Here is a 115,343-nt window from a genome sequence, read left to right as displayed (position 1 = left end):
TGGCTTCCTGGCGGCTACGCACGGTTTCCGGACGGGCTTGAACGATGTAGAGCTTGCCATCCTGACCATCCTTGGCCCACTCGATGTCCATCGGGCGACCGTAGTGCTGCTCGATGATGAGGGCCTGCTTTGCCAGGGCCATCACTTCCTCGTCCGTGATGCAGAAGCGGTTGCGCTCGGCATCGGTGGTGTCGACCACCTTCACCTGACGGCCATGACCGGCATCCCCGGAGTAGGTCATCTTGATGAGCTTGGAACCCAGCGTCTTGCGCACCACGGCAGGGCGCCCGGCCTTGAGGGTCGGCTTGTGCACATAGAACTCGTCCGGGTTGACGGCCCCCTGCACCACCATCTCGCCCAAACCCTGGGCGCCGGTGATGAAGACCACGTCGTTGAAGCCGGATTCGGTGTCCAGAGTAAACATGACGCCGGAGGCAGCGAGATCCGAGCGCACCATGCGCTGCACCCCGGCAGAGAGAGCGACCCCCTTGTGGTCATAGCCCTGATGGACCCGGTAGGAGATGGCGCGATCGTTGAACAGAGAGGCAAACACATGCTTGATGGCAGTCATGACGGCATCGATACCGCGCACGTTGAGGAAGGTCTCCTGCTGACCGGCAAACGACGCATCCGGCATGTCTTCCGCAGTGGCGGAGGAGCGCACGGCAAAGGATGCCTCGAGCCCCGCGCTCAGCTTGTCATAGGCCTCGCGCACCGCCTGCTCCAGAGCAGGCTGGAAGGGCGCTTCCACCACCCAGTCGCGGATCTGCTGACCGGCCCGGTTGAGGGCGGCGATGTCATCCACATCCAGACTGTCGAGCAAGTCATGGATCTTGCCGTTGAGGCCGCTTAACTCCAGAAACTCGTTAAACGCAAAGGCCGTGGTCGCAAACCCGCCCGGCACGGACACGCCGGCCCCCGAGAGGTTGCTGATCATCTCGCCAAGGGATGCATTCTTGCCGCCGACGCGTTCAACGTCCTGCATACCGAGCTGTTCGTACCAGAGTACGTACTGTTGCATTTGCATGTCTCCAGGTTGGGGGGCCAGGGTGACAATTCACCTGCTGTGCCAAGTCGTGTGTTTTTGTTAGTGTCTGTTGCCAACGACCATGAAAACGTTTTCTATTTATTGTCAAAAAAATCCCCGAGCAAGAGTTGGGGATGGTCGTTTGACACAGGCATTCTACAATAGCGACACAAAAAGGTAACGACTCAGGTTTGCAAGCGAGTTCACAACTTGGGCATGGCAGATCTGTTGACAAAAACGATATGGTTTCGAGAGATACTTATTTCTCGCCGCCCCCTGGAGCGCACCACAGGAGTCCGCAGTGCACACCGTATTCTATGTATCCGACGGCACCGCCATCACCGCCGAAGTCTTCGGCCACGCCGTGTTGAGCCAGTTTCCCCTGGCCTTCGAGCAGGTCACTATCCCCTTTGTCGAGACCCAGGAGAAAGCGCGCCAGGTACGGGCACGCATTGACGAGCAGTTTCGCCAGACCGGGGTGCGCCCCATTCTGTTTCACACCATCGTCGACCCCATGGTGCGTGAAGAGGTGCTCAAGGCCCAGGCCAGCAGCCACGATTTTCTCAACACCTTCGTGAGCCCTCTCGAACAGGAGCTCGGTATCAAGGCCGAACCCAGGTTGCATCGCACCCATGGCATGGAAAACCGCAAGCTTTACGACGATCGCATCGAAGCGGTCAACTTTGCGCTGGCCAACGACGATGGCATCACCACCAGGGAGTATGACGAGGCAGACATCATCCTCATCGGGGTCTCCCGTTGCGGCAAGACACCGACCAGCCTCTATCTGGCACTGCAATTTGGCATTCGCGCCGCCAACTATCCCTTTATCGAGCAGGACATGGGATCGCTTGAGCTGCCCGCCGCCCTCAAGGCCAATCGCCACAAATTGTTCGGCCTCACCATCATGCCGCAGCGGCTGCACGAGATCCGCAACCAGCGCCGCGCCAACAGCCGCTACTCCTCGCTTGATCAATGCAAACAGGAGCTGGCCAGCGTCGAGAGGCTGTTCCGCCAGGAGGCGATCCGCTTCCTCGATACCAGCTCCCACTCGGTCGAGGAGATCAGCGCCAAGATCCTGGAAGCAACCGGCCTTCGCCGCCAGCTCTGCTAACCTGCAAGGCTGTGACAGCACAACGCACCATGAAATAGATGAGTGGCAAGATAACGAAACAGAAGAACAGGATGAAAAAATGATGCCAGTATCATCGCTGGCATCCTATCACTCGCGGGGCAAGCAGGCTCAGGGCTTGTTGAGCTCCTTGTTGTTCATCAATATGCCGTGAAAATGGATGAGTCCCCTGCCCTTGCGGACTCGCTCGCTCAGCCAGCAGGCTGGCACCAGCCCCATCCCGGCAGCAAGGATGAGCACCATGGCGATGTGGTTTACCAGATAATCCGCTCCCAACCAGCCCCAGACAACAAGGCTGCTCATCGCCATCGTCAGCAACATGGGGGATAGCCAGATCCCGAGCCAGAGCACGGCCATCACCAGGCCACCGACTATACGCTCCATCATATGAGTCCCTTTTTATCAAAGGGCAACAAGGCCATGAAAACCGGACTGAGTCAATAGATTAAAATCCATTCGAACGCAAAACCAGCAATCACTCTCAAAACCCCTTTCCAGATCATGAAAAACCTGCATGGCGCACAAAATAGCAGCCAATGATGAGGAAAACAGGTGCATGAACGGTCGATTATCACTATTCTGCTCGGGTTGGTAGCCGCTACAAAAAACAGCCAGCGGCAAACCGTAACGATATAAATACGGATTTCGTCACGTTTTCGGCACAAGATGCCGCGCCAGGCAGAGGACGTGCTGTGGCTGACGGGACGCGAGCCGAGTGATTTCAGCGACGTAAGGAAGGAAGAATGGATCTTCAACAACACGGCGAGGAGCTCAAGCGCGGTCTGAAAAACCGCCATATCCAGCTCATCGCACTGGGCGGTGCCATCGGTACCGGCCTGTTCCTCGGCATTGCCGACACCATCAAGATGGCGGGCCCTGCGGTGCTGCTGGGTTATGCCATCGGCGGCTTCATCGCCTTCCTCATCATGCGCCAGCTGGGCGAGATGGTGGTGGAAGAGCCGGTTGCCGGCTCATTCAGCCATTTTGCCTACAAGTACTGGGGTGACTTCGCCGGCTTCGCCTCCGGCTGGAACTACTGGGTGCTCTATGTGCTGGTGAGCATGGCCGAGCTGACGGCAGTCGGCATCTATGTCCAGTACTGGTGGCCCGAGATCCCGACCTGGATGTCGGCGGCCTTCTTCTTCGTGCTGATCAACGCCATCAACCTCTCCAACGTCAAGGCGTTCGGCGAGATGGAGTTCTGGTTCGCCATCATCAAGGTGGTCGCCATTCTCGGCATGATCGGATTCGGCGGCTGGATGCTGTTCTCCGGCAGCGGCGGCCCCGAGGCCACGGTCAGCAACCTCTGGGCCCAGGGTGGCTTCTTCCCCAACGGCGTCGGCGGGCTGGTGATGGCAATGGCCTTCATCATGTTCTCCTTCGGCGGTCTGGAGCTGGTCGGCATCACGGCAGCGGAAGCGGACAATCCCGAGAAGAGCATCCCAAAGGCCACCAACCAGGTGATCTACCGCATCCTCATCTTCTACATCGGTGCCCTCACCGTACTGCTCTCCCTCTATCCCTGGGGCAAGGTAGTGGAAGGCGGCAGCCCGTTCGTGATGATCTTCCATGCGCTCGACAGCAACCTGGTAGCCAATGTACTTAACCTGGTGGTGCTGACCGCCGCGCTGTCGGTGTACAACAGCTGCGTCTACTGCAACAGCCGCATGCTGTTTGGCCTGGCCAAGCAGGGCAACGGCCCCAAGGCCCTGCTCAAGACCAACAAGAGCGGCGTGCCCCTGACCGCCATCACCATCTCGGCCGCGGCCACCCTGCTGTGCGTGCTCATCAACTATTTGATCCCGGGCAAGGCCTTTGGTCTGCTGATGTCTCTGGTGGTCTCCGCCCTGGTCATCAACTGGGCCATGATCAGCCTGGCACACCTCAAGTTCCGCAAGGTGAAGGCTGCAGAAGGGGTCACCACCAAGTTCAAGGCACTGTGGAGCCCGTTTGGCAACTACCTCTGCCTCGCCTTCATGGCCGCCATCCTGGTGATCATGTACATGAACGACGGCACCCGCATCTCGGTCGAGCTGATCCCGGCCTGGGTCCTGGTACTCGGTATCGGCTATCTGCTCAAACAGAAGAGCCAACGCAAGCTGGCGACCAACCTGGGCTAGGCATCGAGCCTCCTCCAACAAAAATGCCGGTCACTGACCGGCATTTTTTTATTCCATTCCCGTTTCACCTGACCCAGTTCGCGGCTCGCTTGTCCTGCCAGCCCCTGCAATGACAAACCCGAGGGGTTGCCTCGGGTTTGAGTGATGGACAAAGGGGCTGTGTTATTCCAGCAGGAAGACGGCTTCTACATTGTCAGTGATGCTGATCTGCTGCTGTTGATAGCTGTTTTCCATCATGTCGGCGGCAGGGGCTGCCGCAGCCTTCATGGCACGGGTATAGACCGGCATGGGAGAACTGTTGCGGTATTCAACGCTATACACTTTGCCAAGCTTCATGCCGAAAGCCTTGGCCAGGGATTCCGCCTTGCTCGTGGCATCAGCGACAGCACCAAGCCGGGCCTGCTCCTTGATGACCTGTGGTGACTTCAGGCCGTACTCTATCTGGGTCACGGACTCCAGACCCGCCTTGAGGGCGGTATCCATCAACTGGCTGAGTTTGTCGAGTTGATAGAGTTTGACGGCCAGTTGGCGCTGGGCACGGTAACCCACCATTTCAGGCTGCTTGTTCTGGGGATACTGATACTCGGGGGAGATCACCAGGTTGCCCGCCTCGACGTCGCTGCGCTTGATGCCCAGGCTCTCCAGCTGGCCAAAGAAGGCAGCTACCTTGGTATCTACCTGCTGTTTGGCCTTGATGCCCTGCTTCTCCAGTGCCGTGACGGCGACATTGAGCGTCAGCATGTCTGGTTCAGCCTTCTGCTCCGCATAGCCACTGACGACCAGATGGGGGGCTTGAGGAACCTCGATGGCAAGCAACGGAGCACTGACAACCAGCGCGGACAGGGTAAGAAGGGGACGCCACATAAAAAAACCTCCATCATTTAGATGGAGGTCATTATGCATGTCGTCGATTGGGATTCATATATCGTGTGTCGGCGGGATCTGGTCCAGCACCTGATTGGTCATGTCGATATTGATGCTGATCTCCCCTCCTCCTGAGTTGCCATGGCTTGTCATCACGGGAGCAGGCGCCTGGCTGCCAAACAGCGACTCATCCTCAAAGTGGAACGAATCCCACGACAGAACATGACCTTGTGATGGCAGATTCGGCTCGGACGTCGTCACGATGGCCAACGCACCCCAGTCAAGCTCCTCACCGTGGCTTAGCAGCCCCTGCAAGGAGGTATCGCTCAGACTTTGCAACGAATACTCCTGCTGCCCCCACTCATGGCCGACCAGCACCATCATGTGGGGCAGGGGCGCATCCTCTGCTGGCGTGAAGCTGATACGAGAAGCGGCAAAGTCCACATTGAGCAACCCCGCCACCTCACCATCTTCGCTCTCCAGCTCCAGACCGTTGAGCGTGTCACCCGTCATCGTGGCCTGATAGCCAAAGCGGCCGGTGCAGACGATATTGTCCTGCCCGTTCCAGCTGTAGCGAATGCCGTCGATGTCGACCCAGTTGAATGACTGCATGGTGACCCTCTCCTGATACTGCAGCTATCTTATCTGCCCACTCCGTCAAATAACAGGGGCCGGGCACACCGGCCCCCATACCCGGCTTACGGATCGACCTTGAGGTTGCCCTGATCCAGCAGATCCTGAATGATCTGCAGATTGGATTTACCGGCCGTCAGATCCACGTTGTCAAAGAGGATGGTATGAGTCGTGGTGCCACTTCCCGCTCCATCGAGATCAATGGTCAGGGTCGACTTGCCACTGCCCGGACCAGAAGCAAAGGTAAGGTAGTGATCCAGTGTGCTCGCATCGGCATGCTCACCACTGAGCAGTTCACTCAGGTCCAGGACATCTCCATTGGCCCCCGTGGTGAAGTCTTTGATGGTATCCGTGCCTCCTGCATCACCTGCCATCCATTTGAAGGTATCCTTGCCAGCCCCACCAGTCAGGGTATCACTGCCGGTACCCCCAATCAGCAGGTCGTCGCCCCCACCACCACTCAAGATGTCGTTACCTGCCAGTCCGCTCAGGACGTTGGCATTGCCATCGCCGGTCAGGCTGTCGTTGAACATGGACCCTACCAGGTTTTCCATGTTGCTCAGGCTGTCTGTCCCTGCCCCTCCGGTATTCTGATTGGCGCCATTGACTGTGACCGTGACCCCAGAAGCGCTGTCGAAGTAACTGGCCGTATCATTGCCGTTGCCGCCGTTCAGGGTATCGTTGCCAGCACCACCAATCAGGAGATCATTGCCTTCACCGCCATTCAAGGTGTCGTTGCCGAGCCCCCCAAGCAGGATGTCGTTCCCGGCATTGCCGTTGAGCGTATCGTTTCCAGACCCCCCGATCAGGATCTCGTCGAGATAGCTCCCGGTGAGTGTCGAACCGCTCTGCACATCCACATACACCTTGGCCGTATCTGTGGTCGTGCTATTGGTGTAGTTGAACGAACCCTCGTAAGAGCTGGGGGTAGCATTGCCGGAAGTATCGTCAAATGTTACCGAGCCTGCATTGTCTGTGACGGTCCCTCCAACAGCTCCCGAGACGCCCGTGATCATCTGGGTCGCAGCCAGAGGCCCGGTGTCATTGGCAAGCAGGGCCCAATCCGGAATGGTCGCCGGGTCCTGGTTGGTGATGATAAAGTCATCACGAACCACGGTAGGACCGACCGCCGGGTTGATAACGATGGACAAGGTGCTGGACGCAGTATCCCCATCGTTGTCTATCACACTGTAACCCACGACCTGGTTTATCCCCCCGACCGGAATGGATGACGGCGGGGTATAGGTGTAGGCGCCGTTGTCCATATCCACCTTGAGGATGCCGCCTGCAAGTGTAATGGTCCATTCATTGGTCGCTGTATTGAAGGTCCCGACTGATGTTCCTCCCGAAACGCCGGCGGAGTCCGTCTTCTGGTTGTAGGTATAAGTCACTCCCCCCACGGTAATGGCATTGAGCCAGCCACCATCGGCCCCGGCACTCGCCGCTACACCGTTGATAAGTTGTCCTGCCAGGGGCGGAGCTACCACGGTGCTCAAAAGGGTCGCGGTCAGTTGGCTGAAGTCAGTCACCACCACTGCGGTGGTATTTGCCGGGCTGGCACCACTGACCCCGTTGTAGGCAATAGGATCCAGTGCAGACTGGGTCGCTCCCGAGCCCATCCCGAGCGCGTACGAATTGATGTTGTTCGCCGTCAGGAAATCGGCCCAGTCCTTGGTTTCACCGCTCAGTGTCGTGCCGTCACCATCGATCCCGTTCCCACCGCCAAGCGAGTTGTTGCCATCAGGAACTGTGGCGGGGGTACCGCTCAACGAGCTGGCATTTGGCAGACCATCCGACATGAAGTAAGAGACATTTTGCGCATTAGCGAGTTTACCTGTATCGCCAAAGGCTTTGATTGCCTCGTTCAGTGCATCATCGTAGTTGGTCGAGTCCGTGGGGGTAAGGCCAAGGATGATGGCCTTGGCTACATCGATCGAAACCCACACCCCGGTCGGATTGGCGGCTGAAGTGGAGAAGGTCACGATATTGACCATGACGCTGCCGTAGGCGCTGTATTTGTCCAGCAGCTCCAACGCGGACTTCTGCATCACCTGCATCCGAGTCATGCCTTGATAGCCCGATGGGTCACCCATACTGCCGGAGATATCGAGGATCAACATCAGATTCGTGTTCTGCACCTGAGTCGCCTGGCCTGCATTGGTAACAGCATTGGCAATGGGGGCATCATCGCTGATCACAACCTGCAGGTTACCCGTGCCACTGTCGCCACTGGCATCCGTAGCCGACACGACGAAACTCGGACCATTCGCTGTATCACTGTTGCCCTGAACGTTGTGAGTCAGCACATTGTCTTTGAGCGTGTAGGTATAGTTCACCGTGTAGACACCGGCTGTGGGGCCGCTGACACCGGTTACCGTCAGCATTCCTTCCGTATTGTTGATCAAGGTCTGACTGCCGCCACTGGTCAAATTGTAAGCCTGCCCACCGATGGTCAAGGTAGTCAGATTTTCACCTTGGGTGTTGATGGTGAAGCTGCCATTGAATATCTCCGAATTACCACTGGCAGCGGTCCCCTCAGGCAGTCCCTCCTCATCAACCGTCGCATTGCCGATGGTCAATACAGGAACACGGGTATCCTGAGCAATATTGATGGTCAGTGTTGCCGGATCCGTATCACCATCGCCATCTTTGAGCGTGTAGGTAAATACCTCCGAGGCCCCCACGGGAACCGATGCCGCCGTGAGCATATAACTGTATTCGCCATCCAGCCCCATGGTCAGCGTCCCATACAGCCCGGTCACGGTGAATCCACCGGCAGGATTACTGTCTGAATTGCCGTTCGAGCTCACGACCTGGCTGATTGCCGCACCATCAGCCCCCATGACGTCCACCCCGGCACCGGCTGTGCCGCCGATGGTACCCGCCCCGGTAATGACATTACCCGTCACCGGAGTGAACACACCTTCAGTAGCACTGTCAGCATCATCGTTGGCCGTCGGCACGTCATCGACAATCTGCACGCTCAGGGTGTTCGAGGCCGAGTCCCCGTCGCTGTCCACCAGGCTCACCGCGAAGTCTTCGAACAGGCTGTTGTTGCCGTTCGCCGTCGGGTGCGCCTCGTTGTCGTTCAGGGTGTAGCTGTAGCTCACCAGCCCGGTCGCCGGGTTGTACCCGGTGATGGTCAGGGTGTTGCCCAGCGGCGTGGTCACCCCGCTCAGCGGGAAGCCCGCCACCACCCCGTTCACCACGATGTTGATGCCACCCACGCTCAGGGTCTTCACCCCGTCCGGCGCGCTGATGGTGAAGTCCCCCGTCACCGTGGTCGACTCCTTGCTGCTGTCCGACCCCGCCGATTCGTTCTCGCCGCGGGTCGCCAGCAGGTCGTCTTCGTACACCTTCACATCCCCGCCCTCGCCCTTGGGCGTCAGGTTGGTGATGGTCACCCCGTCATCGTCGTTCTTGATGGTCAGGGTCAGGGTCGCCGTGCTCACATCTCCGTCCGCATCCGTCAGGGTGTAGGTGAACACTTCGCTGCCCACCCCGCCCCCGGTCAGCGCCTTGAAGTCACCGTCGTTCGGGTTGAGGGTGTAGGTGTAGGTGCCGTTGGCATTGAGCACCAGGCTGCCGTAGGTCCCGCTCAGGGTGCCCGCGGTCACCGCCGCGCCATCCGCCCCCTGCACGTCGTTGGTGATGACGTTGCCATTGAGGACCAGGTTGTTCTCGCTCGCTACCGTCAGGTTGACGTCGCTCACCGCCGTCGGCACGTCATCGACAATCTGCACGCTCAGGGTGTTCGAGGCCGAGTCCCCGTCGCTGTCCACCAGGCTCACCGCGAAGTCTTCGAACAGGCTGTTGTTGCCGTTCGCCGTCGGGTGCGCCTCGTTGTCGTTCAGGGTGTAGCTGTAGCTCACCAGCCCGGTCGCCGGGTTGTACCCGGTGATGGTCAGGGTGTTGCCCAGCGGCGTGGTCACCCCGCTCAGCGGGAAGCCCGCCACCACCCCGTTCACCACGATGTTGATGCCACCCACGCTCAGGGTCTTCACCCCGTCCGGCGCGCTGATGGTGAAGTCCCCCGTCACCGTGGTCGACTCCTTGCTGCTGTCCGACCCCGCCGATTCGTTCTCGCCGCGGGTCGCCAGCAGGTCGTCTTCGTACACCTTCGCATCCCCGCCCTCGCCCTTGGGCGTCAGGTTGGTGATGGTCACCCCGTCATCGTCGTTCTTGATGGTCAGGGTCAGGGTCGCCGTGCTCACATCTCCGTCCGCATCCGTCAGGGTGTAGGTGAACACTTCGCTGCCCACCCCGCCCCCGGTCAGCGCCTTGAAGTCACCGTCGTTCGGGTTGAGGGTGTAGGTGTAGGTGCCGTTGGCATTGAGCACCAGGCTGCCGTAGGTCCCGCTCAGGGTACCCGCGGTCACCGCCGCGCCATCCGCCCCCTGCACGTCGTTGGTGATGACGTTGCCATTGAGGACCAGGTTGTTCTCGCTCGCCGCCGTCAGGTTGACGTCGCTCACCGCCGTCGGCACGTCATCGACAATCTGCACGCTCAGGGTGTTCGAGGCCGAGTCCCCGTCGCTGTCCACCAGGCTCACCGCGAAGTCTTCGAACAGGCTGTTGTTGCCGTTCGCCGTCGGGTGCGCCTCGTTGTCGTTCAGGGTGTAGCTGTAGCTCACCAGCCCGGTCGCCGGGTTGTACCCGGTGATGGTCAGGGTGTTGCCCAGCGGCGTGGTCACCCCGCTCAGCGGGAAGCCCGCCACCACCCCGTTCACCACGATGTTGATGCCACCCACGCTCAGGGTCTTCACCCCGTCCGGCGCGCTGATGGTGAAGTCCCCCGTCACCGTGGTCGACTCCTTGCTGCTGTCCGACCCCGCCGATTCGTTCTCGCCGCGGGTCGCCAGCAGGTCGTCTTCGTACACCTTCACATCCCCGCCCTCGCCCTTGGGCGTCAGGTTGGTGATGGTCACCCCGTCATCGTCGTTCTTGATGGTCAGGGTCAGGGTCGCCGTGCTCACGTCTCCGTCCGCATCCGTCAGGGTGTAGGTGAACACTTCGCTGCCCACCCCGCCCCCGGTCAGCGCCTTGAAGTCACCGTCGTTCGGGTTGAGGGTGTAGGTGTAGGTGCCGTTGGCATTGAGCACCAGGCTGCCGTAGGTCCCGCTCAGGGTGCCCGCGGTCACCGCCGCGCCATCCGCCCCCTGCACGTCGTTGGTGATGACGTTGCCATTGAGGACCAGGTTGTTCTCGCTCGCTACCGTCAGGTTGACGTCGCTCACCGCCGTCGGCACGTCATCGACAATCTGCACGCTCAGGGTGTTCGAGGCCGAGTCCCCGTCGCTGTCCACCAGGCTCACCGCGAAGTCTTCGAACAGGCTGTTGTTGCCGTTCGCCGTCGGGTGCGCCTCGTTGTCGTTCAGGGTGTAGCTGTAGCTCACCAGCCCGGTCGCCGGGTTGTACCCGGTGATGGTCAGGGTATTGCCCAGCGGCGTGGTCACCCCGCTCAGCGGGAAGCCCGCCACCACCCCGTTCACCACGATGTTGATGCCACCCACGCTCAGGGTCTTCACCCCGTCCGGCGCGCTGATGGTGAAGTCCCCCGTCACCGTGGTCGACTCCTTGCTGCTGTCCGACCCCGCCGATTCGTTCTCGCCGCGGGTCGCCAGCAGGTCGTCTTCGTACACCTTCGCATCCCCGCCCTCGCCCTTGGGCGTCAGGTTGGTGATGGTCACCCCGTCATCGTCGTTCTTGATGGTCAGGGTCAGGGTCGCCGTGCTCACGTCTCCGTCCGCATCCGTCAGGGTGTAGGTGAACACTTCGCTGCCCACCCCGCCCCCGGTCAGCGCCTTGAAGTCACCGTCGTTCGGGTTGAGGGTGTAGGTGTAGGTGCCGTTGGCATTGAGCACCAGGCTGCCGTAGGTCCCGCTCAGGGTGCCCGCGGTCACCGCCGCGCCATCCGCCCCCTGCACGTCGTTGGTGATGACGTTGCCATTGAGGACCAGGTTGTTCTCGCTCGCCGCCGTCAGGTTGACGTCGCTCACCGCCGTCGGCACGTCATCGACAATCTGCACGCTCAGGGTGTTCGAGGCCGAGTCCCCGTCGCTGTCCACCAGGCTCACCGCGAAGTCTTCGAACAGGCTGTTGTTGCCGTTCGCCGTCGGGTGCGCCTCGTTGTCGTTCAGGGTGTAGCTGTAGCTCACCAGCCCGGTCGCCGGGTTGTACCCGGTGATGGTCAGGGTATTGCCCAGCGGCGTGGTCACCCCGCTCAGCGGGAAGCCCGCCACCACCCCGTTCACCACGATGTTGATGCCACCCACGCTCAGGGTCTTCACCCCGTCCGGCGCGCTGATGGTGAAGTCCCCCGTCACCGTGGTCGACTCCTTGCTGCTGTCCGACCCCGCCGATTCGTTCTCGCCGCGGGTCGCCAGCAGGTCGTCCTCGTACACCTTCGCATCCCCGCCCTCGCCCTTGGGCGTCAGGTTGGTGATGGTCACCCCGTCATCGTCGTTCTTGATGGTCAGGGTCAGGGTCGCCGTGCTCACATCTCCGTCCGCATCCGTCAGGGTGTAGGTGAACACTTCGCTGCCCACCCCGCCCCCGGTCAGCGCCTTGAAGTCACCGTCGTTCGGGTTGAGGGTGTAGGTGTAGGTGCCGTTGGCATTGAGCACCAGGCTGCCGTAGGTCCCGCTCAGGGTGCCCGCGGTCACCGCCGCGCCATCCGCCCCCTGCACGTCGTTGGTGATGACGTTGCCATTGAGGACCAGGTTGTTCTCGCTCGCCGCCGTCAGGTTGACGTCGCTCACCGCCGTCGGCACGTCATCCAGCACCACGACATCCAGCCCTGCACTGGTCGTGTCGCCATCGAGGTCCGTCAACACAACGTTGAAGCTCTCCGTCAGAGCCCCATCATTTGCAGGTTTGTTATGTGTTTCGTTATCGTTCAGGGTGTAGCTGTAGGTCACGCTGCCAACCCCTGTCACCGGGTTGTAGCTGACGCCGGTCACCAGCAGTTGATTTCCCAAAGGACTGGGGATCCCCTGGGGGAAGGTGGTCAAGACCTGGCCATTGCTGATCAGCGTCACACCTCCCAGCGTCAGGCTTTGTACTCCATCTGCCGCATTGAATGTAAAAGTACTGCTCTTGGTCAAGGCTGCGCCATCGGGGGCTGAGCCATCCGGCAATGCGGCTTCATCAAGGACAAGCTCACCACCCTCGACCTGCAATCCATTCAGCGAGACAGGCTCATCTACAGGGGTGATGGTGATGGTCAGAGTGGAGTCGTTGGTATCATCCCCATCCGTTACGGTGTAATTGACCGCAGGTACAGGCCCTGTGTAGTTCAGCGCGGGGGTAAAGGTATAGGAGCCGTCGGCATTGATGATCAGCGTACCAATCCCATCCAGCGTGCTCTCAACGCCAGCAGCAATTCCCTGATTGCTGCCCCAGCTATAGGAAATGACAGACGAATCAAGGGGACCATCCGGATTGTTGCTGTTGTCGAGCACATTGCCACTGATGGCCTGATCTTCCTGGGTGACAACAGACTCATCCTGATCATCGAGCTGATTCTCGGGCAGAAGATCGTCTTCCTGCAGCACATTCTGATCGATCAACGTGTCATAGCCGGTATCGAATCCGGCCTCGGCTATGGTCGCATCTCCGATGCGATCTATGACAACAAAACCACCATTGCCACTGGCCCCAGCGACCCCGCCGATACCGCCACCACCACCGGCGGCAGGTGCCCCACCGGCAGCAGAGGCTTCGAAGTTCTTGGTCGGGTCAACCCCTTGCAGGATGGATTGTTGCAACGCCGCAATTTCTGGCGACACTTCAGGCGAGCCTTGCTGATGATTGGCAACCGATGAGGAAGATTGCCCCTCTGGAGGCATCTCTGTCCCTGCCGGAACACCATTGTCCGCTGCAGGTTTGTCATCGTAGGGAGCCAGCATCAATTTGGCATCATCAGCGATATTGAGTCTGGCGCCAGGCTGCAGTATCTCGCCAGGCTGGAGAGGGCGACTGCTGCCATCGGCAAGCAGGATCTGAACATTGCCTTCTACGGAAGAGACGACCACGGTTTTGTCGATGATTTGGGTGCGCATATCCATTGCTCCAGGGTGACAGATCTTGATGCCTACACTCTAGATACGCCCCCGTCCTGCTTCCATTGCAAAAATGTACAGGGTTGAGTCTCTTTGACTTCATCCGATGCAGCGAATCGAACGAATATTTTTTACATATAAAAATCAATTAAGTAACAGCGCGAGTTTTAGTGATATTACCTATATGTCGCGTAAAAATGATGTACATATTCTAAACAGATATAAAAAAGAGCCCTTAATGGGCCCCTTTCTATCGAGTTGTACCGCTTATGCCAGTGGAAATGCAGGGTGAACGAACCCCTGATAACCATCGATATGCAAACTGGACAACAATTCAACCTGCCGTTTATCTTCCACCCGGGTGGCGATGGTCGTGACACCCGCGTTGTGGGCAGCCCGACAGACAGCCGCCAGGAAGGAGGTATCGGCGCCTGGTTCCATGACCTGGCTGGTATACCCGTGGTCCACCTTGACATAAGCGGGGGTCAGCTCTTCCAGATAGCCGAGGGACTGGAAGTGCCGGCCATAGTGATCGACCCCCCACAAGAAGCCGTGCTCTCGCAACAGCTCAACCAGATGAGTCACATACTCTTTGTGTTTCATGATGGCCGCTTCCGGGATCTCGAACAGCAGTCGCTCCTTCAGCTCCACGTTCAGCGACAGATAGCCTCTGAGCCATGTCAGGAACTCATCCGAACAGAGAGAACCCGCCGTGATATTGACTGCCAACACCAATTCCGGTTGCTGCTTGAACAAGGGGATGCAGGCTTCCAGCACCGCCTTGTCAAACTCGGCCCCCATCTTGAACTGCTCGATCGCAGGCAAGAACTGCCCTGCGAAGTAATCCGTTCCATCTCGCGAGATGGCCGCGAACAACTCGGCATGCAGGCGGGTACCATCATCGAAGCGACATGCAGGCTGTGCCTTGAAGCGCCAGAGATGTCTGGCAATGGCATCCTGCACCAGGTCTCGCCAGGCAAGGCGTCCCATCAGTCCCTGCTCATTGCCGCCTTCCATCACGACGGCACCGCGCCGCTCATTGCGCGCTTTGCCAAGGGCGTTATCCGCCTTCGTCAGCAGGGCCGAGAGATCGTCATTGCCATCACGGCCGGCGATGCCGACGACGGACAGCGCACCGCTTTCTCCCATGGGATTGACAACCAGATCGGCGATACGGCTGTTGATGAGCTCCGCCAGCTCCTTGAGCTGAGACAGATCATCGGTGGGGCAGAGCAAGGCATACTCGGTCGCCGAGATCCGGGCCAGCGCCGCGCCATCCCAGCCATCCAGCAGTTCCCTGAGCACCTGTGCAATGGACTTGACCATGTTGTCCCTTGCAGCAAAGCCCTCTTCCCGATAGAGATCGTCCAGCATGTCGACGGCCACCAGCATGACCCCGCCCTGCCCGGCCTCCGCAATCCAGGCATTGACCTGCCCGACGAAGTAAGAGCGGTTGCCAAGCCCGGAGACGGCATCCACATAGACGCGGGCTCGCAGATTCTCGGCCTCGTCGGCCTGCTCTTTGAACTGCACGGCAAGCTTGCTGGAAAGGGTATTGATGGCCTGTACCACTTGCCGCAGCTCGCGGGTCTTGGGCTCGGGAATGGCGTGGCCGAAATGGTGCAGCTCGATTTCAACCGCCTGATCGCAAATCAGCTTGAGCGGTTTGAGCAGATAATTGAGCGCCCGCATCAGCAAGAGAGTGGTGACGAGAAAACCGACCAGGAACCAGGTGGCCAGTTCGCTCATTCCTTTCCAAAGCTCGTAGTAGGCTTGTCCAGGGTGGCCGACGACCTTCAGCTTGCCCAGTTGCAGCCAACCCGACGTCAAAATCGATTCATTGGCCACTTCAGGGAACAGATCCAGCCCAATGAACCACTGTGGGACCCCTTCGATATGGCTGCTGTTCTCCAGCTCGATGACATCCTTGGAGGCCAGCAGATCGAGACGGACCAGCTTGTAGTAACCCCCGTCGAACACCGCCTTGATCACGGATTCGGCACTGACCTTGTCGCCGTTCTCCAGATAGGGGGTCAGCGCCAGACCCAGTGCGGTGGACGTATTGATGACGGTGGTCTCCTGCTGCTGCGCCAGGTAGTTGCGGGTCGAATTGAATTGCACCCAATAGGTGGCGGCAAACAGCAATCCGAACAGCAGCAGCATGGTTGCCAATAGTTGTCTGTAGAGCGTCATAGGTTAATCATCCAAATTGACCGCAGGCCGAGCCAATCGCCCCGATGTCATGCGATTGCGTAAGTCTGTCCATAATCCCAAGCGGGATGATTGCCCGGCCAGTTCCCCTTGACCACGCGCCTTCATCAGCCACAAGTGACTACCGTTAAAACTGTAAATTGGCAACAAATCCGCCCGTTGGGTCGCCGGGCGAATTGATCCGACAAGATTGTCCAGAATCAGGGGTACTGCCGCAGGCGTCTCATAGTAGGCAACGACCATATGAAACTGGTTATAATCCAATGCCTTGACATATACCATTCGCATTTTTTCATCAGGGATGCCAAGTTCCAGCAAGGTAAAATACTTGGAAATGCTGAAGTCTTCACAATCTCCCCCCGCTGCGCCCAGAAATTCCAGCGGTGTCGCCCAATAATCCTTCTTGTGCCACAACTTGATGTCATCGATGAAACGCATCTGGTTGAAGAACTGGTTCACCTTCTCCAGCTTCTGCCGATCCGTCAGCCCCGCCGCCTTGTTCTGCATTGCCAAAGTGCGCCAGTTGGTGACCCGTTTGCCGGCCCTGGGGCCATAGGTCTCCTCCGCGCGCTTGACCAGTTTCATATCCTCCGGTGATAGAGGCTGGCTGGCGCTGAGCAGCAGGGGGATCGCCAGCAGGGCCAGCCACAGCAGGCGAACCCGCCAGGGCGCACGTGCACCTGCGACAGCTCGATACCCATCACGTCGGCTCCAGCCTGTCGATGCCACTTCTTTCTGTGTCATGACGCCGCCATCATTCCCTGAGCGCCGGACGCATAAAAGAATGACTGCAGCACGCTGCAGCCATTCCCCTTGCCTGATATGACATCAGTGGCAGGGCCATCAGTTGTTGTTGGCCTGCCATTCAGCCGGTTGCTGCACATTCAGGGCATTGAGCAGACCACCGGTGGCATTGAGGATACGATAATCCGCCAACAGGGAGTCGTACTCGGCCGTGATGTAGCTGCGGCGAGCCTCGAACAGTTCGTTCTCCGTGTTCAGCACGTCCAGCAAGGTCCGTTGGCCCAGGCCGAATTGCTTCTTGTAGGCCTGTACGGTGTCATAGCTGGCGTCCACGTGCTCTTTGAGGAAGACTTTTTGCTTGGCCAGCGACTCTTTGGCGTTCCAGGCGAGGCGGGTCCCCTCTTCCACCTGACGGAAGGCATTCATGTGAATGTCTTTGGCCTGGGAATAGAGCGCTGAGGTTGCCTTGCTTTCTGCCAGATCGGACCCACCGCGGAACAGGTTGTAACGCATCCGGACCATGGCGGTGAGATCGTCGTTACGGCCTTTGACCGCATCGATGTCCTCGTTCCAGTTCTGATCCACTTCAAAGGCTACGTTCGGGTAGAACCCGGACTTGGAGCCTTCATGCTGATACTTCGCCTCTTCGATGTCCTGCAGGGATGACAGCAGGGTCGGGTGAACCTCTGTTGCCGTCTTCAGCGCATCTTCCAGCGTTGCGGGCAGGAGTTGGGTGTTCGGTACTGGCTGAACGAGATCCTTGGGCACTTCATTGACGACACGGATGAACTCGCTCTCGGCATCCCGATAGTTGTTCTCCGCCGCCGCCTGGTTGGAGTACGCCCGAGCCACACGACCGTCGATCTGGGTCTGGTCAGCGGTCGACCCTAGACCGGAGTCGGTCCGTTTCTGGATGTCACTGCGGATCTGCTCGTGGGTTTCAAGGTTCTGCTTGGACAGCTCCAGGATCTCCTGCTGACGCAGCATGTTGAGATAGACCTCGGCCACGCGCAGGGCCGTGTTCTCCGCCTCGGAGATCATCGCCAGGCGCTGGGCCTGGGCGGCGGCATCGGTCCGTGCCACGTTGCTGCTGACATCAAAGCCGTCAAACAGCATCTGGCGAAGGCTGATCCCGGCCTCCTTGCGCGTCATGGAGTCATCGATCGTCTGTGAATTCGGACCTGCGGCACGGGTCGAGGGACTGTCAGTCTTCTCGTAACCGACGCCACCACGCAGATCAATGGTGGGGTAATAGCCGCCCTTGGCTCCATCATGCTGATACAGTCGTGCCTGATAGAGATCAAAAGCTTCCTTGATTTTCGGATGGGTAGCCAGTGACTGCGCCACTGACTGTTCCAGCGTCTGTGCCTGGCTCAGGCCCGGGAACAGTATGGTGCCACTAACCAGCATGGCAACAATCGTCTTCTTCATGGTATCTCCAGTCATGTTGTTTTTAGATTGTTGGCTTATCGTTCTCTCAGTGCCGACTGCTTAGCCCTCAAGATGGGTTTCAGCAAGTAGTCTAGGACACTTTTTTTACCAGTAATAATATCTGCACTGGCTAACATACCGGGGATGATGGGAAGTGCGTTAAGCTCATCGCCCAGATAACTCTTCTCGGTTCGTACTCGCACCAGATAGAAGGAATTGCCCTCCTCATCCTGGATTGAGTCGGCACTTATCTGTTCAACCTTGCCATGTAAACCTCCATAAATAGTGAAATCATAGGCAGTTATCTTGACCACGGCCTCCAGTCCGGGTCTGAGGAACGCGATGTCCTTGGGCGACACCTTGGCTTCAACCAGCAGGGTATCTTCCAGCGGCACTATCTCCATCAGGTCCATGCCCGGCTGAACGACCCCACCCAGCGTATTAATCTTGAGCTTCTTGATGGTCCCTTTGAGAGGCGCGATCACACTGGTACGATCGACTCTGTCCCTGAGGCCGACCTGCCCCTCTGACAACTGGCTCAACTTGCCTTGACGTTCGTTCAGCTCGGTCTGGGAGTCCGCCCGGAATTTCAGGGCGATATCATTCCGCTTCGAGATGGTCTCCCGCAGTACCGAGTTGAGTTTGGGCACCAGCAGGCGGTTCGCCTCCAGCTCCCCTTGCATTTCGTTGACCTGCCGCTCTAGTTTAATTAGCTCCACTTGAGGAACTATACCCTCTTTTGCGAGAGGACGGCTGATGTTCAGCTCCTGACGAGCCAGATCAACGCTGCGGCCCACGGTCCGGATCTTGGCATTGAGCTCTATGGTCTCCTGCTCTTTCTGCTCGATCTGCTGTCCCAGAATGTAAAGCTGGTTCTTGAGGTTGTTTAACCGCGCCTCCTGCACCGATCTTTCACGGGCGGCATATTCGGCAAAGACATTCTCGTACCCTTCGGGGAACTCGATGGCCTGTTTGTCGATGGCTACCTGTTCACGCCACCCCAGATTGGGCTCGTTCTTGACCACCACGCTGCGAATTTCGGCGCGCAGGCGGGCGATATCCCCCTTGAGGGTGACCAGCTCCTGCTCCCGTTCGCGAAAATCCGACTTGAAGCGGGTATCGTCGATGCGCAGCAGTGGCTGTCCCTTCTCGACGATGTCCCCCTCCTTGACGAAGATCTCCTTGACGATCCCCCCTTCCAGGTTCTGGATCACCTGCAACTGGCGCGACGGTATCACCTTGCCCTGGCCGACTGTCACTTCATCCAGCTCTGCCCAGGCGGCCCAGACAATGGCGCTGACAAAAAACAGGAAGCAGGCCCACAGCAGGACTCTGGCACGGGTGGGCGTCGTCAGCAGCACGGCGGCGGCGCCGTCATCCACGTACTCGAGATGTTCGGGTGCCGGCAAGACCGTATCTGAGGGCGTTTTCTTGAACCAGTGGTTAGCCATTCGCCGTCTCCTGCACCCGCACCTTGCCTTCCTTCAATTGCTGCAACACCACCTCTTTGGGACCATCCGCCACTATCTTTCCCTGCTCCACGACGATGACCCGGGAAGCGACATCCAGCATGGAGGTCTTGTGGGTGATGAGGATAAGGGTGGTTTCGGGGCCGAGCCGCGCCAGCTCCTGCTTCACGTGCATCTCTGACTGGTTGTCCATGTTGGAGGTCGGCTCGTCCATCACCAGAATGGGAGGATCGTTGAGCAGGGCGCGCGCCAGCAGGATGGACTGACGCTGGCCACCGGAGAGCTGACGTCCCCCTTCGCCTATCTGTCTGTCGAGGCCGTTGGGATCCCGGTTGGTAAAGTTGGTGACCCCGGCCCGCTTGGCGGCGCGTAAGACACGGGCATCATCCACCAGGGGATTGCCCAGCATGATATTGTCCCGCACTGAACCAAAGAAGAGGGTCACATCTTGCGGCACGCAGCCGATGTTGCGGCGAATGATGGTCGGCGGCAGTTGGTCCAGCTCAAAGCCGTCCAGACGCACCAGACCGTCAGTCGGACGGTAGAGACCCATCAGCAATTTCTCCAGCGTGGTTTTACCCGCACCGATGCGTCCGATGATGGCCACCTTCTCACCCGGCTCGATGCGCAGGTTGATGTTGTGCAGGGTGCTGCTCTCCATGCCCGGATACTTGAAGGAGACATTTTCAAACTCGATGCGCCCCTGGATGACCGGATGGTGGATGTACTGCCTGCCCTCCTCCTGCTCACCCGGCGTCATCATGATCTTCTCCAGGATCTCGAGCGCCGACTTGGCCTGGTTGTAGCGGGTGGAGAGTACCGAGAGCTGCACCATGGGGGCGATGGCCCGGCTCGACAGCATCACGGCCGCTATCATGCCCCCCATGGTCACCAACCCTTCCGAGATCTGGTAAACACCGACGATCACCAGTCCCACTGTCACCACCTGCTGGATGTAGCTCGCCAGAGAAGACATGGAGTTGGTGATGCGCCGGGTCTGTACGCCCCAGGTCGAGATGTGGGACACCGCCTGCTCCCAGCGGTGCTGGAACATGCTCTCGGCCCCGAAAATCTTCACGGTCTCAAGGCCCGAGATGCTTTCGATCAGATTGGCGTTCTTCTGGGAGGCGAGCCGGGAGCCCTCCTCGATGGATTGCTTCAGCGGTGCCTGAATGTAGAAGCTGTAGGCCACCAGGATCAGGATGGCGATGATGGGCACCACCACCATGACACCGGCGAAAATCCAGATGATGAAGAGGAAGAAGATGGCAAACGGCAGATCGATCAGGGTGGAGACGGTGGCCGACGTGAAAAACTCGCGCACCGATTCAAACTCCTGCAAGTGCTTGGCAAAGGCACCGGTCGACGCAGGCCTGGACTCCATCTTCATGCCCATCACCTTGGCAAAGATTTTGGCCGACAACAGCACGTCGGATTTCTTGCCTGCAATATCGATGAAGTAGCTGCGCAGCTGGCGCATCACGAAGTCGAAGGTGAACACCACCATGGCTCCAACCGCCAGCACCCAGAGGGAGTCGAATGCCAGGTTGGGCACAATCTTGTCATAGACGTTCATGGTGAACAGGGGGCTGGCGATGGCAAACAGGTTGATGAGGATCGAGGCCACCAGCACATCCCGATAGATACCACGGGACTCGAACAAGGTGCTCCAGAACCAGTGACCATCACGGGTCTCCAGCACTTTGGGCGAGCGCTCATCAAACTTGAACTGCCGCTTGACGTAGAACAGACGACCATTGTACTCGTCACCAAGCTGGGCAAGACTGACCCATTGGGCCGCGTCTCCGGCCTGGGGAAAGATGACCCTCGCCTGGGTCCGTTCTTCATTCCATTCAAGCAAGATGCAGGCGCCGCCATTGCGCGTCTGCAAGACGCAGGGCAGCAGCAGGGAGGAGATCTGTTCAAGGGGCTGGATCACTTCGCGGGCAGAGAGACCGCCCCGCTCGGCGGCACGACTGAAGAGCGCCGTGCTGAGACGCCCGGAGACCAGTGGCAAGCCGGTGGTGAGAGCATCCTGACTGTTGGGCACCCCGTAAAAGCGGGTCAAAAAGACCAGGCACTCCAACAGTTCATCTATATGGCTGGTTTCTGCTTGCATAGCATCCCATCAAACATGATTCAGAAGGTTGTCTCGGGGCCGAATATCCAAAGCCCGGCGGCGATCCGGAAAAACAGAACAGACCTCGCCACCCAGACCCACAACCCGATTAGCGCACAGAGCCGGGACACTGCATGTCTCGCCTCCCTTACAGATTTTCATGCCGGAAACGGAGGGGACATACCAAGCACCTGATGTTGCCAAGAAATATGCCACCCGGTTCGAAGAGACACCGCCCGGTATACAAACTGCAAAGAGTTATTGATAACTATATCTTTTTTCAACCCGACCATCTTATCAAGGTGACTTGAACGAAACTATACTCCAAAGACTGAATTTCATCTAATAACCCACTGTTTTTTTGACGAAATTAGAGTTGGCACTCGCCCGTGGGAGGGAGAGAAAAAGGGCGTCCCAGGCAGTGCCCCTGAGGGCCTGAGCGTGCCAGCTCCGCGGCAATGGCGGTCATGGCGCTCCAGCGATTCTCGCACCAGGCGGGGGCCAGCAGGGTCGGGCGGCGCGCCGACGCCGAGACCCTGTGATAGACCACCTCGGGAGGCGTGTACTGGATCATGGCGACCGCCGCCGCCACATACTGCTCCATCGTCAACACATCCAGCCGTCCCGCCTGCCACGCCTTGCCAAGAGTGCTCCCCTCCACCACATGCAGTGGGTGAAGCTTGATCCCCTCGACGCCGGTCTCCACGATACGGTGCAGGGTTTCTAGGCTGTCCATCGGCACCTCGCCGGGCAGGCCGACGATGAGGTGGGCACACACCTTGATACCCCGCAGATGGGCTCTGGTTACAGCGTCAACATAGGCGGCATAGCCGTGGCCCCGATTGATGCGTTGCAACGTCTTGTCGTTGGCGCTCTGCAGCCCGAGCTCCAGCCAAACCTCGTAGCCGCGGGCCTGATAACCTGCCAGCAGATCCAGCACCGCATCGGGTACACAATCAGGGCGAGTTCCGACGCAGAGCCCCACCATGTCGCTCACCGACAAGGCTTCTTCATACATGCGCTGAAGGTACTCCACTTCGGCATAGGTGCTGGTATAGGCCTGAAAGTAGGCCAGATAGCGCCTGGCCCGGGTCACCTCGTCCCGGCGTGCCAGCAGTTGCTGCACCACGGAGAGTTGCTGGGCCGACTCGTCGGCAAAGGAGGAGACATTGCAGAAAGTGCAGCCACCCCGGCCCAGGGTGCCGTCCCGGTTGGGGCAGGTAAAGGCCCCGTGAATGGAGAGTTTGTGGATCTTCTGGCCGTGGCGCTGCTTGAGATCCTGGCCAAATGTATTGATGAGTTCGTGTAACTGCATGACACCTCCGAAATGAGGTGTCATTCTAGCGACGCAGCCCGGCGGGCAGGCTGCGCTGGATCAATCCCGCTCCCTACCCAAAAATCATATAAATATTCACGTTAGATGTGATAAATACCCAACAGTCGGCATTCACGGTCACTTTTGACAACCTGTCACTCCTGCAACCTGGAGAAAAGTGTCATAACCTCTCGCCCATAACCGGCTGTAACTACTGAAAAAATCCTGTTTAGTCTGCTTATGGACAAATGCAAGACGCAGGATCCTGAAATGTGATCCCCGCCAAGCACACCAGAGATGACTTTGTAAAATTACTACAGTTCCCCGCCACCATGCAGTCAACCACTAAACCGTCCATAACCAGAACATAAAGCCAGCAAATAAAAAAAAAGCAGTCATAAATACACAAAAATGCTGATTGAGTCTCAAAAACCCACATTTTGTTATGGCGATGTAACATTGCAAACAAGCGGGATGTCCAATTGACCTTGCCCGAAAATCCCATTAGTTTGGAGATTCGCCACCTCAGGCGGACGGAACCACAAGAGCCAATCGCAATTTATGCAGTCTGTTGATGACAGTGCGATGGAAGGCCGAGCAAGGGAGAAATGCAATGTCACTATATGATCCAAAGCTGGAGAGGGATAACTGTGGCTTCGGCCTGTTGGCCCACATGGAAGGGGAAGCCAGCCACAAGCTTGTCCGTCTCGCGATGTCAGCCTTGGCTCGCATGCAGCACCGCGGCGGTATCTCCGCCGATGGCAAGACCGGCGACGGCTGCGGCCTGTTGCTGCAAAAACCCGACAGCTTCTTTAGAGCGGTCGCCGAAGAGAAGGGATGGCACCTGGGCCGCAACTACGCGGTCGGTATGCTGTTTCTCAACCCCGATCCCATCCTGGCCCAGGCCACTCGCGACATCATCGACGAGGAGCTGGAAAGAGAGACCCTGAGTCTGGTCGGCTGGCGCAAGGTGCCTATCGATACCAACGTACTCGGTTCCATCGCCAAGGCGTCCCTGCCCAGTATTGAACAGGTCTTTGTCAACGCACCCCCGGGCTGGGTCGACAAGGATCTCGAGCGCCGCCTCTATATCGTGCGCCGCCGCATCGAGAAGCGCATCAGCGACGACTACTTCTATGTGGTCAGCCTCTCCAACCTGGTCACCGTCTACAAGGGGCTGTGCATGCCGGTGGATTTGCCGCGCTTCTATCTGGATCTGGCCGACATCCGCATGCAGGCCGCCATCTGCGTGTTCCACCAGCGTTTCTCCACCAACACGAGCCCACGCTGGCCGCTGGCGCAGCCGTTCCGCTACCTCGCCCACAACGGCGAAATCAACACCATTGCCGGCAACCGCCAGTGGGCCAAGGCGCGCAGCTACAAGTTCGCCACCCCGCTGATCCCCGATCTGCAAGAGGCCGCCCCCTTCGTCAACACCACGGGATCGGATTCCTCCAGCCTCGACAACATGCTGGATCTCTTCCTGGCCGGCGGCATGGACCTGTTCCGTGCCATGCGCCTGCTGATCCCGCCTGCGTGGCAGAAGCACCCGAATATGGATGACGACCTGCGCGCCTTCTACGACTTCAACTCCATGCACATGGAGCCCTGGGACGGCCCGGCCGGCATCGTCATGACCGACGGTCGTTACGCCACCTGCGCACTCGACAGAAACGGTCTGCGTCCGGCACGTTACGTCATCACCAAGGACAAGTTCATCACGCTGGCCTCCGAAGTGGGCACCTGGGACTACACCCCGGACGAAGTGCTGGAGAAGGGCCGTGTCGGCCCGGGGGAGCTGTTCGTGGTCGATACCAGCAACGGCAAGATCTGGACCAGCTTCGAAATTGATGACGATCTCAAGAGCCGTCACACCTACAAGCAGTGGATGGACAAGCACTGCAAGCGCCTGGTGCCCTTCGAGCAGATGGACGATGCCAGCACGGGATCGCGGGAATTCCCGGATGACCGGCTCAAGACTTACCAGAAGCTGTTCGGCTACTCCTTTGAAGAGCTGGATCAGGTGATCCGCGTGCTCGGCGAGAATGGCCAGGAGGCGGTGGGCTCCATGGGGGATGACACCCCGATGGCGGTGCTCTCCTCCAGCCAGCGTACCCTGTACGACTACTTCCGCCAGATGTTCGCCCAGGTGACCAACCCGCCCATCGATCCCCTGCGGGAAAATCACGTCATGTCCCTGGCCACCTGTATCGGCCGCGAACAGAACGTGTTCAACGAGACCTTCGGTCACGCCCACCGGGTGCTGTTCCAGTCGCCGATCCTGCTCTACTCCGACTTCCATCAATTGCTGGCCCTGGAAGGGGAGCACTACCGCCATGCGGTGCTGAGCCTCAACTACCTGCCCGAAGAGGGGCTGCAGGCTGCCCTTGAGCGTCTCTGCCACGAGGCAGCTGAAGCGGCCCGCAGCGGCGCGGTGCTGCTGGTACTGTCAGACCGGGACATCAGCCCGGATACCCTGCCCATCCCGGCCGCCATGGCGGTGGGTGCGGTGCAGCGTACCCTGGTGGACAACAACCTGCGCTGCGACGCCAATATCCTGGTGGAGACCGCGAGCGTGCGCGACCCGCACCACTTCGCCGTGCTGCTGGGCTTTGGCGCCACCGCCATCTACCCCTACCTCGCCTACGAGACCCTCGCCAAGCAGGTAGAAGAAGGCGTGCTCAAGATGAGCCTGCGCCAGGCCATGCTCAACTACCGCAACGGCATCAACAAGGGCCTCTACAAGGTGATGTCCAAGATGGGCATCAGCACGGTGGCAAGCTACCGCTGCTCCCAGCTGTTTGAGGCGGTGGGCCTCTCTAGGGCTGTTGTCGAACTCTGCTTCCGCGGCGTATCGAGCCGCATCCAGGGTGCCGACTTTGCCGACATCCAGCAGGATCAGATCAATCTGTCCCGTCTGGCCTGGCTCGGCCGCAAGCCGCTGACCCAGGGCGGCCTCTTGAAATTCGTCCACGGTGGCGAGTACCACACCTACAACCCGGACGTGGTGCAGACCCTGCAAGTGGCGGTGCGCTCCGGCAACTACGCCGATTACAAGGAGTATGCCCGTCTGGTGAACGAGCGCCCGGTCGCCACCCTGCGGGATCTGCTGTCGCTCAAACAGGGCACCACCCCGGTTGCGCTGGATCAGGTGGAGCCAGCCGCCAGGCTGTTCCCCCGCTTCGACTCCGCGGCCATGTCCATCGGCGCCCTCGGCCCGGAAGCCCACGAGGCCCTGGCCATCGCCATGAACCGCCTCGGCGGTCAGAGCAACTCCGGCGAAGGCGGTGAAGATCCCAAGCGTTTTGGTACCGAGAAGAACTCTCGCATCAAGCAGGTGGCGTCCGGTCGCTTTGGCGTCACCCCTCACTACCTGATGAACGCGGACGTGGTGCAGATAAAAGTCGCCCAGGGTGCCAAGCCCGGTGAAGGGGGCCAGCTGCCCGGTGACAAGGTCACCGCGCAAATCGCCCAGCTGCGCTACTCCGTGCCCGGCGTGACCCTGATCTCCCCGCCGCCGCACCACGACATCTACTCCATCGAGGATCTGGCCCAGCTCATCTTCGACATCAAGCAGATCAACCCGAACTGCCTGGTGTCGGTGAAACTGGTGTCCGAACCTGGCGTCGGCACCATCGCCTGTGGCGTGGCCAAGGCCTATGCGGACTTCATTACCGTCTCCGGCTACGACGGCGGCACCGGCGCCAGCCCGCTCACCTCGGTCAAATACGCCGGCTCCCCCTGGGAGCTGGGCCTGGCCGAAACCCAGCAGGCGCTGGTGGCCAACGGCCTGCGCCACAAGGTGCGTCTGCAAGTGGATGGCGGCCTCAAGACCGGTCTGGACATCATCAAGGCGGCCATCCTCGGCGCTGAGAGCTTTGGCTTCGGTACCGGCCCCATGGTGGCGCTCGGTTGCAAATACCTGCGTATCTGCCACCTGAACAACTGCGCCACCGGCGTCGCCACCCAGGATGAGAAGCTGCGCCGCGAACATTTCACTGGCCTGCCGGAGATGGTGATGAACTACTTCAAGTTCATCGCCGAGGAGACGCGCGAGCTGATGGCCGAGCTTGGCGTCACCCAGCTCACCGACCTCATCGGTCGTACCGACCTGCTGGAAGCCCTGCCCGGCCTCACCGCCCGTCAGGCCAAGCTGGACTTGTCCGGCATCCTGGCGGCCCCGGTTGCACCGGCAGGCTCCAGTCTGTTCAGCCAGCAGCACAACCCCACCTTCGACAAGGGGCCCTTGAACCTCAAGATGGTGGAAGACCTGCTGGACGCGGTGGAAAACATGAGTGGCGGCGAGTTCCGCTACGACATCCGCAACACCGACCGCTCCGTGGGTGCACGTCTGTCCGGCGAAATCGTCAAGCGCCACGGCAACCAGGGCATGGCGGCCGATCCGGTCAAGGTGCACTTCAACGGCACCGCCGGCCAGAGCTTCGGCGTCTGGAACGCCGGCGGCCTTGAGATGATCCTCACCGGGGATGCCAACGACTACGTGGGCAAGGGGATGACCGGCGGCAAGCTGGTAATCAAACCCCACGTCGGCGTGGCGTTCAAATCCCACGAGGCGGCCATCATCGGCAACACCTGCCTCTATGGCGCCACCGGCGGCAAGCTCTATGCCGCAGGGACCGCAGGCGAGCGGTTCGCGGTGCGCAACTCAGGGGCCTTGGCGGTGGTCGAGGGGATTGGCGACAACGGCTGTGAATACATGACAGGCGGCATCGTCACCGTGCTCGGCAAGACCGGTGTCAACTTCGCGGCGGGCATGACAGGCGGTTTCGCCTACGTGCTCGACGAGTGCGGCAACTTTGCCAAGCGCACCAACCCCGAGCTGGTCGAACTGCTGGAGGTGGCGGATCTGGCCATCCACCAGGAGCACCTGCGCGGTATCATCACGGCGCACCTCAACGAGACAGGCAGCTCGCGTGCCGAGGAGATCCTGGCCAACTTCGACTCCTATGTGCCCAAATTCAGGCTGATCAAACCCAAGTCCAGCGACGTCAAATCGCTGCTTGGCCACACCAGCCGTTCCAGTGCAGAACTCAGAATCCAGGCGCAATAAGGAGGGAACCCTATGAGCCAGAACGTATTCCAGTTTATCGATGTCCAGCGGGTCGACCCGCCCAAGAAGCCGCTCAAGATCCGCAAGATCCAGTTCGTGGAGATCTACGAGCCCTTCAACCAGGCCCAGGTCGGCATGCAGGCTGATCGCTGCCTCGACTGCGGCAACCCCTATTGCGAGTGGAAGTGCCCGGTACACAACTACATCCCCAACTGGCTGAAGCTGGCCAACGAGGGACGCATTCTGGAGGCGGTGGAGCTCTCCCACCAGACCAACAGCCTGCCGGAGGTATGTGGCCGCGTTTGCCCGCAAGACAGACTGTGTGAGGGTGCCTGCACCCTCAACGACAGATTCGGCGCCGTGACCATCGGCAACATCGAAAAATACATCACCGACAAGGCGTTCGAGATGGGCTGGCGCCCGGATCTCTCCAAGGTGGTCAAGACCGGCAAGCGGGTCGCCGTCATTGGCGCGGGCCCCGCGGGCCTTGCCTGTGCCGACGTGCTGGCACGCAATGGCGTCACCCCTGTGGTGTTCGACAAGTACCCGGAGATCGGCGGCCTGCTCACCTTCGGTATCCCCTCCTTCAAGCTGGAGAAAGAGGTGATGCAGCGCCGCCGCGAGATCTTCGAGGGGATGGGAGTGGAGTTTCGTCTCGAGACCGAAGTGGGCCGTGACGTCACCTTCGCCGATCTGCTCGGCGAGTTCGATGCGGTCTTCCTCGGGGTCGGCACCTACAAGTACATGAAGGGCGGCTTTGCCAACGAAGAGGCGCCGGGGGTCTACGACGCCCTGCCCTACCTCATCTCCAACGCCAATCGCTTGCTGGGCTTTGAGAAGGCGCAAGCCGATTACATCGACTTCGCCGGCAAGCAGGTTGTGGTGCTGGGGGGCGGCGACACCGCCATGGACTGCGTGCGCACCGCCATCCGCCAGGGGGCCGATCGGGTGATCTGCGCCTACCGCCGGGATGCCGAGAACATGCCAGGCTCCAAGCGGGAGGTGAAAAACGCCCAGGAGGAAGGGGTGGAATTTATGTTCAACCTGCAACCTGTCGGGGTCGAACTGGACGCTCACGGCCGCACCTGCGGCATCAAGGTGGTGAGCACCGAGCTTGGCGCCCCCGATGCCAATGGCCGCCGCAATCCGGTAGTCATTGAAGGCTCCGAGCAGGTGCTGCCCGCCGATGCGGTGGTGATGGCGTTCGGCTTCCAGCCCAACCCCCAGCCCTGGATGGCAGAGCACGGCGTCGAGCTCGACGGCCGGGATCGCATCAAGGCGTCCGAGAAGGCGGACTACGCCTTCCAGACCAGCAACCCCAAGGTGTTCGCCGGTGGTGACGCGGTGCGCGGCTCGGATCTGGTGGTGACCGCCATTTATGAGGGTCGCAAGGCGGCCGAAGGGATCATGGACTACCTGGCCGTGTGATCTGCCGTTATAACCAAGCAGCCATGCAAACAGCCCCGCTCGTGCGGGGCTGTTTTTTTATGCCTGGCTTTGGTGCTGCGCTCTAGCACCGCACCACCAGAAACTCCCCCTTGCCCACCGGCACCAGGGAAGTCAGGAAATCGGGGTCACGCCGCACCTGTGCCATCCACTCCATCATCTCGTCTTCATGGGAGATGGCATTGTCCACCACCAGCAGGCCACGAGGGGCAAGCAGGCGCTGGATCTCGGGCCACCAGGCCTGGTAGTGGCGGCGCTCGGAGTCGAGGAAGATGAGCTGATAGCCCGCCGTCGGCAGGCAGGGCAACAGGCTGCCGGCCTCCCCCGCCAACTGCTCAATCCAGGGAGTGAGCCCGGCCCGCTCAAAGTTGGTCGCCGCCATGGTCCGTTTGCCCTCGTCCAGCTCGATGGTGGTGACCCGGCCCCCCAGCCGTTTCACTGCCTCGGCCAGCCAGAGGGTGGAGTAACCGTTGGAGGTGCCGATCTCCAGCACAGCCTGCGCCCCCCTCGTCTGCACCAGCACCGCCAGCAGTTCGCCGGTGTCGCGGGTAATGTTGAGCATCTTGCTGCCACGGGAGTGTTGCGCGCCGTCATTCTGCTCGCCAAAGCGCTCCAGCTCCCGTTTCAGTTGTTCCAGTGCCATGACTCCTCCTTGACGGTGTAAACGAGTCGGCCCGGTGCATGGCATGGCTGGACCGCCCCTCATGTTCATCATTTTGCTATCGACCCACTCGGTGGCCCATCCCCTGTGTCATCCGGATAAAGACGATACCCTGGATGACCATGTGATCACGCTGGTGCACTGCTGCTGGCGGGAAAGCCAATCGTCACGCGGTCTGGCGGTGGCCCCCCGCGCCGTCGGGCTGCTGGATACCAAGGGCAAGCCGCAGATCGCCTAGGGGGCCACCCGGGTAAAGTCGATGGCGGGGCAGCTGGGCGCCACGCCCTTGGTCAGCGTCAGGGGCTGGGCACGATAGCTGAGCCGGTAGCGGCCCGGTTGGGACAGATCGTAGGCCTGCGCCAGGTCCGCATCGGCCTGGCTCTGCTCCCCCGCCCCCAGGTGCAGGAAGTCGCCGTCCCCGGGGGTACCTCGCTTGGCAAGCGGCCCTCGATAGTCCAGCGGCTGCCCATCGCGGGTCAGGTCGATGGCATCGGCAAACCACCCCTCGAAGGGGGTGAACCAGGTCAATACCTCGAGGGGCGTCTCCCCCCGGTTGGTCAGGGTCATCACCAGGGGCAGGGGTTCGTTCACCCCGCTCTCTGCGCTGACCGACAGCTCGCACTGCAACGGCGCCAGTGCCAGGGTGGTGAGCAAGAGTGTCATCATGGTGCCTCCGTCAAAAAAGGGGCCATCCGGCCCCTGTTTGCAACTCAATTTTCGCTCGGGGTATTCTCGGCGAAATATTCATGGTTGTCGGCATTGTTCAGGGCCTTCTGGGGATCCGTGCTCGCCAGATTGCGCGCATTGGCCTGACCGTATCCCAGATCGTCGGTGCCCGCCACCACGTTGAAGTGGCTCAGCTCGTGGACAATGGTGCCGGCGCGGGAATCGGTCCCGGTGACCGGCGCTGTCCAGAAGCTCTTGCACAGATAGACCTTGTAGGGCTGGTCCGGATAGACATAGGCAAAGTAGCTCTGCTTGCAACCGCAGTCGAAGGTGAGCGGCTTGTTGTCGATGGCATCCTTGATCTTGCTGAAGTTGGTCTCGGCCTGGTTCCAGCGGGTGGCGTCATAGGCGCCAAACCAGCTGCGGTAGCGCTGTCCATTCGGCTTGTCCACCGCGAGGTAGCTGCTGGAGTTGTTGGCGATGCCACTCGCGGCATCGAGCGCAGCCAGGATGTCGCTCTTCTGGGTGTTGGTGCAACGGCCGCTGAAGCTGACCGAGGCGCTCACCGCCTGGGGCTCGGTCACCGCCGCCTTGGCCAGCACCCGATCGTCGCTCACCCCGTCCACCCAGAGGGTCACGGCATTGGACTCGCTCGCCTGGGCCTGCTTGGCCTTGGCCGCTTTCCCCTCCTGCGCCACGGTCGGCAGCAGGTAACGGATGCTGTACTGGCCCTGGGCGCTCATGTCGTAGAGACCGGAGACCTCCGCCTGCACAGTCAGGCTCTGGCCTGCCTTGAGCAGTTGGTAGTCCTTGTCACTCGGGGCGGCCCGCTTGATCAGGGCCCCTTCGTAATCCACCGGCTGGCCGTCACGCTCCACCTGGAACAGGGGGGCATCCTCGCTGCCTGGCAGTTGCCATTTGAGCAGACGAACCGGCTTCTCCCCGGTGTTGGTCAGGGTCAGGTTGACGCGCACATCGTCTGTGCTGCCCTCCACCAGAGTGAGCCGGGCATCGAGTCCGGCGGCGCAGAGCGGGGACGCCAGCACGCCGGCCAGCAACAGGGCAATTGGAGTCGCTTTCATCATGTTTCCTCATTCATTGAGTGTCGCCTTGTCAGGCGGTCCGCTTCCTTTAAGGCCCTCTTTGGGGCCCATCCACCCTAGAGCAGAAGCACCACCCCACCATCCCTCCATATGGGGGACGCCCCCCATCAGAGGGGGAGCCCCTTGGCTGCGACAAAGATTGCCCGCCCGGCCCGAGCGTGCAGGCAACCCCGTGGGGGGCATTTGCCATAAAAAAACCCGGCGCAGGGCCGGGTGACAGGATGAGAAGGCGGGATCAGGAGGCCAGCAGCGCCAGGGCCGGCTGCGCGTTGCCCGGCATCAGCCGATAGGCCTTGTGGTGCTTGACCAGGGTGGTTTTCTTGTTGCCCTGGCTCAGCAGCAGGCCCCGGGCAAATGCCGCCTCGGCCAGTACCTGCTCGTCCCCGCGCACATAGAGGGTGAGGGGCTTGACCAGCTCACCCCCCTCGATATGGCCCTGATACTCGCTGGCCGAGATGATCAGGCTGGATTGCCCCTGGCTCAGCAGCCGCTGCCGGGTGTTCAGTTCGCTGTCGGTGAACACCAGCCAGCCCGCCCCCTCCAGCGCCAAAAGCAGATCGGCCAGGCGCGCCCCCAGCTGTACCGGCTCATACATGGCACGCTCATACTGGCGCTGCACCCGCTCAAGCAGCCCCTTGAGATCGGCCCCCGCCCCCAGCGTCCGCCCCAGTTGCACCCAGGCCTTGAGATCCTCCATCACCAGCCGGGAGAAGCGTTTCTCCTTGAGAGAATCCGCCATCCAGGTACAGAGAAAGTGGCTCTCCTGGGCGGGGGTGCGTTTGCCCGTCTTCTGGGCAGCGGTGCGCTCCAGCTCCGCCAGGCTCTGGCGGGCCATCTCGAGCAGGGCCTGATTGTAAGCAGGAAGGGTCATCTCGGATCCTCTGAAACGGGGCGGCCAGGGGCCGCGTCATCGACAGCACAAAGGCGCCAGTGGCGCCTTTGGAGAGTAAACGCCCCTCCCCGACCGGGAGGGGGCGACGTTGCCTTATTTCGGCTGACGGGGCTTCTTGGCCGCCGCCAGACGCTTGAGGCGCTGACCTTGCAGTTTCGCCTCGGCCATGGCCTGGGCGGCGGCATTGTCTTCACGCTGCGGGCGCTTGCCGAAGCGGCGGCGCTCCTGCAACTGCTTGATGAGGTCGTCACGGCTGCTCACCTCGTAACCCGGCACCATGATGCGACGGATTTTCTGGCCGATGAGGGCCTCGATCTCCAGCAGGGTGCGCTCCTCCTCGCGACTGACGAAGGAGATGGCCATGCCGCTCTTGCCAGCGCGACCGGTTCGGCCGATACGGTGCACGTAATCTTCCGCGAGGAACGGCAGATCATAGTTGACCACGTATTCCAGGCTCGGAATGTCCAGGCCGCGGGCGGCCACCTCGGTGGCCACCAGCACCCGCAGCTTGCCTTCGGTGAATTCACGCAAGGCACGGCGACGGCTCCCCTGGGCCTTGTCACCGTGCACCACGGCAGACTTGATGCCGTCGAGGTTGAGCTCCTCCACCAGTTCATCGCAGCTCTCGCGGGTGCTGGCAAACACCAGCACCTGCTGCCAGTTCTGCTTGCCGATAAGCTCGGAGAGCAGCTCGCGTTTGCGCTTCTGTTCCACCGGATAGACGGTGTGGCTCACGGTGTCGGCAGTGGAGTTCTGCTTGTCGACGGCCACCACCTGGGGTTTGTCCAGCATGAGGTTGGCCAGCTTTTTCACCGCCTCGGAGAAGGTGGCGGAGAAGAGCAGGTTCTGGCGGGTCTTGTTGACCGCCTGCAGGATCTGCTGCACATCGGCGCTAAAGCCCATGTCGAGGATGCGATCCGCCTCGTCCAGCACCAGAGTCTCGACCCCGGAGAGGCTCAGGTTGCAGGCGGTGAGGTGCTCGAGCAGACGGCCAGGGGTGGCCACTATGATGTGTGCGCCCGCTTTGAGCTTCTTGGCCTGCACATCCTGTTTGCCACCACCCACGATGGTGAGGGTGGAGATCCCCAGATACTTGGCGAAATCGTTGATATTGCTCGCCACCTGGGCCGCCAGCTCGCGGGTCGGGGTCAGGATCAGCACGCGGGCATTGGAAGGTTGCACCGGCGCCGGGTTGTCTACCAGGCGTTGCAGGATGGGCAACGCAAAGGCGGCGGTCTTGCCGGTACCGGTCTGGGCACTGGCCAGCACATCGCGGCCACGGCGAATGGCCGGGATGGCCTGGCTCTGCACAGGGGTCATCTCCTGATAACCGCAATCTGAGATGGCGCGCAAAATCTCGGGGGCAAAATCGAACGATTCAAATCTCATGTTGGGTTCCTGTGTTCCAGCGGAGCTGTAGTTGGCGTGGATGGCCTGGGCCGGCGTGTGGCCTGGCATCGGCGAGGCATGAAGCCAAGGACGGCTGGGTCTGACATCAGATCAGAAGATGAGCCGGAAAATGGCGGGCGCGAAGTGTAACAGATAGGCGACAGGAATGCCGCCTCAAATGGCCTGTATTTTTCCGGGGGCTGCGCCCGCCACACGCGGCAGCAGGCGCAGCCCGGGCAGTGAGATCAGCGCACCCGCTTGCTCGGACGCTTGAGCAGCCGCATGCCGATGGCCGCCACCGCAATGACGAACAGCCCGAAAGAGGTGACGAGCAGGCACTTGGTCAGCAGCTCCTGATGATGGGCAAAGACCGGGGTCGCCATCACCATCTTGCCCACCATGCTCAATACCAGGGACCAGAGGAAGGCGCTGGCAAAACTCGCCACGGCCACCCGCAGCAGGTGCAGGCGGGAGACTCCCATCAACATGGGGGTCAACACTCTCACAAAGGGGATGAAACGGGACACGAACATGGCCCAGAAGCCGTAACGATCCAGCAGTCGGGAGGCTCTGGGCAGGCTCCCTTCCGGGATCATTCGCTCCACATGGCCCATGAAACGGGTGCCATGCAGTGCCTGCCCCTGCCAGTAGGCGAGCACGCTCCCTATCCCGGCCGCGAGCGGCAGATAGAGCAAGGTCACCTCGGGCCCCAGCACCCCCATGCCCACCAGACCGCCCGCCAGCAGCACCAGGCTGTCACCGGGCAGGGGCAGAAAGACAAAGCTCGATTCAAGGAAGAGGATCACCACCAGACAGGTGACGAGCAGACCGATTGCCTGCATTTGTATAAGCTGATCAAAATCCTGATGCCATATGGCAAGCAGCATGTCCTGCATCTGGTGTGACTCCCATCAACGTAATGCGCATTCGTCATGATGACCCGAAGGCCCCGTCTGGTAATCCATCCCTGCTACCACCCCAATGTTCGTATGGGAGGCCTCTTATACACCCGGGGAACTGAACAATAAATTAATGTCTGTGATTTCTGCCCAGCGGTTCACCCTTCTCGCGGCCCCCTGCCCCCGCCAAAGCGAGGGCAGCTTGGCCCATCAGGCCAATGCGCACACTCCAAAACAGGACGGGCCTGCCCTTGCCTGGCTGCCAAGCCAGATGAAACCCGTTACAGTGTGAACATGCCCCAATGGACGGGCTACTCATGGAGCCAGGTATGGCAAGACAGCTCTCTTCTCACACACTTTCCTTGCTGGCGGTTATTGCCGGCGTCTCTGCCGGTCTTGTGACAAAGGCCCGTGCCAGCGACGAGAGCCTGGTGCAACAGCGCGCCAACGCCGTCGTCTCCCTCATGAGCTACGCCGTGGTGCCGGATATCACCGCCAGCAACCTTGATATCGGCAGCGGCACCAACGACACCTCCGCCCTCACCATCACCCAGCTCGGGGGTGGCGCCACCCTGAGCGAGGATGTTCCCCTCTATCTGGAGGGCACCCTGGGCTACAGCCGCTACGATCCCCAGTTCGTGTTCACCGATGGCAACGAGACCCGCACCATTCCCACCAAATGGAACAGCCTGAGCGCCACCGGCGGCATCGGCTGGGATGTCGGCGTCCACCGGGATCGCTTTGGTGGCAATCTGGTGCTGCGGCCCATCGCCAATGTCACCCTGGGCACGGTGGCCAGCGACCTTCGCATCGGGGCCGCCCTGCTCGAGCACAGGAGCGGCCAGAATCTGGACTTCCTCGACGGCGGCACCCTCAATGTCTACGGCCTCGGCGGCTCATTGATGCTGGACTATGAGCTCTTCTCCGCCGCCCAGGACATCGATGCCGAGCTGCGCTACTCCTACCAGCATCTGCAAAGCTTCACCGGCACCGCCGAGAGCGTCAGCGGTCAGGCCGATGCGGAAAACCTCGGGCTTTACCTGCGCCGCCGCGCCCCCCTGTGGCACTGGACCCTGCTGGACAGGCCCCTTCGCTACGTGCTGGAAGGGGCCAGAACCGAATACCTGGGGCAGCAACGGGGGCTGCTCGGTTTCAACAGCCTCAACTCCCTGGGACTTGGCCTCGAACTCGACAGCAGCAAGTACGACATTTTCATCACCCGCACCCGGCTGGTGGCCCGCTATATGTTCAGCAACAGTACCAGCGGCTACTCCATCGGATTGGCGATGAGTTTTTAGCCCTCTCACGCCATTGGCCTTCTCTGCCTGTACGCCATGGTGGATGCCCCTCTGGAGCCAAAATTGCGTGATGTACCGCCCAGTTGATAAAGATTGTTCTTCGTTCCTGCACACCACTCACTACAGTCATGCTTTGTCGCCCACTCAACTCCATCTGGCACCAGTGGGCCCCATGTTCATTGCCAGCCAACAGGACTGGCTAGTAGCGCCGGATATGGCTTCGACAGCCGAGGAGGAATGAGATGGATGTGACCAGTCTGCTGGCACCGTTGCTGACCAAACTCTGGTTTGTGTTCCCCTTGCTGTTGCTGGCCGCGATAGTCAAAAGCCCCTGGTTCAAAGGGATGGTCGGGGAGTGGTTTCTCAATCTCTGCCTCGGGCTCTTTCTCGACAAACGGGAATATCACCTGCTCAAGGATGTGACCCTGCCGATTTCTCAGGGCACTACCCAGATAGATCATGTGATTGTTTCGCGGTTTGGCCTGTTCGTGATCGAAACAAAAAACATGAAAGGATGGATATTCGGCAATCCGGCCCATAAAAGCTGGACTCAGCAGATATATCGCCGCAAGCATCGTTTTCAAAACCCGCTGCATCAAAATCATCTGCACGTCATGACCCTGAAGGCCCTGTTGGGCCTAGCGGATCAGCAACTGCACTCAGTGATTTACTTTATTGGCGACTGTACTTTCAAGACGCCAATGCCGGACAACGTCATGAACCGTGGATTGATCCGATATATCAAGGAGAAGACCACACAGGTATTGACCCCTGCAGACATCATCCAGGTGGTCAAGACCATCCAGAAAACACGATTGACTCCCAACTGGCAGACCCACAGACAACATGTTGCACAACTAAAGGCGCGCCACCTGGCGCCCTCACGAAAATCACCCTCTGCTACCCTTCTGGCTGACAACACGACTGCCTCCTCTCGCATCCTGCCTGCTCCCACGGAGCAGAGTCCTGCATGCCCCCGATGTGGCAACCTTATGGTATTGCGTACCGCCAGCCGAGGGGAGCATAAAGGCACCCAGTTTTGGGGATGCAGCGGATATCCAAAATGCAGGGGGATGACATCATTCAAAATTACACGCTAGAAAAATAACCGCGGTACAGACCTGGCAACCATGGGGCCATAATCACAAACCCAGATAACCTCTATTCAAAGGAATTGATGAATGAGCATAAAAAAAATATCGGTAACAATGGTGATCGCCAGCATGAGTATATTGCTGACATCCTGCGCATCTGACCCGCAGCCAACATGGAGAAAAGAGGGCGTGTCACACGATGACACTCTCACTGCATTGTCTCAATGCAAATATGAGATCCGTCTGAACAATATCTCTGATGAGGAAAAAAACGAAGTCATCACCGATTGTATGCAGGCCAAGGGGTATCGCTGGAGAGCCTATTAATGACTTCAGCCGGTTGTCATTAATCATGGCAACCGGCTGTTATATTTCTTACTGACCAAACGCCTCATCACTTAATTGTCGCCATCTTCCGTACGCAGGATTGCTCCCTGTCATCCACCCGCTTGGCAAACCAGGCGGTGGTGAGGTTGCGGGTGATCTTGGGGCTCTTTAGCTGGATACCGGGCAAGATGGCGCGGGGTTGCCGTGTCCCGGCCTGTTTGTCGGCCAGAGCGAAGACCCTGTGGTAGAGATCGCTTTTGGCAAAGTCGCTGCTGTCCCCCAGCTTCAGGCTCTGGTGAATGGCCTGCTTGCTCATGTTGACGCGGCTGGCGATGCTGTGGACCGCGAGTTCGGTCTTGCCGGGCAAATCCGAGTCGTAGCGGATGAGATCCCCGTCCAGGGCCAGGGGCTTGCCACTCACCCGGCTTACCGCCGCCTGGAAGGCCGCATTGCGGCTCGCGTACCAGCCCGCATTGAAGTCGGCGAAGCGATAGAGGGTATCCGGGTAGTCCGCGGGATAACCGAAGATGTGTTTGGTGCCAAACCAGATGCCGCCGCGACGAGTGAACACCTCGTGGCGAATGGACTCCTTCACGGGATAGGGGTACCCACGGGCGTTGGCTTCGGCAAAGGCGACGCTCACCTGCATGGGGCCGCCGGTGCGTACCGGGTTGAGATTGCCAAAGAGCTGCTTGCCCATGGGGACGCTGCCTATCATGTCTTCGAAGATCTCGCTCATCTCCCGCTCGGTGCGAAGTTTGTCGATGCGCTCGGCATAGCTCTTGCCGGTGGGGGATTGGATGGAGAGGGCCGTGCGCACCATGAACTCGGGGATGAGCAGCTTGCCGGCCCGGGCATTGATCTCCTTCCAGGCAATCTTGTTGAGGTTGGGCACCACGGGGTCCGCCTGATAGGTCGCCTCCTGCTCCGCCACCGCCAGCACGCTGCAGACGTTGTGATCGCTCACCGTCAGCCCCTGGGTGGTGAGCGCCGTCACCACGTCATTGGCCCAGCCCGGCTTGTCCACCACGTTGCGCGGCAGGAAGCGCACGATACGGCTCTTCATGTCGGCCGGTTTTTGCGGCTGCATCGCCTTGGGAATGGGGCGCCCCGCCGGCGTCGCCGGGCTGGTCGGGGCGGGAGGCTCGCTGGCACAACCCGACAGCAGGGCAAGGGAAAGCAGTGACAGCCAGCGCCAATGGGCATCAAACAAGGAGTGAGAGGGGATCATGAAGGCTTCCTGAAGAGCGGGACCTGCCCTTCATCGCGAATGAGAGGGCTCGAATGCATGGAGGCGGACATTGTAGGGAACAAGTCTGACAAGATGAAGGCGGATGAACCTGCTGGCCCGCTGGCTGCGGCATCCCCTGGCGCCATCACGCCAGCTCCACCCGGTTTCGTCCCAGATGCTTGGCCTGATAGAGGGCGAGATCGGTGCGCTGCAGCAGGGCATCCCCCCCCTCCCCGCTCTGGCTGATGCCCAGGGCAAGGCTCACGGTGAATCTTACCCCGTCACCTGAGACCAGCTCTTCGGTCGCGCACCTTATCTGCTCCGCCAGCGCACGGGCCTTGTCGCCCGTCATGCCGGGCAGCCAGATGGCAAACTCCTCTCCCCCAAGGCGTGCCACCACCCCATCCAATGGGCAGAGCTGGCGCAGCAGGGTGCTGAATTCACGCAGTACATTGTCGCCGATGGCGTGGCCATAGCGATCGTTGATCAGCTTGAAGTGATCGAGATCCAGCAGCAGGAGCGGCGTCCCCTCCTCTCCGTGCGCCTCCAGCACGGCGCGAAACGCCCGGCGATTGGAGAGCCCGGTCAGCTCGTCTGACATGGCGAGGGAGGAGAGCCGCATCTGGGTGCCATACATCTGCTGCACCATCAGCAGCACACCCCAGGCCGAGGCCAGCATGCCGATCGTGCGCAGGCTGTCTTCCACCGTGGAGAGCCACCAGGGCTGGAAATAGGCCTCATCCATCAGATCGATGACGCCGGAAACGAGCCAGAGGGTCAGCCCGCCGGTGAGGGAGAGATAGGTTCTCAAGGTGATCTGGGCACACTGCACCACCCAGAACATGAACAGCAGGGTCAGCACGTTGAGCGCTTCGGCCAGAGCCCCGACGGTATAGAGGTTGTGCTCTGCCAGGGGATCAAAGCTGACCCCGGCCAGGATCCCCGTCAGCAGCAGCAGACAGGGCAGGCTCACCAGCGCGAGACGACGGCAGGGAGGAAGCGAGAAGAACCGGGCGGGGTGAACGGATAACCTGAGGGGAGTCTTCATCATGTTTTGGGCTCCAAGCGCGCATGTCTTCTATCCCGAATGGCAGCCGTTGGCTGCCATCGCCAGCGAACCCCGACGGCATTCCTGGTGGCAAATCACTGATATTGTGGGCCGATTTTTCCATAAAAAACAATCCCCTCACCATATGGGTCAGGGGATTGTTGCAACGGGGACGGCGCGATCTGCCGTGACATCGGGGCGGGCGGCCCTTCCCTGCTCGCCCTCACGGCAAGCGGGCAGTGCCGCCTCAGGCGCTCTGGCGCAGGGCCTGATGCTGGGCGGCGCCGTTGATCACCGCCTGCAGGGAGGCGTTGACCACGTCGCGACCGACGGCGACGCCACACATCCGGGTGCCCTCGACGCTCAGCAGCACATAAGCGGCGGCGCGGGATTCGGTGCCGGCGGTGAGCGCATGCTCGGAGTAATCCAGCACATCGATGTGCATGCCGGTCTGACGCTGCCAGCCGTTGACCAGGGCGGTGATGGCACCCTCCCCTTCACCGCACAATTGCAGGGTGCCGTGGGGGGTCTGCAACTCCAGGCGCAGGCTCTCCTGACTGTCATGACCGAGCTGGAAGCGCCCGATGCGATAGCCGTGGGCCGGCTCGAGATAGTGCTGCTCGAACAGGGTGCGGATCTGCTCCGGGCTGATTTCGCTGCTGCTCGCCTCAGCCTCGGCTTGAACCCGGCGGCTGAAGTCGATTTGCAGCCAGCGCGGCAGTTGCAGACCGAGGTCACGCTCCAGCAGATAGGCCACCCCTCCCTTGCCGGACTGGCTGTTGATGCGGATCACCGCCTCGTAGCTGCGACCGAGATCGGCAGGATCGATGGGCAGGTAAGCCACGTCCCAGTAGTGATCCGGTTTTTCTGCCGCGAGAGACTTGCGGATGGCGTCCTGGTGGCTGCCGGAAAACGCCGTGTAGACCAGCTCGCCGGCATAGGGGTGGCGCGGGTGCAGGGCAATCTGGGTGCAGGCCCCCACGGTGGCGACGATGGCATCCATGTCCGCCAGGTTGAGTTCGGGATCGATCCCCTGGCTGTAGAGGTTCATGGCCATGGTGACGATGTCCATGTTGCCGGTACGCTCCCCGTTGCCGAGCAGGGTGCCCTCGATGCGATCCGCCCCCGCCAGCACTGCCAGCTCGGCGGCGGCCACCCCACAGCCTCTGTCGTTGTGGGTGTGGATGGAGATGCTCACCTCGGGTCGCGCCTTGAGGTGTCGGCAGAACCACTCCACCTGATCCGCAAACACATTGGGGGTGCTCACCTCCACCGTGGCGGGGAGGTTCAGGATCATCGGGCGGGCAGCGGCGCGCCACTCGTCGATGACGGCGTCACACACCTCGACGGCGAACTCCACCTCGGTACTGCTGAAACTCTCCGGGGAATACTGGAAACTCCACTCGGTGCCCGGATTGCGGGCCGCATACTCCCGCACCCAGCGCGCCCCCTGCACGGCGATGGCCTTGACCCCGTCCTTGCCTGAGTTGAACACATAGTTGCGCTGGGTCGGGTTGACCGAGTTGTAGACGTGGACGATGGCCCGCTTCGCCCCCTTGAGGGCCTCGAAGGTGCGGGCGATCAGATCTTCCCGGGCCTGCACCAGCACCTGGATGGTGACGTCATCGGGGATGAGGTTGCGCTCGATGAGTTCGCGCACAAAATCGAAGTCGGGCTGGGAGGCCGCCGGGAAACCCACCTCGATGTGCTTGAAGCCGATGTGGGTCATCAGCGCCCACATTTGCAGCTTCTGGGCCACCGTCATGGGCTCGACCAGCGCCTGGTTGCCATCGCGCAGGTCCACGGCGCACCAGAGCGGTGCCCGCTCCAGTACCCGGTTGGGCCACTGGCGATCCGCCAGGTTGATCACGGGGGCACGGCGGTATTTGCGATGATCGAAGCTCATATTCAGATTCCCTTGACGGATGGGCGAGGCGCCGGACGACCGGGCCGACAGGCGGGTGGGGCAAGGAGGGGAAGCGGGTTGGTGCGGTAACACCGTCCCTGACGAGTCGCGCGGCGGTAACCCCGCGACCGGTTTTCCTGCGGCCCCCGTCGGTCACCGGGGCCGGCCACGGCAGCCGGATCGGGCTGCGGGCGCTGATCCTCTCGCACGCCACCTTTTGGTGTGTCGGCGCAGACGACCTTGTTTGTATGAGCACCCAGTATAGGGAGGTCGTGGGGGCGAGAGATTGCGAAGATTGCACCCCATCATGCCAATTCAGCAATATTGATGCAGTGAAAGTTCATTCATGGGGTGAGTATCACCACCCATGATGAATTATTCGCCATCTCACCCATCTTCCTTGAAGGCGTTTCCCCGGAAGTGGCAGGGCGCAGGCAATAAAAAACCCCGCCATCGCTGGCGGGGTTTGCATGCATCGAGCGGGCAGCGTGCTGCCGGAGCTCTTAGCGGTTGTTCACCTTCTCATGCAGCTCCTGCACTGAGTTCACATTGGCGGTGGCATCAACACTGATGGCCATGCAGGTGGCGAAGGCCGCGTGCAGCGTGGTGGTGTAAGCCACCTTGTGCTGCAGGGCGCCACGGCGCAGCTGCTTGGAGTCCTCGATGGCCTGACGACCCTCGGCGGTGTTGACGATGTAGGTGTACTCGCCATTCTTGATGCGATCCAGAATGTGCGGACGACCCTCGTGCACCTTGTTGACCAGACGCGGGTTGATGCTCGCCTCGCCCAAGGTCACGGCGGTCCCGTGGGTGGCGTCGAGGTCATAACCCAGCTCCAGCAGCTTGGCGGCCAGGTTGACCACCCGCTCCTTGTCGCCGTGGCGCACGGACAAGAGGGCGCGACCTTCGCTCGGTACCTGGTGACCGGCACCCAGCTGCGCCTTGGCATAGGCCTCGGCGAAGCTGCTGCCCACTCCCATGACTTCACCGGTGGAGCGCATTTCCGGCCCCAGCAGCGGGTCCACACCCGGGAACTTGGCGAACGGCAGTACCACTTCCTTCACCGAGTAGTAGGGCGGGATGATCTCGGTGGTAAAGCCCTGTTCTTTCAGGCTCTGACCGGCCATGACGCGGGCGGCGATCTTCGCCAGCGGGGCACCGGTGGCCTTGGAGACAAACGGCACGGTACGGGCGGCACGGGGGTTCACCTCGATGAGGTAAATCTCGTTGTCTTTCACCGCGAACTGCACGTTCATCAAGCCCACCACACCGAGTTCCAGCGCCAGCTTGCGCACCTGCTCGCGCATCTCGTCCTGGATGGACTTGGACAGGGTGTAGGGCGGCAGGGAGCAGGCGGAGTCACCGGAGTGGATACCGGCCTGTTCGATGTGCTCCATGATGCCGCCGATAACCACATCGGTACCGTCGCAGATGGCGTCCACGTCCACCTCGGTGGCGTCGTCCAGGAAGCGGTCCAGTAGTACCGGCGACTCGTTGGAGACGCTCACTGCCTCGGCGAAGTAGCGGCGCAGGTCCTGCTCGTCATAGACGATTTCCATGGCGCGGCCACCCAGCACGTAGGAGGGGCGAACCACCAGCGGGTAGGTGATGCGCGTGGCCAGTTGCACGGCCTGCTCCAGGGCGGTGACGGTGCCGTTTTCCGGCTGCTTGAGCCCCAGGCGCTCGACGGCGGACTGGAAGCGCTCGCGGTCTTCCGCGCGGTCGATGGCATCCGGGCTGGTCCCGATGACCGGCACGCCGTTCGCTTCCAATGCCCGCGCCAGTTTCAGCGGAGTCTGGCCGCCGTACTGGACGATGACGCCCTTGGGCTGCTCGACCCGCACGATTTCCAGCACGTCTTCCAGGGTCACCGGCTCGAAGTAGAGACGGTCGGAAGTGTCGTAGTCGGTGGAGACGGTCTCAGGGTTGCAGTTGACCATGATGGTCTCGTAACCGTCTTCGCGCAGGGCCAGGGCCGCGTGTACGCAGCAATAGTCGAACTCGATGCCCTGACCGATACGGTTCGGGCCGCCACCGATGACCATGATCTTGTCGCGGTTGGTGGGGTTGGCCTCGCACTCTTCGTCGTAGCTGGAGTACATGTAGGCAGTGTTGGTGGCGAACTCGGCCGCGCAGGTGTCGACCCGCTTGTAGACCGGGAAGATGTTGTGGCGGGCACGCAATTTACGCACTTCCCCTTCGGCCACGCCGAGGATCTTGGCCAGGCGGGCGTCGGCAAAGCCCTTGCGCTTGAGGGCGCGCAGGAAGTCGGCGTCGAGACCGGCCATGCCGCGCTCTTTCACCTGCTCTTCCAGTTTCACCAGCTCTTCAATCTGCACCAGGAACCAGGGGTCAATCTTGGTCAGCTTGAACACGCCGTCCATGGAAAGGCCGGCGCGGAAGGCGTCGGCGATGTAGAAGATGCGCTCGGCACCGGCATCCTGCAGCTCGTGACGGATGCGGGTCAGGGAGTCGGGGGCGTTCAGGTCAACCATGGGGTCGAAGCCGGTCTTGCCGGTCTCGAGACCACGCAGGGCCTTGTGCAGGGACTCCTGGAAGTTACGGCCGATGGCCATTACTTCGCCGACGGACTTCATCTGGGTGGTCAGACGGTCGTTGGCACCGGCGAACTTCTCGAAGTTGAAGCGCGGCACCTTGGTCACCACGTAGTCGATGGCCGGCTCGAAGGAGGCCGGGGTACGACCACCGGTGATGTCGTTCATCAGCTCGTCCAGGGTGTAACCGATGGCGAGCTTGGCGGCGATCTTGGCGATGGGGAAGCCGGTCGCCTTGGAGGCCAGCGCAGAGGAGCGCGACACCCGCGGGTTCATCTCGATGATGACCATGCGGCCGTCTTTGGGGTTGATGCCGAACTGGACGTTGGAGCCGCCGGTCTCGACACCGATCTCGCGCAGCACCGCCATGGAGGCGTTGCGCATGATCTGGTACTCCTTGTCGGTCAGCGTCTGGGCTGGCGCGACCGTGATGGAGTCACCGGTGTGGATGCCCATGGGGTCGAAGTTTTCGATGGCGCAGACGATGATGCAGTTGTCGTTGCGATCCCTCACCACTTCCATCTCGTACTCTTTCCAGCCGATGAGCGACTCATCGATGAGCAGCTCCTTGGTCGGGGAGAGATCCAGACCGCGCTCGCAGATCTCCACGAACTCTTCGGTGTTGTAGGCGATGCCGCCGCCCGAGCCACCCATGGTAAAGGAAGGACGGATGATGCAGGGGAAGCCGACCATCTGCTGCACACCCCAGGCCTCTTCCATGTTGTGGGCGATGCCGGCACGGGGGCACTCGAGACCGATACTGCGCATCGCCTTGTCAAAGCGGGAGCGATCCTCGGCCTTGTCGATGGCGTCGGCGGTGGCGCCGATCATCTCGACACCGAACTCCTTGAGCACGCCATGCTGCTCCAGCGCCAGGGCGCAGTTCAGCGCAGTCTGACCACCCATGGTGGGCAGGATGGCGTCCGGGCGCTCTTTCTTGATGATCTCGCGCACCACTTCCCAGGTGATGGGCTCGATGTAGGTGGCGTCGGCCATCTCCGGGTCGGTCATGATGGTGGCCGGGTTGGAGTTCACCAGGATGACGCGGTAGCCCTCTTCTTTCAGGGCCTTGCACGCCTGGGCGCCGGAGTAGTCGAATTCGCAGGCCTGACCGATGACGATGGGGCCGGCGCCGAGGATCAGGATGCTCTGTAGGTCGTTACGTTTTGGCATGGCTCTCTTTATCCTCTTAGGCGCGATACTGCTTAATCAATTCAATAAAGTGGTCGAACAGACCGGCACAATCGTGCGGGCCCGGGCTCGCTTCGGGGTGACCCTGGAAGCTGAAGGCCGGACGGTCGGTGCGATGGATGCCCTGGAGCGACCCATCGAACAGGGAGACGTGGGTGGCACGCAGGCACTCGGGCAGGGTCTGCTCGTCCACCGCAAAGCCGTGGTTCTGGGCGGTGATCATCACGGTGTTGTCGTCCAGACTCTTCACCGGGTGGTTGGCACCGTGGTGGCCGAACTTCATCTTGATGGTCTTGGCGCCGGAGGCCAGGCCCAGCAACTGGTGGCCCAGGCAGATACCGAACACCGGGGTGCTGGTATTGAGGAAAGCCTTGATAGCTTCGATGGCGTAGTCGCACGGCTCGGGGTCGCCGGGGCCGTTGGAGAGGAAGATGCCATCCGGGTTCATCGCCAGTACCTCGGCGGCCGGGGTCTTGGCCGGCACCACGGTCAGGCGGCAGCCACGGTCCACCAGCATGCGCAGGATGTTGCGCTTCACGCCGAAGTCGTAGGCCACCACGTGGTATTTCAGCTCATCGGCCGCCGGGGTGACGTGACCCTTGCCGAGCTGCCAGCTGCCTTCAGTCCAGCTGTAGGATTCGCTCACGGTCACTTCCTTGGCCAGGTCCATCCCCTTCAAACCGGGGAAGGCGCGGGCCTGGCTCAGGGCATGGGCCTCGTCGAGCTGCTTGCCAGCCAGGATGCAACCGGCCTGGGCACCTTTCTCGCGCAGGATGCGGGTCAGCTTGCGGGTGTCGATGTCGGCGATGCCAACGATGTTGTGGGACTTGAGGTAATCGGAGAGGGATTGCTGATTGCGGAAGTTGGAGGCCAGTATCGGAAGGTCCCGGATGATGAGGCCCTGAGCATGGACCTGACTGGACTCTTCATCTTCGCTGTTGGTGCCGGTGTTGCCTATATGGGGGTAAGTGAGGGTAACGATCTGACGGGAATAAGAGGGATCAGTGAGGATTTCCTGATAACCCGTCATCGACGTGTTGAAAACCACTTCACCAACGGAACATCCCTCGGCGCCTATCGACACGCCTTTGAACACAGTTCCATCTTCCAGCACTAGCAATGCAGTGTGATTCAAGACAACCTCCAGTTATTTAGCTTTAAATTCAGCAATTTACCTGGGTGTTGCGGGTCCGGACGCTGTTTGAAACAGGGTTCAAACCCGGCAGATTTCTGGCAAATTGGGCGCATTCTACTTAAAAACGATCTCATTTCAACGTCTTTTCTCGTCTGAAATGCATCTAAATTCAATAAACAAGCAACATTACCCATTATCTATGCACTCACTCGCTTTGCAACCCCCTCTTCAAAAAGAAAAGCCAAACACAGACCACAAAGCGGCACCCGATGCCATGCAACGTACAAAAATCCAAATTTACCACTTAATAAACAGCAAGATAGAAAATTAAAAAACAAACAACACAACAGCAAAAACACCATTTGAAGCCAGAAAAATGAACCACAAGAATGGAAAACGTTTTTCTTGTATTGCATTTTTAGTCTGTTTCACATCAGGGAAAAATGCCTCCCACAGGGGAATATTGAGACCCAAACCCGTTACCCCTTGATGACATTTTTGTCGCAAGAGGGTGGCAGGCTTGTAAGAATGGCAGGATTTAGCGAGGTTCACTCAAAAAGTGATGATTAAGGCTCATTTCTACAAAAAAGTGACAAAAAACCCCGGCGGACCGGGGTTTGGCAACCAGTACGGGAGTCTGCACTCCCCCTGAAGACGGTTTATTTCAGACCGAGCACATCCTGCATGTCATAGAGACCGGCCCCTTGCTGGCCGAGCCACTTGCCCGCCCGCACTGCACCGTTGGCGAAGGTCAGACGGCTGGAAGCCTTGTGGCTGATCTCGACCCGCTCGCCGATGTCGGCGAACATGACGGTGTGCTCCCCCACCAGATCTCCGGCGCGGATGGTGGCAAAGCCGATGGTGTTGCGATCCCGTTCACCGGTGATCCCCTCACGGCCATAGACGGCGCACTCTTTGAGATCCCGGCCCAGGGTTTTCGCCACCACTTCTCCCATGGAGAGCGCGGTGCCGGACGGAGCATCCACCTTGTGTCTGTGGTGCCCCTCGATGATCTCGATGTCGGTGTACTCCCCCATCACCCTGGCCGCCTGCTCCAGCAGCTTGAACACCAGGTTGACCCCGACCGAGTAGTTGGAGGCGAAGACGATGCCGATCTGCTTGCCCGCCTCGTGCAGGGCCACCTTGCCCGCCTCGTCAAAGCCGGTGGTGCCGATCACCATCTGCTTGCCATGCGCCAGTGCAAAGGCGAGGTTCGCCAGGGTCACCTCGGGGCGGGTGAAGTCGATGATGAGATCGAATTCGTCCTTCACCTTCTCCAGACTGTCGCTGATGATGACGCCAAGGCGCCCCAGGCCGTTGAGTTCACCCGCATCCAGACCGATCACGGCAGAGCCCGGTCGTTCCAGCGCCGCTCCCACCACCACGCCCTCGGCGTTGGCGATAGCCTCCAGCAGCACCTTGCCCATACGACCATTACAGCCCATCACGGCCACACGGATCGGATTGTCCATCTCCACCCTCTCATCTCTTTATTATGGAAAGAGACCGTTTTACCAGCCCGCGTCCCCTTTGAAAAGCCCGATCTGGCCCGCCAAACCACCCCGACATTTAAACGATAAATTCATTAAAAACAGAATAAATAACGGAATAACCAGACAAGTCAGAATCACGAAGCAAAAAGCCCTATCCATCTGGACGGCTATCTTGACCCGGGCGGGCCGACTCACTACTGTTGGCCCCCCATGGTGGCAGGATGCCCGCCCTGTGCCCGCCCTGGAGGCGCCACAGGCAACGACAGGAGGTCATTGTTCAAGTTTCGAGGAACACATGATCCAGACCCAACCCCGTGCCAGAGCCCTGCTGCCCCTTCTGGTCTTTCTTGCCCTCTTCATCGGTACCGGTACCTGGCTGACCCTGCAGGGGGTCGAGTTCGCCTTCTACCAGCTCCCCGCCCCCGTTGCCGCCCTGCCTGCCGTCATGCTGGCCCTGCTGATGGGACGCGAGGGGTTCAACAAGAACCTCGAGACCTTCTTCAAGGGGGTGGGCGAGAGCAACATCATGGCAATGTGCCTCATCTATTTGCTGGCGGGCGCCTTCGCCACCGTGGCCAAGGCCACCGGCGGGGTGGATGCCACGGTCGCCCTCGGCCTCTCCCTCATTCCGGGCTGGTGCCTGCTGCCGGGGCTCTTCCTCATCTCTGCCTTCATTGCCACCGCCATGGGTACCTCCATGGGCACCATCGGCGCCGTGGCACCGGTGGCGCTGGGCGTCGCCCAGGCCGCCGGCATCGATCCGATGCTGATGGCGGGGACCATCCTCTCCGGCGCCATGTTCGGGGACAACCTCTCCATCATCTCAGACACCACCATCGCTGCCACCCGCAGCCAGGGCTGCGAGATGAAGGACAAGTTTCGCGAGAACATCAAGATTGCCGCCCCCGCCGCCGTGCTGGTGATCCTGCTCTATCTGGTGCTGGGCTCCACCGGTGAAGCGCCGGCCCCCACCGCCGAGGCGGACTTGCTCAAGGTCGCCCCCTATCTGCTGATCCTGGTGCTGGCCCTCTCTGGCATGAACGTCTTCATGGTACTGGGGCTCGGCATCCTGGCGGCCGGTGGCGTGGGGCTGCTTGGCAGCTACTCTCTCGGCCAGTTCAGCAAGGACATCTATCAGGGCTTTACCAGCATGCAGGAGATCTTCCTGCTCTCCATGCTCATCGGCGGTCTGGGTGCCCTGATGGAACGCCAGGGGGGGCTCGCATGGATAAGTGAGCGCATCGCCGCCCTGATTGCCCGCTTCACCCGCCACCACGATGGCGAGCAGAACGAAAAGGCGGCCGAGCTCGGCATCGCCGGCGTGGTGAGCCTCACCAACCTGTGCACCGCCAACAACACCGTGGCCATCATAGTCGCGAGCAAGGTAGCCAGGGATCTGGCGGACCATCACGGGGTCACCCCACGCCGCGCCGCCTCCATGCTGGACATCTTCTCCTGCGTGGTACAGGGGCTCATCCCCTGGGGCGCCCAGGCGCTGCTGCTGGGTTCCATCTTCGCCCTCTCGCCGATCCTGGTCGTGAGCATGAGCTTCTACCCCATGGCGCTGGCCCTGGCCGCCATCGTGGCCGTCTTCCTCAAGCACCAGATGGGGGCAGTGGCTCCCGCCCCCCACCGTTCCTGACGCCCGACCTCAGGGGCCGCCCGGCTGGCGGCCCCGCCATCGGCTTTTCATCCCGTCGGCCCCTTGCTAAGGTAGCGCCAGCCCACCTTTGCCCAGGAGTCCCCATGCCGGATACCCAACCCGAACGCCAGAACCTGCGCCAGCTCATTCGCCAGCGCAGAAAAAGCCTGAGCCAGGCCGAGCAGCAGGCGGCGGCCCAGCAGCTGGTCGAGCGCTTCCAGGAACACCCCGGCATCCTCGCGGCCAGACGCATCGCCCTCTATCTGGCCAACGACGGGGAGCTCGATTCCCTGCCCGCCATCCACTGGCTGTGGGCCCGGCAGAAGGAGGTCTACCTGCCGGTGCGGCACCCCTTCACCCCGGGTCACCTGCTCTTCTTGCGCTACACCGCCACCACCCCCATGACCCGCAACCGCTACGGCATCGCCGAGCCCGAGCTCGACGTGCAGCAGGTGCTGCCCCACAGCATGCTGGACATCATCTGCACCCCGCTGGTGGCCTTCGATGAGGCTGGCAACCGCCTCGGCATGGGGGGCGGCTACTACGATCGCACCCTCGCCTGCTGGCATGAGCACCAGCTCGGCCCAAGACCCCTGGGGCTCGCCCACGACTGCCAGCAGGTGGATGCCGTCCCCCGGGAGCAGTGGGACGTGCCGCTCCCCCAGATCATCACCCCCAGCCGCTGCTGGCACTTTGCCTGATGAGGTGGGGGCGCCCCCTTCGGTTCAATAAACAGGCAAACGATTTACATCTTGGGGATTTTTGCGCCGGAACGTGAGCACCATGGTCGCTCTGGGGGGGATGCTTGGATATAATGCGCCCGCTTTTTCCATAAGGATCCATCATGACTCAAGATGAAATGAAGAAGGCGGCCGGTTGGGCTGCGCTCAAATACGTGGTACCCGGCACCATCGTCGGGGTGGGCACCGGCTCTACCGTCAATCACTTCATCGACGCACTGGCGACCATGAAAGACCAGATCAAGGGCGCGGTGTCGAGCTCCATCGCCTCCACCGAGCGCCTCAAGGGTCTCGGCATCCCGGTGTTTGACCTCAACGACATCAATGCCCTCTCCGTCTACGTGGATGGTGCCGACGAGATCAACGCCAGCCGCGACATGATCAAGGGGGGCGGCGCCGCCCTGACCCGCGAGAAGATCGTCGCCGCCGTGGCCGACCAGTTCATCTGCATCATCGACAACACCAAGACCGTCGACGTGCTGGGCACCTTCCCCCTGCCGGTGGAAGTGATCCCCATGGCCCGCGAATACGTGGCCCGCGAGATCCGCGCCCTTGGCGGCAACCCGGTGTGGCGTGAAGGGGTGGTGACCGACAACGGCAACATCATCCTGGACGTCAAGGGCATGGCCATCACCGATGCCAAGGCTCTGGAAACCCGCCTCAACAGCATCGTGGGCGTGGTCACCAACGGCCTGTTCGCCCATCGTGGCGCCGACGTTGTGCTGATCGGCACCCCCGAGGGCGTGATCACCAACTAAGGCCTGCTCCCCGGACCTCCCCCTCCGGGCAAGCCCCTGCCCGGGTCAGTCAATCTGACTGCCCCAAATGGACAACGGCGCCTCATGGCGCCGTTTCTGGTTATCCCTCAATGGCTTGTAGCAGCACATCTGCAACAATCGTTGATAACTTCAAAGAATTTGACTTTCGTCACAAATATTCCCTCTCCCAAACGTTTTTGCTACTTTACGGTTTTCTTCACACTGCAAGCCTGAACGCATTTTTCAAAACAATAGAGGGAACGTCATGACAGCCAAGTTTTCGCTGGACAAGGATAAGATCAAGGTACTGCTGCTGGAGGGAGTCCATCCCAACACGGTGGAGACCTTTCGGGCAGCCGGCTACACCAATGTGGAATATCTGAAGACGTCCCTGTCGGAAGAGGAGTTGATCGAGCGCATTCGTGACGTGCATTTCGTGGGCCTGCGTTCACGCACCCAGATCACCGAGAAGGTGCTGGATGCCGCCACCAAGCTGGTGGCCATCGGCTGCTTCTGCATCGGCACCAACCAGGTCTCCCTCGACGCCGCCCACGTGCGCGGCATCCCCGTCTTCAACGCCCCCTTCTCCAACACCCGCTCCGTGGCCGAACTGGTACTGGGGGAGATCCTGCTGCTGCTGCGCGGCATTCCCGAGAAGAACGCCAAGTGCCATCGCGGCGTCTGGGAGAAGCTGGCCAACCGCAGCGTCGAAGCCCGCGGCAAGAAGCTCGGCATCATCGGCTACGGCCACATCGGCACCCAGCTTGGCATCATCGCCGAGATGATCGGCATGAAGGTCTACTACTACGACATCGAGAACAAGCTCTCCCTTGGCAACGCCATCCAGGTGCCGAACCTGGTGGAGCTGCTCAACATGTCTGACGTCATCAGCCTGCACGTACCGGAAACCGCCTCCACCAAGGATCTCATCGGTGCAGAGCAACTGCGCATGATGAAACCGGGCGCCATCTTCATCAACGCCTCCCGCGGCACCGTGGTGGACATCGACGCCCTGGCCGACGTCATCAAGAGCGGCCACCTCTCCGGCGCCGCCATCGACGTCTTCCCGGTGGAGCCCAAGTCCAACGACGAGGAGTTCCTCACCCCGTTGCGCGGCCTGGACAACGTGATCCTGACCCCCCACATCGGCGGCTCCACCCAGGAAGCCCAGGAGAACATCGGTCTGGAAGTGGCCAACAAGCTGGTCAAATACTCCGACAACGGCTCCACCCTCTCCGCGGTCAACTTCCCGGAAGTCTCCCTGCCCGGCCACAAGGGCTCCAGCCGCCTGCTGCACATTCACCGCAACCAGCCCGGCGTGATGAACCAGATCAACCAGATCTTCGCCGACGAGGGGATCAACATCGCCGGTCAATACCTGCAGACCAGCAGCGAGATCGGTTACGTGGTCATCGACGTCGAAACCGAGCACAGCGAGAAGGCCCTGGCCCGTCTCAAAGAGATCAATGGCACCATCCGTGCCCGGATCCTGCACTGATAAGCCCTTATCTGCGCAGCAAAAAGCCCGTCGTGATGACGGGCTTTTTTATGTCAGAAGAAAGGTTGCTCTCGCAACCTACCACCAGCCCAGCAGGTTGCGGCCCACCAGGGCGCCCCACACCAGGGCATTGAGGGCCAGGGCGATGAAAACGGCAGCGGAGCCCAGATCCTTGGCGCGGCCCGAGAGTTCGTGATGCTCGGAGCCGATGCGATCCACCACCGCCTCCACGGCGGAGTTGAGCACCTCAACGATCACCACCAGCCAGCTGATGCAGACGAGCAGCAGGATCTCGTTGAGGGAGTCACCTATCCAGAATGCCAGCGGCATCAGCAGCAGGATGAGCACCAGCTCCTGACGGAAGGCGGCCTCGTTGATCCAGGCCGATTTGAGACCTTTCATGCTGTAACCGGTTGCGTTGATGATGCGGGTGATCCCGGTCGCGCCTGGCTTTGCCACGATAACTACCTCATTTGAAATGGCTTTTGGGTTCACATCCTATCAGAGCCGCCCAAGGTTTCCATCGGGTGACTTTTGCTTTATTTTATTCCCTTGCATTTTGGCATCCCGCCCACCTTATCCACTCGAGAATTGAGTCGTATGTCCATTCACACCGATGAATTGCGCACCCGTCGCCTGGAGTCCCTGATCACCCCCAGCGAGCTGGCGCACGCCTTCCCGTTAACCGACACCATCGCCCAGAACCTGCTGGATGCCCGCCGCCAAGTGGAAGCCATTCTGTCCGGTGAAGATCAGCGCCTGCTGGTCATCGTCGGCCCCTGCTCCATCCACGATCCCGCCGCCGCCCACGAATACGCCCTGCGTCTGAACACCCTGCGTGATGAGTACAAAGAGAGCCTGTGCATCGTGATGCGCACCTACTTCGAAAAGCCGCGCACCATCGTTGGCTGGAAGGGGCTCATCAATGATCCGCGCCTGGACGGCAGTTTCGACGTCAATGAAGGGCTGAAACTGGCCCGCAAGCTGCTGGTGGACATCAACGAGACCGGCATGCCCACCGCCACCGAGTTCCTGGACATGGTGACCGGCCAGTACATCAGCGATCTCATCACCTGGGGCGCCATCGGCGCGCGCACCACCGAGTCCCAGGTTCACCGGGAGATGGCCTCCGCCCTCTCCTGTCCGGTGGGGTTCAAGAACGGCACCGACGGCAACACCCGCATCGCCATCGATGCGGTGCGCGCCGCCCGTCACAGCCACATCTTCTACTCCCCGGACAAGGACGGCAAGATGACCATCTACCGCACCGCCGGCAACCCCTACGGCCACGTGATCCTGCGCGGCGGCCACCGTCCCAACTACGACACCGCCAGCATCGACGAGGCGTGCGAGGCTCTGGCCCAGGTGGGCCTGCCGGAGCGCCTGGTAGTGGACTTCAGCCACGGCAACAGCATGAAGGATCACCGCCGCCAACTGCTGGTGGCCCAGGATATCTGCGATCAGCTGCGCCGCGGCCGCACCGGCATCGCCGGCATCATGGCCGAGAGCTTCCTGGTGGAAGGGCGTCAGGACGTGGAGAACGGCTGTGCCGCCACCTTCGGCCAGAGCATCACCGATGCCTGTCTGTCGTGGAGTGACACCGAAACCCTGCTGGCCATGCTGGCAGAAGCCGCCCAGGTGCGGCTGAACAAGCAGAAAGCCTGAGCAACCGCTCAACGCTCCATCTACCAATGAAAAGAGTCAGGCATCACAGATGCCTGGCTCTTTTCATTTCCACAGTGATTCACTCGCCCCCTTGGCTTCACTCAGCCTCTGCAGGTTTTCAATGCTGTATCCGTAGTCGACGGAGCGGCTCCCTTCTCCCGCTTGTTTCAAAAGAATGGGAGAAGGGCTGGGGATGAGGGGGAAGCCCGCCTCACAGGCTGGGCATAAACCAGGTGCGGCCAGCCGCCTCGATACGATCGGTACGGATCTGGAACACCCGCTCCAGCAGCGCCTCGTCGATGATCCCGACGCCCCCTTCCCCCACCACGCGGCCCTGTTGCAGGCAGAGCACGCGATCCGCCCAGTCGATGGCCAGATTGATGTCGTGGATGGCCACCACCACCAGCAATCCCTGCGCGGCCAGTTGCTTGAGCAGCCGCAGCAGCGCCATCTGGTGATGCAGATCCAGCCCCGCCAGGGGTTCATCCAGCAGCAGCACCCGCCCGGTCGGATTGAGGCTTGGCCACAGTTGCAGCAGGGTGCGGGCGATCAGCACCCGCTGCTGCTCCCCCCCGGACAAGCGGCTGAAGTCCCGTGCCAGCAGAGGCGCCAGTTCCAGGGCGTCGCACACATCCGCTACCGCCTGCGCCTGGGCATCGGGGCCCCCCTCCTCCAGCCCCAGGCTCAGCACCTGGAACACCGGGATGTGGAACAGCTGGGGCTGGCGCTGGGGCAGCATGGCGCGCCGCGTTGCAAGCTCGGGCCAGCTCAGGGTCGTGATGGCCTCTCCTCCCAGCAAGACGGCGCCATCGGCGGGCAGCAGGCCCGCCAGGGCCCCGAGCAGGGAGGACTTGCCGCTGCCGTTGGGGCCGAGCAGGGCCACCAGCTGACCGCCGGGCCAGGCCAGATCCAGGGGGGCGAGGCGATGGGGGATGGCCAGGGCGCGGGCCTCCAGCCGCCAGGGGGCGGGATCAGCGGGACACATCGGCATCTTGCCTCAGCAGCAGATAGATAAAGAGCGGGGCGCCCACCGAGGCGGTGATAACCCCGATGGGCAGTTCACCGGCGTGCAGCGCCGAGCGGGCCACCAGATCGGCCCCGAGCAGCAGGGCGCCGCCCCCCAGCGCCGAGGCGGGCAGCAGGAAGCGCTGATCGCTGCCACCGCACAGGCGCAGCAGGTGAGGCACCACCAGGCCGACGAAGCCGATGACGCCGCACAGGGAGACCGCCACCCCGGTGAGCAGGCAGACCGCCAGCACCAGGCGTACCCGCATGCTGTCCACGTTCAGCCCCATGAGGCGGGCCTGGATCTCCCCCAGCAGCAGTTGTTGCAGTGCCCGCCCCTGCCAGCAGAGCCAGCCGAGGGTGAGGGGCAGCACCAGCCACCACCAGGCGAGCTGCTGGCTGCCGTAGGCGAGACTCCCCATCATCCAGAACATGAATTCCCGCAAGGCACCGTCGTCGGCGAAATACATCAGCCAGGTCATGGCCGCATTGGTGAGGATGCCGATGGCGACCCCGAACAGCAGCAGCCGCCCATGGCCGAGCCGTGCCCGGCGTGCGAGACGGATGAGCAGCATGGTCACCACCAGGGCGCCGCCAAAGGCCGCCAGCGACAGCCCCCAGCCCGGCAGATAGAGCCCGAGCCCCTTGGCCACCGCCATCGCCACCATGGCGGCCAGCCCAGCGCCGCTCGAGACGCCGAGCAGGCCGGGTTCCGCCACCGGGTTGTGCAGCATCACCTGGAGCACGGCACCGCCGCAGGCAAGGGAGGCCCCCGCCAGCAGGGCCAGCAGGGCGCGCGGCAGGCGCAGCTCCAGCAAGATACGCAGCTCCAGATCCCCCAGCGGCTGCCAGGGCAGCAGCACGAACTCCCCGAGGGCGAGGGAGAGCAGGAACAGGGCCAGGGTCAGCAGCGACAGCAGGAGCAGCCAACGGCGCTGCCAGCGCTGCTGGCGACGGATGAGAGCGAGATACACGGGATCCCCAAGAAGCGAGGCCCGCCGGGGGGCAGGCAGGAAAGCTGCATGATAACAGCGCGTTACCACCCAAGGTCAAGGCTGGTAGGGCTTGGCCAGCGCCGCTATCTCGCCGCTCTCCACCATGGCTTGCAACGCCTGCGCCAGCTTGGGGCCCAGCTCATGGTGGGGTGAGTGCTTGCTCATCCCGAGGTAGAGCACCACCGGGTTGGGGGGCTGGAAGGGCGCCTTGACGAGGCCGGCGTCGTTGCGCTGGCTCAGGGCGTAATCCACCTGGCAGTCGGTCCCTATCATCAGGGGCAGGTGACCCCGCTCCACCATGCGCTGCAACTGGTCTTCGGTGGGGACCCCGTGCTTGTCGAGCTGGGTGTCGCCATCGAAGGGGGGGAAGTAGGCGGAGTTGAGCACATAGCCTATCTCGCGGCCCCGCAGATCCTCGTAGCGCCTGAGGCCGGCCACGGCGGCGGGCTTGCCATAGAAGGCAGGCCGGCACTGGTAATAGGACGGCTGCAGGTAGTCGATGAAGGCGGCCCGCTCCTCAGTGTGAGCCAGCCCTATCATCAGATCCGCCTGACCGGTCTGCATCTGTTTAAGTGCCCGTCCCCAGGGCACCCGTTTGAGGGTGAGCACAATGCCGCTGCGTGCCTGCAACTGGCGCAGAATGTCGATATCCAGCCCCTGGAAGTCGTCGTTCTCTGCCAGCATGCGAAACGGCGGCCAGACATCGGTGGCCACCGTCAGGGTCGGCGCACCTTGCGCCCAGCAGGCAAACAACAGACAAAGCGCACCCCAGCTTGTCTTGCCCATCCAGCTTTCGCCTTCTTTTGTTACATCCTTGTGAGCTAAAAATACCCTCAAGCACCACTTATGAAAACCCATGGAGTCGAGATAAAATGCATTGATTTAAAAGGAGAACCTAATGAACCCCATCATGACCAGTATCGGCCTGCTCATCTGCAGCAACGTCTTCATGACGTTTGCCTGGTACGCCCATCTCAAGAGCATGAATCACAAACCCTGGATCATCGCCGCCCTGGTGAGCTGGGGGATAGCCCTGTTCGAATACCTGTTGCAGGTGCCCGCCAACCGCATCGGCCACACCGTGCTCTCCGTCGGCCAGCTCAAGATCCTGCAGGAGGTGATCACCCTCACCGTGTTCGTTCCCTTCTCCATCTTCTATCTGAAAGAAGATCTGAAGTGGGACTACCTCTGGGCGGGTCTGTGCATCCTGGGCGCGGTCTTTTTTGTGTTCCGCGAAAAACTGACCGGCGCCTGAGGCTGTACACTCAAGCCATTCATCATCCCCCAGCCCTTTGAGCGACGAGGCCCCTCATGGAATTGAGAGACATGCTGCAGATCCTGGCCAAACAGGACGGTTCCGATCTCTATCTCTCCACCGGCGCCCCCCCCTGCGCCAAGTTCAACGGCGCCCTGCGCCCCCTCACCCAGGAGCCTCTGGGGCCGGGCGAGGTGGCCCGCATCGCCTACGACATCATGGATCTCGAGCAGAAACAGCAGTTCGAGAAAGAGCTGGAGATGAACCTCGCCATCTCCCTGCCCCAGATAGGCCGTTTTCGGGTCAACATCTTCAAGCAGCGCAATGAAGTCTCCCTGGTGGCGCGCAACATCAAGACCGAGATCCCCCGCTTCGAGGATCTCAAACTCCCCCCGGTACTCCTCGACACCATCATGGAGAAGCGGGGTCTGGTGCTCTTCGTCGGCGGCACGGGGTCCGGCAAGTCCACGTCGCTCGCGGCCCTCATCGATCATCGCAACCGCAACAGCGGCGGCCACATCATCACCATCGAGGATCCGGTGGAGTTCGTCCATCGCCACCAGAAGAGCATCATCAACCAGCGGGAGGTGGGGGTGGATACCCGCAGCTTCCACGCGGCCCTGAAGAACACCCTGCGCCAGGCGCCGGACGTCATCCTCATCGGTGAAATCCGCGATCGGGAGACCATGGAGCATGCCCTCGCCTTCTCGGAGACCGGGCATCTGGCCATCTCCACCCTGCACGCCAACAACGCCAACCAGGCGTTGGATCGCATCATCAACTTCTTCCCGGAAGAGCGCAGACCCCAACTGCTCAACGACCTTGGCAACAACCTCAAGGCCTTTGTCTCCCAGCGGCTGGTGAAGACCACGGACGGCGGGCGCCGGGCGGCGGTGGAGGTGATGCTCGGAACCCACACGGTGCGCGATCTCATCAAGCGCGGCGAGTTTGGCGGCCTCAAGGAGATCATGGAAAAATCCAGGGCCCTTGGCATGGTGACCTTCGACAGCACTCTGTTCGATCTGGTGGTCGAGGGGGTGATCGACGAGGAGGAGGCGGTGAAGAACGCGGACTCCCAGAACAACCTGCGCCTCAAGATCAAACTCTGGCGGGAGAAGGGCCAGATTGGCAACAGCGCGGCGGCGAGCGGCTGGAGCCTGGAGCCCACCAAGGACGAGGGCGACCTCTTCTGAGACGGGCCCGGCGGCCACGAAAAAGGAACCCTCGGGTTCCCTTTTGCATATGGGCAGGCGTCAGCCCTTCTGGATCAGCCCTATCTGGCCGGGCTCGCACCACTCGAACGTCACCTCTTCGTGCTTGCCGCAGCAGGAGCCGCCACACAGGCGGCTCTCCCGCTTGGCGACGCGCCCCTTGCGCATCCAGACCCCGAGCATGGCCTCTACCGCATCCTCGGAGGTGTGAAAGTGGCGGGCCAGCGCCCGCCGGCTCACCTTCTTGTGAAGGGCCAGATAGTCCCCCAGTTCACGCAGGATCACAGAATACCCTCCCTCTCGGCGCACTCGCCCCTGACCATGAGCCCCTTCACAGGGTCACCACCTTGCGGGCGACGATGTCGCCGTGACGACGCCCCAGCCACCAGAGCAGCACCAGGGAGAGCAGATAGCTCAGGCTCCAGACCAGGCTCTGCGCCGGGTGGGCGGCGAAGGTCGCCAGTTGATAGAAGAGGGTGGCGCACAGGAAGGCGACGTAGTTGCACCAGGCGGCGGTGAACAGGGCCCACTGGCGACCGGTCTCTCGCACCAGAGCCCCCATGGCGGCGGCGCAGGGCATGTAGAGCAGCACGAACAGCAGGTAGGCGAAGGCCCCGGCCACGCCGTCGAAGTGGGTCTGCATGTTGCCGTAGGTGGAGGTGTCCACCTCCTGGGCCTCGGCTGCCGCCTGCTTGTCCTCCAGATCCCCCACCTTGATCCCCATGGGATCGGCGGGGTCGATGTCCGCCAGGTTGGCGGGAATGGTGGCCAGCGCCGCTTTCAGGCTGCCCAGCAGGGAGTATTCACTCTCCTCCTCATCACCGGCGCCGCCGGCGTAGAGGCTGTTGAGGGTAGCGACCACCGCCTCCTTGGCAAAGATGCCGGTGAGGATGCCCACCGTGGCCTGCCAGTTGTCGTCCCGCACGCCTATGGGATGCAGCACCGGGGTCACGGACTGGCTCAGCTTGCTCAGCACCGAGTTCTCCTGATCCTGGTTGCCGAAGCTGCCGTCGGTGCCGAGGGAGTTGAGCACGCTCAGCACCGCCACCATCAGGACGATGGTCTTGCCCGCGCCGAAGATGAAGCCCTTGAGTTTCTGCCAGGTGCGCAGCCCCACGTCCACCGGACGGGGCCACTCGTAATCGGGCATCTCCATCACCATGGAGTCGCTCTTGCCCGGCAGCAGAGTGCTGCGCAGGAAGAGGCCGGTGAGCACCGCCACCAGGATGCCGAACAGATAGAGACCGAACACCAGGTTCTGCCCCGACTCGGGGAAGAAGGCCACCGCGAACAGGGCGTAGACCGGCAGACGGGCACCGCAGGACATGAAGGGCGCCATGGCCGAGGTCATCAGCCGCTCGCGCTCCGACCCCAGGGTCCGGGTTGCCATCACCGCGGGCACGGTGCAGCCAAAGCCCATCAGCATGGGGACGAAGGCCTTGCCGGGCAGGCCGAGGCGACGCATCAGGGCATCCACCACGAAGGCGGCACGGGCCAGATAGCCGGAGCTCTCCAGCACCGCGAGGAAGAGAAAGAGGCAGCCCACCACGGGGATGAAGGTCGCCACCGTCTGCAAACCGGCACCCACGCCGTCCGCGAGCACGGCTCCCAGCCAATCGGGGGCACTCATCAGCCCCAGCAGGTGGTGCACCCCGTCCACGAAGAGGGCCCCCCCGAGGATGTCGAAGAAGTCGATGAAGGCGCTGCCCACCTTGATGGCGAACATGAACATCAGGTACATCACCAGCAGGAAGAAGGGGATGCCCACCCAGCGGTTGAGCAGCACCCTGTCCAGCCGTTCGCTCTGGGCGACCGTGAGCTTGTCCTGATGGCGGCACGCCTGCTGGCACCAGTGGTGGATATGGCCGTAGCGCAAATCAGCGAGTTGCAGGTCGATGTCCTGGGCGTGGTGGGCGCGGCTCACCACGTTGTCGGCCGCCGCCTGCTGCCCCGCCGCCAGGGTCTCCTGCATGGCGATGTCTTCCTCCAGCAGGCGCAGGGCGCGGCCACGGCGATGCAGATGATGGGGGGCGAGCAGGGTCTCCAGCTCGGCGATGTCCCCCTCGAGGGGCTGACCGTAGTCGAGCACGAGGGCGGGCTGGGACTGACCGATAAACTGATGGATCCCCTCTTTGAAGGCCGCTACCTGCTGGCGATTGTGGGCCGAGAGCGACACCACGGGGCACCCCAGCGCCTTGGCGAGCAAGGCCTCGTCGATGGTGATGCGCCGCTTTTGCAGCAGATCCATCTTGTTGAGCACCACCACCATGGGCAGCCCCAGCTCCCGCAGTTGCAGGGTGAGGTAGAGGGAGCGCTCCAGGTTGGCGGCATCGATGACGTTGAGCAGCAGATCCGGCTGCTGGCGCTGGACGAAGCGGCTGGCGATCTGCTCGTCCAGGCTCGCCTCCTGGTTGGCCAGGGCATAGATGCCGGGCAGGTCCACCAGGGTGTATTCCTGCCCGCGGGCAGCAAAGGCCCCCATCTTCTTGTCGACGGTGACCCCGCTCCAGTTCCCCACCTGCTGGCGGGAGCCGGTCAGGGCGTTGAACAGGGAGGTCTTGCCGCTGTTGGGATTGCCCACTGTGACCAGGTTGTAGCTCATACCGGCTCCACCTCGATTTGCTGGGCCAGACTCCGCTGCATGGAGAGGCAGATGCCCTGGCACTGGATCTGGAGCGGGTCCCCCAGGGGGGCGGCCCGCAGATAGAGGATCTCGGTCTGGGGCAGCAGCCCCATCACCATCAACTTGCGCCGCAAGGCGCGGCCAAGGTGGTTCATGTGCGTGATGCGAGCGCTCTGTCCCGGCGACAGCTCTGTGAGTACCATGACGGGCTCCTGAAGTTAAACAAGAATAATTCGCTTTTAATGGGGGGATTATAAGCTGTGCCCTCAACATTTATTTGCGTAAAATCAAACTCCGCTTAGCTAACCGACAAAGTATTGCCATGAGTCACGACAACAACAGCCGCCTGGTCTACAGCACGGACGGCGGCATGATCAAGGAATCCGCCCCTGCCCAGCACGCCTCCCCCTTCCCCGCCGACGGGGTCGTGCGCATCCGCCGCGAGACCAAGGGACGCAAGGGGGCCGGGGTCATCAGCATCCACGGCGTTCCCGCCGACCAGCAGAAGGCCCTCGCCACCCTGCTCAAGAAGAAGTGCGGTACCGGCGGCGGTCTCAAGGAGGGGGTCATCGAGATCCAGGGGGACAAACGGGACCTTATCAAGGCCGAACTGGAGAAGGCCGGCTTTCAGGTCAAACTGGTGGGGGGATAATTCCCCATCCCGCGCCTTGCCTCACCGGGGGTTTTTCCCTAGAATGCCCGCTCCCATCGAGGGGGAGTAGTCTCGCCACGGACCCGTTTCGTGCGCGATCCTGATCAACATACTTGGTGCCAACTCACCATGGTCAGGGTGATCCGGGCAATGCCGGATTTGACAAGACCTTTGACGGGCCAGTGCCAAAACCGGGGACGGATGGCGCAGGCTTGTCTTTGGTTTATAACAATTCCGTCCCCCGGTCATTTTTATGGAAGCCTTGTTAACCTCCACCATCAGCGTTGCCATCGCCGAGATTGGCGACAAGACACAGCTGCTGGCCCTGTTGCTCATCTGTCGTTTTCGCAAACCCTGGCCCATCATCGCCGGCATGCTGGCTGCCACCCTGCTCAACCACGCAGGGGCCGCCTGGATAGGGGAATTCATCAGTCGCTGGATGGATCCCAAGGTGATGACCTGGCTGGTCGCTGGCGCCTTCATCGCCATGGCCGCCTGGATCCTGGTGCCGGACAAGATGGACGATGAAGAGAGTTCCCTGGACAAGTACGGCCCCTTCATGGCCACCTTCGTGCTCTTCTTCGTCGCCGAGATCGGTGACAAGACCCAGATAGCCACCGTGCTGCTGGCAGCCAAATACGACTCCCTGATCCAGGTGATTACCGGTACCACCCTCGGCATGATGCTGGCCAACGTGCCCGTGGTGCTGCTCGGCAAGCTCGGGGCCGACAAGCTCCCCCTCAAGGGGATCCGCATTGCCTGTGCCATCCTCTTTGCGGGGCTTGGCATCTCCACCCTGATCTTCGCCTGACCTCCATAGAAGCCGGCGGGGGATCAGCGTGAGCACGGATCGCCACCGCCGCCCCGGACGTCCTTCAGGCCCCCTCCTCACGGCGGGGGCCTTTTTAGTGCAAAGACATGGCCCCGTGCCGCGACCTGTGTCGCAGCGCCGACGGCGCCCCTGCCCCAAGACGCGTCGCCGTGCCATAATGCCTTATCTTTCAGGCATCACGGCTTCAGGAGCCCCCATGCACCTCACCTCAAGACAGACCCTGCTCGACTGGGTCAGGCGCGGCCGCCTGCCACGGGCCTCGCTGCCTGCCGCCCTGGCCCTGTGCGATCTGCCCCCCGGCCCTGCCCGCTGGCAGTGGCTGTTCGACAGGCTGCTGCTCTGGCTCGGCTGCCTCTGCCTTGGCGCCGGCCTCGTCTTCTTCGTCGCCTTCAACTGGCAGGCCCTGGGGCGCCTCTCACGTCTCGCCCTGCTGGAGCTTCCGTTGCTCGCCATGCTCCTGGTGCTCTGGCGAAAAACCATGAGTGACACCCCGCGCCAGGCCCTGCTGCTCGCCCTGGCCCTCAACCTCGGCGCCCTGCTCGCCCTGGTGGGCCAGACTTACCAGACCGGCGCCGACCCCTGGCAGCTCTTCGCCACCTGGGCCCTGATGCTGCTGCCGCTGGCGGCCCTTGGCAGAAGCCCGCTGCTCTGGACCTTGGCCTGGCTGCTCGGTCAGCTCGCCCTGGTGCTCTACTGGCGGCTCGGTCTTCTCGATCTCTTCTTCTCCTTCAACGAGGAGGCCCTCGGCTGGTGCCTGACCCTGCTCAACGCCGCCCTCTGGGGTCTGCTCATCCTGGTGCCCGCCCGCTACGCCCTGATGCCCTCCTGGCTCGCGGGGCTGGCCGCGGGGCTCGGCATCACCCTGCTTACCCTGCTGGCCCTGTTTGATGCCGCCTCTCCCTGGGTCTGGCCTGCCTGGCTCGCCTGGCTCGGCGCCGCCTACCTGCGCTGGCACCACAGGTTCATCGCCGGGCTCGCCATGGGGTGCCTGAGCCTTATCGCCGTGATCCTCGCGGCCCTTGGCAAGTGGATGGAGCCGGACATGAACGGCTTTTTGCTGCTGGCCCTCATCGCCATCGGCCTGTCGGTGATGGCCAGCCGCTGGCTGCAACAACAACGGAGGCAGCATGTCTGATCTCACCCCCTGGGAGCGCCTGCGTGATGCTCAACTTGTGGAAGGGGATGCCCCCCGGGATGAACAGCCCCACTGGTCGGGCCGTTTTCTGCTCGGCATGGTGGGCTGGATAGCCGCCCTCTTCCTGCTCTTCTTCCTCTTCATGGCCTTCGAGCAGCTGACCCGCGACCCCAACAACGCCCTCACCATGGGGATGGTGCTGATGGCCGCCGCCCTCGGTCTCAACCGCATGGCGACCCGCAGCGATCTCTGGGATCAGTTCGTGCTGGCGCTGGCGCTGGCGGCAGATGCCTGGCTGCTCTACGGCCTGCTGGACAGGCTGGATCTGAACGTCGCGTGGCTCTGGTTCGGTCTGACCGCCTTCTCCCTCGGGGTGGCCGCCCTGTTCGAGCACTGGCTGATCAGGCTGTTCCACAGCTTCGCCGCCGCCATCCTGCTCACCCTCGCCCTCGCCTGCCTCGGCCTGCACCTGCTGGCCCTGCCGCTGGTGATGGGCGCCGTCGCCCTGTGCTGGCTGCAGGCGGAGCGCGATCCCGCCCGCCATCTGCTCTATGAATCCCTCACCCTGGGGCTGGCACTCTCCCTGCTGGTGCTGGGACGGCTGCACCACCCCCTGTGGGAGGGAGGCACCAGCGTGCTCAATGAGCTCGGCAGCTCCCGCCTGCCCCTCTGGCTCAATCCCCTGCTCTGCGCCGCCCTGCTGCTCGCGGTCATGGTTCGCCTCAGGCTGCCGCTGCGCTACGGGCTGCCGCTGGTGGTGATCAGCGCCATCATTCCCGGCATGGGGGCTGGCGCCCTGGTGCTGGTGCTCGGCTTCTACGCCGGCAGCCTGGCCCTGATGACCCTGGCAGGCCTCCTGCTGCTCGGCTTTGGCTCCCTCTATTACTACGATCTGGGGCTGACCCTGATGACCAAGTCCTGGCTGCTGCTCGCCTCGGGGGCCCTGCTGCTCGGTACCCGTCAGTGGCTCAAGCACCTTCACCACGGGAGCCCCTCATGAGACGCCTCGCCTTTTTGCTGACCGGTCTTGCCCTGCTCGCCGGCATCAACGCCGCCGTCTGGCGCTTCGAGCACGCCATGAGCCAGGGGGAGGTGGTGCTGATCGAGCTGGCACCGGTCGACCCCCGCTCCCTGATGCAGGGGGACTACATGCGCCTGAACTACGCCCTCGCCCGCCAGCTGGCGGGCCGCCAGGCCGCCATCGGCCCCCACACCCTGGTCGTTCGCCTGGATGAACATCAGGTGGTGCACTGGGTAGAAGGGGGCAAGCCCGAGGCCCCGGGCCCGGGGGAGCGCCTGCTCAAGGTGCGCCAGCGCGACGGCCAGTGGTTTATCGGGCCTGACGCCTTCTTCTTCGAAGAGGGCACGGGAGATCAGTATGAGTCAGCCCGCTACGGCGAGTTTCGTCTGCAGGAGGATGGCAGCACCCTGCTGGTGGGGCTGAGGGACGAAACATTCACCCCCCTGGGTCACACCCGCCCGGCCTGGTAAAAAGGGGGCGCCGACACGGTTGTGAGTGGCAAGATGATGACGGCCCCCGGCGGATAACGTCTGCGCCGGGTGGCGAAACGCCGTGACTTGGCAACACTTGAAACTGGGCACTCGGCAGCAGGACGGTCAGGATGAACACAGACATTGCAGTCCCCCTTCGCAGACTGGTCGCCTGCGCCGCCCTCGCGGCCATGGTCTGGGGCACTCCCGCGACCCAGGCCAGCCCGGCGCTCGCCAGCCTGCACTACCTCACCGAAGAGTACAAACCCTACAACTTCACCGGGGAGGATGGCGCCCCGACCGGCTTTGCCATCGACCTGCTGCACCTGGTGTGGCAAAAGACCGGCACCCCTGTCCAGCCCGTCAGCATCCTCCCCTGGGCCAGGGGTTACTACCTGCTGACCCAGAAACCCAATGTGGTGCTCTTCTCCACCGCCCGCACCGAGGCGCGCAATCCCCTGTTCAAGTGGGCCTGCCCCATCGGCTATGCCGAGATAGTGTTGATGGGGCTCGCCAGTCGCCCCCTGACCTTGACCCGCCTGGAAGATGCCCAGCGCTACACCATAGGCGCCGTGCGATCCGATGTGGGGGAGCAACTGCTGCTCAACGCAGGCTTCGACGAGCAGAAGATCATGACCGCCAACCGCCTCTCCCAGGCCCTGCGCATGCTCACCTCGGGCCGGGTCGAGCTGATCTCCAGCAACAAATCCACCCTGCTGGATCTCATCAAGACCCAGCAGCTGGATCCCGCCCAGTTCGAGGTGCGCTGGATGTTGAGCTCCGAGCAGTACTGCTTCGCCTTCAGCCACCCGGTGGACGATGCCCTGGTCAGGGAGTTCCAGCTCGGCCTGACCCAGGTGCTGGCCAGCAGCGACTTCCAGCAGCTCCAGCACAAATACTTCCCCTCCCCCTGACCCCTTCCCCCGCCGGGGCCGCCAAGGCCCCGGCCCGCCTTTGAGCCAGCGCACGAAACCCGTTTAATGTTCGCCACTTGCAACGACAAGGGGTGACGCAGACCGTCCTGGGTCCGTAATATAGGGCGCAGGAGCCTGTTGGCCCCTTTTTCACGGCAAGGGGCAGGGCGCACGGTGGCAGCGACAGTCAGGGGCGGCAGCGTGCCCGCCGACCGCCTTCATCGGGCAGCGCCGCGCTCACGCCCTTCCCCGCCATCTCTCCGATCTCTTGGGAATACACATGCACAACACAGCGAAATGGTTGATGAGTCTCTCGGTCTGCGCCCTTCTGATGGCCTGCGGCGGTGACAAGACCACCGGCAAGGCCTGTCTCGGGTCAAACAACGACACCCTGGTGGAGGGGATGCAGGACAAGTGCAAGGCGGGGGACATTGTCGCCACCAAGCACCCGGCCTATTTCTGCGATTTCAACTACGCGGTCACCTTCAACAGCTACAACTCCGCGATTTGCGTCTACTCAGGTGGTCTGAAACCGGAGAGAACCACGGAAAAATCATGACTGGCGACCCATTTTCCCCGTCTGACACGAAGAGGGCGGCAGAATATGTGGTCAATGCCCGGGCGGCGGTGCCGCTCAGGCCATCCGGGGGCGGCTTCGCCCCTATTTCACCCGCATCAGACGGTGACGCTGCCCGGCGCACTCGAGCTGGAGCACCTGGGATCGGGCCATGGCCTCCACCCTGGCCAGCATCTCGGCGTTGTAGCCCTTGCGGCGCATCCATTGCAAAGGCTCCTCGAAGCCCCCTTCGTTGACCACGAAGGTATCTGTGTAGGACTCCTTGACGATGCTGACCACCCAGATGCGCTGCTGAAACTCGCAGAGTCCGGCCACCAGGGTGGCCGCCCGCCCGGCCAGGGCGCGCACACGGCGGGCAAGAAGGTGAACCATGGTATGGGCTCCGAACCGATAAAAGAGAAAACAGACTGGCACCCGGGTGGACGCGCCACCCTGTGCCCTCTCAACCCGCCCCGCTGCTATCGCGGGGCAGACACCTGACTGGAAGGAGATGGGTTCCCGCCCTCCCCTGCGGCCCGGCGCTGGCGCTTGACCGCATACATGCTCGCATCGGCCCGGTTCAGCGCCTCCTCGACGCTGACCTCGGCCGGCATCACGGCCACCGCCCCCACGCTGGCACCGGGATAATGGATCACCTTGTCCCCCACCGGCAGTGACAGCACGCTGTGCTCGAACAGGCGCTGGCGAAACGCCGCCACCGCCCCGTCCAGCGTGTCGGCGTCCGGGAAAGGCCCCATGCCCACGGCCACGAACTCGTCCCCCCCAAAGCGGGCCAGCAGATCGCCGCCGCGCAGGGTCTCGCTCAGTTGCCGCGCCATGGCGGTGAGCAGCCTGTCCCCCGCCTCGTGGCCATGCTCGTCGTTGATGGCCTTGAAGCCATCGAGATCCACAAAGGCGATGAGCACCGGATGCCCCGCCCGCTCCGACAACGAGAAAAGGCGGGTGAGCTCCAGCATCAGGGCGCGGCGGTTGGGGAGCCCGGTGAGGGGGTCGGAGAGGGCCAGGCGCGAGAGCTCGTCGTTGGCCTGCTGCAATTGCCGCAGCAGTTGCTCCCGCTCCACCTGTTCGGCAATCAGGTGCGCGAAGAAGGCGATGAGCTGCTGCGCCCCCGCCACCGCGGGCTTTTGTTCGGTACTGGCGCCGCACAGGGTGCCATAGAGGGAACCGGTGGAGGTGCGCACCGGGCTGCTCAGATAGGAGCGAATGCCGAGCTCGCTGGCCGCCTGGGAGTCCCCCCACAGAGCGGCGACGTCGTCGGTGTAGCTAATCTCATCGTCGATGGCACGGCGACACAGGGTATCGCTCCACTCCACCGTCATCCCCTCGGGGATCTGCAGCCCGGCCGCATTGCGGGCAAACAGAACATGCTGGCTGCTTTGCCCGAGGTCAATCTCGGTGAGATAGGTCGACTCCAGCCCGGTCACCGACTCCAGCATCTCCAGCAAAGGGCGGGTCAGGCTCTCCAGATCCCGCGCCTTGATCACCTGCTCCGAGAGCGCCAGCAATAACTTGTCCATGCCTACCTCCACAACTGCGTGCATGTAATGGGCGACCACCTTAGCCAACTCGGGGCGGGCCCGACAAGCGGGAGACCGCGATTGACCGGGGGAAAGATCGATTTGTTCACATTTTGGCATAACCGGCCCCCAAGCGGCGTCGCCATGCGGAACACAGGGACACAACCCTGCCCTCGCCCCTGGGTGCCGGCTCGATTCCCGCCGCGTATTCGCCCACGGTCACCATCCCCTCGCCCCTTGGGGGAGAGGGACAGGGTGAGGGGTGGGTAACGTCATTGCCTGGTGCAATGTCGTCCCACGTGTGAATGGCATGGCTTCGCCATGCAGGACACGAGGGCGCGGCCCTCGACAGGGTTCCGCCCGCCAGCCTCGGAGACTTCGGTTTGCTCCCCTCTCCCCTTGGGGGAGAGGGCTAGGGTGAGGGGTGGGTAACGGCATTGCCTGGTGAATGCCGCCCCACGCCTCAATGGCACGGCTTCGCCGCGCAGGACACGAGGGCGCGGCCCTCGACGGGGTTTCGGCTTTGTCCCCTCTCCCCTTGCGGGAGAGGGTCAGGGTGAGGGGGTCGGTAACGTCATTGCCTGGCGATTGCCACTCCACGCCTGAATGGCACGGCTTCGCCGCGCAGGACACGAGGGCGCTGCCCTCGATGGGGTTTCGCCCGCCAGCCTCGGAGACTTCGGTTTGATCCCCTCCCCCCTTGCGGGAGAGGGTTAGGGTGAGGGGGTCGGTAACGTCATTGCCTGGTGCAATGTCGTCCCACGTGTGAATGGCATGGCTTCGCCATGCAGGACGCGAGGACTCCGTCCTCGACGGGGTTTCGCCCACCAGCCTCAGCGACTTCGGTTGATCCCCTCTCCCTTTCGAGAGAGGGCTAGGGTGAGGGTCGGTAACCTCATTACCTGGTGCAATGTCGTCCCACGTGTGAATGGCACGGCTTCGCCGCGCAGGACGCGAGGACTCCGTCCTCGATAGGGTTTCGGCTTTGTCCCCTCTCCCCTTGGGGGAGAGGGCTAAATAACTGATCCCAATAGTGCTACACCTTCGCTGTGCCATAGCCATTCCCCGGGAAAGGAGACACGGTATCCATGAAGTGTTTCACTCGGGCCAGCAGGTTTGCCATCCCTCTGCATTGATGATTGCGCGTGATGGTTTCATGTAACTTGTGCCATAGCCGTTCTATGTGATTAACCCAAGGGCTGTAAACTGGCTGGAACACCAGGCAGAACTTGGGATTCTTCTTCAACCATCGCTCGGTCTGTTTGCTTTTGTGAATGATGTAGTTATCGAGGATCAACGTGATGGTTTTGGCTCGTCGGTAGTGGTGGCGCAGCTTTTCCAGCATGGCAATAAACAGCGATGAGTTTTTCTTGATCCCGCTGACGTAAAGTACCCTTCCGTTGCCTGCGTGGAGAACGCCTGCCAGATAATGCTTGGCATTCTGCCCCGGTGTGACAACCCGCTTTTGCTGCGCTCTGAACATCCAGTCGGCTCCTAATTTGGGATTGAGGTCTATATCGACTTCATCCTCATAAAACACCGGATTATCGGCATCACAGCGGGCCAGCGCGGCGTCGATATTCGCCATTTTTTCCTGATAGGCTGGGTCTTTTATCCGCAAGGTCGGCACGGGCCTGCGCCAGACAATGCCCATACGAGGTAACCATCGGCGGAGCGTGGAGGCTGCCACATTTAGCCCTGTTAACCGATTGATTTTTATAGCCAATAGTTCAGTACACCAACGGCTGCGCTGATAACCAAAATCTTGCGGAGAAAACTGCATGAGCAGCACCAGTAAGGTGACAATCTTGGCGATAGGTAAGACTGGGGCACGGCCAGCCGGTAAGGCTTCTAGCGCATCTATGCCTTCATCTCGATACCACCGAAGCCAACGACCGATGGTCGAGCGCGCAGCGCCGGTAAGGTGATGAACATCGGTGATCGTGCGTCCTTCATGTAACAGCAAGATGGCCATCAAGCGACGAGCATGTCCTTTATCACGGGTGGCATGGATGATTTTGTGAATGCGGCGCCGTTGTGGTCGTGGCAGAGGTGGTAGGATAGGCATCAACTCAGTCCTTTGGGTGTGGCTTGTTTTGTTTAGCGACTAATCAGATCGCACAAACTGGACTGAGTTCCCTTCCTCCGGTGATCTACTATTCGGAACAGCTATTTAGGGTGAGGGGTCGGTAACATCATTGCCTGGCGAATCCCGCCCCACGCCTCAATGGCATGGCTTCGCCATGCAGGACACGAGGGCGCGGCCCTCGACGGGGTTTCGCCGCCGCTGCGCGGCTGGGCGAGAGACTTTGGAAAGACCCGCTCTCTTTGGCAAATAACACCAAAGTTCTTCTCTCCCACTTGTTCGCCCTACTACGTCGGGTTCCCTCGGTTCACCCGTTTGTCCCACGGCACGCGCCGATGGGCTTTGACCTTCCCCTCGGCAGAGGTAAATAGTCTAACCCCGGGGAGTAAGAAGCACATCCTATTTCACTGAGCATAATGCCGTATCATGTACAGGATCTTTAGCTACAACCAATTGAAATAGATAGAAAAAAGGCTTCGTTTGTGATCTGATTTAATCGCAAAAAAAAACCGACACGCCCGAAGCCATGACTATTATCAATGCAACCCAGTACCTCAAGCAACTTCTTAGCTCTTCTGAACTCAACCGGATCGGTAAATTTACCGGTTTTTGTCAGCGACTCCGGGATATCCAGCCTGCGAGACTACTCCCGGCTCTGCTCTCAGGGCTTGGTTGCGACAAGGTGGATGGTATTGCTGGTTTGCATCGCCATTTCAATGCGTTGCAGCTCCATGATACTGACCAAATAGCGTATAAACCCTTTCACAACCAGTTACGCAAGCAGGGTTTTCCCTTGTTCATGCGCGCACTGGTTGAACGAGCCATCGCCTTACGCCTCAAGGAGTGTCTACCGGACGCCCACGGACTGGCAGGCTTTGAGCAGGTACTGCTGCAGGACGGGTCGTCATTCGCGTTACATCCGCAATTGGCAGAACATTTCCCGGGCCGATTCAATAAGCACAGCCCCGCTGCGGTAGAGTGTCATATGACCATGTCCTTGCTGGACCAGTCGCCGATATCGATGAGTATCACGGCGGATACCGAATCGGAGCGCAAGCATCTTCCGGCCGCAAATTCGTTAAATAACAAACTGTTATTGGCGGATGCCGGTTACATCAGCCGCGAGTACTTTGCTGATGTGACCAAAGCCAAAGGAAGCTATCTGGTCAGAGGGAGTCAAAATCTCAATCCCAAAGTACAGGCAGCTTACCGACAGGACGGCAGGGAAATGCCCAAGTTACTCGGAAAAAAGCTCAAGGATATCGATCGGAGAAGCTGCAGAGCCGAGGTTCTGGATCTGGATGTGAGTTCGGGAAAGTATAAATATCGACTCATAAGACGTTGGTTTGCAGAGGAAAAACGGTTCTGTATATGGATGACCAATCTTCCGCGTGAGCGATGGCCAGCCGAGAAGGTGATGGCATTGTATCGTTGCCGTTGGCAGATCGAACTGTTGTTCAAAGAGCTGAAATCACATAACCGGTTGAAGGCGTTCGCGACACGACAAAAAGCGATAGCGGAAGGCTTGATCTGGGCTAGTTTGCTGGCCTTGCTGGTCAAACGTCGGCTGGCGCTGACGCTGATTGGCAGCGCGGAGTTATCGATGCTGAAGATTGCCAAAAACAGCGCGCTTTGGTTAATGCCGATATTGGCGAGCATCATCCATGGTGCGTGGCAGGAAATAACAGAGAAGTTGGAGTGGGCAATGGTGTATTTATCCAAAAACGGCAAAAAGAGTAGGCAGAGAAAATCCAAGCAAAACAACACGTTAGACGGTATTATTAATTCGCTTGCCGCTTAAGGTTCTGTACATGAGGACACCCAGCCTCGGCGGCCAACCTCAATTGATGGGTGTCCCCGAGCCCGCCGTTTCCATTATTGGCAAGGAATGAGCTATTTCTGCGATTTTTATGAGTAGTGCGTTTGCCTCATCAAGATCAAAATCTGTTTGTTGACGCTTTTTAACTCCCAGCTCATTTAGCATTATATGTTGAGCTGGAACAACATTATGTACGGCTAAGCAATTCTTTACACACTCAAGAGGACATCCATCAAGAGCCAGGATTGGCCGCCCCGACTTGGCTAGGCGAACTAAATTTTTTACATTTCCGCCGACACCGGCAATACAGGACATTTCGGCCTCACCCTGCCTATCTAATTGAAGAGCTAGATAATTAGCCATTTGCGCCGCACTAGAACAACCAGAGCATGAATATACTAACGGAAAAGCCAAGCCATTTTTATTCATATGATTAACCTCAAAAAGCATGGAAAGGCGAGACAAAAGAAACGACCAATACTTTTACCTTAGTTATGGAAGGTGCGAATAAGCAGGTCATTTCTTCCCAAGCTGACTCGCTGATTAAAATTTCGCGGATCTGGGCCGATTATTTCTCCCACCAACAGCTCGAATCAGCCTGTTTAGGGCGTTTTTTCGCCATTTCTGGCGTTATTCCCGGTTTTTAGTGAGATCTCTCCCACTGACGGATCATCTGGTCCACCCGAAACAGGTTGGCCAGGGTGAATAACATCGCCAGTTGGTTATCGTTTTTCAGCAGCCCCCTAAGCCCGCCCGGCGGGTTGGGGAGCGAGTATCCGACTTTGGATTTGATCAACAAGGCCGATCGGCATGAATGTTATTGAGCGATCGCCATACGTGGGAATATGCAAGTGCTGAATTCACTATCGGCGAAGGTGAGTTGATGGCTCATGATGTCCCTCTGGGATGCGCTCCGGATGAACATGATGATCTCATATCAGGAACTTGTTCGCACCTTCCCTAGTAGTTCTGCTTTTAGGCTTTTCTAGTATTTATAAAAAGCCTAGTAGCTGCCGCTCTTCAGCTGTGGGCAATCCTTCACTCCCTCCGGTCGCTGCGCGGCTACTCGTTATTTAAAAATAGCAGGGCTACTCGCCCCCTGTCAGATGACATCGTAACGTTACGATAACGTAACGTTACGATAACGTAGCGCTACGATGTTACGGAGCTAACTCCTGTCCGGCAGCCGGTGCCTCCAGCAGTACTGAAGGCTCCACCCCCAGCGCCTCGGCCAGCTTGAAAATGTTGAGCAATGCGATGTTGCGCTGCCCACGCTCAACACCCCCCAGATAGCTGCGTGCCAAGCCACTTTCCAGTGCCAGGCGTTCTTGCGACCACCCTCTGGTCTTTCTGATTTCTATCAGCTTCAGGCCGAAGCGTAGTCGGGGATCAAGGGCCATATTTTCCTCTTCTTAAAGAGAAATGACTCTATGAGTACCCCCTCTATAGGGCTACGCCCGATAAGTACCCGCACTATAAGTGACAATTGAATGCATGTGCCATAAAATGACCTCTATGAGTAGCAAAATGGAGGGAATGACGTATGGCAAGCGTCTGGAAGTCTGCGGGGATGGGCGCGGCGGCGGGGCTGGCAGTTCCGGTGGCGGGAATAGCTGGGCTGATGGCGGCGGTGTTTGTGCTCATCATCGTGCAGGCTGGGCTATCCAACATGGGGCCAGCTGGCTCTCTGTGGGGGAGGCCAAGTTGGTGGGCCTTGATGACCAGCGAATGGGCGCTGTATCTACTGATTTCGCTGGCGATCTTCACGCTGTCCTTCCGCTTTCTGGCGCGCTTGCAGGCCCGCTGTCAGGCCCTTGTCGCCAGGATCAACGCCCAGCAGGGGCTGTCATTCGATGCTGGACATCTCCTGGGTTATCCCGCGCCGACATTCCTTGTTTTTGACTCCCGGAATCGCAAGATCGCGGCCTGTGATGTGGTCAATGACGCATACAAACTGCACGACTTCTCCTGGCTGCTCGGCTGGCAGATGACCTGGCGCGAGGTCGAGAGCATGGAGATGAACGGCGGTAGCCGTCAGGTCAACGCCAGCGGCATGAGCGTGCCGACCTTCGAGCGCACGGTACGCGCGAAAGACTTCGCCATCGAGCTGCAAACCGCCGATCCGCAACGACCAGTACTCAGTTTTCCCATGAGCCGTCGGGCGGCGGAAACCTGGTGCGCCCGGCTCAATACCATCTTCAACGGATAACCTCGCGAGGAACTGCGATGAAACACTACCGGAGCTTATTGCTTCTGCCTTTTGTATTGACGGGTTGTGCCACAACTGACATGCAGGGAGCGCTGGGCTCCCTGAACGGACTGGGACAATCCATTGGGGCCAGTCTGTCGCAAGCGGCTACGCCCGCAAGCGCGGCAAACCGCAACAGCTTGCTGGGCACTCCACTGCATAACGCCTTGCGCCAGAATCTGTCTACCGACGGTCGCGCCCCGGAGTGGCCCAAGGTGGTGATCAGCAATCTGCAAATTCCGGCTGATCAGATGACGCTGACCCGTAGCCTCACGCTCAAAGCCAGCGATTGCATTCACTTTGACGCAGTGCTCTGGCACGACGCCAAGCGCTCCGAGCGCTTCAGCAATCTGTCGCTTTGCGCGCCGGAGCTGCCGAAACAGTCAAACAACTTCGTGCTGACCTGGAAGAGCTTTTCCATCTCCGGCAAGACCAGCGGTCAGGTTCGCAGCGACGGGCCAACCCCACCGTACAGCAAGCTGCCCAGCGACCCGGCGATGGAGCGCTGGCTGATGAATCAGTTCGGCCTTTACTATGTCGGTTCGTTGCTGACGCTGGTCGGCTATGACCCCAACTTCACGGTCGATGACCGCCGCTTCTGGATCAGGAACATCAAGGGATGAAAGCGTTGCTACTGGCAGCCATGCCGGTGGTGCTGATGGATGGCACTGCCCCAGACCTCAACCACTGGTTGCGGATCGAGCCAGCCATCGTCGCCGCCGTGGAATGCCGTCAAGCCTTGCCGTTGCACGTACTGGACGGCATTGCGCCCAATGCTCCCGGCAGTTGGTCGCTGACACCGGCACGCAGCTTCACAGTGTTCGGGTTGCCGGTGACGCGTATCGAGCTGTTCATCGACCCGGATGGTGAATTGGGTGCGAGCTATACCGCAGTGATCGAAAAGCGCAGCCTGGAACAGGTGCGCAAGCAACTGAAGCTTGCCAGCCAGCGCGGGCGCATCGGCCAGCTCTCGGCAGATCAGCCCAGCGCAGAGGTTCAAGTGACTTGCACGGTCGCCGCAACGGAGCAAGGGTGAGCATTCAGCGCATCCTCTCCGGCGGCCAAACCGGCGTAGACCGGGCAGCGCTTGATTTCGCCATTGCCCGGCAGATTCCGCACGGCGGCTGGTGCCCGGCAGGCCGACGGGCCGCTGATGGCGTACTGGATGCTCGCTACCAGTTGATGGAGACCGAATCCAGCGGTTATCGCCAGCGCACCAAACGCAATGTGCTGGACGCTGATGCCACACTGATCATTTACCGGGACAGGATCGAAGGTGGCAGCCTGCTCACTCGCGATCTGGCGACGGGACACGGCAAGCCGCTACTGCTGTGCGATTTGCATGACCCTGCAGAAGAGCTGTTGGCGGCATGGCAAGACTGGTTGCTTAGCCATCCCGTCGCTATTCTCAACATTGCTGGCCCGAGTGAAGCACGCAACCCCGGTATTTACCTGCAGGCGAGCGCGCTACTGGATCTTTTCTGGAGCAAGGAACATGAGCCGATCTGATGCCCGCTGCGCGACACCCTATATCTACTCGGGTGAGTTGCAGATTCGCCCCGAAGTGGATGCCGCGCTGGCTGCGCTGAAAGACAAACCTTACACCGCCATCCCCAGCTGGAAAAACGATGGAACCTGGGAGCTGTGGACGGTGGAAGGCGACGGCGAAACCCAGCCCTGCATCATCAGCGGCCCATCGACCACTTACCCCAGCGAGGCCGATGCACTGGCCGCCGGTGCGGCCTGGCTATCCGGACAACGCTGAGCAACCTCAATTCCATCCCTCGCTGACAAAGCCAACGCCACGGCGGCTGATCTCGACCAGCGGTCTGATGTCTTGCACCTGGACGATTCCTCGGTCATCACGAGCTGCCGAACCCAAGGCCCGCTGCAGAACCAGACGCACACTGCGCGGCGGCAAGGCTTGCAGACGGGACAGGACATCATCATTCAGTCGCTCGGCAAAGGCAGTGCCCCAGCTCGACTCGTCGCGGAGGCGGTTATAAATCGACTGCGCAATGCTTCTTACCTGCTCCGGCCTGGGCGGTTGAATGTGCAACACCGTCAGCCGTGAGCGTAGCGGCCCCGGAATCGCCTTCAGCTCATTCGCGGTCGCCATCCAATTGACATGACTGGCGTCAATGGCAAAGTCGCGGATCGACAAGTCGCTGAAATCCCGCGCACTGCGCGGTTCCAGCAAGGTATAGAGCGCCGCCAGCGGATCGTATTGCGGTCGCCCGTTGCTGGCCTTATCCAGCTCATCGAGCACCACCACCGGGTTGGCCAGCGGCTGGTAGGCCAGCAGCTCGAAAAGCTGGCCTGGCTCGGAATTGCTCCAGAACGATTCGGAACCTGCGAGCGGCGAACTCGATTGCGTGCTCGCCATATCGAAGACCCGAAACGGCAGCACGAGCTGATCGGCCAGCCAGCGTGCCGCCTCGGTTTTACCAATGCCCGCCGGGCCGACCAGCAACACGGCAGGCCAGGACACGCGGCCATCGCCCAGACTGGACAAGGCGAAGTGATCACGCATCAGCTCGGCCAGTTCATGGAAGTTTGGAAAGGCCTGCGCGAACTCATCCAGAAGGGGTTTCCAGTCCGGAGGCAGCAGGCCCAGTTGGCGGCTACCATGGCCCGCCCGCTTGATCCGCTCCGCCATCGCCTGCGCGCGCTTGAACTTGTCATCGCCTTTCGGTCGGTGGCGATCCACGAACGCCTCCAGCCCGGCTTCATCGACAAAGACGATGCTCGGCAAGGGCATTGATTTAGCGGTTTCTGTCGGCTGCTCCTGAACCTGCTCCGGTTTGGCCTCACTTGGGATGGGCTCATCTTCAACCGCTATGGCGGCGCGTACATCTTCGGTCGTCACCTTGCCCAGATCGTGCACCACCTGCTGTACCCCCTGTTCGACGATGAGCTGGCGGCTGCGGCGCACTTCTTCGGCAAACAATCCTTGGATGCCGTCATGTTGCGGGCAGCGTTTCGGACGGATGCCGTCCCCGACAATCTGTACACCGCAGACGGGGCATTTTTGCAGCGAAAGGTGCTTGGTCTGGGCAATCAGATCGAACACGGCTGCTGCACGTTCGCTGTGGCGTCGCGGCGGCTGGTAATGAATGGCCAGGCGATCCCGGTTGCAGCTCACGGACAGCGAACCCTTGCGTGCGAGCACAGCGGGTGGCAGCAGGTATTCCACCTGGGCAAACAGATGTGCCACCACGGCCAGATGCCCTGGCGCGGGTTCGACGATCTGCCGGGCAAGCCAGGGATGCTGCTCTTTGAGTACAGCCATGGCGGCTTCGTATTCCTGCAGGCGCAACGGACGGGCTTGCTTTGGCTTGCGCATGATAGTCTCTCAAAATGTCTAACTATAATTTACTATAACAACAATATGTGCGAATCGCCAAGCCCCGCGCGCTCGTCTTGTTGGTCAATAAGCCTTATAGTGATTTACAGTGAATCCAGAGAACCAAACATGCCAACCCTTGCCTCCGAACAATTGCCAGCCTTTGCCGCCGCCTTGATACGACTGCGCGGGGAAACGCTGGGGCGGATCGCTGAAGCCACCGGTATCCGCACTGCCAACCTCTCGGTCTGGCTACGTGGCAAGGAGCAGGTGATCTCCGCCAAACGACTAGTCGGCCTGTTGCACCACCTCGGTGTGGAAGGCGGGCGCCTGCGTACCGACGTGTTGCACCAGTGGCAGGATCGCGGGGCACTGGATGACAGCGGGCTCGTGCTAAGCCTGCTGCCGGCCAACAACCAGCCGGTTTGGTTGTTTCAGGATGAGCAGCCCGGGCTTATCAAAACCCGCTTTCTGTTGGCTGGCGATGTGCTGATCCGCATGGAGATCGAGCCGGGCGTCGATCAGGCCCTTGATCTGGCGACAGTCGTCAGGGTGGATCGTGTCATCACCACCCCTGCAGCATTGGCCGGGGTGCCAATCGACTCGTTGGCATCAGCACACAACGTCCTCTTGGCGCTGGCGGAGCAGGCCGCAGCGGACGTGGGTGACAAAGAACTGCTGGAAGGGCTGATGTTCCGTCTGACCGAAACGGTTGGCAGCAATGTCGCGTCATTACGGGGATGGCAGCAGCTGGAACAAGCGCTGTGCCTTGCGCTCAAGGCAGGAGCCCAGCCTGCCGACATCGCCAAGCTGGTTGATAGCCATTTCCGCAGCGGCGGCAATGCGGACATGCCGCCAACTGGGTAAGCAAAAATGTGCTGTTTTCAGCCGTTGGGTTTTCAAATCGTGCAGCTGCGCTGATCGCAATGACTTTTAGCTGGTCACATGCCCCGTTACTCCCCATTCGGCGCTACGTTCTTTCTAACGTCACGCAACATTCTTCCTAATGATATTGTGTTGGGGCGCAAAAAAAATAATGTAATGACCAACATAATACTACGTTATGTCTAGTGTGATTAACATTCTTTCTAACGTCGCACAACGTACATTCCAACATTGCGTCGTATCATCAAACACACTGCGTCATACATGTCGCGCCCAAATGTGATGCGGGAGTAACGGGGCGTGGGTCTTTGTGACCAGCAAAAATTGTCAGTGCGATCAGATCGGGCTGCGGGCCCACTGTGTGAACAGTGTGGTTGGATGGTGGCAGCAGGGTGTCAACCTTATGGGAACAAGGTGTTGAAAGTGTGGCAAGGATGATGGTGGCAATGTGGTCACCCTGTGGCGACAGTGTGTAGCCATGGTGGTGACAGTGTGTAGCCATGGTGGTGACAGTGTGTAGCCATGGTGGTGACAGTGTGTAGCCATGGTGGTGACAGTGTGTAGCCATGGTGGCGACAGTGTGTAGCCATGGTGGTGACAGTGTGTAGCCATGGTGGTGACAGTGTGTAGCCATGGTGGTGACAGTGTGTAGCCATGGTGGCGACAGTGTGTAGCCATGGTGGTGACAGTGTGTAGCCATGGTGGTGACAGTGTGTAGCCATGGTGGTGACAGTGTGTAGCCATGGTGGTTACAGTGTGTAGCCATGGTGGTGACAGTGTGTAGCCATGGTGGTGACAGTGTGTAGCCATGGTGGCGACAGTGTGTAGCCATGGTGGTGACAGTGTGTAGCCATGGTGGTGACAGTGTGTAGCCATGGTGGTGACAGTGTGGCACTGCGCCCCGTGTTACCACATTCAACTTACAGCGAACGCAGTCAAAGGCAATCGGGATGCTTCCACAGCACCTAAATGGTAGACTTCAAACGATTTAAGACGACTTTGAATCGCATAATCCGAGCGCCAACGACATGAGCAAAGAACCGTGGGTTACCGCCGAGCACGTCGCCCAGCACTTGGGCGTGGCCAAGGACACCGTGTACCGCTGGCGCGAGCGCAAGGGTCTGCCCGCGCACCGCGTAGGGCGGCTGTGGAAGTTCCAGCTCTCGGAAGTGGATGAGTGGGTACGAGCTGGAGGTGCCGATGAAGAATCGGGCGATGGGAGCGAACAAAAATGAATCCAGCAGGGGAAGGTGACGCGTGAGCTTGGAAGGGCAACTCCTTGACCAAAAGTCCTTGCGGGCCGTGACTGGCAAGACGGCGGACTGGAACGAAATTGCTAAGGATTGCATTGCCTTTGCCAATGCAACCGGTGGCCGCCTACTGCTGGGGTTCGAGGATGGCCAGAGCGAGCCTCCCGCCGATCAGCGTGTCCCTCCAGACCTGCCAGACACACTGCGTCGCAAGCTGGCAGAGCGCACGGTCAACGTGACGGTGCTGCCGGATGTCACCATCGCCCCGAATGGCGGCCAATACATCGAATTGCTCATTCCGCGCGCCATGGCCGTTGCATCTACCACGGACGGCCGCTACTTCCTGCGCGTAGCCGACCAAAGCAAGCCCGTGACGGGTGATGACGTTATGCGCCTCGCCAGCGAGCGTTCCGCATTGCCATGGGAAACGCAAACCACCTTGCATGTTCCACGTACCGAAATTGATCCTGCCAAACGCGACAAGCTGCTCGAAGCCTTGCGCGCATCGGATCGCGTCAAGCCGTCCGTGAAAGAGAAGTCTGACGATGAGTTGCTCGATCACTATCAGCTCGCACAAGGGCCGAACCTCACCAATCTGGGCGTGCTCAGTCTCGGTCGCCATCATCATCGTCTCCGTGGGACATGTCAGAACCTTCGCCGGCTTCGCGGCCATTGCCTCGATGACCGCCCTTCTCCATGTGGCGTTCGTGGAGCCGATCGCCTGGATGCCGCTTCGCCTGATTACCGGCTTCGCCTACGCGGGCATGATCCTCGCAACGGAGAGTTGGCTCAACGCCCACGCATTGCCATCCACACGCGGGCAGCTCCTGTCGATATTCGGAGTTGTCTCTATGGGCTCATGGGCAATCGGGCAGGCGTTACTCAACATCGCACCGCCCGCCGACGTGACATTGTTCCTCATCGTGTCGCTGCTGATATCAGCGGCGGTGGTTCCGATCACCTTGCTGCCCAGTCATCCGCCGGCCCAGGTGGAACAGGAATGGGTCGCGTTCAGGGACCTCGTCCTCGTATCACCTCTCGCTGCGGCTGGCGCTTTCCTGGCCGGCCTGGCTATCGGTGGTTTCTGGGGCATGGGCGCGAACTTTGCCCAGAGCATCGGCCTCGATGTGGGCGGTATCTCCGCCTTCATGGCTGCGGTTCTTGGTGGAACGCTCGCCTTCCATTGGCCACTCGGTTGGCTTTCGGATCGAGTGCCCCGGAATCTTGTCATCGCCGGTGCGGCGCTGGCGTCCGCAGCGTCTGCCATCGGCGTAGCGTTGGCGGTGGAAGCGCCTCTGCCGCTGCTCCTTGCGGCAGGTGCGCTGTTCGGCGGCTTTGGCATCCCGATTTATTCGTTGTGTCTCGCCGTCGCAAACGACGATCTTCCGGCCGGTCGGCTACTCGGCACCGCGCGCGGGCTTCTGTTGCTCAACGGGATCGGGACAGCCGCTGGCCCCCTAATAGGAGCAGCTGCAATGAATATCGTCGGCCCTGGCGGCCTGTTCCTTTATGCGGCGGCGTTGCTCACGCTCCTGGCAGTGCTGGCCATCGCCCGCAGGCAGCCGAGGCGCGCCAACCAGGCCAAGGCGGCCCCCCGTTCTCCGAGCACGCCGATGATAACCGGATCTCTCGATACGATGATATGCATGGAGAAGCGGGCGCAGGGCGTGCGGGATTAGCGCGGCACGGCGCCTGCACGAACCGCGGGGTCAGGCGATGATAGCTGTTACGCGAATTTCGATACGCATGGTTGGAAGCCCCAGCGCTTCGATTCCCAACTGCGTCCAGATTGGAGCGCGGTCGGGCATGTAGTGGCGATACAGCTTGGCCATTGTTTCGTTGATCACGGGAGGGAATCCACCGACGTGATAGGAATTGACGTGGACCACATGCGGCCAGCGTGCTCCGGCGGTCGCGAGCGTCCGTTCCACGTTCTTGAACGCCTGCTCGATCTCTTCCTCAATCGACTCCGGAATGACGAGATCGTCGTTCCATCCGCCCTGTCCGGAGATCTCCACGCGGTCACCAATGCGCATTGCCTGAGAATAATGAAGCGCGTCATGCAGGCGCGTCCCGTATCCGGGGGTGATGAAGAATGAAGGTGTTGTCATGAGTTTGCCTTTGATGAGCCAGGTCAATGCGGCTGCAAGTGACCGTATGCATGCAGAAAGAGATGCAGGGCGTTCGGCACTAGCGCGCCGGCTGCGGTGGAGGGCTTTATTCCACGTCTTCTACGGTGAGGTCCCGGCCGTTGAACTGCACGGTCTCCCCGGCTCGGGCACCCTCGATCGCTTCGAAGATCGGCGCCATCGTGGAAATGCCCATGAGCTCACGCCCCTGACAGGTAAACTTGCTCGTTGACACCGCGATCACAAAGTGGCGGCCGGACAGCTTGACGACAGCGCCTTCGTTGACGGCCAACTTGGGGCCGAAATCGATCGTCCTGAGCTTTTCGAGTTTATTGGCGTAGTCATGGAGCGTGTCATCGAGCGCTTCAGCGAAGTCGCTCGCGACCTCGGCCTGAGCTAGTTCGTCGTTTTCGATCGGTTCGCTCCGATCGAGCCGAGCGGTAGAGACATAGTCCAGGTAGTTTTCGCGAGCGCTGTGCAACGCTGCTGTCTCCAGCAAGAGCATAGTTTCTCGTATGTGGTCCTTGTTCCAGTCCATAATCACCTCCTAATTTTCGATGTTCTTAAAGTTCAGCCTGCAGATGTGTGGGCCAGGATGGCCAGCCTTTCCGGCTAAGCGACACCGCTATTCGTCGCTGATGACGTCTTCGCCCTGGTATGGAACCCTGATCAGCCGAGGATCTCGAATGATGCTCGTGACGAGCCAGACATATTCCTGCTCGGCGGTATCGAAGCCGAGGATGCTGAAGGATTGGCCGAAAGGGCATGGCGGGAAGTCTGGAAAGCCCTCGCGCAGAACGTAACGCTCGGGATCGCTGTGAAACTCGCTCTTGTAGACTTTCCGTAGTCCGTGCTTGCTCGGCGCGTCCTGGTCACCTGCCGGTGCTGTTTCCCGATGCTCCACAAGGCGCTCGGACAAGTCGCGGGGGCAGATTTCGTGGAACACGTCGAAGGCGTCGATCAACAGGCCTTTATGCTCTGTCGCCGGATCGGTGATCGCGTAGATGTTGGAGGCATCTTCGCCGTCGTCCCCGCTCTCGAGGCGCAACGCCGCATCGACGCGAATGCTGCATGCATCGAGGGTTGACCCTAGTTCGAGATCGACGAGATTGCCGTCCTTGACGCGGTATTCGCGGTCATAGCCTTTGGCGATGAATGACTGGACTGCTTCTAGAACGTCGGTCACCTGGGAGGTCATGGAAGCACCTTCATCTTGAACTGGATTGGACACGCTCGCGCACAAAGCGCGCTGTGACTCGGCGGACGGAGAAGCTCGCGAAGTGCGTTACTCATAGCCACTTGGCCTTCTTGAAGCGCATGAACAGGAGAAGGCAGAACACCGCTATCACTCCGAGCACGACGAAGTAGCCATATGGCGTGTCCAGTTCCGGCATGTGCTTGAAGTTCATGCCATATATTCCGGCGATCGCCGTCGGGACCGCCAAGATCGCCGCCCAGGCCGCGAGCTGGCGAGTGACCACACCGATCCTTTGCGCTTCCAGAAGGCTGCTGGCCTCGAAGACCGTGGACAGGACAAGCAGGAGGCCGTCGACCATGGACTGCACGCGGTGGACATGGTCCGCGACGTCGTGGAAATATGGTGTCATTTCGGCGCTGAGGCAGGGAAAGTGGCCGCGAACGAGCTTTCGCACCAGCTCGGCCATAGCCCCGAGCGTGCGCTTGAACCGCGTGAGTTCGGACCTTAGTTCGAAGATTCGCGCCACCTCTTCTGGCCCGAGGAAATCGTGCAGCGACCGTCGCTCCATCGCCAGGACGTCGTCCTCGATCATTTCGAAGATGGGCAGATACTGGTCGACCACTCGGTGCAAGATCGCGTGCAGCACATAGTCGACACCCTTGCCGAACTGCGTCGGCGATGCCTCGAGTTGCTCCCGAAGTTTGCCCAGCGCTCCGGCATTGCCGTGCCGCACGGTGATAAGGTGATTGTGACCGGTGAAGATCGCCATCTTGCCGTAGCTGATCCGGTCGCCGACCAGCTCGGCGGTCTGGGCGACGACGTACAACTCATCGTTGTAGACCTCGAGCTTGGGCGGGCACAGCGGGTGCATGGCGTTGTCGATCGCCAAAGGATGGAGGTTATACGTCGTCTGGATCGCGCTGAGTTCGTCTGCGGTGGGCTCGCTAAGCGCGATCCAGCAGAAGCCCGAGCGATTCTCGTTTAGTTCGACGTGCTCATCGAGCCTGATTTCACGGACTCGCTTACCTTCGTTGTAATAATATGCGGCGATAATGGTCATGCAGGCCTCGCAGGAATTCGCAGGCCACGCTGTACAGCCGGTCGCGCCAGCCCGCGTTCGAGCCATGCCTGCACGTTCGAATAGCTGCTTAGGCCGAGGATGTCGCCCGCTGCGTAGAATTCGACCAGCGCATTCACCCAGCCAAACGTCGCAATGTCCGCGATCGAGTAATCATCGACAATCCATTCGCGGCCCTCCAGCCGGTGATCCAGGACCCCGAGAAGACGCCTGGATTCATCAACAAAGCGCTGCCGAGGTCGCTTGTCCTCATAGTCCTTGCCGGCAAATCGCAGGAAAAAGCCTAGCTGTCCGAAGGTCGGCCCAACGCCCGACACCTGAAAGAACACCCAGGCCAGAGTCTCGTACCGCTGGGCGGGTGTTGTTGAGATGAGCTGCCCCGTCTTGTCGGCCAGATAGATGAGGATCGCACCGGTTTCCCATATGCCAATGGGCTGGCCGTCAGGGCCAGCCGGATCGATGATCGCGGGTATGCGGCCGTTGGGATTCAACGACACGAACGCTGGATCCTTCGACTCGTTGTTCGAGATGTCGACGAAGTGGGGCTCATACGGCAGGCCAGTCTCCTCCAGCATCATCGAGACCTTGACGCCGTTGGGCGTGGGGGCCGCGTATAGTTGCAAGCGATCCGGATAAGATGCTGGCCAGCGCTGCGTGATGGGAAAGGAGGAGAGGTCTGTCATATCTGGATCCTGGCACTGCGACGGCGGCTGAATGGAATGATCTGCTTCAAGGCCGGGTTCGACGACCGCGTCGATTGACGCGGTCGTCGGAGGTTGCGAACCGGATCGGCGCGGCACTAACGGCAGCGAAGCCTATTCCGCTGCAGCCCCGGCCGCAGGGCTCACATCGCCGGCCTCATGCCGCTTTGGAAGAACCCAGTCGGGACGGACGAAGTGGCAGGTGTAGCCGCCCGGCCGCTTCTCCAGATAATCCTGGTGATCGGGCTCGGCCTCCCAGAACTCGCCGACCGGCTGGACCTCGGTCACCACTTTGCCATCCCACAGCCCCGAGGCATCCACATCGGCGATCGTATCCTCGGCGACGCGCTTCTGCTCCTCGTCGACATAATAGATGCCCGACCGGTAGGAGAGCCCACGATCATTGCCCTGGCGGTTCAGCGTCGTCGGATCGTGGATCTGGAAGAAGAATTCCAGGATGTGCCGGTAGCTCGTCACTGTCGGGTCGAAGACAATCTCGATCCCCTCGGCATGCGTGCCGTGATTACGATACGTGGCGTTCGGAATATCGCCGCCCGTGTAACCCACACGGGTCGAGATGATGCCGGGCCGCTTGCGGATCAGATCCTGCATGCCCCAGAAACATCCTCCTGCGAGAACAGCGCGCTGATGCATGTTAAGCCTCCTCTACTTGATCGAGATATTCACCGTATCCCTCGGACTCCATCTCGTCGCGCGGGATGAAGCGAAGGGACGCAGAGTTGATGCAGTAGCGCAGACCGCCGCGGTCGGAAGGACCGTCCGGGAAAACGTGGCCCAGATGGCTGTCGGCGTGTACCGACCTGACCTCCGTCCGGACCATGCCGTGTGCACTGTCCCGCACCTCGTTCACGTTTGCCGGAACGATCGGCTTGGTGAAGCTGGGCCAGCCAGTACCCGAATCGAACTTGTCCGTTGAAGCGAACAGCGGCTCTCCCGACACTATGTCGACGTAGATGCCAGGCTCCTTGTTGTCGTTGTGCTCACCCGTGAAGGGCCTTTCGGTCCCCGAATCCTGGGTAATCCGGCGTTGCTCGGGGGTCAGGCGGTCAACTGCTGCCTGTGACTTCTCAAACTTCATGATAGTCTCCAATAATTAATCTAGAGAGCTCGACACACTGTCATTTATCTTTGCAGTCATTGCGCCGACTATAGCAGTGCGCCCCAGATTTATCCAATACGCTGCGCGTATAGTTTCCATAGCGCCGAAGCTCTTCACGTCGTGATTCAGTTCCACTCATACCGGGCTGCCAGCTGCGCGATGTTCCGTATCTCGACCGTTGCCGTGGAGCCGGATACTGTCGCGATCACGACTTCGCGCTCCAAGACAAATCCGTCGATCGGCCGAGTGACGAGGCCTTGCACGGTCGGCGATCGTTCCGGAAGAATGCATATGGCGTGGCCGTCAGCGACGACCCGTTGCACCCAGTCCTCGCGATCTGATCGAAAGCGAGGTCGCATGAGCAAGTCCCGTCGCGCGAAGTGATCGAGGATCCGATCGCGAAACTCGCATTTCAGGCGATCGACGAAAGGAAACTCGAGCAGGTCTTCGCCGCGCACGATCTCGTTGGCAGCCAAGGGATGGTTTGCAGAACAGCCGAGCACGAAGCGCTCCCGAAATAGAGGATGCACATCCAGCTTGCGTTCCGGTCTTGTTTCACGCGGCATGATGCACGCGTGGTATTTTCCTGAAAGCACCTCCGATGTGTCCTCGTTCGACTGGAGCGAGTGCAGCTTGATTTCGATGGATGGCATCTCCGCCAATGCGCTCTCGAAGAATGCCGTAAATTCCTTTGGTCCGACGGTGGGCGCGACGGCGACATCCAGCACGCGGTGCCCCCCCATCGCCCAGTGCTCCGAGTGATTGCGAACGCTCTTCATCGCGACCACCATGCGCCGGAATTCTGCCTCGACGTCATGGCCAAGGCCAGTCAGGCGGCTGTTCTTCCCGTCGCGATAGATCAGCGGCCCGCCAAGCTCATCTTCCAAGCGGCGGATCGCGCGGGTCAGACTTGGCTGTGACACACCGCTCAAGCGAGCGGCCGCTGTGAAATTCAGCGTCTCGGCCAAGTTGATGAAATAGCTGACTTGATTGAGTTCCATAGTCCTTTGGCCCACGCGCCTGACTGATACCTCTTCCGTGAGACCGCCTTTGGAACGCAGGTCGCAGAAGTATGCTTGGCGCATATAATCATGATATAGGGGCTTGTCTATATGCGCCAGACATATAAATGATAGCCTGAGATGACGATTACCGGTTGGCGGTGCGCTCCGCTCAGCTCCGTCGAAGGTTCTGAGAGCGCAACCGCCAAGCCGCGTGCTGGAGGTTTGATGGACATGGCAGGAAGATCATTTACGTTTGTCAGTGGGGCTGGCTCTCCGCTGTCCGGGCACCTCGAACCGCCGGAAGGGACGCCGCGGGGCTGGGCGATCTTCGCCCACTGCTTCACGTGCGGGAAAGACAGTCGCGCCGCTGTTCACATCTCGCGCGCGCTGTCGCGTGCGGGCATCGGGGTCTTGAGGTTCGATTTCGCCGGGACCGGGATCGGCGGTGGGACGGGAGAACCTGTGAACTTCGCGTCGGACGTCGAGGACCTTCGGGCCGCCGCAAATGCGATGGCGGCGGCGGGCATGTCACCGTCCCTCCTCGTCGGGCACAGCCTGGGTGGCACCGCTGCGATCGTAGCCGCCGCCGACATGCCTGATATTGCGGCGGTAGCGACGATTGGTGCGCCGGCCGACCTTCAGCATATCTTGCGCCTCTTCGGACCGAATGATCTGGACACCATCGCGAGCGAGGGCGAGGCCTCGGTGGAGATTGCCGGTAGGCCCTTCCTCATTCGCCGAGGGTTCCTTGAGGCGGTTGAGGGGATCGACGTCGAGAAGGCCATTGCCTCCCTGCGACGGCCGGTGCTGGTCATGCACTCTCCGCTGGATCAGGTGGTCGGCATCGACCACGCGTCGCGCATCTTCGTCGCGTCCAGGCACCCTAAAAGCTTCATCTCGCTCGACAACGCGGATCACCTTCTCACCGACGTCGCGGACGCGAACTACGCCGCGGCCATGGTGGCGGTTTGGGCGAGCCGCTTTCTCCCACCACTCAGCGCGGATCTTCCGCAGATCGAGGTTGCGGAGGGCGTCGTCGCCACCGAAACTCTTGCAGGGACGTTCCAGCTCAAGGTCCGCAGCGGCGAGCACACTCTGTTCGCCGACGAGCCAGCATCGGTCGGTGGCCTCGGGACCGGACTATCTCCCTACGAACTCGTATCTGCCGGCCTCGCAGCCTGCACGGTGATGACGATGCGTCTCTATGCGAACCGCAAGGGCTTTCCGCTCGAACGGGCGAGCACGACCGTGCAGCACGAGAAGGTGCCGGACATGATGCCACCCGACCGGTTCACCCGCACCATTGTCCTCGATGGGCCGCTGAGTGATGATCAGCGCGCTCGGATCCTCGCGATCGCTGATCGGTGTCCCGTCGATCTGAGTCTCATCCGGGGTTCGGACGTGCAGACCGAGCTCTTGAGCGCCAGTCAGGCTGCGGATCCCGCGAGGCTGGCTTGACCGTGGCGCACACGGAGGAGGGCGAACGGACTGTGAGCCAATCGCCTACCGGCAATAGGGCGGCCGCGACAGAGCGAGCAATTCTCGCAGGCGGCTGCTTCTGGGGCATGGAGGATTTGCTGCGCCGAGCCAGGGGAGTCATTTCGACGCGTGTCGGTTACACAGGCGGAGAAATGCCTGATCCGACCTACGCGAGACATTACGGCCATGCGGAAGCAGTGGAAGTGACCTTCGACCCTTCCGTTCTCGCCTATCGCTCGCTCTTGGAACTCTTCTTCCAGATACATGACCCCACGACCTACGAGCAACAAGGCAGCGATGTCGGTCCGAGCTATCGATCGGCGATTTTCTACACCACCGAAGTGCAGAAGGAAGTCGCCCTCACAACCATCGCGGAAATCGAGGCATCAGGAAGCTGGCCTGGCCCGGTCGTGTCGGAGATCAACCCAGAAGAACCCTTTTGGGAGGCGGAGCCAGAGCACCAAGAATACCTGGTGCGCTATCCTGGGGGCTATAGCTGCCACTTCGTGCGCCCGACCTGGCGGTTGGACCGCTCAGACGAACGCCCAGCTGTAATACTTGACAGAAAGAGTTGATGATGACCGAAACCGTGACTAATCAGGCCGCCTGGCAGAAAGCGCCGGGGCAGCCACTGAGGATCGGTGTCACCGCTCTGCCGCATCTGGCGGCGAATGAGATATTGATCCGCAACGCGGCCATCGCGATCAACCCACTCGACTGGATTCTGCAGGACGTCGCGCTTTTGCCATGGCTCGACTATCCCGCGATTCTCGGCAGCGACGTCTCCGGTGAGGTCGCGGCGGTCGGTGGCGCGGTCGAGCGGTTCAAGGTCGGCGATCGAGTCATCGGACAGGCGGTCGGGACAACCGTAAATCAACCTGCGCAGGGTGCGTTCCAGCACCACACGATCGTGCTGGACCACATGGCGGCGCCGATCCCCAACAACATTGCCTTCGCTGATGCGGCAGTCCTCCCGCTTGGCCTTGGCACCGCCGCAAGCGGGCTCTACGGACGGACACAGTTGGCTCTCGCGCCACCGTTACACTCGCCGACCGCGCGTCCAGAGGTCGTTCTGGTCTGGGGTGGATCGTCGAGCGTTGGCTGCAACGCCATCCAGCTCGCGGTGGCGTCGGGCTACAGGTGCGTCGCCACCGCTTCGGCGCGCAACGTCGGCCTGTTGAAGGAGCTGGGTGCAAGCGAGGTTCTTGACCACTCGAGTCCAGCCATCGTGGAAGACGTGATTGAGGCAATGCGCGGGCGCAGTCTCGCTGGAACGCTTCACGCGACCGGTCACATGAAAGACTGTTTTGCCGTAGTTGCGAGATGCGAGGGCTCGCGCCGGGTGGCAGCGACGCTGGCCCCGCCCGACGAGCGTTCATTTGGAGTCGAGGCGACGCACATCTCCGGGACGAGCCTCAAGGATGACGAGGTTGGTCCAATGATCTACCGCGAATTCCTGCCGCAGGCTCTCGCGGCGCGCACGTTCGTCCCCGCCCCTCCGGCGAAGATCGTGGGCCAGGGCCTTGAAATGCTCCAGGCTGCCTTGGAAGCCCTGAAGGCGGGTGTATCCGCAGCGAAAATCGTCGTTACCCTGCCTTGAGTGACCAGCCAGGCGGTTTTTCGCGTTCGCAGTCTGAGGTGGCCCGCACTTTGCCGATTGGGAAGCTCTACCGGGAAAACGCGTGTGGGACGCGCGCTGCGCTCCTGCCGGAGCATGCGTTCCCGAAACCTGTTCCCGACTGCTTTTCCCCGAAACTACCTATCGGACATAGAGAAATGGGAATGCAGCGAGTGGTTTGAACGGCCGCTTCCGAAACCGCGTTCCGATCAATTGAGCGGCTAAAAGTGGGGCGATCACCGACATATTAGAATGAGACCGCCATGCCCGATCGGCCGGCTTGACGCGTAGCCAAAAGAATGCGGCTGATGGTAGGCTCGCTGACATTATGAAGCCCCGCCATCTGAGCAGCGTTGAGCTGCCGCAATTGCGAGTCTCCTACGCGTCGTCGTTCTTCTCGCGGTCCACACCTCGCTCATGCAATTCGGCATCGACGGGGCAGTTCGTGCAGCCCTCGTAGCAGCACAAGCGGCAGATGCGGTATGACTGCTCGAGGTTTTCCAAGCGATTTCGGAGAACGCGTTCAGCGATGTCCGATAAGGTTTTCAGTTCGTCTGGATTAAGGATCGATAGCCCTTCGGCAATCACTTGATCGCGCGAGGCCAGGACCTCGTCGCTCGCGACCTTGCCAGTTGGAGTAAGATAGAGGGATCGCGCGCGCCCGTCTGTCGAATGCTCCCTACGCTCGATCAATCCCTCGCTTACCAATCTATCCACCAGGCGAACAGTTCCAGCATGTGAAAGGCCCACCCCGATCGCAAGCATACGGATCGAGAGCCCGGGCTTGTGCGCGAGCAACGCCAGCGCTGAGGCGGCGGGTCCAGCTTCCGGCGCCCGCGATGAACTAGCGCGAACGATGTCGTCGCTGATCATGAGTGCGAACGCCCCGAAAATGTTTCGATCTCGAGGTCCATCCATTGCCACATCTATATGTGCGCGGAGCATAGACAGCAAGCCATACCGTGGTCCTCTTCCTCCGCGCGGCTTGTGGAAAATGTCCTGTTTTAAAAGGGTTTCGGAGGATTTCGACTGATCGAGCGCGCCGAAAAAAACGGGTCCGGCTCGTTAAGGCAGCGGAACCGTTGATACCTGGCGGCTATAGGGCAAGCCTTTTCGCTCGGAATCGCCGTAGGTCGCGCCCGAGAATCACTCCGCGTCAGCGCTGTCATCCAGGCCGCGCAGGTGCAGATCAGCGAGACCTAGCTTGCCCCCGGCGTCGCACTTCCATCGTGTCACCGCGCGCGATCACGATTGTATCAATCCCATTGAGGAACAGTCCGTGCTCCACGACGTCGGGGATTGCGGCGATCGCTGCTACGATTTCGGTGGGCATGGTTATCTCGTCCAGGGCCGCGTCCATCCGTACAGGCTGGACGTTTGCCAACGGGCTATAGGCCCACCCGGAGCGCCAGCCCCATTAAGTCAAAATCCCGCAAAGGTCGCGCGTTTGCTGGGTAAAGGCATCGCCGATGAGGATGGCTTCGTGAGGCAGCGAAGCGCGAACCAGCCGCTCGACATATCTCGGGGTCGTTTGCGGGAGGGGGCGGAATCCTACGCTAAGGCTTTGGCCAGCGATATTCTCCGGTGAGATTGATGTGTTCCCATCCGAGCGGCGAAACATGGGCCAAGAGATCGGGCGATAGCAGCTTTCCATCGCGTTTCTGGTTTGCAACGACCTCGCCGAGCTTCATGGTGTTCCAGAAGATGATGATGGCGGCGAGCAGATTCATGCCGGCGATGCGGTAATGCTGGCCTTCGGCGGAACGGTCGCGGATTTCACCGCGGCGGTGGAAGCTGATTGCCCGCTTCAGCGCATGATGAGCTTCGCCTTTGTTGAGCCCGATCTGGGCACGCCGTTGGAGTTCGGCATCCAGAATCCAGTCGATCATGAACAGGGTGCGCTCGACGCGACCGACTTCCCGCAGGGCTGTCGCGAGCTCGTTCTGCCGCGGATAGGAGGCGAGTTTCCGCAGAATCTGGCTTGGCGCGACGGTCCCGGCAGCAATGGTGGCGGCGATGCGCAGGATGTCGGGCCAATTGCGCTCGATCATGGCTTGGTTGACCTTTCCGCCGATCAACGCTCGCAGGTGCGCCGGGGCGGCCGACGGATTGAACGCGTAGAGCCGTTTGGATGGCAGGTCGCGGATGCGCGGAGCGAACCGGTAGCCGAGAATGGCACATGCGGCAAAGACGTGATCGGTGAAGCCGCCCGTGTCGGTGAACTGCTCGCGGATATGGCGTCCAGCATCGTTCATCAGCAGGCCATCGAGGATGTAAGGCGCTTCGCTTGCCGTTGCAGGAATCACCTGGGTTGCGAACGGCGCATATTGGTCGGAGACGTGGCTATAGGCTTTCAGGCCCGGGGTATTGCCATATTTCGCGTTGACCAGGTTCATGGCCTCACCTTGCTCTGTAGCGACGAAGAACTGTCCGTCGCTCGAAGCCGACGTGCCCATGCCCCAGAACCGGGCCATGGGTAACGCTGCCTGTGCCTCGACCACCATGGCCAGCGCCCGGTCATAGGCTTCGCCCTCGACATGCCACCGTCCAATGCGGATCAATTCCCAGAAGGTGTGGGTGTTTGTCGCATCCGCCATTTTGCGCAAGCCGAGGTTGATCCCTTCCGCCAAGATAACGTTCATTAGCCCGATCCGGTCAGCGCAGGGTGCTCCTGTGCGCAGATGGGTGAACGCTTCGGTGAAGCCGGTCGCCGCATCCACCTCCAGCAGGAGATCGGTGATGCGCGTGGGCGGGATCTGCTTGTAGAGATCGAGCACCAGATCTTCGGCGCCTGTCGGCGCGGCGGCTTCGAGTTTCTCGATATGCAGAACGCAGTTTTCAATCGACCCGCCCGGGATCGTGCCTGCGCGAGCGGCACGGCCAAGCTCGCGCAACCGCATGTCGAGGCGAGCTTGCCGGTCTGCCAGCCATTCCTCCGGCCGCAATGGCACAGCGAGACGACCGCCTTCCGCGATGGATTGTGCCGGAACGAGTGCGTGTTTCAGATCGCCATAGCGCCGGGACCTAGTAAGCCAGACATCTCCGGAGCGGAACGCATCGCGCAGATGGAACAGCACCGCGATCTCCCATAGGCGAGCGTCGCCAGCCCTCTGGGCCCGAAGGTGGCGATGCCATTTCGAGCTGGGCCGCAAGAAGCTGGTCATCGCGGCATCGTTCAAACCGGTACGAAGGGCCGTCACCGCTTCCAGAAGCGGCAGTGCAACGGGCGCAGCTCGCAGATCGAGCAGGCGCAACATGCGTGGAGCGTATCGGCGGAAGCGGTGATAACCGTCGAGCACATGATTGAGCGGATCGTCGGCCATGGTGGCGGTCAGCCTGGTTGCCATTGCAACAAGGGTTTTTAAGCCGTCCCACCCTGACCCACTCGCGATGACATCGCCCAGCGGCTGGCCATCATCCTGTGCATCGACCAGGGCGCCCCCGATCTCGGCGAAGGATTTCAGGGTGTCACGCACCACCCCCGCTTCGTCTGCGACCTTTGCATGGCAAATACGCTCCGAAGCACGGTAGAGACGGCCGACGATCCGGTCGTGGGTTTCGACCACTGCGTCGGCCAACATCGCCTGCCATTCCGAGACGCAAACAGCCAAGATCGCAAGCCGCCTGTCCTCCGGGAGATCGCGCATGCCGTCGGCATAATACCGTTCACCCTGCCTGCGCAGACGAGTCACCCGATGGGCAGGAACGCCGGCAAGCAGATCCTCGGGGAGATCGATGCGTTGCAGATATTCGAGCCGGTCGAGCAGCCGGTTGGCCGACGAAGAGTTCGAGCCAGGCTCGAACTGGCGCAGCCACACAAAACGGGTCACCCGATCATCAGCCGTCTCCTCGAGCAATGCCAGCAACTGTTCTCGGATCGACATAGGCAGCCGACTGGCGATCCTCGTCTCGATGCGTCGCTCGGCATCGACGAGAGCCGCGGCACAAAGCCGCTCGATCGTGGATGTCGCGGGAAGGACAGTGCGGGTGCGTCGGCACTCGGCTACGAAGCGACGGGCGATATCCTCGTTCGACACCGCCATCTCGGCTTCTCGGAACAACCATTCCTTCAGCTCGCTCGCACCACGTCCGGAGAAGGTGCGGAAGCCGTAGAGCCCCCGTAACTCGGCAAGATGCTCGTGCCGTGTTTCCTCGCGGGCAGCATAGTCTACGAGATCGTCGGCACCCAGGCCAAGCTGCGCTCCGATAAATTCGATGACCTCTGCAGGGATCAGTTCGCCTGGAGCCAGCACCCGGCCGGGATAGCGCAGGACACACAATTGCAGGGCGAAGCCGAACCTGTTGTGAGCGCGCCGACGCAGCCTGATATGCCCAAGGTCTTCATCACTCAGCGTATAGTGCTTGAGCAAATCCGTCTGTGAAGTCGGCAAGCGCAACAGCGCGTCTTTCTGCCGATCGGTTAGAGTGACGCGACGCGGCATACATGTTCCTTTTTCAAAATCTGATAGCGTTCAAGACGCTTTGTTTATGAAGCTGGTTGAGATACATTTCCAGAGGTCAATGCAATCGTGGCCGAAGCGCCGCCTCAAACCAACGTTTGTGATACATGCTGATCGGATATGCCCGCGTCTCCAAAGCCGATGGCTCGCAGTCTCTCGACCTGCAGCACGACGCCTTGCGCGCCGCAGGTGTCGAACGGGACAATATCTATGATGATCTTGCTTCCGGCGGTCGTGATGATCGCCCTGGCTTGACTGCCTGCCTCAAGTCATTGCGTGACGGCGATGTGCTGGTGGTCTGGAAGCTCGATCGCCTCGGACGATCGCTTGCCCATCTGGTCAACACGGTGAAGGAGCTGTCAGACCGCAAGATCGGCCTGCGGGTTCTGACTGGAAAGGGCGCTCAGATCGACACCACGACTGCGTCCGGTCGCATGGTGTTCGGAATCTTCGCCACCTTGGCCGAGTTCGAGCGGGATCTGATCCGAGAGCGCACCATGGCGGGTCTCGCCTCCGCGAGAGCGCGCGGTCGCAAGGGCGGACGAAAATTCGCGCTCACCAAAGCTCAGGTGCGTCTCGCGCAAGCCGCCATGGCCCAGCGCGATACTTCAGTTTCCGATCTCTGCAAGGAACTCGGCATCGAGCGCGTCACTCTCTACCGATATGTCGGTCCCAAAGGCGAGCTCAGAGACCATGGAAAGCATGTTCTCGGACTTACGTAGCAACTCGTTTCTTTTCGCAGGTTGAGCCACCTCCGCGCTTCATCAGAAAACTGAAGGAACCTCCATTGAATCGAACTAATATTTTTTTTGGTGAATCGCATTCTGACTGGTTGCCTGTCAGAGGCGGAGAATCTGGTGATTTTGTTTTTCGACGTGGTGACGGGCATGCCTTCGCGAAAATCGCACCTGCTTCCCGCCGCGGTGAGCTCGCTGGAGAGCGTGACCGCCTCATTTGGCTCAAAGGTCGAGGTGTGGCTTGCCCCGAGGTGATCAACTGGCAGGAGGAACAGGAGGGTGCATGCTTGGTGATAACGGCAATTCCGGGAGTACCGGCGGCTGATCTGTCTGGAGCGGATTTGCTCAAAGCGTGGCCGTCAATGGGGCAGCAACTTGGCGCTGTTCACAGCCTATCGGTTGATCAATGTCCGTTTGAGCGCAGGCTGTCGCGAATGTTCGGACGCGCCGTTGATGTGGTGTCCCGCAATGCCGTCAATCCCGACTTCTTACCGGACGAGGACAAGAGTACGCCGCAGCTCGATCTTTTGGCTCGTGTCGAACGAGAGCTACCGGTGCGGCTCGACCAAGAGCGCACCGATATGGTTGTTTGCCATGGTGATCCCTGCATGCCGAACTTCATGGTGGACCCTAAAACTCTTCAATGCACGGGTCTGATCGACCTTGGGCGGCTCGGAACAGCAGATCGCTATGCCGATTTGGCACTCATGATTGCTAACGCCGAAGAGAACTGGGCAGCGCCAGATGAAGCAGAGCGCGCCTTCGCTGTCCTATTCAATGTATTGGGGATCGAAGCCCCCGACCGCGAACGCCTTGCCTTCTATCTGCGATTGGACCCTCTGACTTGGGGTTGATGTTCATGCCGCCTGTTTTTCCTGCTCATTGGCACGTTTCGCAACCTGTTCTCATTGCGGACACCTTTTCCAGCCTCGTTTGGAAAGTTTCATTGCCAGACGGGACTCCTGCAATCGTCAAGGGATTGAAACCTATAGAAGACATTGCTGATGAACTGCGCGGGGCCGACTATCTGGTATGGCGCAATGGGAGGGGAGCAGTCCGGTTGCTCGGTCGTGAGAACAATCTGATGTTGCTCGAATATGCCGGGGAGCGAATGCTCTCTCACATCGTTGCCGAGCACGGCGACTACCAGGCGACCGAAATTGCAGCGGAACTAATGGCGAAGCTGTATGCCGCATCTGAGGAACCCCTGCCTTCTGCCCTTCTCCCGATCCGGGATCGCTTTGCAGCTTTGTTTCAGCGGGCGCGCGATGATCAAAACGCAGGTTGTCAAACTGACTACGTCCACGCGGCGATTATAGCCGATCAAATGATGAGCAATGCCTCGGAACTGCGTGGGCTACATGGCGATCTGCATCATGAAAACATCATGTTCTCCAGTCGCGGCTGGCTGGTGATAGATCCCGTCGGTCTGGTCGGTGAAGTGGGCTTTGGCGCCGCCAATATGTTCTACGATCCGGCTGACAGAGACGACCTTTGTCTCGATCCTAGACGCATTGCACAGATGGCGGACGCATTCTCTCGTGCGCTGGACGTCGATCCGCGTCGCCTGCTCGACCAGGCGTACGCTTATGGGTGCCTTTCCGCAGCTTGGAACGCGGATGGAGAAGAGGAGCAACGCGATCTAGCTATCGCGGCCGCGATCAAGCAGGTGCGACAGACGTCATACTAGATATCAAGCGACTTCTCCTATCCCCTGGGAACACATCAATCTTACCGGAGAATATCGTTGGCCAAAGCCTTAGCGTAGGATTTCGCCCTCTCCCGCAAACGACCCCTATCTCGCTTATTAGTATATGCGTCGCGCATATACTGCAACGCCTGCCCGAAGCACGTAGACGACGTTCGTGACGTTCCCACGGGACCACTGTTGAGGAATTTTAGATGAGCATTTTCGACCGTTATGAATTTCTTGTCCCCGAGCACGGTCGGAGGGATCTTGGCCTGCTTAGATGGGCTCTCGTGATCGTATTTCTGTGGTTCGGCGCGATGAAGTTCACAGCGTACGAGGCCTATGGTATCGCCCCGTTTATCGAACACAGCCCGATCATGAATTGGCTCGGCATGTTCGGGACGCAGGGGCAAAGCTATTTCATCGGCGTTATCGAGTTATCGACCGGTCTCGTTCTGATCCTTGGTGCATTTCGTCCACTCTTCTCTGCGCTAGGCGCACTAATGTCAGCAGCGACCTATCTGATCACGCTGACCTTTTTCATCACCACTCCAGGTGTCGCGGAGCAGACTGCCGGCGGCTTTCCTGCGATTTCGGCTGCACCAGGGCAGTTTCTACTGAAGGACGCAGTTCTGCTAGCGGCGTCCCTCGTGCTGCTGCGTGCTTCGGTCCGCCACAGAGGGGCGCTTGTGCCCTCGTGACTGTGGTCCTCTCGTGACGGCGGCGTGCAAATCCTGCAGAACCTCCGCGGGGCATGGATGCTCCGTCGCGATATCGAGCCCGGAGGCGCTCAGCTGCATGGCGACGCGGTCTTCGCCCGTTTCGGCGAAGGCGCGCTCGCTTATCGAGAGAGCGGCATTCTCACACTGGCAGATGGCAGAGTATTCTCCGCGTGCCGGCAGTATCGCTATCGCTTGAGCGAGGACAGTGTTGTCGTCGAGTTCGCAGACGGACCTCATATCGGGACGCAGTTCCTCAGCTTGAGTTTCTCGCGGACGGATACCGGGTTGGAAGCGAGTGGCGTCTATGCCTGCGGAGACGACACCTACCATGCAACCTACAGGATTCTGGGGCCGGCGGCCTTTGAAGTGGTCATCATGGTCCAAGGGCCTGCAAAGGCATACGAGCTAGTCAGCCGATATTCCCGGTCGGGATAAATGCTCATGTCAGGAGGGCAAGTCCTCTGTTGCCCTTATCATGGCCGTGAAAGGCAGCGCCGGAATAACTTACCACGCGCTGCAAATCCGAAGACGATTGTCGTCGTCATCAGAAGGTAGGCGACTATCCCACCAGGTGAAAGAGTCGGAACCGCTGCGAGGATCAACCCATCATTCCCGCCGGGTATGAGCGCGATGCCGATACCCATCAATGTGCCGCCGACGATAGATCGCAGAATGCCATTGGCTGTCGGCAGTTGGAGACGCAGATTGCCTTGGCGAAAGGAGGCGGTTAGGGCGCCTGCGATCGAAGAGATCACCGCAGTGAGCGCGACCTCGCCGGCCGGCGACATTCTGAGAGGAAGGGCGCGTTGAATCACGTCTGCGAAGGTCCAGGCCGGCGAGAGTGCATATAGAAGTCCGCCAGTGATACCGAGTCCAATCATCGAAGCGCCGAACGACCAACCCGGCTTTGTTCGCAGAACGCTCTTCGTGGAAACGAAAACGAGTGCCAGCACGAGCACAACTAGGAAGGCTAGGAGAGTAACGAGGCCTGTTGCGCTCGGTTTGGAGATTAAGCTTGGCCATGTTGAATCGTAGCCGAACCTGCCATGGTCGGCAACCAAGATACCAATCGTTAATCCCAAGGGTAGAGCTAGAAGTCGCATCTCCCCATCCCCAAGCCGCGCCAGCGATCCGAGCAGGCATGTGTCATTAATGAGTGCGCCGAGGCCGAAGGCGATGGCGCCGATGAGCAGGAGGAAATTGATGCTGGTCGAGGGTGCGAGTGTTGCGCCCAGTGTTCCCGTCCAGACTATCGGGACCGCAACCAGGCCTGCCGCTGCCGACGCTGCGAGAAATCCGACGAACATTTTCGGCGGCTGTCTTCTGTGTAACTCATGAGCGGCCACCACTAAACAGGTTCCGCCTTGGTTCGCCGCATATCCGAACCCGAAGGCAAGTACGCATAGAAGAAGTTCGAGCGCAAACGATCCCATTATTTCAAGCCTGCCTGATCATATCGTCAGCCTTCTGATGCGACGTTCCAGCGTGGCGAGCGCCCCGGCTTAGCTTTACCACGGGAAGGCGCGATCCTGCTGTAGCCGCACAGATGGCAAAGGCTGACCGAGCCATCTTTGTCGAAGCCGTTTGCCACAAGGAGCCGCTCCGACAGCATGCCTAGAATGTCGAGGTCATTGGGCGACAGGGGCGAAATACATTCGGAGATCACCTGCTCCCGTGCCTTGAGCAAGGCGTCCGTTATCTTCTTCCCCGAATTGGTGAGGTGAATGAAGCGCGCCCGCCTGTCGGTGATTTGTCTTCGTCGTTCCACCAACTGTTCGCGCTCGAGCCTATCGATCAATCGCACCGTCCCGGCATGAGAAAGCCCGATCGAGGTAGCCAAAACGCTGATCGGCAGTCCGGGCTCCATGCTGAGTAACACCATCACGGCGGTCCCCGGGCCGCTTGGTGAAAACGAGGCCGAGACACTGGCGATGCTGTCTGCAACCGCCAACGCGAGTGCACCTAAATGGTACTTGGCGACCTCAGGCTCCATACCGCAAGAATATATGCTTCGCGCATAGACTTCAAGCGTGTGAAAATGTATGACCGCCGCATGCATCTATGACAGATTCGGACATGGTCATGCTCATTGAGGGGCTCAGCTCGGATTCCACATCTGAGATCAACGGACGTGCTCGTTCCCCAGGCGCTAGCGGGGGTGGGCTCGATGAAAGTGGACGTGCATGGGTGCCGCTCACCGGGCGCAGGCGGTTCGCCGATGAGACCGCCGGTATGATCGGACGGGTCTCATGCCCGACCTGACTCTTGATCTCCGATACCTGAAGTACGCCGTTCAGGTCGCCGAGGCCGGCAGCTTCCGCCGAGCGGCGGAGCGCCTATCGATATCGCAATCCACCGTCAGCCGACGTGTGCAGCTGTTTGAGCGCCAACTTGGCTTTTCTCTCTTCAAGCGTACGCGAGCGGGGGCAGGGCTGACTCCAGAAGGTGAGCGCTTCCTTCAACAAGCGGTGGTGGGAGCGCGCTACCTTCGTAACGCCGCAACGGAGATCCGCTCCGCGCGGAAACTCAAGACCGGGCTCGTGAGGTTTGGAATGCTTGAAGCGTTCCCGGCGTGCCCGATCATCAACATTCTCTCGGCATTCAGAAATAGACATCCGACGATCGAGGTAAAGCTTGAGGAAGGCACTTCAGAAGAAAACACTTTGGGGGTGAAGCGCGGATTACTGGACGCAGCAATCAGCCTGAGTGCGAGCAAGAGCCCTCAGTTCCAAGTTCGACGTCTCTGCGAACCAGATCTGTTCGTGGCATTGTCCCCGCTTCACGAGTTGGCAGCACGGCCACAGCTGTCGTGGGAGGACATTTGTGACGAAGTCTTCCTCGTTCGCTCGGATGGCGCTGGGCGTGAGCTCGCTGGCATACTCCGGCGCATGGTGGGCGCCGGAGACGGAGCGGTTCAACTCTCGATCCAACAAGTCAGCCGAGAAACCCTGCTGACGATGGTCGAACAGGGCTTCGGCTTGACCATCACCAGCGTGATCTACCGGCCGGATATCGCGTTGATCCCGCTCCCATCGGCGCGGGCGCCGACGGCCGCTATAATTTCTTCCAGTGACAACGACAACCCGACTCTGCCGCTGCTGCTGAAGTGTTTCGACACCCCCTCTAGAGCGGGGACCACGGATTAATCGGCGCTCCCCGGCGTCAACGTTCGCCTGGCTTTGGCGAAGCCACGGTCTGTCGCGATGAACCGTTGTAACATCGGGACGATTAACCGAGCTGGGTCAACAGCGGACTGACCTTGCTCTCGGCCCAATAGGTGGGCGTAGTCAACAAGGTCCTGGTGGAGAGCTGCAGGTAGCTCGACCTGTACCTTAAGCGGCTTGTCGTCCGCGATGGGGCCTAGCTTAAGCTTCGACATCATCAACCTCCATATGGCTCCAGTACCAAGTCTCGCGTCACGATAACGCGCACGGGAAATCCGGGCCGAATAGTGATCGTGGGCGCGACGTTGAGCTGACGCCTCACAATCTGCTGCCCTGCGTCGTTGATGGTGTCCTGCCCACCGTTCCGGATCGCCTGAACGAGCTGATCGTCGTTGTCGACCGCGAGTTCGGCGCCGACGCTCAGCAGTGTCGACAATCCCGCAGCCTTGGCCAGATCCCACCAATGGTAATCGACGCCATCCTGCAGCCCGGCGAACCCTTCAGCGTCAGCACCAGGCTGGCGCTCGAGAACGATCGAGCGCCCGTTCGGGAAGACGAGCCGAGTCCAGACGAGCAGGACTCGGCTCTGGCCGAACTGCACGTTGTTGTCGTACTGCCCGACCACACGAGTGCCTTGCGGCACAAGCAAGATACGGCCGGTTGGGCTGTCGTAGATGTTTTCGGTGACCTGCGCGGTGATCTGGCCGGGTAGATCGGATCGGATGCCGGTGATCAGCGCCGCGGATATCACTGCTCCCGCCTGAAGGACGTTCGGCGATACTGGCGCAGCGACGCGATCGGGCGCAACCGTCCTGCGATCGGCCGCGGCGTTCAGAAACGCGTTCTGCCGGTCCTGCGCCGAGGGCGTGGCGGGCGGCGGAGCGAGGCCAATGCTCGCCAAATCCGGCACCGGCGCGAGCGCTGGGGCAGCTCCCGCAGCAGCGGGTGTGCCCCGGCTTTCCGATCCGGAGAAGAGACGGCTGGTGCGCGCGGTCTCGATTTCCTGAAGGCGGCGCTGCTCTTCCGGGCTGATGCCGGGATTGGGCGTGGCCGTCCCGGGTGTGGGCACCGGCTGTCCGCGATCCTGGGTACTAAGGATCGGCCGGCCGAGGTCACCGGGAAGAGGGGGACCGAGCTGTGGCACGCCACTGTAATCTCGCGGCAGGCCGGCCAGTCCGTCAGCGGTCGAGCGGTTCTCGGTCGAATAGAGTTCGTCGTTCGGCCGACCGGCGTCGCGGGTCTGAAGCGCGTAGATCAGCGCACCTCCGAGCCCGACGCTGGCGACAAGACCGAGGCCGGCGAGAACCTTCCGCGACAACCGGGTGACGCGGGGCGGTTCGGCCCGCAGCCGCATCGGCGCAGGCCCGACCGGCTCGCCGGTCAGGGGCTGCGCATCGTCGTCCGGCACTTCCTCAATCCGGGGCGGGTTCTCGCTCACGAGGTCGGCCTCCCGTCTGTGCGGACGATCCTGACGCGCTTCTGCTCGCGGCCGGAGCCGAAGCGAAGTTCGGCAGCCGCGAACAGACGATCAACGATCATGTGGTGGCCGCGAACGCGATAGTTCACGAGCTCAGAGGTGTTGCCCTCGGGGCCGACGACGAAGAGTGGCGGCATCTCGCCCTGACCGATGCCGCGCGGAAACTCGATAAAGACCTGGCGTCCGTCGTCGAAGGCGCGCAGCGGCCGCCACGGCGCACGGTCGCCCTCGATCGCATAGCGGAAGTTGACGTTCGCGAGATCGACGCCGCTCGCCACCGGCTGGGCCGCCTGCGCCTCGGCGTTCTGACGGCGCAGCGCAATGAGCTGGTCTTGCGGATACTGCCATGAGACCGACGCCATATAGGTGCGCTCTGTCGAGCGCAGCTCCATGTGATAGGTGCGCATGTTGGTGTTGATGACGAGGTTTGTCATCAGGTCGGCGCGGGTGGGCTTTACTAGGATGTGGATCTGGCGCGTTGCCCCCGATCCGCTCTCGGTGTCGCCGATGATCCAGCGCACTGTGTCGCCGGCGGCCACCGGGCCTGCGCCGACAAGCTGCTCCCCGGGTTGGAGCGCGATGTCGGTGATCTGCCCGACGGCGGTATAGACTTGATAAAGCGCCCCTTGAGTCCACGGGTAGACCTGCATCGAGTTAATGAAGCCGTCGCGCACCGGCTGGACTCGTGCCGCCTCGTTTGCCTGGTTGACGCGAGCGGTCGGATTAGAAGGCTCCGGGGCACGCCGCGTCTCCTCCACACGCTGCAATTGGCCAGGCAGCGGCAGCGGCCGGGGCAGCTCGACCACGGTGACCGGCGCGGGTGGATCGACGGTCTGCACCGCCGGAGCCGCATTGTCGTAGGAAATCTCCGGCGGCGGATTGGTGGTCGCGCAGCCCGCGAGCGCGGTCGCCGCTAGCAGAACGACCGGGAATGCGGCTCTACGGAGAGCCGGGAGTACGTGTGTGTGTGAAGCCGGGTTTCCGGCTTTACGGAAATACGGCTTCATTGCCCAAGCTCCCGTGACCAGTTGATGGCGTTGACGTAGATGCCGAGCGGGTTCGCCCTGAGCCGGTCGGCGTTTCGGGGGATCTGCACGACGATCGTCAGGATCGCGGTCCAGCGCGTGGTCTCGGCGAGCTGGCCATTTTCGTATCGGCGCTCGACCCAGGCGACGCGGAAGCTGTCCGGGGACGCGCGGATGACGCTGGAGACGTCGACAGCGACCTGCTGCCGGCCGACCCGTGTAAAGGGGTCGTTGGAGCGGGCGTAGTCATTGAGCGCCATGGCGCCGCGGTCAGTCGTGAAGTCGTAGGCGCGCAGCCAGTTCTGCCGGACGATGATCGCATCGGCCGGAATGCTCCGGACCTGCTCGATGAAGCGCGCTAGGTGGAAGGCAATCTGCGGATCGGTCGGACGATAGTCGGCCTCGGCGGGCGCGACGGCCTGCGCCTGACCGATGCGATCGACTTGGACCACCCAGGGTACGATCGTCCCGCGTGCTGACTGCACGACGAGCGCGATGGCGAACCCGGCCGATAGGATCAGCGAGCCGAACGCCATGAGCCGCCAGTTCTTGGCCTGCACGCGCGAGGCGCCGATGCGCTCATCCCAGACCTGGGTGGCGCGTTGATAGGGCGTCGCCGGCTCGGGGGCCTTGCCATAATGGGTAGAGGGTCGTTTGAACATCAGCGATCGCCTTCGGAAAGATTGATGGAAGAGCCGCCGCCGTGGGCGTCGCCGGAGCGGACGGCATGGGCCGTGGCCTGGACGGCATGGGTCACGTGCTGGGATCGGCGCATCCGCTGCGCCCAGGCCGGCGGACCGCCGGCGTTCGCGGAACCGGCGGCAGCGGCGCCATCACCGGCCGCGTCACCGCCGATCGAGCCCATGGTGGAAGTGCCGCCTGTCGCCTCAAAGGCGGCCTTGCCGCCAGCGTTGAAGCTTGAGCGCATGCTTTCGGCGGCACGCGATGCGGCGCGACGCAGAGGTGAGACGGCGGCGCTGCCGCCGGCACGCACGACCCCGCCGAGACCGGAAGCGACACCGACCGCGCCGGCCTGCCCGGCTGAGCCAAGGCTGTAAGCGGTGGACGCGCCGCCGGCGATCGCAGCACCGCCACGAGCGGCGGCGGCGGCACCACCGGCCAGCGCAGCACCACCCGACGCAGCGGCGCCGACGGCGCCAGCGCCGAGCGCGACCATGCCGCCTGCGGCCAGGCCAGTGCCGACTGCTGCTCCGGCGCTGAGCTGGGGACCACCGGAGACGATGCCGCTTGCAATACCGGGACCGAAGATACCGAGGCCGAGCAGCGACAGCGCGGCGAGCACGATCGCCATCGCTTCGTCGATTGTCGGGTTCTGGCCGCCGAAACCGGATGTGAATTCTGAGAAGAGCGTCGAGCCGATGCCGATGATGACGGCCAGCACCAGCACCTTGATGCCGGAGGAGATGACGTTGCCGAGCACGCGTTCGGCCATGAAGGCCGACTTGCCGAACAGGCCGAACGGGATCAGCACGAAGCCGGCGAGCGTCGTCAGCTTGAACTCGATGAGCGTGACGAAGAGCTGGATGGCGAGGATGAAAAAAGCGAGCAGCACCAGCGCCCAGGCCAGGAACATGCAGGCGATCTGGATGAAGTTCTCGAAGAACGACCAGTAGCCCATGAGGCTGGAGATGGAATCGAGCAGCGGCCGTCCGGCGTCGAGCCCGGTCTGAGCGACCTTGCCAGGGCGCAAGAGGTCGGCCGTGGTGAACCCGGTGCCGCTAGCCTTCAGGCCGAGGCCGGCGAAGCTCTCGAAAATGATCCGGGCGAGGTTGTTCCAATTACCGATGATGTAGGCGAACACGCCGACGAACAGCGTCTTCTTCACCAGGCGGGCCATGATGTCGTCGTCGGCGCCCCAGCTCCAGAACAGCGCCGCCAGCGTCACGTCGATGACGATCAGGGTGGTGGCGATGAAGGCGACTTCGCCGCTGAGTAGCCCGAATCCGCTGTCGATGTAGCGGGTGAAGACCTCAAGAAAATGGTCAATGACGCCGGTGCCGCCCATGATCTTATCTCGCCTCGTCGAGCTGCGGCGGCGCGATCGGTGCGGCGGGCTCGAAGGCCGGCTGATCGGTGCGGTCCGATTGGGGTATGAGAGTGTTTCGCGGCGCTGGCGGGATGTCCGGCAAGCGCTCGGTAGGTCGCGCGCCGGGCGCGAGGAAGCGGTTGCGGTTTTCGGCCCAGGCCCGCAGGCACGCCGGATCGCGCGGCCCCGCTTCGCCGAGCACCTGGCAGCGGATCATTTCGTCGCGCAACGGATCGCCCTGCGCTTGGGTGGTCCGGTCGGACGGCCACGCCTCCCGCACTTCCTCTTTCCGGTTCATCTCGATCGCGGTCGCAGTGATCGCGACGGCCACGAACACCACAGCGCCGAGCCGTGCGAGCATCTTGCCGTCCATGGCCGCGCCCTCAGTTGCCGTTCGGGAACATGCGGGCGTTGCCGGGCTGATAGCCGGTGCCCGGCGTCAGGAACCGTCGGCGCTGTTCGCGACCCTGTTCGGCCGCGGCAGATCGCTCGGCCTCGGACAGGCTTTGCGCCCGGCCGTTGGCGGCAACGACGGCGGTGAGATCGGCAAGCTGCTGCGCTTGCAGCGCGAGAAGCTGGTTGCCGGCCTGCGTCGCCTGCAGCGCTCCCGTCGCGCCCTGGCTCTGGCCGACCAGTGACGACATCTCGGCGCGGTTGGTGTCGATGTTGCCGACCACGCCGGCCTGGACGCGCATGGCGTCCTGCAGGCCGCCGACCGTGTTCTGCCAGCGCTCCCGCGCCTGCGCCACGAGCGCCTGGTCGGAGGCGGACATGGAGGCGTTGCCGTAGGTCGACGTGAACGCCTGGTCGATGCGCTGGACGTCGTAGGCGATTCCCTGCGCCTGTTGCAGGAGCTGCTGGGTGCGCTGAACCGACTGCTGAAGCTGCTGGAGCGAGGAGTATGGCAGGCTGGCGAGGTTGCGGGCCTGGTTGATCAGCATCGTCGCTTCGTTCTGAAGCTGGGTGATCTGCTGATTGACCTGCTGGAGGGTGCGCGCCGCCGTCAGGACGTTCTGCGCATAGTTGGTCGGATCGTAGACGATCCATTGCGCAGCGGCGGGAGTGCTGAGGATCGGCGAAAGCGCGATCGGCGCGGCAAGCAGCGCTGCGGTGATACGCAGTGCAAGCGAGCGGGATTGAGTAGAACGGGTCATGGGCGTGTCTCCGGATCGGTTTGGGGGATGACATTGGTGAGGTCGGCGATGAGGTCCGCGGCCCAGGCAAGCCGGTTCTCGGCGAGCCACTCAGCGAGGAAGCCATCCGTGCCGCTGCGGGCGTGAACGTCCGCGATCAGCGCCTGGTGCTGCTTGGACGACGCGGCGCAGAGCGCGAGCGCCACGTCCGACAGCCCCAGCTCGAACAGCCGGTTGCCGCGCCGCGACTGGCAGTAATAGTCGCGCTTAGGCATCGCCCGCGCGAGGATCTCGATCTGGCGATCGTTGAGCCCAAAGCGGCGATAGATGGCGGTGATCTGCGGCTCGATCGCGCGTTCGTTCGGCAGCAGGATGCGAGTCTGACAGCTCTCGATGATGGCTGGCGCGATCGCTGAGCCGTCGATGTCGGAGAGCGACTGCGTCGCGAAGATGACGCTGGCGTTCTTCTTGCGCAGCGTCTTCAGCCACTCGCGGAGCTGACCGGCGAAACCCTCGTCGTCTAGCGCCAGCCAGCCTTCATCGACGATCAGCAGCGTGGGGCGACCGTCGAGGCGGTCCTCGATGCGGTGGAAGAGATAGGCGAGCACGGCGGCGGCGGCGCCCGTGCCGATCAACCCTTCTGTTTCGAAGACCTGGACATTCGCTTCGCCCAGATGCTCGGCCTCGGCGTCGAGCAACCGGCCATAGGGACCGCCGACGCAATAGGGCCGAAGCGCCTGCTTCAGGTCGTTGGACTGCAGCAGGACGGACAGGCCGGTGAGCGTCCGCTCGTTGATCGGCGCGGACGCCAGCGAGGAGAGCGCCGACCAGAGATGCTCCTTCACCTCGGGCGTGACCGGCATGCTCTCTCGCCCCAGGATCGCGACCAGCCAGTCGGCGGCCCAGGCACGTTCGGCGACATCGTCGATCCGGGCCAGCGGCTGAAGCGACACGCTGTCGTCGGCGCCTTCGGTCAGGCCGCCGCCGAGATCGTGCCAGTCGCCCCGCATGGCGAGCGCGGCTGCTCGGATCGATCCCCCGAAGTCGAAGGCGAAGACCTGGGATTGTGGATAGCGCCGGAACTGAAGCGCCATCAGCGCGAGCAAAACGGATTTTCCGGCGCCGGTCGGACCGACGATCAGCGTATGGCCGACATCGCCGACATGGATGGAAAGCCGGAACGGGGTCGAGCCTTCGGTTCTGCCGTAAAGCAGTGGGGGTGCATCGAAGTGCTCGTCCCGTTCCGGTCCCGCCCACACCGCCGACAGCGGGATCATGTGGGCGAGATTCAATGTGGAGATCGGAGGTTGCCTGACATTGGCGTAGACATGGCCGGGCAGCGAGCCGAGCCAGGCGTCCACGGCGTTGATCGTCTCGGGCATGGCGGTGAAGTCGCGGCCCTGGATGACCTTCTCGACCATCCGCAGCTTCTCGGCTGCAATGCGCGGATCATCGTCCCAGACGGTGATCGTCGCGGTGACATAGGCCTGGCCGGCGTAGTCGGCGCCCAGCTCCTGCAACGCCATATCGGCGTCGGCGGCCTTGTTGGCCGCATCGGTATCGACCAGCGCAGAGGCCTCGTTGGTCATCACCTCCTTGAGGATGGCGGCGATCGACTTGCGCTTGGCGAACCACTGACGCCTGATCTTCGTCAGCAGCTTGGTGGCGTCGGTCTTGTCGAGCAGGACGGCGCGTGTTGACCAGCGATAGGGAAAGGCCAGCCGGTTCAGCTCATCGAGGATGCCGGGCGTGGTCGCGGTCGGGAAGCCGACAATGGTGAGGATGCGGACATGTGCGTCGCCGAGCCGGGGTTCGAGCCCACCGGTCAGGGGCTGATCGGCCAGCAGCGCATCGAGATATATCGGCGTCTCGGGCACGCGGACGCGGTGCCGCTTGGTCGAGACGGTCGAATGCAGATAGGTCAGCGTCTCGCCGTCATCGAGCCAGGCGCATTCCGGCATGAAGGCGTCGATGAGCTGAAGGATGCGATCGGTGCGGTCTGCGAAGCCGCGCAGGATCTCGTGCGCATCGACGCCAGCGTGATCGCGACCCTCATAGAGCCAGGTCTCTGCGCGCGCCGCGTCTTCGGCCGGGGGAAGGTAGAGGAAGGTGAGGAAGTAGCTCGATTCGAAGTGCGCGCCGGCTTCCTCGAAGTCGGCTTTCCGTTCGGCGTCGACCAAGGCCGACGCGCTGTCGGCGAACACGCTGGCCGGATAGGTCGCGGCACCATGGCGCTGCGCCTCGACGAAGATGGCCCAGCCGGAGCCCAGGCGACGGAAGGCGTTGTTGAGGCGCCCGGCGACCGCGACCAGCTCGGCCGGAACGGCACTGTCGAGGTCGGGTCCGCGAAACCGTGCAGTTCGCTGCAAGCTACCGTCCTTGTTCAGGACGATGCCTTCGCCGACCAGAGCGACCCAGGGCAGGAAGTCGGCGAGACGGGTATTGCGGTTGCGATATTCGGCGAGGTTCATCATCGGCGTCGCTCCTCAAACCGACAGGTGGCCGGGGATGCGCAGATGTTTGCGCACGACATCGACGAACTGCGGATCGCGCTTGGCCGCCCAGACGGCCGCGAAATGACCGAGAGCCCAAAGGCCCAGGCCGACCAGCCAGAGGCGGAGGCCAAGGCCGAGCGCGGCTGCCAGCGTGCCGTTGAGAATGGCGATCGAGCGCGGAGCGCCGCCGAGCAGGATGTGCTCGGTCAGCGACCGATGGACCGGGACCGAGAAGCCCGCCAGCTCGCCATGATGATCTGCGCCGTTGGCCATCAGACGAGCGCCCCGCCGCCGAACGAGAAGAAGGACAGGAAGAAGCTGGACGCAGCGAAGGCGATCGACAGGCCGAAGACGATTTGGATGAGCTTGCGCGCGCCGCCCGACGTGTCGCCGAAGGCCAGCGTCAGGCCGGTGATGATGATGATCATCACCGCGATAATTTTGGCGACCGGGCCCTCGATGGATTCGAGGATGGACTGTAGCGGGGCCTCCCAGGGCATTTGGGAGCCGGAAGCGTGAGCGGCAGGCGCGAGCGCCAGCGAGACGAAGGTGACGGATACCGCAGTCGCGATATGGCGGCGGAAACGCAGGGCATGCTGGATCATGACGGACCTCCTGTGAGGGGCTGGCTTGCGGGCGTGACGCGGTAGTCGCCGTCGGGGCCAAGGCCCTCGATGCGGGCGAGTTCGGCGAGGCGGCGCGACGTGCCCCGGCCGGAAAGCACGGCGACGAGATCGATCGTCTCGGCGATCAGGGCGCGCGGGACGGTGACGACGGCTTCCTGGATGAGCTGCTCCATCCGACGCAGCGCGCCGATGCCCGTACCCGCGTGGATGGTTCCGACACCGCCGGGGTGTCCTGTGCCCCAGGCCTTCAGCAGATCGAGGGCCTCGGCTCCCCGGACCTCGCCGATCGGAATCCGATCAGGGCGCAGGCGAAGAGAGGAGCGGACAAGATCGGAGAGCGAGGCGACGCCGTCTTTGGTCCGCATGGCGACGAGGTTCGGCGCGGCGCATTGCAGTTCGCGCGTGTCTTCGATCAGGACGACGCGGTCGGAGGTCTTCGAGACCTCAGCCAGCAAAGCGTTGGTGAGGGTCGTCTTGCCGGTCGAGGTGCCGCCGGCGACGAGGATGTTGCGCCGATCGGCGACGGCCTGGCGCAGCGTCTCGGCCTGATGCGCCGCCATGATCCCGGCGGCGACATAGTCGTCGAGCGTGAACACGGCGACGGCCGGCTTGCGGATCGCGAAGGCCGGGGCGGACACGACGGGCGGCAACAGCCCCTCGAACCGCTCCCCCGTTTCGGGCAACTCGGCTGAGACACGTGGGGCGCCGGGATGAACCTCGGCCCCGACATGATGGGCGACGAGGCGGATGATCCGCTCGCCGTCTGACGGCGACAACAGTTCACCCGTGTCGGAAAGTCCTTCGGAAAGCCGGTCGACCCAGAGCCGCCCATCGGGGTTGAGCATCACCTCGACGATCGCGGGGTCTTCCAGAAACCGGGCGATCGCCGGCCCGAGGGCCGTGCGCAGCATGCGCGCGCCGCGAAGGATCGCCTCCGATTTCTGGTGAGTGGCCGCCACGTCGTCCCCGTTCTCTTGCGGGACCGCGACATGCGGCCCTGGATCGGGGATGAGTAGAAGAGGCAGAAATCATGGCCTGACAACAACCATAATGTGGTCGTCGTACTGTAGCGTACAAATACAGGGAAACGGCGGAACGCCGGAATACTTGAAGTGGACGTGGCCGTGATTAATCCGCGTCGTGCGCGGGCGTGATGTCCTCGGAAATTTCCTGCCTAAGCTTCGGCCCGTGAGCGAGTCGCCGGCCGAGCGCGGTGACGAACGCTTCGTAGCGTTCGCCGGCTTTGGCGCGCGCCGCTGCCTGGGCGGGCTCGGGGAGCGGCGGGTTCGTCGTCAGCCAGAATCGGATGAAGACGGCCAGCGTTTCGACGGCGATTCCAAGGTCACGCTCCATACGCGCCATTCGCCGGTCGAGCTGGTCGAGCCGTTTCGTCGTAGCCGCCTCCTGCCGTTCGGCAGCGTCGGGCGACAGGAAGGAGGCGATGCCAGCTTCCGCGATCAGCGAGAGGGATTGATCGCGCCGGGCGGCGTGCGCGGCGAGCGCCTTCATGACGTCGGGTTCGAGATACACCGATAGCCGCTGCTTTTTGGGAGGCTTTGCCATGGTGCCTCCTAAAGCTCGATACCGTCGCCGGGATCGAGCGATGCTTGGCGTGCGACCTGGCGCATGGTCTGATTCATGCGCGAGAGGCGAGCGGCGTCCTCATCGGCATCGTCGCGGGGATCGATCTCGAATTCGTTTTCGATGGGCTGCATTGGCTCGACGGGCTTTGCGCGGCTCAGTTCCGGCTGATGCCGGCGCTCGGAGTCGGTCGTATCCTCATCCTCCGATCCGCGCTCGCCGTCGGTCGCGATCGACACGGTCGGCGCCGCTGGAAGCGGCAGCGCGCTCCAGTCATCGGGCCGTGCCGTTGTCCGTTTCACCAGGTTCGGCGGCGTTACGATGCGCTCCTGAAACCGGCGATCCTCATAGTACCGCGCTTTCTTCGCGCGGATCGGTGGCGTACCGGCGACCATGACGATCTCGTCGGCGGGCGGGAGCTGCATGATCTCGCCGGGCGTCATCAGTTGCCGCGCCGTTTCCGAGCGCGACACCATCATGTGGCCGAGCCAGGGCGACAGGCGATGGCCGGCGTAGTTCTTCATCGCCCGCATCTCGGTTGCGGTGCCGAGTGCGTCCGAGACCCGCTTGGCGGTCCGCTCATCGTTGGTGGCGAAGCTAACCCGGACATGGCAGTTATCGAGGATCGAGTTGTTCGGGCCGTAGGCCTTCTCGATCTGGTTCAACGACTGGGCGATGAGAAAGGCCTTGAGGCCGTAGCCCGCCATGAAGGCGAGAGCGCTCTCGAAGAAGTCGAGACGACCGAGGGCGGGAAACTCGTCGAGCATGAGGAGCAGCCGGTGGCGGTTTCCGTTCGCCTGCAGGTCCTCGGTCAGCCGGCGGCCGACCTGATTGAGGATCAGGCGGATCAGCGGCTTGGTCCGGTTGATGTCCGACGGCGGCACCACGAGGTAGAGCGTCGTCGGATGCTTGCCGCCGACGATATCCACGATGCGCCAGTCGCAGCGGCGTGTGACCTCGGCGACGACGGGATCACGATAGAGGCCGAGGAACGACATCGCTGTCGACAGCACGCCTGATCGCTCGTTGTCGGATTTGTTCAGCAGCTCGCGCGCGGCGCTGGCGATCACCGGATGCGGTCCGGCCTCGCCGAGATGGGCTGTCTTCATCATGGCGGCGAGCGTCGACTCGATCGGCCGCTTCGGATCGGAGAGGAACGCCGCGACGCCGGCAAGCGTCTTATCAGCCTCGGCGTAGAGGACATGCAGGATTGCGCCTACCAGCAATGCGTGGCTGGTTTTCTCCCAGTGGTTCCGTTTCTCCAGCGAGCCCTCCGGATCGACGAGGATGTCGGCGATGTTCTGGACGTCGCGGACCTCCCATTCGCCGCGGCGCACCTCGAGAAGCGGATTGTAGGCGGCAGATTTCGTGTTGGTTGGATCGAACAGCAGCACGCGACCATGACGCGCGCGATAGCCGGCGGTGAGCGTCCAATTTTCCCCCTTGATGTCATGGACGATCGCGGAGCCCGGCCAGGTCAGCAGCGACGGCACGACCAGGCCGACGCCCTTGCCGGATCGCGTGGGCGCGAAGCACAGCACATGCTCGGGGCCGTCATGGCGGAGATAGTCGCGGTCGAACTTCCCGAGCACGACGCCGTCCGCGCCCAGCAAGCCGGCGGCGCGGACTTCCGCGGCGACCGCCCAGCGGGCGGAGCCGAACGTCTCGGCATTCCTAGCTTCACGCGCCCGCCAGACCGACATGCCGATCGCGACGGCGATGGAAATGAAGCCACCGGACGCCGCGATATAGGCTCCCTCGATGAAAATCGGAGGTGCATAGGCGTCGTAGAAGTACCACCACCAGAAGAAGGCGGGCGGATAGTAGATCGGCCAGCCGGCCAGTTCGAACCACGGAAGTCCGAGCTGCGGCTGGAAGCCGAGCCGATAGGCCGTCCACTGCGTCGCCGCCCAGGTCGTCATCAGCACGATCAGGAAGACAGTGAGGATTTGGCCCCAGAGGATTTTGGTCGCCGACATGGCGGGCACTCCTTTCTTGATTGGGCTACATGCCGAGGCCGCGATTGCGGCCGAAGCTCCAGTCGACGCCACCGGCGCCGCGCGACACGCCGGAGACGTGCTGACCGATCTGACGCTCGATCGACGGCGACCAGGGCACGAGCTGGAAGCCGAGGCCGTCGTCGATCATGGCGAAGCGGCCCGACGCGAGCGCAAAGCGCTGGCGATAGGTGCCGGCCACATATTCGCCCGCCGCGGCCTTCGAGAATTGCCGACCGGTCTCGGCCGCAAGCTTCTCGCCAAGGGCGTCGACCTCGCGCTGGCGCAGCGTGTCGATCAGCCCGGGGGAGAAACTGACACCGCGCGTCTGCCGCTCGGCAAGGCCCTGACCAACGAGGTGCTCGGCCCGCCTGTCCATCGCGTGACGAACCTCCGCGCCGAATTCGCCGCCGCCGAGCGCGACGGGATCGCGGGCGATCGCCTGCCGGTCGAGCCAGGTGGCGCCGGTCGCATGGACCTGCCGCTCGATTTCGAGATCGGAGCGGACGGCGAGCGCGACGCGCCTGCGCCCCTGCGCGTCGTCAAATTTGCGCAGCTCCACGATCGAGCCCGGCGCGCTGTCGCCAGCGGCGTCGAGGTCGGGCAGCTTGATGTGATGGGTGCGTCCGTCGGTGCCGTCGACCACGGCATAGGCGGTGCCCTTCAACTCGTCGTCGAGACCACGGTCGACCAGCCGGCCGATGACCGGATCGTCGAGGCTCTCACCGGCAAGCACGTAGCTGGCCGCGCCGCGCTGGATGCCGCGCTCGGTCAGGCCACGGTGAATGCGCTTGATGATGTCGCCACGCTCGCCCAGCTCCCGCAGCGTCGCCTCGGCATTCTCGGACACGACCCATTGTCCGGGGCCGACCTGATCGGCGAGGCCGAGGGTCTCCAGCTTGCGGAGGCGGCCGACCTTCATCGCATGGAATTCGTCGGGCTGGCGGTCAGGGAGCGGGGCGAGATCGACGACGCCGGTGCGATAGCTGTCGCGGGCAAGCTGGCGGTCAAGATTGGTCCAGCGCTCCGCGTCGATCTGCCGTTCGAGATTGCGGCGGATCTCGTGATCGGTGCGCGGCCCCAGCTCCTGGGTGACGAGGTCCTGCGCGCGGGCGCGCATGCCTTCCTTGATATAGTCGCGCGAGATGACGAGGTCCTGACCGTCATCGGTGCGCCCGCGCAGGA

At 61.3% G+C, this 115,343-nt stretch carries 101 protein-coding genes and 3 pseudogenes (2 of these 104 only partly in view); 41 read left to right on the top strand and 63 right to left on the bottom strand.

Annotation, left to right across the window (positions count from 1 at the left end; genetic code table 11):
- On the bottom strand, nt 1–1,021 hold the 5' portion of the coding sequence (gene ppsA, locus H7R73_RS09405; RefSeq protein ID WP_048207926.1) for a phosphoenolpyruvate synthase. 1,352 nt of this gene lie to the left of the window's left edge; only the first 1,021 of its 2,373 coding nucleotides appear in the window; it begins with the start codon at nt 1,019–1,021; its stop codon lies off the left edge, out of view.
- Nucleotides 1,022–1,328: 307 nt separating this feature from the next.
- Here ppsA and ppsR point away from each other — a divergent pair, with 307 nt between their 5' ends.
- A complete protein-coding gene (gene ppsR / locus H7R73_RS09400; protein WP_010675153.1) occupies nt 1,329–2,141 on the top strand; it encodes a posphoenolpyruvate synthetase regulatory kinase/phosphorylase PpsR in 813 nt (270 codons plus the stop codon).
- A 129-nt stretch (nt 2,142–2,270) separates the two neighbouring features.
- On the opposite strand, the gene H7R73_RS09395 is transcribed toward ppsR, so the two are convergent.
- Nucleotides 2,271–2,546 (bottom strand): hypothetical protein, encoded by a 276-nt coding sequence (locus H7R73_RS09395; protein ID WP_103260335.1) that lies wholly within the window; start codon nt 2,544–2,546, stop codon nt 2,271–2,273.
- Between the two features lie 356 nt (nt 2,547–2,902).
- Here H7R73_RS09395 and H7R73_RS09390 point away from each other — a divergent pair, with 356 nt between their 5' ends.
- Nucleotides 2,903–4,279, top strand: a complete 1,377-nt coding sequence (locus H7R73_RS09390) for an amino acid permease (RefSeq protein ID WP_010675155.1) — start codon at nt 2,903–2,905, stop codon at nt 4,277–4,279.
- A 162-nt stretch (nt 4,280–4,441) separates the two neighbouring features.
- Here the strand turns inward: H7R73_RS09390 and H7R73_RS09385 are convergent, their stop codons facing one another.
- The 9 genes from H7R73_RS09385 to H7R73_RS09345 form a co-directional block, all read right to left on the bottom strand.
- Entirely contained in the window at nt 4,442–5,143 is a 702-nt protein-coding gene (locus tag H7R73_RS09385; RefSeq protein ID WP_010675156.1) for an SIMPL domain-containing protein, read from the bottom strand.
- A 54-nt stretch (nt 5,144–5,197) separates the two neighbouring features.
- Complete coding sequence (locus H7R73_RS09380; RefSeq protein ID WP_103260336.1) at nt 5,198–5,755, bottom strand: hypothetical protein; 558 nt, start codon at nt 5,753–5,755, stop codon at nt 5,198–5,200.
- An 86-nt stretch (nt 5,756–5,841) separates the two neighbouring features.
- The gene (locus H7R73_RS09375) at nt 5,842–13,839 is read right to left on the bottom strand and encodes a retention module-containing protein (protein WP_182951677.1); all 7,998 of its coding nucleotides are present in this window, start codon (nt 13,837–13,839) and stop codon (nt 5,842–5,844) included.
- A 267-nt stretch (nt 13,840–14,106) separates the two neighbouring features.
- Nucleotides 14,107–16,032, bottom strand: a complete 1,926-nt coding sequence (locus tag H7R73_RS09370; protein ID WP_103242943.1) for an EAL domain-containing protein — start codon at nt 16,030–16,032, stop codon at nt 14,107–14,109.
- Nucleotides 16,033–16,035: 3 nt separating this feature from the next.
- On the bottom strand, nt 16,036–16,779 hold the full coding sequence (locus H7R73_RS09365) for a transglutaminase-like cysteine peptidase (protein ID WP_411431564.1): 744 nt from the start codon (nt 16,777–16,779) through the stop codon (nt 16,036–16,038).
- A gap of 114 nt (nt 16,780–16,893) precedes the next feature.
- Nucleotides 16,894–18,225: a TolC family outer membrane protein gene (locus H7R73_RS09360; protein WP_010675164.1), complete on the bottom strand. Its 1,332-nt coding sequence runs from the start codon at nt 18,223–18,225 to the stop codon at nt 16,894–16,896.
- A gap of 35 nt (nt 18,226–18,260) precedes the next feature.
- The gene (locus H7R73_RS09355; RefSeq protein WP_010675165.1) at nt 18,261–19,676 is read right to left on the bottom strand and encodes an HlyD family type I secretion periplasmic adaptor subunit; all 1,416 of its coding nucleotides are present in this window, start codon (nt 19,674–19,676) and stop codon (nt 18,261–18,263) included.
- On the bottom strand, nt 19,669–21,813 hold the full coding sequence (locus H7R73_RS09350; protein WP_039040368.1) for a type I secretion system permease/ATPase: 2,145 nt from the start codon (nt 21,811–21,813) through the stop codon (nt 19,669–19,671). Before H7R73_RS09350 ends, H7R73_RS09355 begins: the two co-directional genes overlap by 8 nt.
- A 370-nt stretch (nt 21,814–22,183) precedes the next feature.
- Complete coding sequence (locus H7R73_RS09345; protein WP_182951676.1) at nt 22,184–23,128, bottom strand: TIGR01212 family radical SAM protein; 945 nt, start codon at nt 23,126–23,128, stop codon at nt 22,184–22,186.
- Nucleotides 23,129–23,741: 613 nt separating this feature from the next.
- Here H7R73_RS09345 and gltB point away from each other — a divergent pair.
- Together gltB and H7R73_RS09335 are read left to right on the top strand one after the other, a co-directional pair.
- Complete coding sequence (gltB, locus tag H7R73_RS09340) at nt 23,742–28,199, top strand: glutamate synthase large subunit (RefSeq protein ID WP_010675168.1); 4,458 nt, start codon at nt 23,742–23,744, stop codon at nt 28,197–28,199.
- Nucleotides 28,200–28,211: 12 nt separating this feature from the next.
- Nucleotides 28,212–29,627 carry an FAD-dependent oxidoreductase gene (locus tag H7R73_RS09335; RefSeq protein ID WP_103260338.1) on the top strand — a complete coding sequence of 472 codons (1,416 nt, stop codon included), beginning with the start codon at nt 28,212–28,214 and terminating at the stop codon, nt 29,625–29,627.
- 82 nt (nt 29,628–29,709) lie between these two features.
- Here H7R73_RS09335 and H7R73_RS09330 read toward each other — a convergent pair whose 3' ends face one another.
- Nucleotides 29,710–30,288, bottom strand: coding sequence for an O-methyltransferase (locus H7R73_RS09330; RefSeq protein ID WP_103260339.1), 579 nt, complete (start codon nt 30,286–30,288; stop codon nt 29,710–29,712).
- Nucleotides 30,289–30,415: 127 nt separating this feature from the next.
- On the opposite strand from H7R73_RS09330, the pseudogene H7R73_RS09325 reads away from it, so the two are divergent.
- Nucleotides 30,416–30,544 (top strand): annotated as a pseudogene (locus H7R73_RS09325) (questin oxidase family protein); the annotation flags it as partial.
- On the opposite strand, the gene H7R73_RS09320 reads toward H7R73_RS09325, so the two are convergent.
- From H7R73_RS09320 to H7R73_RS09300, 5 genes are all read right to left on the bottom strand, one after another.
- Nucleotides 30,541–30,972 (bottom strand): hypothetical protein, encoded by a 432-nt coding sequence (locus H7R73_RS09320; protein ID WP_041213092.1) that lies wholly within the window; start codon nt 30,970–30,972, stop codon nt 30,541–30,543. The pseudogene H7R73_RS09325 and the gene H7R73_RS09320 sit on opposite strands and share 4 nt — an antisense overlap.
- Before the next feature lie 44 nt (nt 30,973–31,016).
- On the bottom strand, nt 31,017–32,057 hold the full coding sequence (locus H7R73_RS09315; RefSeq protein ID WP_182951675.1) for a M35 family metallo-endopeptidase: 1,041 nt from the start codon (nt 32,055–32,057) through the stop codon (nt 31,017–31,019).
- A gap of 253 nt (nt 32,058–32,310) precedes the next feature.
- Nucleotides 32,311–32,946, bottom strand: a complete 636-nt coding sequence (locus tag H7R73_RS09310; protein ID WP_042014673.1) for a DUF2913 family protein — start codon at nt 32,944–32,946, stop codon at nt 32,311–32,313.
- Nucleotides 32,947–33,060: 114 nt separating this feature from the next.
- The gene (locus H7R73_RS09305) at nt 33,061–34,356 is read right to left on the bottom strand and encodes a DEAD/DEAH box helicase (RefSeq protein WP_180344881.1); all 1,296 of its coding nucleotides are present in this window, start codon (nt 34,354–34,356) and stop codon (nt 33,061–33,063) included.
- A 245-nt stretch (nt 34,357–34,601) separates the two neighbouring features.
- On the bottom strand, nt 34,602–35,252 hold the full coding sequence (locus tag H7R73_RS09300; protein ID WP_010675180.1) for a DedA family protein: 651 nt from the start codon (nt 35,250–35,252) through the stop codon (nt 34,602–34,604).
- A gap of 332 nt (nt 35,253–35,584) precedes the next feature.
- On the opposite strand from H7R73_RS09300, the gene H7R73_RS09295 reads away from it, so the two are divergent.
- The 3 genes from H7R73_RS09295 (at nt 35,585) to H7R73_RS09285 (ending at nt 37,974) form a co-directional block, all read left to right on the top strand.
- Entirely contained in the window at nt 35,585–36,553 is a 969-nt protein-coding gene (locus H7R73_RS09295) for an autotransporter domain-containing protein (protein ID WP_103260341.1), read from the top strand.
- Between the two features lie 242 nt (nt 36,554–36,795).
- Nucleotides 36,796–37,653 carry a nuclease-related domain-containing protein gene (locus tag H7R73_RS09290; protein ID WP_182951674.1) on the top strand — a complete coding sequence of 286 codons (858 nt, stop codon included), beginning with the start codon at nt 36,796–36,798 and terminating at the stop codon, nt 37,651–37,653.
- Between the two features lie 81 nt (nt 37,654–37,734).
- Nucleotides 37,735–37,974, top strand: coding sequence for a hypothetical protein (locus tag H7R73_RS09285; RefSeq protein WP_052224769.1), 240 nt, complete (start codon nt 37,735–37,737; stop codon nt 37,972–37,974).
- Between the two features lie 67 nt (nt 37,975–38,041).
- Here the strand turns inward: H7R73_RS09285 and H7R73_RS09280 are convergent, their stop codons facing one another.
- The 6 genes from H7R73_RS09280 to dapB form a co-directional block, all read right to left on the bottom strand.
- Nucleotides 38,042–39,205 carry a DUF1615 domain-containing protein gene (locus H7R73_RS09280; protein WP_182951673.1) on the bottom strand — a complete coding sequence of 388 codons (1,164 nt, stop codon included), beginning with the start codon at nt 39,203–39,205 and terminating at the stop codon, nt 38,042–38,044.
- Nucleotides 39,206–39,350: 145 nt separating this feature from the next.
- A complete protein-coding gene (locus H7R73_RS09275) occupies nt 39,351–40,256 on the bottom strand; it encodes a GGDEF domain-containing protein (RefSeq protein ID WP_103260343.1) in 906 nt (301 codons plus the stop codon).
- Nucleotides 40,257–40,500: 244 nt separating this feature from the next.
- A complete protein-coding gene (gene leuA / locus H7R73_RS09270) occupies nt 40,501–42,159 on the bottom strand; it encodes a 2-isopropylmalate synthase (RefSeq protein ID WP_103260344.1) in 1,659 nt (552 codons plus the stop codon).
- Between the two features lie 503 nt (nt 42,160–42,662).
- Entirely contained in the window at nt 42,663–45,887 is a 3,225-nt protein-coding gene (carB, locus tag H7R73_RS09265; RefSeq protein WP_103260345.1) for a carbamoyl-phosphate synthase large subunit, read from the bottom strand.
- Nucleotides 45,888–45,903: 16 nt separating this feature from the next.
- Nucleotides 45,904–47,040, bottom strand: coding sequence for a glutamine-hydrolyzing carbamoyl-phosphate synthase small subunit (gene carA / locus H7R73_RS09260; RefSeq protein ID WP_103260346.1), 1,137 nt, complete (start codon nt 47,038–47,040; stop codon nt 45,904–45,906).
- Between the two features lie 659 nt (nt 47,041–47,699).
- Nucleotides 47,700–48,512 (bottom strand): 4-hydroxy-tetrahydrodipicolinate reductase, encoded by an 813-nt coding sequence (gene dapB, locus H7R73_RS09255; protein WP_103261152.1) that lies wholly within the window; start codon nt 48,510–48,512, stop codon nt 47,700–47,702.
- A gap of 316 nt (nt 48,513–48,828) precedes the next feature.
- Here dapB and H7R73_RS09250 point away from each other — a divergent pair, with 316 nt between their 5' ends.
- The 4 genes from H7R73_RS09250 to serA all read left to right on the top strand — a co-directional run bounded on the left by H7R73_RS09250 (nt 48,829) and on the right by serA (nt 53,171).
- On the top strand, nt 48,829–50,175 hold the full coding sequence (locus H7R73_RS09250) for a Na+/H+ antiporter NhaC family protein (protein WP_039040381.1): 1,347 nt from the start codon (nt 48,829–48,831) through the stop codon (nt 50,173–50,175).
- A 104-nt stretch (nt 50,176–50,279) separates the two neighbouring features.
- Nucleotides 50,280–50,876, top strand: coding sequence for a 5-formyltetrahydrofolate cyclo-ligase (locus tag H7R73_RS09245; RefSeq protein WP_103260347.1), 597 nt, complete (start codon nt 50,280–50,282; stop codon nt 50,874–50,876).
- A gap of 143 nt (nt 50,877–51,019) precedes the next feature.
- Entirely contained in the window at nt 51,020–51,673 is a 654-nt protein-coding gene (rpiA, locus tag H7R73_RS09240) for a ribose-5-phosphate isomerase RpiA (RefSeq protein ID WP_103260348.1), read from the top strand.
- A 265-nt stretch (nt 51,674–51,938) separates the two neighbouring features.
- Complete coding sequence (serA, locus tag H7R73_RS09235; protein WP_039040384.1) at nt 51,939–53,171, top strand: phosphoglycerate dehydrogenase; 1,233 nt, start codon at nt 51,939–51,941, stop codon at nt 53,169–53,171.
- Between the two features lie 78 nt (nt 53,172–53,249).
- Here the strand turns inward: serA and H7R73_RS09230 are convergent, their stop codons facing one another.
- Nucleotides 53,250–53,630 carry a diacylglycerol kinase gene (locus H7R73_RS09230; protein WP_041213103.1) on the bottom strand — a complete coding sequence of 127 codons (381 nt, stop codon included), beginning with the start codon at nt 53,628–53,630 and terminating at the stop codon, nt 53,250–53,252.
- A gap of 141 nt (nt 53,631–53,771) precedes the next feature.
- On the opposite strand from H7R73_RS09230, the gene H7R73_RS09225 reads away from it, so the two are divergent.
- Nucleotides 53,772–54,836, top strand: a complete 1,065-nt coding sequence (locus tag H7R73_RS09225) for a 3-deoxy-7-phosphoheptulonate synthase (protein WP_103260349.1) — start codon at nt 53,772–53,774, stop codon at nt 54,834–54,836.
- Between the two features lie 211 nt (nt 54,837–55,047).
- Here the strand turns inward: H7R73_RS09225 and H7R73_RS09220 are convergent, their stop codons facing one another.
- The 3 genes from H7R73_RS09220 to H7R73_RS09210 form a co-directional block, all read right to left on the bottom strand.
- Entirely contained in the window at nt 55,048–55,821 is a 774-nt protein-coding gene (locus H7R73_RS09220; RefSeq protein WP_103260350.1) for an ATP-binding cassette domain-containing protein, read from the bottom strand.
- The gene (gene btuC / locus H7R73_RS09215) at nt 55,808–56,815 is read right to left on the bottom strand and encodes a vitamin B12 ABC transporter permease BtuC (protein WP_103260351.1); all 1,008 of its coding nucleotides are present in this window, start codon (nt 56,813–56,815) and stop codon (nt 55,808–55,810) included. Before btuC ends, H7R73_RS09220 begins: the two co-directional genes overlap by 14 nt.
- Before the next feature lie 75 nt (nt 56,816–56,890).
- Nucleotides 56,891–57,622: a substrate-binding periplasmic protein gene (locus H7R73_RS09210; protein ID WP_039041212.1), complete on the bottom strand. Its 732-nt coding sequence runs from the start codon at nt 57,620–57,622 to the stop codon at nt 56,891–56,893.
- A 112-nt stretch (nt 57,623–57,734) separates the two neighbouring features.
- Between H7R73_RS09210 and H7R73_RS09205 the strand changes: the two genes are divergently transcribed.
- Together H7R73_RS09205 and tapW are read left to right on the top strand one after the other, a co-directional pair.
- Entirely contained in the window at nt 57,735–58,091 is a 357-nt protein-coding gene (locus tag H7R73_RS09205) for a DMT family protein (RefSeq protein ID WP_010675200.1), read from the top strand.
- A 56-nt stretch (nt 58,092–58,147) separates the two neighbouring features.
- Nucleotides 58,148–59,284 (top strand): type IVa pilus ATPase TapW, encoded by a 1,137-nt coding sequence (gene tapW, locus H7R73_RS09200; RefSeq protein ID WP_029314740.1) that lies wholly within the window; start codon nt 58,148–58,150, stop codon nt 59,282–59,284.
- Nucleotides 59,285–59,344: 60 nt separating this feature from the next.
- Here the strand turns inward: tapW and H7R73_RS09195 are convergent, their stop codons facing one another.
- Genes H7R73_RS09195 through H7R73_RS09185 form a run of 3 tightly spaced genes read right to left on the bottom strand, consistent with a single transcriptional unit; the run spans nt 59,345 to nt 62,128 of the window.
- Nucleotides 59,345–59,587, bottom strand: coding sequence for a FeoC-like transcriptional regulator (locus H7R73_RS09195; protein ID WP_010675202.1), 243 nt, complete (start codon nt 59,585–59,587; stop codon nt 59,345–59,347).
- Between the two features lie 46 nt (nt 59,588–59,633).
- Entirely contained in the window at nt 59,634–61,904 is a 2,271-nt protein-coding gene (gene feoB / locus H7R73_RS09190) for a Fe(2+) transporter permease subunit FeoB (RefSeq protein WP_103260352.1), read from the bottom strand.
- Complete coding sequence (locus H7R73_RS09185; protein ID WP_010675204.1) at nt 61,901–62,128, bottom strand: FeoA family protein; 228 nt, start codon at nt 62,126–62,128, stop codon at nt 61,901–61,903. The genes feoB and H7R73_RS09185 overlap by 4 nt, the downstream gene beginning before the upstream one ends.
- 119 nt (nt 62,129–62,247) lie before the next feature.
- On the opposite strand from H7R73_RS09185, the gene H7R73_RS09180 reads away from it, so the two are divergent.
- The 7 genes from H7R73_RS09180 (at nt 62,248) to H7R73_RS09150 (ending at nt 67,508) form a co-directional block, all read left to right on the top strand.
- Complete coding sequence (locus H7R73_RS09180; RefSeq protein WP_042864056.1) at nt 62,248–62,577, top strand: translation initiation factor; 330 nt, start codon at nt 62,248–62,250, stop codon at nt 62,575–62,577.
- 253 nt (nt 62,578–62,830) lie between these two features.
- A complete protein-coding gene (locus H7R73_RS09175) occupies nt 62,831–63,388 on the top strand; it encodes a TMEM165/GDT1 family protein (protein ID WP_103260353.1) in 558 nt (185 codons plus the stop codon).
- Between the two features lie 217 nt (nt 63,389–63,605).
- Nucleotides 63,606–64,544 (top strand): DUF2157 domain-containing protein, encoded by a 939-nt coding sequence (locus H7R73_RS09170; RefSeq protein WP_103260354.1) that lies wholly within the window; start codon nt 63,606–63,608, stop codon nt 64,542–64,544.
- A complete protein-coding gene (locus tag H7R73_RS09165) occupies nt 64,537–65,544 on the top strand; it encodes a DUF4401 domain-containing protein (RefSeq protein ID WP_103260355.1) in 1,008 nt (335 codons plus the stop codon). The genes H7R73_RS09170 and H7R73_RS09165 overlap by 8 nt, the downstream gene beginning before the upstream one ends.
- Nucleotides 65,541–66,035 carry a GDYXXLXY domain-containing protein gene (locus tag H7R73_RS09160; RefSeq protein ID WP_103260356.1) on the top strand — a complete coding sequence of 165 codons (495 nt, stop codon included), beginning with the start codon at nt 65,541–65,543 and terminating at the stop codon, nt 66,033–66,035. Before H7R73_RS09165 ends, H7R73_RS09160 begins: the two co-directional genes overlap by 4 nt.
- A gap of 191 nt (nt 66,036–66,226) precedes the next feature.
- Nucleotides 66,227–66,949 carry a substrate-binding periplasmic protein gene (locus H7R73_RS09155; protein WP_042880787.1) on the top strand — a complete coding sequence of 241 codons (723 nt, stop codon included), beginning with the start codon at nt 66,227–66,229 and terminating at the stop codon, nt 66,947–66,949.
- A 280-nt stretch (nt 66,950–67,229) separates the two neighbouring features.
- A complete protein-coding gene (locus tag H7R73_RS09150) occupies nt 67,230–67,508 on the top strand; it encodes a hypothetical protein (RefSeq protein WP_029314742.1) in 279 nt (92 codons plus the stop codon).
- 102 nt (nt 67,509–67,610) lie between these two features.
- Here the strand turns inward: H7R73_RS09150 and H7R73_RS09145 are convergent, their stop codons facing one another.
- From H7R73_RS09145 to H7R73_RS09135, 3 genes are all read right to left on the bottom strand, one after another.
- Entirely contained in the window at nt 67,611–67,898 is a 288-nt protein-coding gene (locus H7R73_RS09145) for a hypothetical protein (RefSeq protein WP_103260357.1), read from the bottom strand.
- An 86-nt stretch (nt 67,899–67,984) separates the two neighbouring features.
- Nucleotides 67,985–69,043, bottom strand: a complete 1,059-nt coding sequence (locus H7R73_RS09140) for a GGDEF domain-containing protein (RefSeq protein WP_103261153.1) — start codon at nt 69,041–69,043, stop codon at nt 67,985–67,987.
- 1,036 nt (nt 69,044–70,079) lie between these two features.
- The gene (locus tag H7R73_RS09135) at nt 70,080–71,111 is read right to left on the bottom strand and encodes an IS630-like element ISAhy2 family transposase (RefSeq protein ID WP_001809438.1); all 1,032 of its coding nucleotides are present in this window, start codon (nt 71,109–71,111) and stop codon (nt 70,080–70,082) included.
- 544 nt (nt 71,112–71,655) lie between these two features.
- On the opposite strand from H7R73_RS09135, the gene H7R73_RS09130 reads away from it, so the two are divergent.
- On the top strand, nt 71,656–72,930 hold the full coding sequence (locus tag H7R73_RS09130; protein WP_011191341.1) for an IS4-like element ISApu2 family transposase: 1,275 nt from the start codon (nt 71,656–71,658) through the stop codon (nt 72,928–72,930).
- 39 nt (nt 72,931–72,969) lie between these two features.
- Here H7R73_RS09130 and H7R73_RS09125 read toward each other — a convergent pair whose 3' ends face one another.
- The 3 genes and pseudogenes from H7R73_RS09125 to H7R73_RS09115 form a co-directional block, all read right to left on the bottom strand.
- The gene (locus tag H7R73_RS09125) at nt 72,970–73,377 is read right to left on the bottom strand and encodes a putative zinc-binding protein (RefSeq protein WP_011222060.1); all 408 of its coding nucleotides are present in this window, start codon (nt 73,375–73,377) and stop codon (nt 72,970–72,972) included.
- 214 nt (nt 73,378–73,591) lie between these two features.
- Nucleotides 73,592–73,693: pseudogene (locus tag H7R73_RS09120) on the bottom strand (IS5/IS1182 family transposase); the annotation flags it as partial.
- Between the two features lie 415 nt (nt 73,694–74,108).
- On the bottom strand, nt 74,109–74,348 hold the full coding sequence (locus H7R73_RS09115) for a helix-turn-helix domain-containing protein (protein WP_182928052.1): 240 nt from the start codon (nt 74,346–74,348) through the stop codon (nt 74,109–74,111).
- Nucleotides 74,349–74,491: 143 nt separating this feature from the next.
- Here H7R73_RS09115 and H7R73_RS09110 point away from each other — a divergent pair, with 143 nt between their 5' ends.
- The 5 genes from H7R73_RS09110 to H7R73_RS09090 are packed head-to-tail and all read left to right on the top strand — an operon-like array spanning nt 74,492 to nt 76,961.
- Nucleotides 74,492–75,157, top strand: a complete 666-nt coding sequence (locus H7R73_RS09110; protein WP_182928051.1) for a hypothetical protein — start codon at nt 74,492–74,494, stop codon at nt 75,155–75,157.
- A gap of 17 nt (nt 75,158–75,174) precedes the next feature.
- Nucleotides 75,175–75,819, top strand: coding sequence for a hypothetical protein (locus tag H7R73_RS09105; protein WP_182951672.1), 645 nt, complete (start codon nt 75,175–75,177; stop codon nt 75,817–75,819).
- A complete protein-coding gene (locus H7R73_RS09100) occupies nt 75,816–76,232 on the top strand; it encodes a hypothetical protein (RefSeq protein ID WP_023446986.1) in 417 nt (138 codons plus the stop codon). Before H7R73_RS09105 ends, H7R73_RS09100 begins: the two co-directional genes overlap by 4 nt.
- A complete protein-coding gene (locus H7R73_RS09095; RefSeq protein ID WP_103243560.1) occupies nt 76,229–76,705 on the top strand; it encodes a putative molybdenum carrier protein in 477 nt (158 codons plus the stop codon). The genes H7R73_RS09100 and H7R73_RS09095 overlap by 4 nt, the downstream gene beginning before the upstream one ends.
- Nucleotides 76,692–76,961, top strand: a complete 270-nt coding sequence (locus H7R73_RS09090) for a hypothetical protein (protein WP_066918456.1) — start codon at nt 76,692–76,694, stop codon at nt 76,959–76,961. The genes H7R73_RS09095 and H7R73_RS09090 overlap by 14 nt, the downstream gene beginning before the upstream one ends.
- Nucleotides 76,962–76,967: 6 nt before the next feature.
- Here the strand turns inward: H7R73_RS09090 and H7R73_RS09085 are convergent, their stop codons facing one another.
- Nucleotides 76,968–78,542 (bottom strand): AAA family ATPase, encoded by a 1,575-nt coding sequence (locus H7R73_RS09085; protein WP_182951671.1) that lies wholly within the window; start codon nt 78,540–78,542, stop codon nt 76,968–76,970.
- A gap of 129 nt (nt 78,543–78,671) precedes the next feature.
- On the opposite strand from H7R73_RS09085, the gene H7R73_RS09080 reads away from it, so the two are divergent.
- The 4 genes and pseudogenes from H7R73_RS09080 to H7R73_RS09065 all read left to right on the top strand — a co-directional run bounded on the left by H7R73_RS09080 (nt 78,672) and on the right by H7R73_RS09065 (nt 82,356).
- Entirely contained in the window at nt 78,672–79,409 is a 738-nt protein-coding gene (locus H7R73_RS09080) for a hypothetical protein (RefSeq protein WP_182951670.1), read from the top strand.
- A 1,046-nt stretch (nt 79,410–80,455) separates the two neighbouring features.
- A complete protein-coding gene (locus H7R73_RS09075; RefSeq protein ID WP_161507985.1) occupies nt 80,456–80,662 on the top strand; it encodes a helix-turn-helix domain-containing protein in 207 nt (68 codons plus the stop codon).
- A gap of 22 nt (nt 80,663–80,684) precedes the next feature.
- Nucleotides 80,685–80,990 (top strand): annotated as a pseudogene (locus H7R73_RS24545) (AlbA family DNA-binding domain-containing protein); the annotation flags it as partial.
- A gap of 232 nt (nt 80,991–81,222) precedes the next feature.
- Nucleotides 81,223–82,356, top strand: a complete 1,134-nt coding sequence (locus tag H7R73_RS09065) for an MFS transporter (RefSeq protein WP_232092759.1) — start codon at nt 81,223–81,225, stop codon at nt 82,354–82,356.
- 30 nt (nt 82,357–82,386) lie between these two features.
- Here the strand turns inward: H7R73_RS09065 and H7R73_RS09060 are convergent, their stop codons facing one another.
- The 8 genes from H7R73_RS09060 to H7R73_RS09025 all read right to left on the bottom strand — a co-directional run bounded on the left by H7R73_RS09060 (nt 82,387) and on the right by H7R73_RS09025 (nt 87,904).
- Nucleotides 82,387–82,815, bottom strand: a complete 429-nt coding sequence (locus tag H7R73_RS09060) for a RidA family protein (protein ID WP_018429625.1) — start codon at nt 82,813–82,815, stop codon at nt 82,387–82,389.
- 79 nt (nt 82,816–82,894) lie between these two features.
- Nucleotides 82,895–83,344: a hypothetical protein gene (locus tag H7R73_RS09055; RefSeq protein WP_004099042.1), complete on the bottom strand. Its 450-nt coding sequence runs from the start codon at nt 83,342–83,344 to the stop codon at nt 82,895–82,897.
- A gap of 87 nt (nt 83,345–83,431) precedes the next feature.
- Complete coding sequence (locus H7R73_RS09050; protein ID WP_078310683.1) at nt 83,432–84,004, bottom strand: hypothetical protein; 573 nt, start codon at nt 84,002–84,004, stop codon at nt 83,432–83,434.
- 91 nt (nt 84,005–84,095) lie between these two features.
- Entirely contained in the window at nt 84,096–85,064 is a 969-nt protein-coding gene (locus tag H7R73_RS09045; RefSeq protein ID WP_018716208.1) for a magnesium and cobalt transport protein CorA, read from the bottom strand.
- Nucleotides 85,061–85,765, bottom strand: a complete 705-nt coding sequence (locus H7R73_RS09040) for a glutathione S-transferase N-terminal domain-containing protein (RefSeq protein ID WP_004099038.1) — start codon at nt 85,763–85,765, stop codon at nt 85,061–85,063. The genes H7R73_RS09045 and H7R73_RS09040 overlap by 4 nt, the downstream gene beginning before the upstream one ends.
- A gap of 132 nt (nt 85,766–85,897) precedes the next feature.
- Complete coding sequence (gene msrA, locus H7R73_RS09035) at nt 85,898–86,437, bottom strand: peptide-methionine (S)-S-oxide reductase MsrA (RefSeq protein ID WP_004099036.1); 540 nt, start codon at nt 86,435–86,437, stop codon at nt 85,898–85,900.
- 1 nt (nt 86,438) lies between these two features.
- The gene (msrB, locus tag H7R73_RS09030) at nt 86,439–86,882 is read right to left on the bottom strand and encodes a peptide-methionine (R)-S-oxide reductase MsrB (RefSeq protein ID WP_004099035.1); all 444 of its coding nucleotides are present in this window, start codon (nt 86,880–86,882) and stop codon (nt 86,439–86,441) included.
- Nucleotides 86,883–87,028: 146 nt separating this feature from the next.
- Nucleotides 87,029–87,904, bottom strand: coding sequence for a LysR family transcriptional regulator (locus H7R73_RS09025; RefSeq protein WP_011191349.1), 876 nt, complete (start codon nt 87,902–87,904; stop codon nt 87,029–87,031).
- A gap of 228 nt (nt 87,905–88,132) precedes the next feature.
- Between H7R73_RS09025 and H7R73_RS09020 the strand changes: the two genes are divergently transcribed.
- Genes H7R73_RS09020 through H7R73_RS09010 form a run of 3 tightly spaced genes read left to right on the top strand, consistent with a single transcriptional unit; the run spans nt 88,133 to nt 90,986 of the window.
- Nucleotides 88,133–89,365, top strand: a complete 1,233-nt coding sequence (locus H7R73_RS09020) for a bifunctional alpha/beta hydrolase/OsmC family protein (RefSeq protein WP_045269764.1) — start codon at nt 88,133–88,135, stop codon at nt 89,363–89,365.
- Nucleotides 89,272–89,961 (top strand): peptide-methionine (S)-S-oxide reductase MsrA, encoded by a 690-nt coding sequence (msrA, locus tag H7R73_RS09015; protein ID WP_425267728.1) that lies wholly within the window; start codon nt 89,272–89,274, stop codon nt 89,959–89,961. The genes H7R73_RS09020 and msrA (H7R73_RS09015) overlap by 94 nt, the downstream gene beginning before the upstream one ends.
- Complete coding sequence (locus H7R73_RS09010) at nt 89,961–90,986, top strand: zinc-binding alcohol dehydrogenase family protein (protein ID WP_004357654.1); 1,026 nt, start codon at nt 89,961–89,963, stop codon at nt 90,984–90,986. Before msrA (H7R73_RS09015) ends, H7R73_RS09010 begins: the two co-directional genes overlap by 1 nt.
- Before the next feature lie 396 nt (nt 90,987–91,382).
- Here H7R73_RS09010 and H7R73_RS09005 read toward each other — a convergent pair whose 3' ends face one another.
- Nucleotides 91,383–91,877 carry a MarR family winged helix-turn-helix transcriptional regulator gene (locus H7R73_RS09005; RefSeq protein ID WP_004099028.1) on the bottom strand — a complete coding sequence of 165 codons (495 nt, stop codon included), beginning with the start codon at nt 91,875–91,877 and terminating at the stop codon, nt 91,383–91,385.
- Nucleotides 91,878–92,560: 683 nt separating this feature from the next.
- A complete protein-coding gene (locus H7R73_RS09000; RefSeq protein WP_182951669.1) occupies nt 92,561–95,446 on the bottom strand; it encodes a Tn3 family transposase in 2,886 nt (961 codons plus the stop codon).
- A 125-nt stretch (nt 95,447–95,571) separates the two neighbouring features.
- Here H7R73_RS09000 and H7R73_RS08995 point away from each other — a divergent pair, with 125 nt between their 5' ends.
- The 5 genes from H7R73_RS08995 to H7R73_RS08975 all read left to right on the top strand — a co-directional run bounded on the left by H7R73_RS08995 (nt 95,572) and on the right by H7R73_RS08975 (nt 99,048).
- Complete coding sequence (locus H7R73_RS08995) at nt 95,572–96,186, top strand: recombinase family protein (RefSeq protein ID WP_000904906.1); 615 nt, start codon at nt 95,572–95,574, stop codon at nt 96,184–96,186.
- A 65-nt stretch (nt 96,187–96,251) separates the two neighbouring features.
- Nucleotides 96,252–97,055 carry an aminoglycoside O-phosphotransferase APH(3'')-Ib gene (gene aph(3'')-Ib, locus H7R73_RS08990; RefSeq protein ID WP_001082319.1) on the top strand — a complete coding sequence of 268 codons (804 nt, stop codon included), beginning with the start codon at nt 96,252–96,254 and terminating at the stop codon, nt 97,053–97,055.
- The gene (locus H7R73_RS08985) at nt 97,055–97,891 is read left to right on the top strand and encodes an aminoglycoside O-phosphotransferase APH(6)-Id (RefSeq protein ID WP_000480968.1); all 837 of its coding nucleotides are present in this window, start codon (nt 97,055–97,057) and stop codon (nt 97,889–97,891) included. The genes aph(3'')-Ib and H7R73_RS08985 overlap by 1 nt, the downstream gene beginning before the upstream one ends.
- A gap of 212 nt (nt 97,892–98,103) precedes the next feature.
- On the top strand, nt 98,104–98,592 hold the full coding sequence (locus tag H7R73_RS08980) for a YkgB family protein (protein WP_018429614.1): 489 nt from the start codon (nt 98,104–98,106) through the stop codon (nt 98,590–98,592).
- A 24-nt stretch (nt 98,593–98,616) separates the two neighbouring features.
- On the top strand, nt 98,617–99,048 hold the full coding sequence (locus tag H7R73_RS08975; protein WP_232092758.1) for a DUF6314 family protein: 432 nt from the start codon (nt 98,617–98,619) through the stop codon (nt 99,046–99,048).
- Between the two features lie 38 nt (nt 99,049–99,086).
- Here the strand turns inward: H7R73_RS08975 and H7R73_RS08970 are convergent, their stop codons facing one another.
- Together H7R73_RS08970 and H7R73_RS08965 are read right to left on the bottom strand one after the other, a co-directional pair.
- Nucleotides 99,087–100,046 carry a YeeE/YedE thiosulfate transporter family protein gene (locus tag H7R73_RS08970; RefSeq protein WP_103243971.1) on the bottom strand — a complete coding sequence of 320 codons (960 nt, stop codon included), beginning with the start codon at nt 100,044–100,046 and terminating at the stop codon, nt 99,087–99,089.
- A 26-nt stretch (nt 100,047–100,072) separates the two neighbouring features.
- Nucleotides 100,073–100,495: a MarR family winged helix-turn-helix transcriptional regulator gene (locus H7R73_RS08965; protein ID WP_223296479.1), complete on the bottom strand. Its 423-nt coding sequence runs from the start codon at nt 100,493–100,495 to the stop codon at nt 100,073–100,075.
- Between the two features lie 367 nt (nt 100,496–100,862).
- On the opposite strand from H7R73_RS08965, the gene H7R73_RS08960 reads away from it, so the two are divergent.
- Nucleotides 100,863–101,759 (top strand): LysR family transcriptional regulator, encoded by an 897-nt coding sequence (locus tag H7R73_RS08960; protein WP_103243970.1) that lies wholly within the window; start codon nt 100,863–100,865, stop codon nt 101,757–101,759.
- Here H7R73_RS08960 and H7R73_RS08955 read toward each other — a convergent pair.
- The 14 genes from H7R73_RS08955 to H7R73_RS08890 form a co-directional block, all read right to left on the bottom strand.
- Entirely contained in the window at nt 101,756–101,992 is a 237-nt protein-coding gene (locus tag H7R73_RS08955; protein WP_026227538.1) for a DUF2274 domain-containing protein, read from the bottom strand. The genes H7R73_RS08960 and H7R73_RS08955 overlap by 4 nt on opposite strands.
- A gap of 2 nt (nt 101,993–101,994) precedes the next feature.
- On the bottom strand, nt 101,995–103,215 hold the full coding sequence (locus H7R73_RS08950; RefSeq protein WP_103243969.1) for a TrbI/VirB10 family protein: 1,221 nt from the start codon (nt 103,213–103,215) through the stop codon (nt 101,995–101,997).
- Nucleotides 103,212–104,261, bottom strand: a complete 1,050-nt coding sequence (gene trbG / locus H7R73_RS08945; protein WP_011191356.1) for a P-type conjugative transfer protein TrbG — start codon at nt 104,259–104,261, stop codon at nt 103,212–103,214. Before trbG ends, H7R73_RS08950 begins: the two co-directional genes overlap by 4 nt.
- Nucleotides 104,258–104,941, bottom strand: a complete 684-nt coding sequence (gene trbF / locus H7R73_RS08940; protein WP_103243968.1) for a conjugal transfer protein TrbF — start codon at nt 104,939–104,941, stop codon at nt 104,258–104,260. Before trbF ends, trbG begins: the two co-directional genes overlap by 4 nt.
- On the bottom strand, nt 104,941–106,305 hold the full coding sequence (gene trbL / locus H7R73_RS08935) for a P-type conjugative transfer protein TrbL (RefSeq protein WP_103243967.1): 1,365 nt from the start codon (nt 106,303–106,305) through the stop codon (nt 104,941–104,943). Before trbL ends, trbF begins: the two co-directional genes overlap by 1 nt.
- 4 nt (nt 106,306–106,309) lie before the next feature.
- A complete protein-coding gene (gene trbK-alt, locus H7R73_RS08930) occupies nt 106,310–106,699 on the bottom strand; it encodes a putative entry exclusion protein TrbK-alt (protein WP_103243966.1) in 390 nt (129 codons plus the stop codon).
- Nucleotides 106,700–106,709: 10 nt separating this feature from the next.
- Nucleotides 106,710–107,480 carry a P-type conjugative transfer protein TrbJ gene (gene trbJ / locus H7R73_RS08925; protein WP_066115942.1) on the bottom strand — a complete coding sequence of 257 codons (771 nt, stop codon included), beginning with the start codon at nt 107,478–107,480 and terminating at the stop codon, nt 106,710–106,712.
- On the bottom strand, nt 107,477–109,933 hold the full coding sequence (gene trbE, locus H7R73_RS08920) for a conjugal transfer protein TrbE (protein WP_103243965.1): 2,457 nt from the start codon (nt 109,931–109,933) through the stop codon (nt 107,477–107,479). Before trbE ends, trbJ begins: the two co-directional genes overlap by 4 nt.
- A gap of 12 nt (nt 109,934–109,945) precedes the next feature.
- On the bottom strand, nt 109,946–110,227 hold the full coding sequence (locus H7R73_RS08915) for a VirB3 family type IV secretion system protein (RefSeq protein ID WP_103243964.1): 282 nt from the start codon (nt 110,225–110,227) through the stop codon (nt 109,946–109,948).
- Nucleotides 110,227–110,559: a TrbC/VirB2 family protein gene (locus H7R73_RS08910; protein ID WP_103243963.1), complete on the bottom strand. Its 333-nt coding sequence runs from the start codon at nt 110,557–110,559 to the stop codon at nt 110,227–110,229. The genes H7R73_RS08915 and H7R73_RS08910 overlap by 1 nt, the downstream gene beginning before the upstream one ends.
- On the bottom strand, nt 110,556–111,539 hold the full coding sequence (gene trbB, locus H7R73_RS08905) for a P-type conjugative transfer ATPase TrbB (RefSeq protein ID WP_103827476.1): 984 nt from the start codon (nt 111,537–111,539) through the stop codon (nt 110,556–110,558). The genes H7R73_RS08910 and trbB overlap by 4 nt, the downstream gene beginning before the upstream one ends.
- Nucleotides 111,540–111,708: 169 nt before the next feature.
- Complete coding sequence (locus H7R73_RS08900) at nt 111,709–112,143, bottom strand: hypothetical protein (RefSeq protein WP_044416634.1); 435 nt, start codon at nt 112,141–112,143, stop codon at nt 111,709–111,711.
- 8 nt (nt 112,144–112,151) lie between these two features.
- Entirely contained in the window at nt 112,152–114,140 is a 1,989-nt protein-coding gene (locus H7R73_RS08895) for a conjugal transfer protein TraG (RefSeq protein WP_103243961.1), read from the bottom strand.
- Between the two features lie 25 nt (nt 114,141–114,165).
- On the bottom strand, nt 114,166–115,343 hold the 3' portion of the coding sequence (locus H7R73_RS08890; protein ID WP_182951668.1) for a relaxase/mobilization nuclease domain-containing protein. 562 nt of this gene lie beyond the right edge of the window; 1,178 of the gene's 1,740 nt are visible here — the last part of the coding sequence; its start codon lies beyond the right edge, outside the window; the stop codon is at nt 114,166–114,168.

The sequence above is a fragment of the Aeromonas sp. WP2-W18-CRE-05 genome, assembly GCF_014168615.1.
Lineage (GTDB): Bacteria > Pseudomonadota > Gammaproteobacteria > Enterobacterales > Aeromonadaceae > Aeromonas > Aeromonas caviae.
Note: the sequence above shows the minus strand (reverse complement) of the source record. Positions and strands in the feature narration are given on the sequence as shown.

Bases quoted from the DNA above. Each gene is read 5' to 3' on its own strand.
- H7R73_RS09040 (WP_004099038.1), bottom strand. From the start codon at position 85,765: ATGACAGACCTCTCCTCCTTTCCCATCACGCAGCGCTGGCCAGCATCT.
- H7R73_RS09180 (WP_042864056.1), top strand. From the start codon at position 62,248: ATGAGTCACGACAACAACAGCCGCCTGGTCTACAGCACGGACGGCGGC.
- H7R73_RS09140 (WP_103261153.1), bottom strand. From the start codon at position 69,043: ATGGACAAGTTATTGCTGGCGCTCTCGGAGCAGGTGATCAAGGCGCGG.
- trbE (WP_103243965.1), bottom strand. From the start codon at position 109,933: ATGATGAACCTCGCCGAATATCGCAACCGCAATACCCGTCTCGCCGAC.
- H7R73_RS09105 (WP_182951672.1), top strand. From the start codon at position 75,175: ATGAAACACTACCGGAGCTTATTGCTTCTGCCTTTTGTATTGACGGGT.
- serA (WP_039040384.1), top strand. From the start codon at position 51,939: ATGACAGCCAAGTTTTCGCTGGACAAGGATAAGATCAAGGTACTGCTG.
- trbL (WP_103243967.1), bottom strand. From the start codon at position 106,305: ATGGGCGGCACCGGCGTCATTGACCATTTTCTTGAGGTCTTCACCCGC.
- H7R73_RS09075 (WP_161507985.1), top strand. From the start codon at position 80,456: ATGAGCAAAGAACCGTGGGTTACCGCCGAGCACGTCGCCCAGCACTTG.
- H7R73_RS09145 (WP_103260357.1), bottom strand. From the start codon at position 67,898: ATGGTTCACCTTCTTGCCCGCCGTGTGCGCGCCCTGGCCGGGCGGGCG.
- gltB (WP_010675168.1), top strand. From the start codon at position 23,742: ATGTCACTATATGATCCAAAGCTGGAGAGGGATAACTGTGGCTTCGGC.
- H7R73_RS09390 (WP_010675155.1), top strand. From the start codon at position 2,903: ATGGATCTTCAACAACACGGCGAGGAGCTCAAGCGCGGTCTGAAAAAC.
- rpiA (WP_103260348.1), top strand. From the start codon at position 51,020: ATGACTCAAGATGAAATGAAGAAGGCGGCCGGTTGGGCTGCGCTCAAA.
- H7R73_RS08910 (WP_103243963.1), bottom strand. From the start codon at position 110,559: ATGATCCAGCATGCCCTGCGTTTCCGCCGCCATATCGCGACTGCGGTA.
- dapB (WP_103261152.1), bottom strand. From the start codon at position 48,512: ATGGACAATCCGATCCGTGTGGCCGTGATGGGCTGTAATGGTCGTATG.
- H7R73_RS09300 (WP_010675180.1), bottom strand. From the start codon at position 35,252: ATGCAGGACATGCTGCTTGCCATATGGCATCAGGATTTTGATCAGCTT.
- H7R73_RS09170 (WP_103260354.1), top strand. From the start codon at position 63,606: ATGCACCTCACCTCAAGACAGACCCTGCTCGACTGGGTCAGGCGCGGC.
- H7R73_RS08915 (WP_103243964.1), bottom strand. From the start codon at position 110,227: ATGGCCAACGGCGCAGATCATCATGGCGAGCTGGCGGGCTTCTCGGTC.
- H7R73_RS08895 (WP_103243961.1), bottom strand. From the start codon at position 114,140: ATGTCGGCGACCAAAATCCTCTGGGGCCAAATCCTCACTGTCTTCCTG.
- H7R73_RS09335 (WP_103260338.1), top strand. From the start codon at position 28,212: ATGAGCCAGAACGTATTCCAGTTTATCGATGTCCAGCGGGTCGACCCG.
- msrA (WP_004099036.1), bottom strand. From the start codon at position 86,437: ATGCATCAGCGCGCTGTTCTCGCAGGAGGATGTTTCTGGGGCATGCAG.
- H7R73_RS09150 (WP_029314742.1), top strand. From the start codon at position 67,230: ATGCACAACACAGCGAAATGGTTGATGAGTCTCTCGGTCTGCGCCCTT.
- H7R73_RS09130 (WP_011191341.1), top strand. From the start codon at position 71,656: ATGACTATTATCAATGCAACCCAGTACCTCAAGCAACTTCTTAGCTCT.
- H7R73_RS09225 (WP_103260349.1), top strand. From the start codon at position 53,772: ATGTCCATTCACACCGATGAATTGCGCACCCGTCGCCTGGAGTCCCTG.
- H7R73_RS09020 (WP_045269764.1), top strand. From the start codon at position 88,133: ATGGACATGGCAGGAAGATCATTTACGTTTGTCAGTGGGGCTGGCTCT.
- H7R73_RS09115 (WP_182928052.1), bottom strand. From the start codon at position 74,348: ATGGCCCTTGATCCCCGACTACGCTTCGGCCTGAAGCTGATAGAAATC.
- H7R73_RS09275 (WP_103260343.1), bottom strand. From the start codon at position 40,256: ATGATGAAGACTCCCCTCAGGTTATCCGTTCACCCCGCCCGGTTCTTC.
- H7R73_RS09290 (WP_182951674.1), top strand. From the start codon at position 36,796: ATGGATGTGACCAGTCTGCTGGCACCGTTGCTGACCAAACTCTGGTTT.
- H7R73_RS09025 (WP_011191349.1), bottom strand. From the start codon at position 87,904: ATGGAACTCAATCAAGTCAGCTATTTCATCAACTTGGCCGAGACGCTG.
- H7R73_RS09065 (WP_232092759.1), top strand. From the start codon at position 81,223: ATGAGTTGCTCGATCACTATCAGCTCGCACAAGGGCCGAACCTCACCA.
- trbK-alt (WP_103243966.1), bottom strand. From the start codon at position 106,699: ATGGACGGCAAGATGCTCGCACGGCTCGGCGCTGTGGTGTTCGTGGCC.
- H7R73_RS09345 (WP_182951676.1), bottom strand. From the start codon at position 23,128: ATGCAGTTACACGAACTCATCAATACATTTGGCCAGGATCTCAAGCAG.
- H7R73_RS09350 (WP_039040368.1), bottom strand. From the start codon at position 21,813: ATGCAAGCAGAAACCAGCCATATAGATGAACTGTTGGAGTGCCTGGTC.
- H7R73_RS09280 (WP_182951673.1), bottom strand. From the start codon at position 39,205: ATGATCCCCTCTCACTCCTTGTTTGATGCCCATTGGCGCTGGCTGTCA.
- H7R73_RS09005 (WP_004099028.1), bottom strand. From the start codon at position 91,877: ATGATCAGCGACGACATCGTTCGCGCTAGTTCATCGCGGGCGCCGGAA.
- H7R73_RS08900 (WP_044416634.1), bottom strand. From the start codon at position 112,143: ATGGCAAAGCCTCCCAAAAAGCAGCGGCTATCGGTGTATCTCGAACCC.
- H7R73_RS09010 (WP_004357654.1), top strand. From the start codon at position 89,961: ATGATGACCGAAACCGTGACTAATCAGGCCGCCTGGCAGAAAGCGCCG.
- H7R73_RS09055 (WP_004099042.1), bottom strand. From the start codon at position 83,344: ATGGACTGGAACAAGGACCACATACGAGAAACTATGCTCTTGCTGGAG.
- feoB (WP_103260352.1), bottom strand. From the start codon at position 61,904: ATGAGCTACAACCTGGTCACAGTGGGCAATCCCAACAGCGGCAAGACC.
- H7R73_RS08970 (WP_103243971.1), bottom strand. From the start codon at position 100,046: ATGGGATCGTTTGCGCTCGAACTTCTTCTATGCGTACTTGCCTTCGGG.
- carB (WP_103260345.1), bottom strand. From the start codon at position 45,887: ATGCCAAAACGTAACGACCTACAGAGCATCCTGATCCTCGGCGCCGGC.
- H7R73_RS08965 (WP_223296479.1), bottom strand. From the start codon at position 100,495: ATGGTGTTACTCAGCATGGAGCCCGGACTGCCGATCAGCGTTTTGGCT.
- trbG (WP_011191356.1), bottom strand. From the start codon at position 104,261: ATGAAGCCGTATTTCCGTAAAGCCGGAAACCCGGCTTCACACACACAC.
- H7R73_RS09125 (WP_011222060.1), bottom strand. From the start codon at position 73,377: ATGAATAAAAATGGCTTGGCTTTTCCGTTAGTATATTCATGCTCTGGT.
- H7R73_RS09000 (WP_182951669.1), bottom strand. From the start codon at position 95,446: ATGCCGCGTCGCGTCACTCTAACCGATCGGCAGAAAGACGCGCTGTTG.
- H7R73_RS09380 (WP_103260336.1), bottom strand. From the start codon at position 5,755: ATGCAGTCATTCAACTGGGTCGACATCGACGGCATTCGCTACAGCTGG.
- H7R73_RS09295 (WP_103260341.1), top strand. From the start codon at position 35,585: ATGGCAAGACAGCTCTCTTCTCACACACTTTCCTTGCTGGCGGTTATT.
- H7R73_RS09320 (WP_041213092.1), bottom strand. From the start codon at position 30,972: ATGATGACACTCTTGCTCACCACCCTGGCACTGGCGCCGTTGCAGTGC.
- H7R73_RS09250 (WP_039040381.1), top strand. From the start codon at position 48,829: ATGATCCAGACCCAACCCCGTGCCAGAGCCCTGCTGCCCCTTCTGGTC.
- H7R73_RS09160 (WP_103260356.1), top strand. From the start codon at position 65,541: ATGAGACGCCTCGCCTTTTTGCTGACCGGTCTTGCCCTGCTCGCCGGC.
- H7R73_RS09385 (WP_010675156.1), bottom strand. From the start codon at position 5,143: ATGTGGCGTCCCCTTCTTACCCTGTCCGCGCTGGTTGTCAGTGCTCCG.
- H7R73_RS08985 (WP_000480968.1), top strand. From the start codon at position 97,055: ATGTTCATGCCGCCTGTTTTTCCTGCTCATTGGCACGTTTCGCAACCT.
- H7R73_RS09360 (WP_010675164.1), bottom strand. From the start codon at position 18,225: ATGAAGAAGACGATTGTTGCCATGCTGGTTAGTGGCACCATACTGTTC.
- H7R73_RS09355 (WP_010675165.1), bottom strand. From the start codon at position 19,676: ATGGCTAACCACTGGTTCAAGAAAACGCCCTCAGATACGGTCTTGCCG.
- H7R73_RS09100 (WP_023446986.1), top strand. From the start codon at position 75,816: ATGAAAGCGTTGCTACTGGCAGCCATGCCGGTGGTGCTGATGGATGGC.
- H7R73_RS08960 (WP_103243970.1), top strand. From the start codon at position 100,863: ATGCCCGACCTGACTCTTGATCTCCGATACCTGAAGTACGCCGTTCAG.
- H7R73_RS09370 (WP_103242943.1), bottom strand. From the start codon at position 16,032: ATGACGCTCTACAGACAACTATTGGCAACCATGCTGCTGCTGTTCGGA.
- H7R73_RS08980 (WP_018429614.1), top strand. From the start codon at position 98,104: ATGAGCATTTTCGACCGTTATGAATTTCTTGTCCCCGAGCACGGTCGG.
- H7R73_RS09245 (WP_103260347.1), top strand. From the start codon at position 50,280: ATGCCGGATACCCAACCCGAACGCCAGAACCTGCGCCAGCTCATTCGC.
- msrB (WP_004099035.1), bottom strand. From the start codon at position 86,882: ATGAAGTTTGAGAAGTCACAGGCAGCAGTTGACCGCCTGACCCCCGAG.
- leuA (WP_103260344.1), bottom strand. From the start codon at position 42,159: ATGAGCTTCGATCATCGCAAATACCGCCGTGCCCCCGTGATCAACCTG.
- H7R73_RS09375 (WP_182951677.1), bottom strand. From the start codon at position 13,839: ATGCGCACCCAAATCATCGACAAAACCGTGGTCGTCTCTTCCGTAGAA.
- H7R73_RS09090 (WP_066918456.1), top strand. From the start codon at position 76,692: ATGAGCCGATCTGATGCCCGCTGCGCGACACCCTATATCTACTCGGGT.
- H7R73_RS09085 (WP_182951671.1), bottom strand. From the start codon at position 78,542: ATGCGCAAGCCAAAGCAAGCCCGTCCGTTGCGCCTGCAGGAATACGAA.
- H7R73_RS09110 (WP_182928051.1), top strand. From the start codon at position 74,492: ATGGCAAGCGTCTGGAAGTCTGCGGGGATGGGCGCGGCGGCGGGGCTG.
- H7R73_RS09305 (WP_180344881.1), bottom strand. From the start codon at position 34,356: ATGAGATTTGAATCGTTCGATTTTGCCCCCGAGATTTTGCGCGCCATC.
- H7R73_RS09135 (WP_001809438.1), bottom strand. From the start codon at position 71,111: ATGCCTATCCTACCACCTCTGCCACGACCACAACGGCGCCGCATTCAC.
- H7R73_RS09175 (WP_103260353.1), top strand. From the start codon at position 62,831: ATGGAAGCCTTGTTAACCTCCACCATCAGCGTTGCCATCGCCGAGATT.
- H7R73_RS09220 (WP_103260350.1), bottom strand. From the start codon at position 55,821: ATGTGTCCCGCTGATCCCGCCCCCTGGCGGCTGGAGGCCCGCGCCCTG.
- H7R73_RS09045 (WP_018716208.1), bottom strand. From the start codon at position 85,064: ATGACCATTATCGCCGCATATTATTACAACGAAGGTAAGCGAGTCCGT.
- H7R73_RS09285 (WP_052224769.1), top strand. From the start codon at position 37,735: ATGAGCATAAAAAAAATATCGGTAACAATGGTGATCGCCAGCATGAGT.
- H7R73_RS09330 (WP_103260339.1), bottom strand. From the start codon at position 30,288: ATGGCACTGGAACAACTGAAACGGGAGCTGGAGCGCTTTGGCGAGCAG.
- H7R73_RS09050 (WP_078310683.1), bottom strand. From the start codon at position 84,004: ATGACCTCCCAGGTGACCGACGTTCTAGAAGCAGTCCAGTCATTCATC.
- H7R73_RS09080 (WP_182951670.1), top strand. From the start codon at position 78,672: ATGCCAACCCTTGCCTCCGAACAATTGCCAGCCTTTGCCGCCGCCTTG.
- H7R73_RS09155 (WP_042880787.1), top strand. From the start codon at position 66,227: ATGGTCTGGGGCACTCCCGCGACCCAGGCCAGCCCGGCGCTCGCCAGC.
- H7R73_RS09210 (WP_039041212.1), bottom strand. From the start codon at position 57,622: ATGGGCAAGACAAGCTGGGGTGCGCTTTGTCTGTTGTTTGCCTGCTGG.
- trbF (WP_103243968.1), bottom strand. From the start codon at position 104,941: ATGTTCAAACGACCCTCTACCCATTATGGCAAGGCCCCCGAGCCGGCG.
- H7R73_RS09185 (WP_010675204.1), bottom strand. From the start codon at position 62,128: ATGGTACTCACAGAGCTGTCGCCGGGACAGAGCGCTCGCATCACGCAC.
- trbJ (WP_066115942.1), bottom strand. From the start codon at position 107,480: ATGACCCGTTCTACTCAATCCCGCTCGCTTGCACTGCGTATCACCGCA.
- H7R73_RS09395 (WP_103260335.1), bottom strand. From the start codon at position 2,546: ATGATGGAGCGTATAGTCGGTGGCCTGGTGATGGCCGTGCTCTGGCTC.
- H7R73_RS08955 (WP_026227538.1), bottom strand. From the start codon at position 101,992: ATGTCGAAGCTTAAGCTAGGCCCCATCGCGGACGACAAGCCGCTTAAG.
- H7R73_RS09165 (WP_103260355.1), top strand. From the start codon at position 64,537: ATGTCTGATCTCACCCCCTGGGAGCGCCTGCGTGATGCTCAACTTGTG.
- H7R73_RS09315 (WP_182951675.1), bottom strand. From the start codon at position 32,057: ATGATGAAAGCGACTCCAATTGCCCTGTTGCTGGCCGGCGTGCTGGCG.
- tapW (WP_029314740.1), top strand. From the start codon at position 58,148: ATGGAATTGAGAGACATGCTGCAGATCCTGGCCAAACAGGACGGTTCC.
- H7R73_RS08995 (WP_000904906.1), top strand. From the start codon at position 95,572: ATGCTGATCGGATATGCCCGCGTCTCCAAAGCCGATGGCTCGCAGTCT.
- H7R73_RS09205 (WP_010675200.1), top strand. From the start codon at position 57,735: ATGAACCCCATCATGACCAGTATCGGCCTGCTCATCTGCAGCAACGTC.
- H7R73_RS09310 (WP_042014673.1), bottom strand. From the start codon at position 32,946: ATGACCCTTCCTGCTTACAATCAGGCCCTGCTCGAGATGGCCCGCCAG.